Annotated in this window: 108 protein-coding genes, 1 tRNA gene and 3 pseudogenes (2 of these 112 only partly in view); 67 read left to right on the top strand and 45 right to left on the bottom strand. The window is 71.3% G+C overall.

What is annotated here, in order from left to right; translation table 11 throughout:
• A pseudogene (locus tag EIZ62_RS32410) lies at positions 1-870 on the top strand (AIPR family protein) (it extends 867 nt beyond the left edge of the window).
• Here the strand turns inward: EIZ62_RS32410 and EIZ62_RS10190 are convergent.
• Both EIZ62_RS10190 and EIZ62_RS10185 read right to left on the bottom strand, forming a co-directional pair.
• A complete protein-coding gene (locus tag EIZ62_RS10190; RefSeq protein WP_244375604.1) occupies positions 867-1,187 on the bottom strand; it encodes a 4a-hydroxytetrahydrobiopterin dehydratase in 321 nt (106 codons plus the stop codon). The pseudogene EIZ62_RS32410 and the gene EIZ62_RS10190 overlap by 4 nt on opposite strands.
• Complete coding sequence (locus EIZ62_RS10185; protein WP_156692385.1) at positions 1,184-2,428, bottom strand: NsdA family TPR-like regulatory protein; 1,245 nt, start codon at positions 2,426-2,428, stop codon at positions 1,184-1,186. Before EIZ62_RS10185 ends, EIZ62_RS10190 begins: the two co-directional genes overlap by 4 nt.
• 176 nt (positions 2,429-2,604) lie before the next feature.
• Here EIZ62_RS10185 and EIZ62_RS10180 point away from each other — a divergent pair, with 176 nt between their 5' ends.
• Both EIZ62_RS10180 and EIZ62_RS10175 read left to right on the top strand, forming a co-directional pair.
• On the top strand, positions 2,605-2,997 hold the full coding sequence (locus tag EIZ62_RS10180; RefSeq protein WP_156692384.1) for a hypothetical protein: 393 nt from the start codon (positions 2,605-2,607) through the stop codon (positions 2,995-2,997).
• A gap of 1 nt (position 2,998) precedes the next feature.
• A complete protein-coding gene (locus EIZ62_RS10175; RefSeq protein ID WP_244375602.1) occupies positions 2,999-4,114 on the top strand; it encodes a protein-L-isoaspartate O-methyltransferase family protein in 1,116 nt (371 codons plus the stop codon).
• On the opposite strand, the pseudogene EIZ62_RS32405 reads toward EIZ62_RS10175, so the two are convergent.
• Together EIZ62_RS32405 and EIZ62_RS10170 are read right to left on the bottom strand one after the other, a co-directional pair.
• Positions 4,086-4,464, bottom strand: a pseudogene (locus EIZ62_RS32405) (hypothetical protein). The gene EIZ62_RS10175 and the pseudogene EIZ62_RS32405 sit on opposite strands and share 29 nt — an antisense overlap.
• Before the next feature lie 22 nt (positions 4,465-4,486).
• Positions 4,487-5,386 (bottom strand): DMT family transporter, encoded by a 900-nt coding sequence (locus tag EIZ62_RS10170; RefSeq protein WP_244375600.1) that lies wholly within the window; start codon positions 5,384-5,386, stop codon positions 4,487-4,489.
• Between the two features lie 37 nt (positions 5,387-5,423).
• Between EIZ62_RS10170 and EIZ62_RS10165 the strand changes: the two genes are divergently transcribed.
• Positions 5,424-6,833, top strand: coding sequence for an aminotransferase-like domain-containing protein (locus EIZ62_RS10165; protein ID WP_156692382.1), 1,410 nt, complete (start codon positions 5,424-5,426; stop codon positions 6,831-6,833).
• 13 nt (positions 6,834-6,846) lie between these two features.
• On the opposite strand, the gene EIZ62_RS10160 is transcribed toward EIZ62_RS10165, so the two are convergent.
• The 5 genes from EIZ62_RS10160 to EIZ62_RS10140 all read right to left on the bottom strand — a co-directional run bounded on the left by EIZ62_RS10160 (position 6,847) and on the right by EIZ62_RS10140 (position 12,590).
• Positions 6,847-8,082 (bottom strand): C40 family peptidase, encoded by a 1,236-nt coding sequence (locus EIZ62_RS10160; RefSeq protein WP_156692381.1) that lies wholly within the window; start codon positions 8,080-8,082, stop codon positions 6,847-6,849.
• Between the two features lie 98 nt (positions 8,083-8,180).
• Positions 8,181-10,559 (bottom strand): outer membrane protein assembly factor BamB family protein, encoded by a 2,379-nt coding sequence (locus EIZ62_RS10155; protein ID WP_156692380.1) that lies wholly within the window; start codon positions 10,557-10,559, stop codon positions 8,181-8,183.
• A gap of 47 nt (positions 10,560-10,606) precedes the next feature.
• Positions 10,607-10,873 carry a hypothetical protein gene (locus EIZ62_RS10150; protein ID WP_156692379.1) on the bottom strand — a complete coding sequence of 89 codons (267 nt, stop codon included), beginning with the start codon at positions 10,871-10,873 and terminating at the stop codon, positions 10,607-10,609.
• A 10-nt stretch (positions 10,874-10,883) separates the two neighbouring features.
• Entirely contained in the window at positions 10,884-11,612 is a 729-nt protein-coding gene (locus EIZ62_RS10145; protein WP_156692378.1) for a TetR/AcrR family transcriptional regulator, read from the bottom strand.
• A gap of 42 nt (positions 11,613-11,654) precedes the next feature.
• On the bottom strand, positions 11,655-12,590 hold the full coding sequence (locus EIZ62_RS10140) for an AurF N-oxygenase family protein (RefSeq protein ID WP_156692377.1): 936 nt from the start codon (positions 12,588-12,590) through the stop codon (positions 11,655-11,657).
• Between the two features lie 160 nt (positions 12,591-12,750).
• Here EIZ62_RS10140 and EIZ62_RS10135 point away from each other — a divergent pair, with 160 nt between their 5' ends.
• Positions 12,751-13,854, top strand: coding sequence for a ferritin-like domain-containing protein (locus tag EIZ62_RS10135; RefSeq protein ID WP_156692376.1), 1,104 nt, complete (start codon positions 12,751-12,753; stop codon positions 13,852-13,854).
• A gap of 35 nt (positions 13,855-13,889) precedes the next feature.
• On the top strand, positions 13,890-14,729 hold the full coding sequence (locus EIZ62_RS10130) for a hypothetical protein (RefSeq protein WP_156692375.1): 840 nt from the start codon (positions 13,890-13,892) through the stop codon (positions 14,727-14,729).
• Between the two features lie 7 nt (positions 14,730-14,736).
• Here the strand turns inward: EIZ62_RS10130 and EIZ62_RS10125 are convergent, their stop codons facing one another.
• From EIZ62_RS10125 to EIZ62_RS10100, 6 genes are all read right to left on the bottom strand, one after another.
• Positions 14,737-16,257 carry a penicillin-binding transpeptidase domain-containing protein gene (locus EIZ62_RS10125; protein WP_156692374.1) on the bottom strand — a complete coding sequence of 507 codons (1,521 nt, stop codon included), beginning with the start codon at positions 16,255-16,257 and terminating at the stop codon, positions 14,737-14,739.
• Positions 16,254-17,594, bottom strand: a complete 1,341-nt coding sequence (locus EIZ62_RS10120) for an FtsW/RodA/SpoVE family cell cycle protein (RefSeq protein WP_156692373.1) — start codon at positions 17,592-17,594, stop codon at positions 16,254-16,256. Before EIZ62_RS10120 ends, EIZ62_RS10125 begins: the two co-directional genes overlap by 4 nt.
• Positions 17,595-17,676: 82 nt before the next feature.
• A complete protein-coding gene (locus EIZ62_RS10115; protein ID WP_156692372.1) occupies positions 17,677-18,930 on the bottom strand; it encodes an ATP-binding protein in 1,254 nt (417 codons plus the stop codon).
• On the bottom strand, positions 18,930-19,688 hold the full coding sequence (locus EIZ62_RS10110) for a hypothetical protein (RefSeq protein WP_341873937.1): 759 nt from the start codon (positions 19,686-19,688) through the stop codon (positions 18,930-18,932). Before EIZ62_RS10110 ends, EIZ62_RS10115 begins: the two co-directional genes overlap by 1 nt.
• 119 nt (positions 19,689-19,807) lie before the next feature.
• Positions 19,808-20,053, bottom strand: coding sequence for a zinc-ribbon domain-containing protein (locus EIZ62_RS10105; protein ID WP_156692371.1), 246 nt, complete (start codon positions 20,051-20,053; stop codon positions 19,808-19,810).
• Positions 20,050-22,455, bottom strand: coding sequence for a PBS lyase (locus EIZ62_RS10100; protein ID WP_156692370.1), 2,406 nt, complete (start codon positions 22,453-22,455; stop codon positions 20,050-20,052). The genes EIZ62_RS10105 and EIZ62_RS10100 overlap by 4 nt, the downstream gene beginning before the upstream one ends.
• A 166-nt stretch (positions 22,456-22,621) precedes the next feature.
• On the opposite strand from EIZ62_RS10100, the gene EIZ62_RS10095 reads away from it, so the two are divergent.
• Positions 22,622-23,431: a nuclease-related domain-containing protein gene (locus EIZ62_RS10095; protein ID WP_156692369.1), complete on the top strand. Its 810-nt coding sequence runs from the start codon at positions 22,622-22,624 to the stop codon at positions 23,429-23,431.
• 14 nt (positions 23,432-23,445) lie between these two features.
• Here the strand turns inward: EIZ62_RS10095 and EIZ62_RS10090 are convergent, their stop codons facing one another.
• Positions 23,446-24,321 (bottom strand): ATP-dependent DNA ligase, encoded by an 876-nt coding sequence (locus EIZ62_RS10090; RefSeq protein ID WP_156696315.1) that lies wholly within the window; start codon positions 24,319-24,321, stop codon positions 23,446-23,448.
• A gap of 14 nt (positions 24,322-24,335) precedes the next feature.
• A complete protein-coding gene (gene ligD, locus EIZ62_RS10085) occupies positions 24,336-25,220 on the bottom strand; it encodes a non-homologous end-joining DNA ligase (protein WP_156692368.1) in 885 nt (294 codons plus the stop codon).
• Between the two features lie 40 nt (positions 25,221-25,260).
• Here ligD and ku point away from each other — a divergent pair, with 40 nt between their 5' ends.
• The 6 genes from ku to EIZ62_RS10055 all read left to right on the top strand — a co-directional run bounded on the left by ku (position 25,261) and on the right by EIZ62_RS10055 (position 31,245).
• Complete coding sequence (gene ku / locus EIZ62_RS10080; protein WP_156692367.1) at positions 25,261-26,253, top strand: non-homologous end joining protein Ku; 993 nt, start codon at positions 25,261-25,263, stop codon at positions 26,251-26,253.
• Between the two features lie 606 nt (positions 26,254-26,859).
• On the top strand, positions 26,860-28,089 hold the full coding sequence (gene glgA / locus EIZ62_RS10075) for a glycogen synthase (RefSeq protein ID WP_156692366.1): 1,230 nt from the start codon (positions 26,860-26,862) through the stop codon (positions 28,087-28,089).
• Between the two features lie 77 nt (positions 28,090-28,166).
• Positions 28,167-28,874, top strand: a complete 708-nt coding sequence (locus EIZ62_RS10070) for an SDR family oxidoreductase (protein WP_156692365.1) — start codon at positions 28,167-28,169, stop codon at positions 28,872-28,874.
• A gap of 50 nt (positions 28,875-28,924) precedes the next feature.
• Entirely contained in the window at positions 28,925-29,407 is a 483-nt protein-coding gene (locus EIZ62_RS10065; RefSeq protein WP_208827863.1) for a nuclear transport factor 2 family protein, read from the top strand.
• A 27-nt stretch (positions 29,408-29,434) separates the two neighbouring features.
• The gene (locus EIZ62_RS10060) at positions 29,435-29,944 is read left to right on the top strand and encodes a nuclear transport factor 2 family protein (RefSeq protein ID WP_156692364.1); all 510 of its coding nucleotides are present in this window, start codon (positions 29,435-29,437) and stop codon (positions 29,942-29,944) included.
• Positions 29,945-29,976: 32 nt separating this feature from the next.
• On the top strand, positions 29,977-31,245 hold the full coding sequence (locus tag EIZ62_RS10055) for an MFS transporter (protein WP_156692363.1): 1,269 nt from the start codon (positions 29,977-29,979) through the stop codon (positions 31,243-31,245).
• Between the two features lie 70 nt (positions 31,246-31,315).
• On the opposite strand, the gene EIZ62_RS10050 is transcribed toward EIZ62_RS10055, so the two are convergent.
• On the bottom strand, positions 31,316-32,311 hold the full coding sequence (locus EIZ62_RS10050) for a Vgb family protein (RefSeq protein ID WP_156692362.1): 996 nt from the start codon (positions 32,309-32,311) through the stop codon (positions 31,316-31,318).
• Between the two features lie 354 nt (positions 32,312-32,665).
• On the opposite strand from EIZ62_RS10050, the gene EIZ62_RS10045 reads away from it, so the two are divergent.
• The 11 genes from EIZ62_RS10045 to EIZ62_RS10000 all read left to right on the top strand — a co-directional run bounded on the left by EIZ62_RS10045 (position 32,666) and on the right by EIZ62_RS10000 (position 42,003).
• The gene (locus EIZ62_RS10045; RefSeq protein ID WP_156692361.1) at positions 32,666-33,868 is read left to right on the top strand and encodes a low temperature requirement protein A; all 1,203 of its coding nucleotides are present in this window, start codon (positions 32,666-32,668) and stop codon (positions 33,866-33,868) included.
• Positions 33,865-34,323: a nuclear transport factor 2 family protein gene (locus EIZ62_RS10040; protein ID WP_156692360.1), complete on the top strand. Its 459-nt coding sequence runs from the start codon at positions 33,865-33,867 to the stop codon at positions 34,321-34,323. The genes EIZ62_RS10045 and EIZ62_RS10040 overlap by 4 nt, the downstream gene beginning before the upstream one ends.
• A 103-nt stretch (positions 34,324-34,426) precedes the next feature.
• Positions 34,427-34,873: a nuclear transport factor 2 family protein gene (locus EIZ62_RS32145; protein WP_208827861.1), complete on the top strand. Its 447-nt coding sequence runs from the start codon at positions 34,427-34,429 to the stop codon at positions 34,871-34,873.
• Positions 34,873-35,907, top strand: coding sequence for an ankyrin repeat domain-containing protein (locus EIZ62_RS10035; RefSeq protein WP_208827859.1), 1,035 nt, complete (start codon positions 34,873-34,875; stop codon positions 35,905-35,907). The genes EIZ62_RS32145 and EIZ62_RS10035 overlap by 1 nt, the downstream gene beginning before the upstream one ends.
• A 4-nt stretch (positions 35,908-35,911) precedes the next feature.
• Positions 35,912-36,220: a muconolactone Delta-isomerase gene (locus EIZ62_RS10030; protein ID WP_156692359.1), complete on the top strand. Its 309-nt coding sequence runs from the start codon at positions 35,912-35,914 to the stop codon at positions 36,218-36,220.
• Positions 36,221-36,368: 148 nt separating this feature from the next.
• Positions 36,369-38,018 (top strand): benzoylformate decarboxylase, encoded by a 1,650-nt coding sequence (gene mdlC / locus EIZ62_RS10025; protein ID WP_167536365.1) that lies wholly within the window; start codon positions 36,369-36,371, stop codon positions 38,016-38,018.
• Between the two features lie 15 nt (positions 38,019-38,033).
• Positions 38,034-38,531 (top strand): cupin domain-containing protein, encoded by a 498-nt coding sequence (locus EIZ62_RS10020; RefSeq protein WP_156692357.1) that lies wholly within the window; start codon positions 38,034-38,036, stop codon positions 38,529-38,531.
• The gene (locus EIZ62_RS10015; protein ID WP_341873936.1) at positions 38,528-39,487 is read left to right on the top strand and encodes an NADP-dependent oxidoreductase; all 960 of its coding nucleotides are present in this window, start codon (positions 38,528-38,530) and stop codon (positions 39,485-39,487) included. Before EIZ62_RS10020 ends, EIZ62_RS10015 begins: the two co-directional genes overlap by 4 nt.
• The gene (locus tag EIZ62_RS10010; protein ID WP_156692356.1) at positions 39,484-40,320 is read left to right on the top strand and encodes an NAD(P)H-binding protein; all 837 of its coding nucleotides are present in this window, start codon (positions 39,484-39,486) and stop codon (positions 40,318-40,320) included. The genes EIZ62_RS10015 and EIZ62_RS10010 overlap by 4 nt, the downstream gene beginning before the upstream one ends.
• Positions 40,317-40,613: an antibiotic biosynthesis monooxygenase family protein gene (locus EIZ62_RS10005; RefSeq protein ID WP_156692355.1), complete on the top strand. Its 297-nt coding sequence runs from the start codon at positions 40,317-40,319 to the stop codon at positions 40,611-40,613. Before EIZ62_RS10010 ends, EIZ62_RS10005 begins: the two co-directional genes overlap by 4 nt.
• Positions 40,614-40,689: 76 nt before the next feature.
• Positions 40,690-42,003, top strand: a complete 1,314-nt coding sequence (locus EIZ62_RS10000) for a cation:proton antiporter (protein WP_156692354.1) — start codon at positions 40,690-40,692, stop codon at positions 42,001-42,003.
• Here EIZ62_RS10000 and EIZ62_RS09995 read toward each other — a convergent pair.
• The 21 genes from EIZ62_RS09995 to EIZ62_RS09900 all read right to left on the bottom strand — a co-directional run bounded on the left by EIZ62_RS09995 (position 41,934) and on the right by EIZ62_RS09900 (position 65,633).
• On the bottom strand, positions 41,934-43,160 hold the full coding sequence (locus tag EIZ62_RS09995; protein ID WP_156692353.1) for a cation:proton antiporter: 1,227 nt from the start codon (positions 43,158-43,160) through the stop codon (positions 41,934-41,936). The two genes, EIZ62_RS10000 and EIZ62_RS09995, sit on opposite strands and share 70 nt — an antisense overlap.
• A gap of 4 nt (positions 43,161-43,164) precedes the next feature.
• Positions 43,165-43,650, bottom strand: coding sequence for a cation:proton antiporter regulatory subunit (locus EIZ62_RS09990; protein ID WP_156692352.1), 486 nt, complete (start codon positions 43,648-43,650; stop codon positions 43,165-43,167).
• A gap of 28 nt (positions 43,651-43,678) precedes the next feature.
• The gene (gene glgB, locus EIZ62_RS09985) at positions 43,679-45,868 is read right to left on the bottom strand and encodes a 1,4-alpha-glucan branching protein GlgB (protein ID WP_167536286.1); all 2,190 of its coding nucleotides are present in this window, start codon (positions 45,866-45,868) and stop codon (positions 43,679-43,681) included.
• The gene (locus EIZ62_RS09980) at positions 45,865-47,901 is read right to left on the bottom strand and encodes an alpha-1,4-glucan--maltose-1-phosphate maltosyltransferase (RefSeq protein WP_156692351.1); all 2,037 of its coding nucleotides are present in this window, start codon (positions 47,899-47,901) and stop codon (positions 45,865-45,867) included. Before EIZ62_RS09980 ends, glgB begins: the two co-directional genes overlap by 4 nt.
• 41 nt (positions 47,902-47,942) lie before the next feature.
• Complete coding sequence (locus EIZ62_RS09975) at positions 47,943-48,713, bottom strand: MinD/ParA family ATP-binding protein (RefSeq protein WP_156692350.1); 771 nt, start codon at positions 48,711-48,713, stop codon at positions 47,943-47,945.
• 22 nt (positions 48,714-48,735) lie between these two features.
• A complete protein-coding gene (locus tag EIZ62_RS09970; RefSeq protein WP_167536364.1) occupies positions 48,736-49,989 on the bottom strand; it encodes a PP2C family protein-serine/threonine phosphatase in 1,254 nt (417 codons plus the stop codon).
• 5 nt (positions 49,990-49,994) lie between these two features.
• Complete coding sequence (locus EIZ62_RS09965) at positions 49,995-50,510, bottom strand: ATP-binding protein (RefSeq protein WP_156692348.1); 516 nt, start codon at positions 50,508-50,510, stop codon at positions 49,995-49,997.
• A gap of 14 nt (positions 50,511-50,524) precedes the next feature.
• A complete protein-coding gene (locus EIZ62_RS09960; RefSeq protein WP_156692347.1) occupies positions 50,525-50,836 on the bottom strand; it encodes an STAS domain-containing protein in 312 nt (103 codons plus the stop codon).
• Positions 50,833-53,001: a glycogen debranching protein GlgX gene (gene glgX / locus EIZ62_RS09955; protein ID WP_244375598.1), complete on the bottom strand. Its 2,169-nt coding sequence runs from the start codon at positions 52,999-53,001 to the stop codon at positions 50,833-50,835. Before glgX ends, EIZ62_RS09960 begins: the two co-directional genes overlap by 4 nt.
• Positions 52,998-53,339 carry an STAS domain-containing protein gene (locus tag EIZ62_RS09950; RefSeq protein ID WP_156692346.1) on the bottom strand — a complete coding sequence of 114 codons (342 nt, stop codon included), beginning with the start codon at positions 53,337-53,339 and terminating at the stop codon, positions 52,998-53,000. Before EIZ62_RS09950 ends, glgX begins: the two co-directional genes overlap by 4 nt.
• Positions 53,336-55,183 (bottom strand): AGE family epimerase/isomerase, encoded by a 1,848-nt coding sequence (locus EIZ62_RS09945; RefSeq protein ID WP_156692345.1) that lies wholly within the window; start codon positions 55,181-55,183, stop codon positions 53,336-53,338. The genes EIZ62_RS09950 and EIZ62_RS09945 overlap by 4 nt, the downstream gene beginning before the upstream one ends.
• 5 nt (positions 55,184-55,188) lie before the next feature.
• On the bottom strand, positions 55,189-55,788 hold the full coding sequence (locus EIZ62_RS09940; protein ID WP_156692344.1) for a DJ-1/PfpI family protein: 600 nt from the start codon (positions 55,786-55,788) through the stop codon (positions 55,189-55,191).
• Positions 55,781-57,427, bottom strand: coding sequence for a thiamine pyrophosphate-binding protein (locus EIZ62_RS09935; RefSeq protein ID WP_156692343.1), 1,647 nt, complete (start codon positions 57,425-57,427; stop codon positions 55,781-55,783). The genes EIZ62_RS09940 and EIZ62_RS09935 overlap by 8 nt, the downstream gene beginning before the upstream one ends.
• A gap of 74 nt (positions 57,428-57,501) precedes the next feature.
• A complete protein-coding gene (locus tag EIZ62_RS09930) occupies positions 57,502-58,338 on the bottom strand; it encodes a type 1 glutamine amidotransferase domain-containing protein (RefSeq protein WP_156692342.1) in 837 nt (278 codons plus the stop codon).
• A gap of 48 nt (positions 58,339-58,386) precedes the next feature.
• Positions 58,387-59,091, bottom strand: a complete 705-nt coding sequence (locus tag EIZ62_RS09925) for an EthD domain-containing protein (protein WP_156692341.1) — start codon at positions 59,089-59,091, stop codon at positions 58,387-58,389.
• Positions 59,092-59,226: 135 nt separating this feature from the next.
• Positions 59,227-60,168, bottom strand: a complete 942-nt coding sequence (locus tag EIZ62_RS09920) for an NAD(P)/FAD-dependent oxidoreductase (RefSeq protein WP_167536363.1) — start codon at positions 60,166-60,168, stop codon at positions 59,227-59,229.
• A 5-nt stretch (positions 60,169-60,173) separates the two neighbouring features.
• The gene (locus EIZ62_RS31940; RefSeq protein WP_167536362.1) at positions 60,174-61,616 is read right to left on the bottom strand and encodes a maltokinase N-terminal cap-like domain-containing protein; all 1,443 of its coding nucleotides are present in this window, start codon (positions 61,614-61,616) and stop codon (positions 60,174-60,176) included.
• Positions 61,613-62,830 carry an IS701 family transposase gene (locus EIZ62_RS09915; RefSeq protein WP_167536361.1) on the bottom strand — a complete coding sequence of 406 codons (1,218 nt, stop codon included), beginning with the start codon at positions 62,828-62,830 and terminating at the stop codon, positions 61,613-61,615. Before EIZ62_RS09915 ends, EIZ62_RS31940 begins: the two co-directional genes overlap by 4 nt.
• Before the next feature lie 478 nt (positions 62,831-63,308).
• A complete protein-coding gene (locus EIZ62_RS09910) occupies positions 63,309-64,001 on the bottom strand; it encodes an SDR family oxidoreductase (protein WP_156692339.1) in 693 nt (230 codons plus the stop codon).
• Positions 64,002-64,030: 29 nt separating this feature from the next.
• The gene (locus tag EIZ62_RS09905; RefSeq protein WP_156692338.1) at positions 64,031-65,377 is read right to left on the bottom strand and encodes a sugar phosphate nucleotidyltransferase; all 1,347 of its coding nucleotides are present in this window, start codon (positions 65,375-65,377) and stop codon (positions 64,031-64,033) included.
• A gap of 97 nt (positions 65,378-65,474) precedes the next feature.
• Positions 65,475-65,633: a hypothetical protein gene (locus EIZ62_RS09900; protein ID WP_156692337.1), complete on the bottom strand. Its 159-nt coding sequence runs from the start codon at positions 65,631-65,633 to the stop codon at positions 65,475-65,477.
• A 353-nt stretch (positions 65,634-65,986) separates the two neighbouring features.
• On the opposite strand from EIZ62_RS09900, the gene EIZ62_RS09895 reads away from it, so the two are divergent.
• Together EIZ62_RS09895 and EIZ62_RS09890 are read left to right on the top strand one after the other, a co-directional pair.
• Positions 65,987-66,742 carry a helix-turn-helix transcriptional regulator gene (locus EIZ62_RS09895; protein WP_156692336.1) on the top strand — a complete coding sequence of 252 codons (756 nt, stop codon included), beginning with the start codon at positions 65,987-65,989 and terminating at the stop codon, positions 66,740-66,742.
• A gap of 113 nt (positions 66,743-66,855) precedes the next feature.
• Positions 66,856-67,707: a sulfurtransferase gene (locus EIZ62_RS09890; RefSeq protein ID WP_156692335.1), complete on the top strand. Its 852-nt coding sequence runs from the start codon at positions 66,856-66,858 to the stop codon at positions 67,705-67,707.
• A gap of 207 nt (positions 67,708-67,914) precedes the next feature.
• Here the strand turns inward: EIZ62_RS09890 and EIZ62_RS09885 are convergent, their stop codons facing one another.
• Together EIZ62_RS09885 and EIZ62_RS09880 are read right to left on the bottom strand one after the other, a co-directional pair.
• On the bottom strand, positions 67,915-68,496 hold the full coding sequence (locus EIZ62_RS09885) for a hypothetical protein (RefSeq protein ID WP_156692334.1): 582 nt from the start codon (positions 68,494-68,496) through the stop codon (positions 67,915-67,917).
• 190 nt (positions 68,497-68,686) lie between these two features.
• On the bottom strand, positions 68,687-69,037 hold the full coding sequence (locus EIZ62_RS09880) for a winged helix-turn-helix transcriptional regulator (protein ID WP_156692333.1): 351 nt from the start codon (positions 69,035-69,037) through the stop codon (positions 68,687-68,689).
• 47 nt (positions 69,038-69,084) lie between these two features.
• On the opposite strand from EIZ62_RS09880, the pseudogene EIZ62_RS09875 reads away from it, so the two are divergent.
• Together EIZ62_RS09875 and EIZ62_RS09870 are read left to right on the top strand one after the other, a co-directional pair.
• Positions 69,085-69,968 (top strand): annotated as a pseudogene (locus EIZ62_RS09875) (NAD(P)-dependent oxidoreductase).
• A gap of 737 nt (positions 69,969-70,705) precedes the next feature.
• A complete protein-coding gene (locus EIZ62_RS09870; RefSeq protein ID WP_167536360.1) occupies positions 70,706-72,925 on the top strand; it encodes an AAA family ATPase in 2,220 nt (739 codons plus the stop codon).
• 143 nt (positions 72,926-73,068) lie between these two features.
• Here the strand turns inward: EIZ62_RS09870 and EIZ62_RS09865 are convergent, their stop codons facing one another.
• The 3 genes from EIZ62_RS09865 to EIZ62_RS09855 form a co-directional block, all read right to left on the bottom strand.
• Complete coding sequence (locus EIZ62_RS09865; protein ID WP_156692331.1) at positions 73,069-73,770, bottom strand: creatininase family protein; 702 nt, start codon at positions 73,768-73,770, stop codon at positions 73,069-73,071.
• Positions 73,771-73,793: 23 nt separating this feature from the next.
• Positions 73,794-74,978, bottom strand: a complete 1,185-nt coding sequence (locus tag EIZ62_RS09860) for a helix-turn-helix domain-containing protein (RefSeq protein WP_156692330.1) — start codon at positions 74,976-74,978, stop codon at positions 73,794-73,796.
• A 128-nt stretch (positions 74,979-75,106) separates the two neighbouring features.
• Positions 75,107-75,487, bottom strand: coding sequence for a GntR family transcriptional regulator (locus tag EIZ62_RS09855; RefSeq protein WP_156692329.1), 381 nt, complete (start codon positions 75,485-75,487; stop codon positions 75,107-75,109).
• Between the two features lie 401 nt (positions 75,488-75,888).
• Here EIZ62_RS09855 and EIZ62_RS31935 point away from each other — a divergent pair, with 401 nt between their 5' ends.
• The 15 genes from EIZ62_RS31935 (at position 75,889) to EIZ62_RS09785 (ending at position 87,617) form a co-directional block, all read left to right on the top strand.
• The gene (locus EIZ62_RS31935) at positions 75,889-76,062 is read left to right on the top strand and encodes a hypothetical protein (protein WP_167536359.1); all 174 of its coding nucleotides are present in this window, start codon (positions 75,889-75,891) and stop codon (positions 76,060-76,062) included.
• A gap of 155 nt (positions 76,063-76,217) precedes the next feature.
• A complete protein-coding gene (locus tag EIZ62_RS09850; protein ID WP_156692328.1) occupies positions 76,218-76,538 on the top strand; it encodes a hypothetical protein in 321 nt (106 codons plus the stop codon).
• Entirely contained in the window at positions 76,535-77,176 is a 642-nt protein-coding gene (locus tag EIZ62_RS09845; protein WP_208827855.1) for a GGDEF domain-containing protein, read from the top strand. Before EIZ62_RS09850 ends, EIZ62_RS09845 begins: the two co-directional genes overlap by 4 nt.
• A complete protein-coding gene (locus EIZ62_RS09840; protein ID WP_156692327.1) occupies positions 77,176-78,306 on the top strand; it encodes a conjugal transfer protein in 1,131 nt (376 codons plus the stop codon). The genes EIZ62_RS09845 and EIZ62_RS09840 overlap by 1 nt, the downstream gene beginning before the upstream one ends.
• Entirely contained in the window at positions 78,306-78,698 is a 393-nt protein-coding gene (locus EIZ62_RS09835) for an RRQRL motif-containing zinc-binding protein (RefSeq protein WP_156692326.1), read from the top strand. Before EIZ62_RS09840 ends, EIZ62_RS09835 begins: the two co-directional genes overlap by 1 nt.
• Positions 78,699-78,787: 89 nt before the next feature.
• Positions 78,788-80,935, top strand: coding sequence for a cell division protein FtsK (locus EIZ62_RS09830; RefSeq protein WP_156692325.1), 2,148 nt, complete (start codon positions 78,788-78,790; stop codon positions 80,933-80,935).
• 173 nt (positions 80,936-81,108) lie between these two features.
• Positions 81,109-81,327 (top strand): hypothetical protein, encoded by a 219-nt coding sequence (locus EIZ62_RS09825; protein ID WP_425281807.1) that lies wholly within the window; start codon positions 81,109-81,111, stop codon positions 81,325-81,327.
• Positions 81,328-81,348: 21 nt separating this feature from the next.
• Complete coding sequence (locus tag EIZ62_RS09820) at positions 81,349-81,537, top strand: hypothetical protein (RefSeq protein ID WP_156692323.1); 189 nt, start codon at positions 81,349-81,351, stop codon at positions 81,535-81,537.
• An 11-nt stretch (positions 81,538-81,548) separates the two neighbouring features.
• Complete coding sequence (locus EIZ62_RS09815; protein WP_156692322.1) at positions 81,549-82,160, top strand: hypothetical protein; 612 nt, start codon at positions 81,549-81,551, stop codon at positions 82,158-82,160.
• A gap of 155 nt (positions 82,161-82,315) precedes the next feature.
• Positions 82,316-82,495, top strand: coding sequence for a hypothetical protein (locus tag EIZ62_RS09810; protein ID WP_244375594.1), 180 nt, complete (start codon positions 82,316-82,318; stop codon positions 82,493-82,495).
• A gap of 14 nt (positions 82,496-82,509) precedes the next feature.
• Positions 82,510-83,064, top strand: coding sequence for a hypothetical protein (locus tag EIZ62_RS09805; RefSeq protein ID WP_244375592.1), 555 nt, complete (start codon positions 82,510-82,512; stop codon positions 83,062-83,064).
• A gap of 86 nt (positions 83,065-83,150) precedes the next feature.
• A complete protein-coding gene (locus EIZ62_RS09800; RefSeq protein WP_156692320.1) occupies positions 83,151-84,083 on the top strand; it encodes a bifunctional DNA primase/polymerase in 933 nt (310 codons plus the stop codon).
• Positions 84,084-84,094: 11 nt separating this feature from the next.
• Positions 84,095-85,636: a YfjI family protein gene (locus EIZ62_RS09795; RefSeq protein ID WP_156696308.1), complete on the top strand. Its 1,542-nt coding sequence runs from the start codon at positions 84,095-84,097 to the stop codon at positions 85,634-85,636.
• A 311-nt stretch (positions 85,637-85,947) separates the two neighbouring features.
• Positions 85,948-86,139, top strand: a complete 192-nt coding sequence (locus EIZ62_RS09790) for a helix-turn-helix transcriptional regulator (protein WP_156692319.1) — start codon at positions 85,948-85,950, stop codon at positions 86,137-86,139.
• Positions 86,136-87,617, top strand: a complete 1,482-nt coding sequence (locus EIZ62_RS09785) for a tyrosine-type recombinase/integrase (RefSeq protein ID WP_156692318.1) — start codon at positions 86,136-86,138, stop codon at positions 87,615-87,617. Before EIZ62_RS09790 ends, EIZ62_RS09785 begins: the two co-directional genes overlap by 4 nt.
• Positions 87,618-88,116: 499 nt before the next feature.
• Here EIZ62_RS09785 and EIZ62_RS09780 read toward each other — a convergent pair.
• Positions 88,117-88,188: transfer RNA gene (locus EIZ62_RS09780), tRNA-Arg, on the bottom strand.
• 120 nt (positions 88,189-88,308) lie between these two features.
• Here EIZ62_RS09780 and EIZ62_RS09775 point away from each other — a divergent pair.
• From EIZ62_RS09775 to atpD, 24 genes are all read left to right on the top strand, one after another.
• Positions 88,309-88,791 (top strand): response regulator, encoded by a 483-nt coding sequence (locus EIZ62_RS09775; RefSeq protein ID WP_208827853.1) that lies wholly within the window; start codon positions 88,309-88,311, stop codon positions 88,789-88,791.
• A gap of 82 nt (positions 88,792-88,873) precedes the next feature.
• Positions 88,874-89,920 (top strand): ArgS-related anticodon-binding protein NrtL, encoded by a 1,047-nt coding sequence (gene nrtL / locus EIZ62_RS09770; protein WP_156692316.1) that lies wholly within the window; start codon positions 88,874-88,876, stop codon positions 89,918-89,920.
• Positions 89,921-89,927: 7 nt separating this feature from the next.
• Positions 89,928-91,319, top strand: a complete 1,392-nt coding sequence (gene lysA / locus EIZ62_RS09765) for a diaminopimelate decarboxylase (RefSeq protein WP_156692315.1) — start codon at positions 89,928-89,930, stop codon at positions 91,317-91,319.
• A 94-nt stretch (positions 91,320-91,413) separates the two neighbouring features.
• Complete coding sequence (locus tag EIZ62_RS09760) at positions 91,414-92,706, top strand: homoserine dehydrogenase (RefSeq protein ID WP_167536358.1); 1,293 nt, start codon at positions 91,414-91,416, stop codon at positions 92,704-92,706.
• Between the two features lie 6 nt (positions 92,707-92,712).
• Positions 92,713-93,771: a threonine synthase gene (thrC, locus tag EIZ62_RS09755; RefSeq protein ID WP_156692314.1), complete on the top strand. Its 1,059-nt coding sequence runs from the start codon at positions 92,713-92,715 to the stop codon at positions 93,769-93,771.
• Positions 93,772-94,150: 379 nt separating this feature from the next.
• Positions 94,151-95,068: a homoserine kinase gene (thrB, locus tag EIZ62_RS09750; protein WP_156692313.1), complete on the top strand. Its 918-nt coding sequence runs from the start codon at positions 94,151-94,153 to the stop codon at positions 95,066-95,068.
• 381 nt (positions 95,069-95,449) lie between these two features.
• Positions 95,450-97,534, top strand: coding sequence for a transcription termination factor Rho (gene rho / locus EIZ62_RS09745; RefSeq protein WP_156692312.1), 2,085 nt, complete (start codon positions 95,450-95,452; stop codon positions 97,532-97,534).
• Positions 97,535-97,842: 308 nt separating this feature from the next.
• The gene (locus tag EIZ62_RS09740) at positions 97,843-99,552 is read left to right on the top strand and encodes a trypsin-like serine protease (protein WP_208827851.1); all 1,710 of its coding nucleotides are present in this window, start codon (positions 97,843-97,845) and stop codon (positions 99,550-99,552) included.
• A 274-nt stretch (positions 99,553-99,826) separates the two neighbouring features.
• On the top strand, positions 99,827-100,924 hold the full coding sequence (locus EIZ62_RS09735) for an LCP family protein (protein WP_156692311.1): 1,098 nt from the start codon (positions 99,827-99,829) through the stop codon (positions 100,922-100,924).
• A 132-nt stretch (positions 100,925-101,056) separates the two neighbouring features.
• Positions 101,057-101,275, top strand: coding sequence for a 50S ribosomal protein L31 (gene rpmE, locus EIZ62_RS09730; protein ID WP_156692310.1), 219 nt, complete (start codon positions 101,057-101,059; stop codon positions 101,273-101,275).
• Between the two features lie 104 nt (positions 101,276-101,379).
• The gene (prfA, locus tag EIZ62_RS09725) at positions 101,380-102,459 is read left to right on the top strand and encodes a peptide chain release factor 1 (RefSeq protein WP_156692309.1); all 1,080 of its coding nucleotides are present in this window, start codon (positions 101,380-101,382) and stop codon (positions 102,457-102,459) included.
• Between the two features lie 61 nt (positions 102,460-102,520).
• On the top strand, positions 102,521-103,402 hold the full coding sequence (gene prmC / locus EIZ62_RS09720) for a peptide chain release factor N(5)-glutamine methyltransferase (protein ID WP_208827849.1): 882 nt from the start codon (positions 102,521-102,523) through the stop codon (positions 103,400-103,402).
• Positions 103,403-103,430: 28 nt separating this feature from the next.
• On the top strand, positions 103,431-104,078 hold the full coding sequence (locus EIZ62_RS09715; RefSeq protein ID WP_156692308.1) for an L-threonylcarbamoyladenylate synthase: 648 nt from the start codon (positions 103,431-103,433) through the stop codon (positions 104,076-104,078).
• Positions 104,075-104,713 (top strand): arsenate reductase/protein-tyrosine-phosphatase family protein, encoded by a 639-nt coding sequence (locus tag EIZ62_RS09710; protein ID WP_156692307.1) that lies wholly within the window; start codon positions 104,075-104,077, stop codon positions 104,711-104,713. Before EIZ62_RS09715 ends, EIZ62_RS09710 begins: the two co-directional genes overlap by 4 nt.
• A gap of 103 nt (positions 104,714-104,816) precedes the next feature.
• Complete coding sequence (locus EIZ62_RS09705; RefSeq protein WP_156692306.1) at positions 104,817-106,103, top strand: serine hydroxymethyltransferase; 1,287 nt, start codon at positions 104,817-104,819, stop codon at positions 106,101-106,103.
• 105 nt (positions 106,104-106,208) lie between these two features.
• Positions 106,209-107,531, top strand: a complete 1,323-nt coding sequence (locus EIZ62_RS09700) for an MraY family glycosyltransferase (RefSeq protein WP_156692305.1) — start codon at positions 106,209-106,211, stop codon at positions 107,529-107,531.
• A gap of 262 nt (positions 107,532-107,793) precedes the next feature.
• The gene (locus EIZ62_RS09695; RefSeq protein WP_156692304.1) at positions 107,794-108,231 is read left to right on the top strand and encodes a Cg1360 family ATP-synthase-associated protein; all 438 of its coding nucleotides are present in this window, start codon (positions 107,794-107,796) and stop codon (positions 108,229-108,231) included.
• 225 nt (positions 108,232-108,456) lie between these two features.
• Entirely contained in the window at positions 108,457-109,281 is an 825-nt protein-coding gene (atpB, locus tag EIZ62_RS09690) for a F0F1 ATP synthase subunit A (protein WP_156692303.1), read from the top strand.
• Between the two features lie 72 nt (positions 109,282-109,353).
• The gene (locus EIZ62_RS09685; protein ID WP_156692302.1) at positions 109,354-109,581 is read left to right on the top strand and encodes an ATP synthase subunit c family protein; all 228 of its coding nucleotides are present in this window, start codon (positions 109,354-109,356) and stop codon (positions 109,579-109,581) included.
• A gap of 53 nt (positions 109,582-109,634) precedes the next feature.
• Positions 109,635-110,171, top strand: a complete 537-nt coding sequence (locus tag EIZ62_RS09680) for a F0F1 ATP synthase subunit B (protein ID WP_156696304.1) — start codon at positions 109,635-109,637, stop codon at positions 110,169-110,171.
• The gene (locus tag EIZ62_RS09675; RefSeq protein ID WP_156692301.1) at positions 110,168-110,983 is read left to right on the top strand and encodes a F0F1 ATP synthase subunit delta; all 816 of its coding nucleotides are present in this window, start codon (positions 110,168-110,170) and stop codon (positions 110,981-110,983) included. Before EIZ62_RS09680 ends, EIZ62_RS09675 begins: the two co-directional genes overlap by 4 nt.
• 128 nt (positions 110,984-111,111) lie before the next feature.
• Complete coding sequence (atpA, locus tag EIZ62_RS09670) at positions 111,112-112,710, top strand: F0F1 ATP synthase subunit alpha (protein ID WP_156692300.1); 1,599 nt, start codon at positions 111,112-111,114, stop codon at positions 112,708-112,710.
• A 20-nt stretch (positions 112,711-112,730) separates the two neighbouring features.
• Positions 112,731-113,672, top strand: coding sequence for a F0F1 ATP synthase subunit gamma (locus tag EIZ62_RS09665; RefSeq protein WP_156692299.1), 942 nt, complete (start codon positions 112,731-112,733; stop codon positions 113,670-113,672).
• A protein-coding gene (gene atpD / locus EIZ62_RS09660; RefSeq protein ID WP_156692298.1) for a F0F1 ATP synthase subunit beta crosses the window boundary here: on the top strand, positions 113,672-114,615 show its 5' portion. Its footprint extends 511 nt past the window's final position; 944 of the gene's 1,455 nt are visible here — the first part of the coding sequence; it begins with the start codon at positions 113,672-113,674; the stop codon falls past the right edge of the window. Before EIZ62_RS09665 ends, atpD begins: the two co-directional genes overlap by 1 nt.

Raw genomic sequence — 114,615 nt, 5'->3', positions numbered from 1 at the left:
TTCGTTGTTCTGAATAATGGTGTAACTATTGTTGCTCGCGAGCTTTCCACCACGCGTGATAAGGTTGCGATTTCCGACTATCAGATCGTGAACGGCTGTCAAACCAGCCATGTTCTTTTTGAGCAGCAAGAATACTTGACGGATGAAATTTAAGTTCCATTGAAAATTGTCGCGACGCAGGACGATGACGTAGTCAATTCGATTGTGACCGCAACGAATCGGCAAACGCAAGTCACCAACGAGGATCTGTTTGCTCTCGGCGCCTTTTCCAAGAAGTTGGAAAGTTTTCTTGCCTCTTACAGCGATGTGGAAAAGCTCTATTACGAGCGCCGGTCCAAGCAGTACAATGCCGTCTCCGGTATCAAAAAGGTCCGGATTATTACCAAGTCTCAGCAAATTCGCTCATTTGCTGCTATGTTCCTGGATGAACCCCATAGGGCTATTAGCTACTATGGGGATCTGCAGACTCAGGTTGGGGAGCGAATTTTCAACCCTGCGCACAAGCTCGAGCCTTACTACGTGGCCGCCTATGCACACTTCAAGCTGGAATTCCTCTTTCGTAACGGAGGCATCCCCGTTCAGTACAAACCAGCCCGATATCAGCTACTCATGGCGCTCCGGTACATCGCTGGCGGCTTGGAGATGCCGAGCCTGAACGCTAACAAGATGGAGGGCTATTGCGCGGGCATCTGCTCCGTACTGTGGGACAACGGTCGAGCCGTTGCTGCCTTCGAGGCGGGAATTGATGCTGTGAATAGGTCACTCGAGGGGGCAAAGCTGACGCTTGACGTGGCAAAGACTAGGGTTTTCACCGACTCGATCAAAAGTACACTTGGCCTTCCCATTCGAAGGGACCCAACGGCCAGTTAGTCATCAACTAGGGATACAGCCTCGTGAGCATGTGCGATCTTGTCGATGCGCTGGGCGAGGTCGAAGTCGGCAAGTGTCAGCTTGTAGCCGGCGTCGTGCGTGGTGACCGTGAAGCGGACGTGGTCCCAACGCAGGTCGATGTCCGCGTGGTGGCTGATGAGCCGTTCGATGTCGGCGACGTGCACGATCATGGCGACGCCGCCGTGATACCGGATGCGGTAGGCGGCTGTGATCGAGTCACCGACGCGTCGCCAGTTCGGCACATTCTCCAGGTGCGTGGCGATCTCCGCCTCGCTCAGTGGGTCTGCCACCGTCACTCCCCATCGGTCACCGGCGCCAGGACCTCGGCGAGATCCCGGCCGACCCGGGCATCGTGCCATGGGCGCACGGCACGTTCCAGGGTGGCCAACTCCCGAGCCATGCGCGCTGAGCGGGTCTCGACCGCGATCTCGACCCCGGGCCGAGCGATCTCGAGGGCCAGCTCCGGCTCGCGCGCATGCGCGGCGGCGGTGGCGTAGCGCGCCAGGTAGACCCCACGGTCTCGTCGTGCCGTCTCCGGTACGAGTGCGAGGACTTGCGGCCAGAGAGCGACGGCCTCCTTGCCGAGCCCCAGCCTTCCGTAGCACGTCGCCCTCTGGACCTGCAGGTAGCCGGGCGTCCGCCTGCAAGCGTTGCCCCAGGGGAGGTCGTCTTCGACGCGTGGGAGTAGTCCATCGGCGTCATCGATGAGCCGGTCGACGGATCTGCGATCGCCGTTGAGGCTCGCGCCGTGGGCCTGCTGTTGCAAGGCCATGATCCTGACCTTCGGTACGAGTCGCTCGGATTCGTCGAGGACGGCCTCGCAGAGGTCGATGACAGCCGGGCCGTCACCGAGGTCGGTCCGCACCTGGGCCTGGTTGACCAGGCTGTAGCCGATCAGCTGGCGATCGCGCGAGCGCACGGCGATTTCTTGAGTAACCCCTCGCCAAAATGCAGCCGCTTCGAGGTCGCCGGCGTCCTGGTAGAGCCAGCCGACGAGTGCGGCATAGGCGGCACCGACGCGGAGGAGGCTCCGCCGGGTCTCACCCTGTGCGGATCTGATCAGCTTGTCGATGAGTTGGTACTGGGCGGACACCGTTCCGATGAGGTCATGCGGGCCGAGAAGCATGTCGGCGCGGTAGTGGCCCTCCAGTTGCTGCTGGAAGTAGTCGACGAGTGCCGGATCCACATGCTGGCGGGTGTTCGGTCCCGGTACGAGGGCGGCGGCCGTCACGGAGACGAAGGTGTGTCGCAGCACATCGACCTCCGCGTGGTGCTCGGGCCGGATCCAGCCCGGCGGAGTGGTGAATCCGAGGTCCTCCGGCCACTGTCCGAGGGCATCGTGCAGCACGATCGCGGTGTCCTGAGACGGCCAGCCCGGCCGTGCGCCCTCCCAACGTCGCCACGTGCGCGGAGAAACCGCGAAGTGCCGATCTGCCAAGAGCCCTTGGCCGTGTTCGGACAGGTTCGCAGCGGCTTGCTCAACGGTGCGCCAGCCGCGGCGCAGACGCGCGGCACGCAATGCGTCGTTACGGCTCATGCTGCCAGTCTGCGTCGCCACTGAGCGCCCTGTCGGCCACGGCCGTCACGTGGCCGTCCATGGCCACCCGATGACCTGTATTCCCATCACCGATGACGACCATCATCGAGTCGCGGAGGCAGGGGCGTTCGGTATTCGGCCGGAATGCTCCCGCGGGAGTGATAGGGGAGCGACTCATGATGACGATCAAGGTGTACCGCGTGGCCCAGGACGGCACCCGGCGAGTGATCCGCGAGGAGCGGGAACTTGGTGTCGCCGAGGTGACCCGGCAGTGCGCCCTGTGCGGGTCGGGCGAGCGACTGCGCGTGGTGGCGGTGAGGGGCGGGATGGACGTCCTGGCTTGCCCCACACACGCGCCCGGTCTGGCCGCGCCGCTGGACGACAACTTGTCTGCACTGGCCTGGTACCAGAGCAAGCGCCGGGCACACCTCAAGGAGGCACAGATGAACAGCATGACGGCCGACGGAGGCAAGCACGGCGGGGAGCCGTCCGACAAACCGTGGGCGCCACCGCCCGCACCGCCGTCCCCCGACGGATTCGGTCCCAGCAAGCAGTGCGACGGGAGCTGATGTGGCGACCGACCCAAGGGATGGGCGGGGGCACGCCGCGCTCGTGGAGCACCTCTACGGACGGGGTCTGCTCGATGAGACCTGGCGAGCCGTGTGGCACGCCGTTCCCCGGGAGCCCTTCATTCCCCGCCAGGTATGGCGACAGGGCCTCCTCACCTGCGAGCCGGTTACCACCGAGGCGGAGCGGCTCGCGCTCATCCACTCGGACGAGCCGGTCGTCCTCCAGGTCGACGACGGGAAACCGGACGAAGCGGGCATCGCCACGTCGAGCAACTCGCAACCGTCGATGGTTGCCCGCATGCTGCGGCTGTTGCTCGTCGAAGACGGTCAGCGAGTGCTGGAGATCGGCACCGCGTCCGGGTACGTCGCCGCGCTTCTGTCACGGCGGCTGGGGGACGCACTCGTGCACAGCATCGAGATCGATGCCGGCCTTGCCCATCACGCCGTCGCCGTACTCCGCGCGGCCGGGTACCGGCCGAACCTGGCCTGCGGGGACGGTGCAGAGGGCTGGCCGGACCAGGCCCCTTTCGACCGTGTCATCTCCACATGCGCGCTGCGGCACATCCCGTACCCATTGGTACGGCAACTCGGCGCGGGTGGTGTCCTCGTGGCACCGATGGACCGGGACTTCTGGAGCGGAGCTGTCGTTCAGCTCACGAGTGGCGGGCAGGGCACCGCATCGGGCCGGTTCCGGGGCGAGGCGTCGTACATGCCCATGCGCTCCCACCGGCCGCCGGCCCCCGCGCCCGTCGACAGGGCGTCGGCTCGGTCTATCCGGACGAGCGTCGACCCGTACCAGCTGCTGACACTCGGGTTCGCGTTGTACGCCGGTGCGCGTCTGCCCGGGGTGCGTATGGTGCACGCCGAGCAGGAGACGGGAGTGCAGGTGTGGTTGCAGGACCGCCACGGGAGCGCCGCCACCGCCAGCACGGGCGGGGAGGCGTACGAGTACGGGACCCGCGACCTTTGGCAGGAGGTGGAGCGCGTGTACGGGGAGTACGCCGCTCTCGGCTCCCCGCCGGCTGAGGACTTGGGGCTGTCGGTGGGGCCGCACGGGGAGCGGGTGTGGGTGCACCACCCTGAGCGGGTCATCGGGCCCCTGACCTTCGCTCGCTAGCAAGTGCGGGCGCTTCCACCGGGCTGCCCGGACCCTCTTTTACTCGCCCCGCCGGGCGCACCAGGTACACGTCGACGGGGTCCTCGGACTCGAGGGTGAAGCCGTGGCGGCTCGTAGAGCCGACGGGCGGGGCTGCCACGCAGGACGAGTTCGCGGACCGTCCGGACGAGGGAGGTGTGCCGGGGGGAGAAGGTGTCCCGCAGGCGCTGGCGCACCCGGTGCGCGTCGTAGCGTCCGAGGCGTTCCAGGTCCGGGCGCATCACGGTGGCCCGCAGCTCCGCGAGGGCCTCGACGTCCTGCGGCGTCGCGGGGAGCAGTGCCCAGTCCGTCGTCCCGCTCGCCCCGTTCATGGCCGGAGTGTGGCAGGCGGTGTCAGGCGGTGCCCGGCGCCCGGTTGAGGCGGGTGCGGACCGCGAGGGCGGCGGAGGCGATGACGGTGAGGCCGCCGAGCACGGTGGACCAGGTGACGTCCTCGTGCAGGAGGAGGGCCGCCCAGGAGATGGTCATCACCGGCTGGACGAGCTGTATCTGGCTGACCTGGGCCATCGGGCCGATGGCGAGGCCGCGGTACCAGGCGAAGAAGCCGAGGAACATGCTGATCACCCCGAGGTAGGCGAAGGCGGCCCAGGCGCCGGGGGTGCCGGCCGGGGGGTGCTGGGCGGCCGAGTAGGCGGTGAGGGCGACCATCAGGGGCGCGGAGAGCACGAGCGCCCAGGAGATGGTCTGCCAGGCGCCGAGCTCCCGGGAGAGGAGGCCGCCTTCCGCGTACCCGACGCCGGCCGCGAGGACCGCGACGATCAGGAGCAGGTCGGACCAGTGGAGGCCGCCGGACCCGCCGCCCCGCAGCGAGGCGAACCCGATCGCGGCGAGGGCGCCGGCGGCGGCCATGAGCCAGAAGCGGGCCGGGGGCCGTTCGCGGGTGCGCAGGACGGCGATGACCGCGGTCGCGGCCGGCAGGAGCGCGATGACCACGGCGCTGTGCCCGGCCGACGCGGTGGTCAGGGCGAACGAGGTCAGGAGGGGGAAGCCGGCGACCACGCCGCCGGCGACGACCGCGAGCCGGGCCCACTGCGCGCCACGGGGCGGCCGCTGCCTCGTGACGGCCAGCGCGACGGCGGCGAGGAGCGCGGCGATCACCGCCCGGCCGGAGCCGACGAACAGCGGGGACAGCCCGCCGCCACCGACCGCGACACGGGTGAGGGGGACGGTGAGGGAGAAGGCCGCCACCCCGAGGAGGCCCCAGCCGAGACCGGTACGGGCCGGGGATAGCACCTGTGGCTCAAGCAGAGTAGCGCTACTGTTGTCGTTCATGAACAACGATAGCAGTGCGAGGATCGTCGCCGACCTCGACGCCTGGATCGCGAGCGCCGCACCGGGCGCCAAGCTGCCGTCCACCCGCACCCTGGTCACCCGGTACGGGGCCAGCCCGGTCACCGTGCAGAAGGCGCTGCGGACCCTCGCGGCGCGCGGCGCGGTGGAGAGCCGGCCCGGTGTGGGGACCTTCGTCCGGGCGGTCCGCGTGGCGCGCCCCAACGACTACGGGTGGCAGACCGCGGCCCTCGGGGCGCCCCCGCACCGCGGTCCGCAACTGTCCACCGCTCTGCGGACCTTCCCCAACGACGTGATCGCGCTGCACGCCGGCTACCCGGACCGGGAACTGCTGCCCGAGCGCCTGGTCCGGGCCGCGTTCACCCGCGCCGCCCGCGGCGACGCCGCCGTGAACCGCCCGCCGGCCGCGGGACTGCCCGAGCTCCAGGCCTGGTTCGCCACCGAACTCGGCACGGTGACACCCGCCGGGACCGCCCCTCCGGCGCCGAGCGACGTCGTCGTCCTCCCCGGCAGCCAGAGCGGGCTCACCACCACTTTCCGGGCCGTCGTCGGCGCGGGCCGGCCGCTGCTGGTGGAGTCGCCGACCTACTGGGGCGCGATCCTGGCGGCCGCCCGGACCGGCGTACGGGTCGTCCCCGTCCCCAGCGGACCCGACGGCCCGGACCCCGACGAGCTGGCCCGCGCGTTCCGCCAGACCGGGGCCCGCGCCTTCTACGCCCAGCCGAACTTCGCCAACCCCACCGGCGCCCGGTGGTCGCCCGAGCTGGCGGACCGGGTCCTGGACACCGTCCGCGGCCACGGCGCGTACCTGATCGAGGACGACTGGGCGCACGACTTCGGCATCGACGCGGAGCCGGTCCCGCTCGCCACCCGGGACGACAGCGGGCACGTCATCCACTTGCGGTCCCTCACCAAGAGCGTCTCGCCGGCCGTCCGGATCGCCGCGATCACCGCGCGCGGGCCGGCCCGCGAACGCATCCTCGCCGACGCGCAGGCCGAGTCGATGTACGTCAGCGGTCTGCTCCAGACCGTCGCGCTCGACGTCGTCACCCAGCCCGCCTGGCGCACCCATCTGCGGGGCCTGCGCCACCAGTTGGCCGCCCGGCGGGACCTGCTCGTCGGCGCGCTCCAGGAGCACGTCCCCGACGCCCGGGTCGAGGCGGTGCCCCCGGGCGGGCTCAACCTCTGGGTCCGGCTGCCGGACGCCACCGACCTGGGGCGGCTCGTCGCGGACTGCGAGGCGGCCGGCGTGGTCGTCGCCGCCGGTACGGAGTGGTTCCCCGCCGAGCCGACCGGGGCGTACCTCCGTCTCAACTACTCCGGCCCCAACCCCGGCGCGTTCCCCGACGGCGCCCGCCTCCTGGGGCGGGCGCTCGCCCGGCAGCGGTAGGGACCGCAGGCCATCAGCCCTCGTCGTTCCCCTCGTCCGAGCCGCCCGCCGCGCCGGCGGGGAGCTCCGGCGGGGTGTAGGAGCGCAGCGGCCGGGCCGCCGGGTCGGGGCGGACCGCGCCGAGGAGCGGGTTGGCGGCGATGGGGGAGACCTTGACGCGGGCGCCGGGGCGCGGGGCCTGGATCACCTTGCCGTCGCCGAGGTAGATCGCCACATGGGTGGCCCGGGGGAAGTAGACGACGAGGTCGCCGGGGCGCAGGGAGCGCAGCGGCACCTTCGGCAGGGTGCGCCACTGCTCCTGGCTGGTGCGGGGGATGGCGCGGCCGGCCTTCTCCCAGGCCCGGGAGGTGAGCCCCGAGCAGTCGAACGACTCCGGGCCCTCGGCGCCCCAGACGTACGGTTTGCCGATCTGGTCGGCGGCGTACGCGAGGGCGTCCTCGCCCAGGCCGGAAGGTGTGCGGGCGCCTTCGAGCTCGCCGGTCTCCAGGAGTGCGCGCTGGGCGTCGGCCGTCTCCGTCTCCTCCAGGGCGGTCAGCTCCTCCACCTCGTCGTCCGACAGCGCGGCGAGGGTCTCCTCCACCTCCTTCAGCCGGGCGGTGACGGCGTCGCGCGCCTCCTTCCGCTGCTCGGCGAGGGTCTGTTCCCGGTCCAGGGCCCGGCGGGACGCCGTCGCCAGCTCGTCCGCCCGCTTCTCGCCCTTCTCCAGCCGGGTCACCAGCGCCGCCTGTTCGCGGGTGGCGCGCCGGAGCAGCAGGTGCTGGTCCAGGGCGTGGTCGGGGTCGCGGGCGAGCAGCAGGCGCAGGGGGGAGGAGAAGTCGCTCCGGCCCTGGTACTCGGCCCGGGCCAGCCGGCCGGCCTCGGCGCGGGCGCGGGCGAGGGAGTCGCGGGTCCGGGTCAGGGAGCCGGTGAGCTCCTTCGTCTCGGCGGTGAGGGTTTTCAGCGCCTCCTCGGTGGCGTTGTACGTCTCGGTCGCCTCCTCCGCCTGCTGGTACAGCGTCCGCAGCCGGGCCAGCAGCTCCGGTACGCCGGCCGGGACCGCGGACCCGGACGCGGACTGGAGGGCGGACTCGGGGGCGGCGGACTCGGGGGCGGCGAGCTCGGGCGCGGCCGGCTCGAGGTCGGCCGGACCGGGGGCCGCCGGCTCGTCGGCGGGCGGCTCGGGCGCGGCGGTCGCGGGGGCGGCGGGCAGCGTGGCCAGCAGCGCGATCACGGCGGCGGCGCGTACCGAACGCCGCAGTCTTCCTGACATGTCATCACCTCCGCTCCCACTATGGAGCGGAGGTTGATATGACTAGCGCATTAACTGCGTGAGGGGGCGGATCGGGCCCCCGCGGTCACCCGTCCTGGCTACTCCACCGGCAGCCCGTAGAACGTCCGGTCCCGGCGCACCACCACACCGGCCGCCCCGGCGGCCAGCACGCCGTACCCCGCCGGTGTCTCCCGGCCGCCCGGCTCCCGCACCCCGGCGTCCTGGAACTTCCACAGCCGCCGCCCGTCGCCCGCCGCGAACGCGGTGACCTGCGCACCGTCCGCCGCGAGCAGGGTGCGGCCGTTTCCGCCGACCGTGACGTCCGGCAGGTCCCCGCCCGCCGCTGCCTCCGTCACGCGTCGCCAGCGCGCCCTGCCGGTCGCCGCGTCGACCGCGTACACCGTCTGGGAGCGGTCGGCGACGTACAGCGTGCCGCCCCGCACCTGGGCGCGGCCGAAGCCGGAGCCACCCGCCAGCCGCCACAGCGGGCGACGCGTCCGCGTGTCGAAGGCCTGCAGGCCGCCCGCCACCGCCGCGTACAGCCGCCCCGACCCGTCACCCGCCACCGCACCGCCCGGCACCGCCCCGCCGAACGGCCGGAACCACTGGCGGGCGCCGGTCGCCCGGTCGTGCGAGGAGAAGAGGGCGAGCCCCTTCGCGGCCTTGACCTGAGCGGCCGTCAGCGAGCGCGGGTCCTGTCGCACGACGAGGGCGTCCGGCCGCAGCGCGAGCACCTCGTAGGCGGCGGGGAACGGGGGCCGCCCGTTGGGCACCTGGATCCGCCACAGCTCCTCGGACCGGGCGACGTCGTACGCGACGAGGTACGTGCGGCTCGCGGCGGTCCCGGTGAACCAGACCACCGTGCCGGACTGCCCGGCGACCGCCGCCGGACGCAACCCGCCGGTCGGCGTCACCCGCCCGCGCACGGTGCCGTCCTCCGGCGACAGGAGCCGGAACCCGTCGGCGCCGACGACCAGCAGCGGGCCGTTCCCGACGGCCACGGCGGGGTGCGCGGACGCCGCCTCGGCGCGCTGCCACAGGCGCCGTCCGGTGGCCAGGTCGACGGCCGTGGTGTGGGCGTCGGAGGTGAGGACCAGCGTCCGGTCCCGCCACACCGCGGCGTTCAGCGTGGTCCCGGCGCCCGCCGGGTGCTCGTACGCCCAGCGGGGCCGCGGCGGCACCCCGGCGACGGCGGGACGCGGCCGGGCGGCGGGCTTGGCGTCGGTACGCCGCTCCTCGCCGCCACCGGGGGCGAACGCGAGGACGCCCCCGCCTCCGAGGACGGCGCCGGTCACCCCGGCGGCCAGCCCCGTGAACAGCCCGCGCCGGGAGGTTCCGGCACCGCGAGGCGGAGCGGGCGCCGGCGGCGACGGGAACGGCACCGGCAGGGCGGGCGCCGGTGCCGCCTGCGCCCGCACCGGCGGGGCGGGCGGGAGCAGCACCCCGCGCACGTCGGCCGCCTCGCGCGGCCGGGCCACGGCCGGTTCGGTGGTCCCGGCGTCCCTCCGCCCCTGCCGCCCCACCCGCACGGTCCGCCCGTCGAGGTCCGCCCGCGGGTCCTGTCCGGCGGAACCGGTTTCCAGCAGCGCCGCCACCTGCCCGGCCCGGTCGTCCAGTGCCGCGCGCAGCGGGTCCGGGAGCCAGCCGTCGGGGGCGGGGGGCGAGGCGTCCTCCGGGGCCAGGGCCGCCGCGGCCTCGCCGGCCGTGGGGCGGTCCTCCGGGGACTTGGCGAGGCACCGGGCGATCAGGGGGCGCAGCTCCCGCGGGACGGCGCCGAGGACGGGTTCGGCGTCCGCGATGGCGGCCGCGTCCGCCAGCGGAGGGGTGCCGGTCGCGGCGTACGCCAGCAGCAGCCCCAGCACGAAGACGTCCGACGGCGGACCGGGCTCGTGCCCGGCGACCTGCTCGGGGGTGAGGTAGCCGAGCCGTACCGACAGCCGGCCGGCCGGGCCGGCACTGGCGGACTCGGCGGCGCCCAGCGGGCCGAACGCGGTCAGCCGGGGCCCGTCGGCCGCCAGCAGCACCGTCCCGGGGGCGAGGCCGTGGAGGACCGTGCCGGTCGTGTGGGCCCGCGACAGCGTCTCGGCCAGCCCCGCGCCCAGCACCCGTACGGTCCGCGCGAGCAACGGCCCGGCGAGGGCGACCGCTTCGCCGAGGGTGAGCGCGGGCACGTAGGGGGTGGCCGTCCACAGCGGCGGGCGGTCGAGGGCCGCGGCGAGCATCTCGGGCACCCGGCCCCCGGCGAGCCGCTCCGCCGTGCGCGCCTCGGTGGCGAACCGGCGGCGGAACGCGGCCAGTTCCGCCAGCGCGGCCGGGGCGACGGTGAGCAGCACCGGCGTCCCGTCACCGTCCCGGCCCAGATACCGCACCGCGCTCGCCGACCCGGCCAGCCGGGCGAGCACGGTGTACGCCCCGCAGCGGCGCGGGTCACCGTCCCCCAGGGGTGCGATCGGCTGGAGCGGCGACGACGGGTCCATGCGGAAGCTCCCCCTCTGGCGGCACGGCGGCGCGAATGCCCGTGATCCTACGACTTCCGTGACCAGGGCCACTTCAGCTCGCGCCGCTCGCGGCCCTCGGGCGCGTACTCGTACTTCCAGCCGCGCTGGAGCCCCAGCCGCCTGCTGTAGCCGGCCGGGACGCGGCGGTAGGTGTGGACGGTCGCCGGGCCGCCGTCGCCGTCCGGGACCGGCACGGTGTACCACTTGGGCGGGTGACCGGTCATGCCGGTCAGCACGGGCAGGGCCCGGCCGTCCAGGGGGCCGCCGTGGAAAGGGGTGTTCTCGCTTCTCACGCAGCCAGTGTCACAGCAGGTGCGCGCCGTCGCCCACCACGGGCAGCACCCGGCGTGCCAGGGTGCCCACCGGGCCCTCCGCGGTCTCCTGCGCCAGCAGCACCGCCACCGCCCCGGCGGTCTGCTCGTCGGTCGAGGCGGTCGCCGTCAGCAGGGCGATCAGATGGTCCACCAGCCAGGCGCGCAGGTCCGCCGCGGGCGGCTGCTTGTCCTCGTCCAGCCAGATGAGGGACGCCGCCTCGACCGCGGCGATCCAGGTGCGCACCATCATCCGCAGCCGCGGCCCCGGGTCCGGTACGCCCAGGTGCAGCAGGACCTGCTCGGCGGCGGCGCGCCGCACCTCGTCGACGATCGCGGAGGTCCGGGACGTCTCGGCGACGCTGCCGCCCTGGAGCAGGGCGCTGAACCCGGCGTCGTGCCCGTCGACGAAGGCGAGGTACCGGTCGAGGACGCGGGTGAGCCGCTCGGTCGGCGGGCCCACGGCCGGTTCCGCGAAGCACAGTTCCAGCACGTCGGCGGCGGACCGCAGGGCCGCCTCGTACAACTCCTGCTTGCCGCCCGGGAAGTAGCGGTACACGAGCGGGCGCGAGACGCCGGCCGCCTCGGCGACGTCGTCGAGGGAGACCTCGTCCGGCGCCCGGTGCGCGAAGAGCGAGAGGGCGACGCCGAGGAGCTGGGTGCGGCGCTCCTCGACGCTGAGCCGTCGGTACGCGGGTGCGGGCGTGGCGGCACTGGTCATGCCCGCAGCGTAACTCCGCCCCGTGCCCGGTGGTGGCGGGCTTCAGGCGAGGAGGCCGGAAGCCCGCCACAGCCTGCCCCCGAGGCCCTGGAGCAGGCCGACGTCGTCGAGGAACTCCGTCAGCCGCCGGGCGCCGGACTGCATGACCTCGCGGCGGTGGCCGCTCGCCTTGACCTGGGCGACCGCCTGGCGCCGGTCGAGGCCGACGTTCTCGTACACCTGGGGGTTGACGAAGCAGACGGAGAAGACCCGGGCGGCCTCGCCGCAGCTGACCCGGGTGAGCTCCCGCTCCCAGCGCGGGGCGGTGACCATCTGGCGGCGCAGCTCCTCGCGGGCGTACCGCACGTGGCGGGCCTCCTCCACCACGTGGATGCGGGTCACGCCGCGCACCAGGGTCTGGACGCGCTCGTCGGGGAAGGTGAGGCGCTGCATCCAGTCGAGGATCTCCTCGCCGAGCAGCGTCGAGGCGAACGAACCGGGGGTGGTGGACACGGTCTTCAGCACGCGCGCCATGTTGTGGTAGACGCGAGGCACCCGGTACGCCGGTGCCCCGCCCTTCTGGATCATCCTGGCGAACATCATGGAGTGGCGGCACTCGTCCGCGATCTCGGTGAGCGCGTACCGCACGTGCTGGCTGGTGGCCGACTTGTCGTAGATGTGGCGGACCAGGAGCTGCATCAGGATGATCTCGAACCATATGCCGAGCGAGGCGAGGGACGCGGCCTCGTGGCGGGCCAGGTCCATCCGCTGCTCCTCGGACATCCGGCGCCACAGCGGGGTGTCGTAGAGGGAGACCAGCTCCGGCGGCCAGAACCACTTGCCGTCCTCCAGCGGCGCGTCCCAGTCGAGCTCCTTGTCGGGGTCGAAGGAGTGCTTGGCGCTGGACTCGAGCAGACGCTCGGCGACCTGTTCGCGGTCCCGCAGCGGGCCGAGCGCGTCGCGGAGCAGACGCAGGTCGCGTTCGGGCACGGTCGTCATGTTCTGGGCACCTCGCGCAGTTGGCGTTACTGGGGGTCATCCCTTATGAGACTGCCTGTCAGCAAGAGCGTCAATCCCCTGTGCCCGACTTGTTGACCCGGCGTCTACCAACGTGTGAGCCTGCCAACTACCCGTCAGCGCACAGGCGAAGGAGCCGTCCGTGTCGACGCACGACCTCTACACCAAGGATCCGGGAGAACCGGTCTGGCAGGTCCCGGCCACCGGCTCGGCCCGCTTCAGCTGGGACTACGACGACGGCCGCGACCGGCTGCTCGCCCTCTACCAGAAGGGCAAGGACAAGCAGTGGGACGGCGCCCGGCGCATCGACTGGGACCTGGAGGTCGACCCGTACGACCCCCTCGGCACCCCGGACGAGGCGCTGACCCTGTACGGGACGCGCCACTGGGCGAAGATGACCGAGAAGGACAAGGGCGAGCTGCGCAGGCACTACGCCTCCTGGCAGTTCAGCCAGTTCCTCCACGGCGAACAGGGCGCGATGATCTGCGCCGCCCGGATCGTCGAGTCCGTCCCCGACATGGACGCCAAGTTCTACTCCGCCACCCAGACCATGGACGAGGCCCGGCACGCCGAGATATACGGCCGCTTCCTGCACGAGAAGATCGGGATGCTCTACCCGATCAACGACAACCTCCAGGGCCTGCTCGGCGACACCCTCCGCGACTCCCGCTGGGACATGCCCTACCTCGGCATGCAGGTCCTCATCGAGGGCCTCGCCCTCGCCGCGTTCGGCATGATCCGGGACACCACCGACAAGCCGCTGCCCAAGCAGATACTCGCCTACGTCATGCAGGACGAGGCCCGGCACGTCGCCTTCGGCCGCATGGCGCTGCGCGACTACTACAAGCAGCTCACCGACGCCGAACTGCGCGAGCGCGAGGAGTTCGTCATCGAGGGCTGCTACCTCATGCGCGACCGGCTGCGCGGGGTGGAGGTGCTGGAGAACTTCGGCATCTCGAAGAAGGAGGCGGCCGAGTTCTCGGAGGAGTCCGAGTTCCTCCGCCTCTTCCGCAAGCTGCTCTTCAGCCGGATCGTCCCCTGCGTCAAGGACATCGGCCTGTGGGGCGAGCGGCTCCAGAGGGCGTACGTCGACATGGGCGTCTTCGACCTGGGCGACTCCAGCCTCGACCTGCTGATGACCCAGGACGAGGAGATCGCCGAACAGCTCGACCGCGAACGCTTCGCCACCGAGGAGGCCGAGCGGGTCGCCGAGGTGACGGAGGCGATCACCGAGGGCGGCTCGTGACCGTGCTCGCGGGCCCGTGACGTAGCCTGACGGGCATGACCATGCCGCCTCCGCCCCAGCAGCCGACCGGTCCGTACGGCGCCCACCCCGGTCCCTACGGCGGCGGCCCCCAGCCCGGCCCCTACGGCGCCCAGCCCGGCCCGTACGGGGGCGGCGCCCAGCCCGGCTTCCCGCAGCAGTACCCCGGACCCGGCCCCTACGGCGCCGGACCCGTGCCCGGCCCGTACGGCGCGCCGCCGCCCCGCAGGAAGCGCACCGGCCTGGTCGCCGGGCTCGTCGCCGGGTCGCTCGTCCTCCTCGGCTGCCTCGGCTACGGCGTCACGATGCTCCTCGACGGCGACGACAGCCCCTTCCCGGCGGCCACGCACAAACTCGTCGTCCCCCAGCTGCTCGTGGACGGCGAGTACAAGCTCGCCCAGGACATGTCGGGCACCGAGGGCAAGAAGATCCTGGACACCACCCACAGCCCCCTCGTCCGCACCGAGGGCGCCGCCGTGGCCCAGTACACCGCCGAGAAGGACGGCCAGGTCAAGGTGCTGGTCGTCTCCGGGCTCTACGGCCAGATCAAGAAGCCGGACCAGCAGCGGCGGGCGATGCTCGACGGCGCGGGCACCGCGAAGAGCGCCAAGGTCGAGACCCCGCCGAAGGACGTCACCCCGGCCGGCTCGGACGTCACGGTGGAGTGCCAGGTGCTCACCGACACCGACAGCGCGGTGAGCTTCCCGATGTGCGCCGTGGGCGACGAGAACATCACGCTCTCGGTCGGCGTCGTCGACGCGCTGTCCGCCGGGCAGCAGGGCGCGGCACCCGACCTGGCGAAGGCCGCCGAGCTGACCCTGAAGGTCCGCAACGAGATGCGCACGCCGATCGGCTGAGCCCCGGTCACCGCACCGGCGGCGCCACCGCGCGCCGGTGCGCGCCGAGCCGCTCGGCGTCGCGCCGCTCCTCCTCGCGCAGCGCCGCCTCCATCACCGACCGGGCGATCGGCGCCGCGCTGCCACCGCCGCTGACGTCCTCCCGGTTGGCCGACGCGTCCTCCACGACCACCGCCACCGCCACCGCGGGCCGGCCCGTGCCCGGTCCCTGCGCCCAGCCGATGAACCACGCGTACGGCGTGCCGGTGTTCCCCACCCCGTGCTGCGCCGTGCCGGTCTTGCCGCCGACCCGTGCCCCCTCGATCGCCGCGTTGCTGCCCGACCCGCCGTCGACCACGGACACCATCAGCTGTTGCAGCCGCAGTGCGGTCGGCGGCAGCATCGCCTGCCGGTACGTACGGCGCACGTGCTGCGCGACGGTGTCGCCGTCCGCCGTCGTCGTCCGGTCCACCAGGTGCGGCTGGGCGATCTCGCCGCCGTTGGCGACCGCGGCGGCCACCAGCGCCATCTGGAGCGGGGTCGCCGTGGTGTCGTACTGCCCGATCGCGGAGAGCGCGAGCCGGTCCAGGGTCATCTCGGTGTCGAAGTTGGACCTCGCGACCGCCGACGGGACGCGCAGCGAGGCGTCGTTGAAGCCGAACCGCGCCACCGCGTCGAGCATCCCCGCCGCCCCCACCCTCACCCCGAGATGGGCCATCACGGTGTTGCACGACCAGCGGATCGCGTACGCCAGCGAGGCGTTGCCGCACCCCTTCGCCTCGTTGGGGAGCACCGTCCGCGTCCCGGGCAGCAGATACGGCTCGGGCGCGTCCGTCGGAGCGTCCACGTCCGTCACGACGCCCGCGTCCAGCGCCGCGGCCGCGGTCACGATCTTGAACGTGGAGCCGGGCGGATAGGTCTGCCGCAGGGCCCGGTTGAGCATCGGCTGGTCCGGCGCCGCGTTCAGCCGGGCCCACGCCGCGGCCACCTCACGGCCGGTGCCGGACAGCAGACCCGGATCGTACGACGGGCTGCTGACCAGCGCGAGGATGCGCCCGCTGGACGGCTCGACGGCGGCGACCGCGCCGCGCCGGCCGGCCAGCCCCTCGTACGCGAGGCGTTGCAGCGGCTCGCGGACGGTGGTGACGACGTTTCCGCCGGCCGGCCGGGTGCGGCCGAGGTCGTGGACGAACGGGAAGGGCGCCAGCATGGGACTCGTACCCGACAGGACCGGGTCCTCGGCGTTCTCCAGCAGGGTGGTGCCGTACGTCTGCGAGGCGAGCCCGGTCACCGGCGCGTACAGGGGGCCGTCGGTGTACGTCCGCTCGTGCCGCAGCGGCTGGCGCGTGTCCTTCGACCCGGTGACCGGGACGCCGTCCACGACGATGTCGCCGCGAGGGTCGGCGTAACGGGCCATGACCACGCGCCGGTTGGCCGGGTTGCGGTCCAGCTCCGGCGCCTGGAAGACCTGCACGCGGACGGCGTTGACCAGCAGCGCGGCGAGCAGGAGCAGACACAGCGCAGCGGCGTGCCGGATGCAGCGGATCACCGCACCTCCTCCACCACGGGAAGGACGGCGCCGGGCGGGGCGCCCCGCGGCTCGGGCGCGCGGGCGGAGTCGCTGAGGCGGATCAGCAGGGCGACGATGATCCAGTTGGTGACCACCGACGAACCGCCCTGCGCCAGGAACGGCATGGCCATGCCGGTCAGCGGGATCAGGCCCATCACCCCGCCCGTGATGACGAACACCTGGAGGGCCGGGATCGAGGAGAGCCCGGTGGCCAGCAGCCGGCCGAACGGGTCGCGCAGCGCGAGCCCCGTCCCGAACCCCCGCGCCACCAGCAGCGCGTACAGCAGGAAGACGGCCGTCAGCCCGGCCAGCCCCAGCTCCTCGCCCGCGGTGGCCAGGATGAAGTCGGACTTCGCGGCGAACCCGATCAGCACCGACTCGCCCAGCCCCAGCCCCGTGCCGAGCATCCCGCCGGCGGCGAACGCGAACAGCGACTGGGCGAGCTGACCTGGGCCCCGGCCCGCCTCGATGGAGGCGAACGGGTGCAGCCAGTCCTCCACCCGGCCGTGGACGTGCGGCTCCAGCCCGCCGACCACGAACGCCCCGGCCGAGGCGAGCAGCAGCCCGACGGCGACCCAGCCGGTGCGGCCGGTGGCCACGTACAGCAGGATCACGAACAGCCCGAAGAACAGCAGCGAGGTGCCGAGGTCCCGCTCCAGGACGAGGACGCCCACGCTGACCAGCCAGATCGCGACGATCGGCCCGAGGACGCGCCCGGTCGGCAACTGCACGCCCCACACGCGCCGGCCACTGTACGCGAGGGCGTGGCGGTTGGCCGCGAGGTACGCGGCGAAGAAGACGGCCAGCAGGATCTTGGCGAACTCGCCGGGCTGGAAGGAGAACCCGCCGATCCTGATCCAGATCTTCGCGCCGTTGACCGCCGGGAAGAAGATCGGCACCAGCAGCAACAGCAGCGCGGCGGCGACCGACACGTACGCGTACCCCTGCAGGGTCCGGTGGTCGCGCAGCAGCACGACCACCGCGATGAAGAACGCCACGCCGAGCGTGGACCACACGAGCTGGGTGGGCGCTGCGTGGTCGTCGGGGGTCTCCAGGTCGAGGCGGTAGATGAGGACCAGCCCGAGTCCGTTGAGGAGGACCGCGATGGGCAGCAGCAGGGGATCGGCGTAGGGGGCGCGGAACCGTACGGCGAGGTGCGCGAGGAGCGCCAGCAGCCCGAGCCCCGCCCCGTACGCGGCGGCGTCCGGCGGTACGGCGCCGCTCCGGGCGAGGCCGACGTCGACGTAGCCGAGCACGGAGATGAGGACGGCGCCGACGAGGAGGGTCAGTTCCACGCCTCGGCGCTTTGCGGTCATGGTCCGCAACGTAGCAACGGTTATCCGTCATGTCGGACATGACACGGTTGGCGGTCCGCCGGACCGGGCCGTGCCCCTTCCGTCAGCCGGGCGGTGCCGCCGGGAGCGTCAGGCGGGCTTCCGCGCCGCCTTCGGGGGCGTTGCGGAAGAGGAGCTCCGCACCGATCACCGACGCCTGGCCCGCCGCGATCGTCAGCCCCAGCCCATGGCCCTTGCTGCCGCTCTCCGTCCGGAACCGCTGCGGCCCGTGCTCCAGGAGGTACTCCGGATACCCCGGCCCGTGGTCGCGGACCGTCACCGCCGGGCCGTCCACCGTCAGGGCGACCGGCGGGCGGCCGTGCTTGTGGGCGTTGGCGACCAGATTGCCCAGCACCCGCTCCAGGCGCCGCCTGTCGGTCTCCACGCGCGCGTCCCGGACGATCCGCACCTCCGTCGCGGTGCCCGACGCCCGCACCACCCGCTCGGCCAGCGGGCCCAGCTCGTGGACGTCCAGGTCGACCGTCTCGGTGCGGGTGTCCAGCCGGGAGATCTCCAGCAGGTCCTCCGTCAGCGCCCGCATCGCCTTCACCCGGTCCCGCACCAGCTCCGCGGGCCGGCCCGCCGGCAGCAGCTCGGCCGCCGCGGACAGCCCCGTCAGCGGAGTGCGCAGCTCGTGCGCCACGTCCGCCGTGAAGCGCTGCTCGCTCAGCAGCTTGCCCTGGAGCGTGGACGCCATGGTGTCCAGCGCGCCCGAGACCGTCGCCACCTCGTCCTCAGGGTGCGCCGGGTCCCTGGTCCGGGGGTCGTTGACGCGGGCGTCCAGATCGCCCGCGCTGATCCGCCGCGCCACCTGCGCCGTCAGGTGCAGCCGCCGGGTCACGCGGGTCACCGCGAAGGAGCCGACCAGCAGCGTCGCGCCGATCGCCAGGACCGAGGAGCCCAGGATCGCCTTGTCCAGCCCGCTGATGGTGCTCGCGCTCAACGAGTAGTCCACCCGCACCGCGAGCGCCCGGCCGTCGGCGGGCCCGGCCGCCCAGATGGTGGGCCGGCCCTCCGGGTCGTCGGCCACCACCGTGCCGCGCTCGCCCCGGACCGCCAGGGCGCGCAGGCCGGACGGGATGCCGTCCGGGTCGACGCCCGCGTACCGCGGCAGCGGCTCGCCCGCCTCGTACGCGCGCGTGACCTCCTCCAGCCGGTCGAGCGCCTTCTCACGCGCCGTGTCCACGGTCTGACGGGTCACCGACACGTGCACCAGCGCGCCCAGGAGCGCGGCCAGCGCACAGCACATCACCGTGATGAAGACCCCGGCCTTCCAGGTCAGCGTGGCCATCCAGGCCGGCGGCCGCAGGCGCCGCATCAGGCACCGCCCGACGGCGACGGGGACGGGGAAGGTGACGCGGACGGGGGCGACGGGGACGGCTCCGGCGGCGCCGGCTTCACCCGGACGATCTCGTCGCGCGTCGGCAGCAGCGTCCGCTGCCGGCCGTCCCACGACCAAGCGGTCCGGTACTCGTACCCCGGGATGCCCGCCGAGACCACGCGCACGACCAGGTCCCGGCCCGCGAGCTGGACGCCCACGACCTGGTCGACGGTGGACATGATCCGGGTCAGGCCGCCCTTCTCCGGCATGTACACCCGCAGCCCGGTCTGCTGCTCCGGCATGCGGATGCCGACGATCAGCTCGTCCTCGCCGTCGCCGGTGAGGTCCCGGTAGTACGGCGCCATCACCGGGCACCGCCGCGGCGAGCGCGCGCACTCCCGGATCGCCGTCGCCGTCTCCGCGTACATCCCGTCCGGGCCGCTGTACTCCTCGGGGTGCGCCGCGACCTCGGCCTGGACGACGGCGACCGGGTCGACCCGGTGGACGTCACCGCCGGGAACCCTGACGCCCGGCACCTGGGCACTGTCGCTCTCGCCGTAGTCGTACGGCGGCGCGGTCACCGGGGGCATGTCGGGCCACAGCCGCACCGGGCCCACGGCCGTCGGGGTGGGGCCCGCGCTCTCGAGCCCGCCCGCGTCGTCGCACCCGGACAGCAGCGCCGACCCCAGCAGGGCGGCCACCGCCGTGCCGGGCAGCAGCAGCGCCGCGTACACGGCCGGGCGGTGCGGACTCACGGGGCTCCTGACGGGCGCGGCGCCCGGGGGCGGCGGGGTCGGTCGGTCTTCCCGTAAACCTTATTCGTACGGAAGTCCTTTTTGTCGACCCGGCCCGTCCCCACGGGCCCCGCCGGCCGTCACGACACCCGCGAGCCGCCCGGCAGCAGGGCGTCGGCCCGCTCCCGCGAAATCCGTTCCTCCGCACCGCAGAACGTGCACTGCGTCAGGTACGACCTGGACACCGGGAACAGCGGCACGAAGAACAGCGTGAACTTCGTGGTCCTCCTCCGCAGGGCGTGCGCGGCGGAGTTGCCGCACCGGCCGCACACCAGCGTCAGCACCGCCAGCTGCCGCAGGTACCCCTTCGTCCCGAAGATGATCATCCGGCGGTCTCCTCTCCGGAGTGGCCCGTCGCCCGCCGGCACAGCGCCAGCAGCCTCTCGTCCTGGTGGACGTCGTGATCGCCCGAGGTGCCCTCCGACCCGTTGTGCCGCCGCGCCCGCGCCAGCTCCGCCCGCAGCAGCGGCGCCGCGTCCGCCGGCAGCCGCCCCAGCTCCGCGAGGCACTCGGCGATCCGCACCCGGGTGTGACGGTTCTCCTTCCAGGCTCCCACCAGCACCGGCAGGGCCTCGCCGGCCTCCCCGGTCACCCGGGTGAGCGCCACGGCCGCGTCGACCCGCAGCCACACCCCGGGCGCCGCGAGGCACGCCCGCAGCTCCGGAACCGCCGCCCCGGCCGCCCGCCCCAGCGCGCCCACCGCCCAGGCCGCCTCCCGGCGGTGCGTCGCGTCCGGCGCCAGCAGCAGGGCGCGCAGCCGCGGCAGCACGGCCGCCGTGTCCCCCTCCACCGCCCCCAGCGCACGCGCCGCCGACGTCACCACCGCCACCGAGCGGTCGTCCAGCAGGTCCCGCAGGTCGCCCGCCGCCCCGGCCGCAGCGGGACCGAACGCGGTCAGCGCCCGCAGCGACGACTCCACCACCCACTCCCGGCGGAACGAGGGCGCCCCGCGCAGGACGCGCAGCACCTCCGGCAGCGCCTCCGCCGCGCCCAGGTGCGCCAGCGCCAGCAGCAGCGGCCCGGCCTCCTCCGCGAGCGTCTCGTCCAGCGGCAGCCGGCCGAGCCGGTGCCGCAGCGCGGGCACCAGCGGGGCGCCGGCCGCGCCCAGGTGCGTGATGGCGCGGGCGAGCCGCCCGTCCAGTCCGGGCCGCTCCAGCGCCCGGGCCAGCGCCGGTACCGCCCGCGCGTCACCGGTACGGGTGAGAGCCAGCAGGGCACTGCCCACCACCGGCCCGCCGTCCGTCCCGTACGTGCCGCCCGTTCCGTACCGGCCGTCCGGCCCGTACCCGCCGGCCGCCCGCTCCGGCGCCCAGAGGTCCGCGCGGGCCGACTCGGCCGCCACCCTGGCCGCCAGCGCGTCCGCCGCCGGGCGGGCCACCTCGAACAGGGTCTCCAGCCACGTCACGGCGGCCTCCCGCAACCGCGGGTCGGGGTCGTCGACCTGCGCCCCGACGAGCCGCACCACCTCGTCGTACGCCCCCCGCCACGTCCGCACCAGCCCGCCGCACATCCACACCGCGTCCGCCCGCTGGCCCCGGTCGGGGCTGCGCAGCTGGGCGGTGACCAGCGCGATCCGGTCCTCGACGCGGTCGTCGAGTGCGCCGTGCAGGGTCCGGAGCAGGTCGTCGGCCCACGCCGAGCCGCGTCCGGCGCGCTGCTCCTCGCGCGGTTCGCGCAGCCGGCCCACCAGGGTGGGCGCCCCCGGCCGGTACTCGGCCGGCTCGGCCGGGTCGGCGAGGCCGGAGACGTCGGGCAGGCCGCCGAAGGCGGCAAGGTCGGCCAGATCGGCGACGTCGCTGGGGCCGGGGAAACCGGGGAGGCCGACGAGACCGCCCAGATCGGCGAAGTCGGTGAGGGCGCAGAGCTCGTCCAGGCCGGCCGAGTGCACCGGACCTCCGCCCCCCGCACCTCCACCCCCCGCACCGCCCGGCAGCGGACGGCCGCCCGGTGCGGGCCACTCGCCCCGGCCCGGCCCCTCGCCCCGCCCCGGTGCCTCCCGCACCCGGGCCAGCAGCTCGGTCACCGTCGCGACCACGTCACCGGGGAGCCGCGCGGGGGCGCACCGCGCGAGCTGGGCGAGGGCCGCGAGGCGCAGCGCCGGGTCCTGCGCGGCGCCCGTCAGCCAGCCGAGCCAGTCGGCGGTCTCGTCCCGGAGCGACTCGTACCGCAGGGCGATCCGGCCGACGGCCTCCACCAGCGCGAGCCGCACCTCGGTGTCGGTCTCCACGGTCAGCCGCTCCCGCAGCAGCACCAGCACCCGCGCCGGGTCGCCGTGGAGCGAGGCGAGGGCGCCGGGGGCGGCCAGCCGTACCTCCCGGTCGTCGTCGCCGACGAGCGCGAGGAACACGTCGGCGCCCGCCGCGACGGCCGCGGCCGCCATGGCGTAGTTCGCCGCGTCCTCGAACTCCTCGTCCTCGGGGTCGAGTTCGTCCAGCTCGTCGTCCCCGCCGAGGTCGATGCCGCCGATGCTGGTCAGCAACTCGACGACGCACCCGCGGTCCTGGACCTCGGGGGTGGCCACCAGCTCCAGCAGGAAGGGAATGCAGGCGAGCGTCGAGTCGTACACATCGCCCTGGTGGTGCACCGTGCCGTACATGCCGTCGAGCGCGACCTCGCGCTCCACCGGGTCGGGGGACGCGAGCCCGCGCAGCAGCTCGGGCACGTCGTCAGCCGGACCGTAGGCATGACCCAGCGAGGCCCAGTCGACCTCGTCGATCCCCGTGAACATGCCGTCCCTCCCCGCGAACACTGCACTTGGGGGCAATAGTGCACCACACCACCGGGTGCCGTGCCCCGGCAATCGGACACCCTCCGCCGCCGTTCCCGGGCCGTGCCCCGCCCGTCCCTTGCCCCCGTGAGGCACGCCTGTTCCCATGGGCGTGGGGGTGATGGGGATGACCGCACTGCGTGTCACGACGGCGGGGCCGGGCGGCCGCGACCGGCTCTGGGTGAGCCTGCCGGACGGCCGGGGCGTGGCGTGGTACGACCGCGACACCGGCCGGGTCAGCCTGCTGTCCGCCGCGTACGAGGCGGAGGTGCTGGCGGCGCTCGCGCCCTTCGTCAGCGGCCGGGTCACGGTCGGCCCGCCGCCCGTGCCCACCGCCTCCGACCTGGCGCGTCTCGCCCTCCACCCCGACGACGACCTGGCCCCCAACCGCCCCGGCGAGACCCTGCACACGGTGTGCGGGGGCGAGGGGCCGGGCCGCCACCGGACCTTCGGGCGCCGGGACCCGAGGCCCGCGGAACTCGCCGCCCGGCAGCGGATCGGTGACGCGCTGGACGGGCTCGGCGGGGCCGGCTGGCGGGTCCTGCACTGCGTGCCTCTGCCGGGCTCCGCCCTCATCGACCACCTGGCGATCGGCCCGCCCGGCGTGTTCGCGGTGGGCACGGTGGCGGCCCGGGGCCGCCGGGTGCGGATCGCCGGCCCGGCGGTCGCGGTCGGCCGTGCGGAGCCGCGACCGCGGGTGCGCGCGGTGCGCCGGGACGCCGAACGGGCCGCACATGCCCTGGCCACGGCGGTGCGGCCGGTCCTCGCGGTGGACGGCCCGGGGCGCCTGGAGGTGGCGCCGGGCCTCGACGGCGTACACGTGCTGCGGGACGGCGAGATCCCGTCCCTCGCGAGGCTCGGTGGTGTACTGAAACCGGCGGACGTGGAATCCCTGTACGCGACGGCGCGGGACCGCCGGACGTGGCGGGTGGCCTGAAATCGGTCCCGCCGTCAGGCCGGGTCCTTCAGTCGCAGCACCGTGGTGACGGTGTGCCGGGTGGTGCCCGTCGCCACCTCCGCCCTCAGCTCCGGCGGTACGGAACGGTAGGGCACCTCGCCGAGGCCGACCGCCATGGCCGTGCCCGCCCCGCCGGCGGTCAGCGCGGAGAGCGCGGTGCCGGCGCGGGCGCGCAGGGCGGGCGGCAGGGGGCTGGAGACGACGGGGGTGTCGTCGTCGGGGAGGACCAGCACCAGGGAGGCGGGCCGCGCCTGCGTCCCGGTGAACCCGACCACCACCGCGTCCCGGGTGTCGGTGTGCCGCAGCTTGCGCCACGCGCGCGTGCCGGCCTTGTAGGGCTGGTCCAGGCGCTTGACGACCAGCCCCTCCACCCCGATCGAGGGCAGCGTCTCGTACCAGGTGGCGGCCAGCTCGGGGTCGGTCGTCATGGGGACGGGCTGGATCGGCGGGCCGAGGTCCGCCAGCAGCGCGACCAGCCGTTCGCGGCGTACCGCGTAGGTCCGGGGACGCAGGTCGGTGCCGTCCGCCGCGAGCACGTCGAAGGCGGCGTACGAGGCGGGCAGCCGCCGCGCGAGCCCGGGTGCCCGGCCGGGGGTGGCGGCGGCCCGGCCCTGCACGGCGGCGAAGTCGGTCCGCCCCTCCCGCCAGACGACCACCTCGCCGTCCAGCACCGTGCCCTCCGGCAACGCGTGCGCGGCCGCGGCCAGGTCGGGGAAGGCGGCGGTGACGATCCGCCCCGAGCGGGCCTGGAGGACCACCCCGTCGCCGCCGCGGAAGACCACCATGCGGTGGCCGTCGAACTTCGGCTCGTACGCCAGCCCCGGCTCGCGCGGCAGCGCGCCCACCGTCCGCGCGAGTGCGACCTTCACCGGCGGCCGCGGCATCACGGCAGCGGTCCCGCCCGGTCCGGGTCCAGCAGCGGTGCCAGCAGGTCCCCGTGGTCCCGCAGGCGCGGCGCCATGTCCGCGAGCAGGAAGACCAGCCGCGAGGGGTCGCCGCACGCCTCGACCTCCTCCCAGGTCACCGGCGCGGAGACGGCCGGCTCGCGGCGGGCGCGCAGCGTGTAGGGCGCGGCGGTGGTCTTGGCGGCGTTGTTCTGGCTGTGGTCGACGAACACCTTGCCGGGGCGCAGCGTCTTGGCCATCCGGTGCACGACCAGCGCCGGGAGGTCCTCCTCCGCCTCGACGGCGAGCTGTTTGGCGTACGCCTGGACCCGCTCCGAGGGGGCCGGTACGAGCGGCACGTACAGGTGCATGCCCTTGGCACCGGACGTCTTGGCGTACGCCTCCAGACCATCCGCCCCGAGGCGCTCCCGCAGCCAGAGCGCGACCCGGCAGCAGTCCACCACCGTGGCGGGCGCGCCGGGGTCGAGATCCAGGACGAGCCGGTCGGCGACCGCGGGGGTATCGGCGAGCCACTGGGGGGTGTGGAACTCCACGACCAGGTTCGCCGCCCACATCAGGGAGGGCAGGTCCTCGACGATCACCTGGTGGGCGTTCTTGTCGTCCGACCGGGGGACCAGGGCGGTTTTCACCCAGGAGGGTGTGCCGGGCGGCGGGTTCTTGGCGAAGAACTGCTGGCCGTCCGGCCCGTCGGGGTACCGCAGGAAGGACAGCGGGCGCCCCCGGAGATGCGGGAGCAGCTGCGGTGCGACGGTGGCGTAGTAGTGCAGGATCTCGCCCTTGGTCGTCCCGGTGGCGGGGTGGATGACCTTCTCCAGGTTGCTGAGCGCCAGGCGCCGCCCCTCCACCTCCGTGATCGGCGTCATACGATGAGAATCCCACGAATCGGGACGAAAGGGATGAATCGTGCGATCCATCTGGAATGGCGCCATCTCATTCGGTCTGGTCAGCATCCCCATCAAGCTGGTGAACGCGACCGAGAACCGGTCCATCTCGTTCCGGCAGGTCCACACGGAGGACGGCGGCCGGATCCGCTACCGCAAGGTGTGCGAGCTGGACGGCGAGGAGGTGTCGGCGGACCAGATCGGCAAGGCGTACGAGGAGGCCGACGGGACCATGATCCCGATCACCGACGAGGACCTCGCCTCGCTGCCGCTGCCGACGGCCAAGACGATCGAGATCGTCGCCTTCGTCCCCGCGTCCCAGATCGACCCGCTCCAGATCGACGCCGCCTACTACCTGTCCGCGAACGGGGTGCCGGCCGCCAAGCCCTACACACTGCTGCGGGAGGCGCTCAAGCGCAGCGAGCGCGTCGCGATCGCCAAGTTCGCCCTGCGCGGGCGCGAGCGGCTCGGGATGCTGCGGGTCGTCGACGACGTCATCGCCATGCACGGCCTGCTGTGGCCGGACGAGATCCGCCGCCCCGAGGGCGTCGCCCCGGACACCTCGGTGACCGTCCGCGACGCCGAACTCGACCTGGCGGACGCCCTGATGGACACGCTCGGCGAGGTCGACATCGAAACGCTCCACGACGACTACCGCGCGGCGGTGGAGGAGATGATCGCCGCCAAGGCGGAGGGCGCCGAGGTCCCCGCGCCCAAGGAGGAACGGCCGGGAGGCCAGGTCATCGACCTGATGGCCGCGCTGGAGAGCAGCGTACGGGCGGCTCGCGAGGCGCGAGGCGAAGGCGAGCCGGACGCGTCCGTGCACGAACTGCCCGGCCGCAAGAAGGCCGCCGCCCGCCCCAAGGAGAGCGGCACGAAGAAGTCCACGGCGAAGACGGCCTCCACGGAGAAGAAGGCGGCCCCGGCGCGCAAGTCCACGGCGAAGACGGCGAAGAAGACGACGGCCAAGAAGTCCACCACGAAGAAGGCCCAGCCCCGCAAACGCGCCTCCTGACGCCCGGCACCCGCTCCGCTCGTTGTGGGCAATCGCCCCGCAGGGCGGCTCCCACCCCCCGTTGTGGGCTCACCTCGCTGGGCTCCCAACCCACCCCGTTGTGGGCAGTCGTCCCGCAGGGCGATGGGGGTCCCCCCTGCTCGAGCGAAGCCGAGAGCTTGGGGGAGGGTGGGCACAACGGGACCGGGGCGGTGCCCTGTCCCGGTTCGCCCTGGGGCGGTGCTCGTTCTCGGTTCGCCCGGGGGCGGTGCCTGATTCCGGTGCGGCTCGGTGGGCTGCCGGTGGGGGTGGGGCGTGGCCCCTCCGGGCTCGCCTCCTCGGGGCCGGCGGCCTCGGGTTACGGGGACGGGAGCCCCGGTAACGCCGCCGGTCCCCTGCGGGGGCGACCCTGCACGGCCCCGCCCCGGGCCGGATGCCGGGTGCGGGATGCCTGCCCGCAACGGGTGGTGGGACCCGGCGGGCGCGTCGTTCGAGCGGCTACCGTCGCCGGCAGGGGGACCGTGGTGGGGGGACGAACGACCCGCCGTGGGGCCTCCGTCGTCGCCGCGCTCCGCCGGAGGGGCGCGGCAGCACCGTCTTTCAGGCCCTCGACGTCAGGAAGTACGCATGAATTCGCCCGCACCCCGTACCCCGCCCGGCGCCCCCGCCCTCCGCGTCGACCTGCTCACCAAGGAGTACCCGCCCGAGATCTACGGCGGCGCCGGGGTCCACGTCGCCGAACTCGGCCGGGAGCTGCGCGCGCTGGTGGACCTGCGGGTGCACTGTTTCGGGGAGCCCCGCACCGAGCCGGGGGTGACCGCGTACCGGGAGCCCGTCCTGGCCGGGGGCGCCAACGCGGCCCTGCGCACGCTCGGGGTGAACGTGGAGATGGCCGCCCGCTGCGAGGGCGCCGACGTGGTGCACAGCCACACCTGGTACGCCAACGCCGCCGGGCACCTGGCCAAGACCGTCCACGGCGTGCCGCACGTGGTGACCATGCACAGCCTGGAGCCGCTGCGCCCCTGGAAGGCCGAGCAACTGGGCGGCGGTTACGCCCTGTCGTCGATGGTGGAGCGTACCGCCGTCGAGGCCGCCGACGCGGTCGTCGCCGTCTCGCACGGGATGCGCGACGACATCCTGCGCGTCTATCCGGACGTCGACCCCGCCCGCGTCCACGTCGTGCACAACGGCATCGACACCACCGTGCAGCGGCCGGACCACCGGGTGGCGGCCCTGGAACGGTACGGCGTCGACCCGACCCGCCCGATCGTGCTGTTCGTCGGCCGGGTCACCCGCCAGAAGGGGCTGCCGCAACTGCTGCGCGCGGCCTTCGAGCTGGACCCGGCCGCCCAGCTGGTGCTGTGCTGCGGCCAGCCGGACACCCCGGAGATCGCCGCGGAGACGGCCGCGCTGGTGGAGGAGCTGCGCCGGGTGCGCGGCGGGGTGGTCCGTGTCGACGGCATGCTCGACCCGGAGTCGCTGCGCCAGTTCCTCACCCACGCGTCGGTGTTCGTCTGCCCGTCGCTGTACGAGCCGATGGGCATCGTGAACCTGGAGGCCATGGCGTGCGGCACGGCGGTGGTCGCCACCGCCACCGGCGGCATCCCGGAGGTCGTCGCGGACGGCGAGACCGGGCTGCTCGTGCCGATCGAGCAGCAGCGGGACGGGACCGGTGCGCCGCTGGACGAGAAACGATTCGCCTCGGACCTGGCGGCTGCCGTCAACGAGCTGCTCGCCGACCCGGCGCGAGCCGCCGCCATGGGCGCGGCGGGGCGCACCCGGGCCGAGGAGCGGTTCGGCTGGCAGGAGGCGGCGCGCCGGGTGCACGCCCTGTACCAGGAGGTGTGCGAGGCCTGAACTCCCCTGCGCGGACCTCATGTTGTCGCGCCGGAGTCTTTGACCCCGCCGTACCGGGCGCCGCTAGCGTCGTCGGCATGTCCCACGCGCCGCACACAATCCGCACCGCGCTGGTCACCGGCGGCAACCGGGGGATCGGCCTGGAGGCCTGCCGCCAGCTCGGCCGGGCGGGCCTCGACGTCGTCCTGGCCGCGCGCGACCCCGAGCGCGGCCGGGCGGCGGCCGAACGGCTCACCCGGCAGGGGCTGTCCGTCCGGTTCGAGCAGCTCGACGTCACCGACGGCGACAGCGTCAGGGCGTGCGCCAAGCGGCTCGACGCCGCCGGGGTCGAGGTCGACGCCCTGGTCAACAACGCCGGTGTCTACCCCACCGAGGGCTTCTTCTCGCTCGCCGAGGAGACGATGCGCCGCGCCGTCGACGTCAACCTGATGGGGGCGTTCCACACCTGCCGGGCCTTCGTGCCGGGCATGGTCCGCCGCGGCCGCGGCCGGGTGGTGAACGTCTCCTCCGGCCTCGGCGCGATGACCGACAACGTGCCTTCCCCGGCCGCGTACGGCATCACCAAGGCCGCGCTGAACGCGCTCACCCTCGTCGTCTCCGCCGCCGCCCCGCCGTCGGTGAAGGTCAACGCCGTCTGCCCCGGGTGGGTGCGCACCGACATGGGCGGCTCGTGGGCGCCGACGAGCGTGGAGAAGGGCGCGGACACGGTCACCTGGCTGGCGCTGCTCCCGGACGACGGCCCGAGCGGCGGATTCTTCCGCGACCGCCGGCGGATCCCGTGGTGACCGGCCCCGTCCACGGGTGACCGGCCCCGCACACACGAAGGGAAGCACCGATGAAGACCACCTCCAGTCGCCGCGGGCGCCGTACCGCGGCCATCGTGGTCGCCGCCGTACTGATCTTCGGCGTGGCGGCCGCGTTCAGCAGCGACTACGTCCAGGCCGCGGCGAGCGAGGCGATGCGCTCCACGCCCGAGGCGCACGAGCCCAAGGCGCTGTCGTCCCTCGATCCGGCCGTGCGCGCCTACGTGGACGCGGTGGACGCCGGCGACGCGGACGCCCTGGCCGCCGCCTTCCACGAGGACGGCACCGTGACCGACACCGGACGCCGCTTCCAGGGCCGTGACGCGATTCGCGCGTGGGCGGCGGACGAGGTGATCGGCGGCAGGGTCACGGTGCTGGGCAACACCCCGGGAGCGGACGGCTCGACCGTGCTGCTGCGGTTCGACCCCGAGGGCCTGCTCGCCGGCTTCCGGGCCCACTACGCGTTCACGGTGAAGGACGGCCTGATCCACCGCGTGTCCATGAACTACGCCTGACCTTCGACGTCTCCAGGGAGAAATGTCATGAGAAAGCGCCTGATACCGCCGGTCGTCCTCACCGCCGCGCTGCTGCTGGGCACGACCGCGTGCTCCGACGGCGGCGGTGACGGCGCGAACGGGGCCGCCGCGCGGGCCACGCCCAGCGACACCGTCTCGAAGGTCCAGGAGTCCCCGGCCGGGTCCCCGTCCGCCCCCGCCCCCGCCGCGGCCGACGCCGACGCCGTGGACCCCGCCGCCCAGGCGTACGTCGACGCCGTGGCGGCGGAGGACCTGGACGCCCTGGTGGCCGCCTTCCACCCGGACGCCGAACTCACCGACGTGGGCCGCCAGTTCTCCGGCCACGACGAGATCCGCCGCTGGGCGGACAACGAGGTCATCGGCGGCAGGCTCACCGTCCTGAAGAACACCCCCAAGAGCAACGGCACCACCCTCCTCGTCCGCTTCGCCCCCGGCGGGTCCGGCGGCTTCGAGGCCAACTACGAGTTCGACGTCCGTGACGGACGCATCGCGAAGCTGAACCTCCAGTACGCCTGACCCCGCAAACCCCGCAGCAGAAGGGCTCCCGCATGAGCACCGCAACCGGAACCGGCACCGGGCCGGGCCCGACCCGCAACAAGGCGGCGCTGGCCGCGCTCGGCCTCGGCGCGTTCGTCATCGGGACCGCCGAGCTCGTCATCGTCGGCGTGCTCAGCCTGATCTCCGGTGACCTGGACATCTCCGTCAGCACCGCCGGCCTGCTGGTCACGGCGTACGCGCTCGGCGTCTCCCTCGGCGGCCCGGTCGTGACCGCCGCCACCATCAGGCTGCCCCGGCGCACCCTGCTGTGGGTCGCCCTCGCCGTCTTCATCGCCGGCAACCTGGTCGCCGTCTTCTCCGCGGCCTTCGGCCTGCTGCTGGCCGCCCGCGTGCTGTGCGGCGCCATCCACGGCCTCTACCTCGGCGCCGCGTCCACCGTGGCCACCGGGCTGGTGCCGCCGGAGCACCGCGGCCAGGCCGTCGGCCTGGTCTTCGGCGGCATCTCCGTCTCCACCGTCATCGGTGTGCCGCTCGGCACCCTGATCGGCCAGGCCCTCGGCTGGCAGGCCACCTTCGGCAGCGTCGTCGTGCTCGGCGCGCTCGCGCTGGTCGCCACCCTGCTGTGCGTGCCGAAGGTCGAGCACGGCACCGCCGACGGGCTGGGCGCCCAGGCCCGGCACGCCTTCCACCCCCGGGTGCTGGCGATGCTGGCGGCCACGGTCCTGCTGATGGGCTCCCAGTTCATCGCGTTCACCTACCTCACCCCGTTCCTGGAGGACGTCACCGGCATCTCGGGCGGCGCGGTGGGCGCCTTCCTGCTGATCTTCGGTGTGTTCAGCGCCATCGGTACGTTCGCGGGCGGCCGGTTCGCCGACATCAACGCCTCGGCGACGCTCCTGGTGGGCAACCTCGTCGTGATCGGCGCCATGGCCGCGCTGTGGGCGTTCGGCTCCAACGCCTGGCTGGTGGGCCTGGCCCTGGCCGGCTGGGGCATCGTCGGGTTCGGTGTCACGCCGTCCTTCCAGCTGCGGGTGATCTCGCTCGCGGGCGAGGGCGCCGACCTGGCCGCGACGCTCGGAGCGTCCGCCGCCAACGTGGGCGTGGCCGCGGGCGCGGCGGTCGGCGGCTGGGCGCTGGCCGCCTTCGGTACGGGCGAGGTGCCGGTGGTCGCGCTGGTCGCCGCGGTGGTCGCGCTGCCCGTGGTCTGGGCCACCCGCTTCCTGAAGGTGCCGCGGGAGCCGGGCTCCGGCCCGGCCCCGGCGAAGACGGAGGCGGCGGCGGACGGCGTCGGCAACGTCCCGGCGGCGACGGCCGGCTGAGGAGACGGCGCGGAATCGACGAACGGCGGGGAGACCGGGTGAACGCACCCCGGTCTCCCCGCCGTCCGCGTCACAGCCCGGTCACGTCGGCGATGGTGAACGGGAGCTCGGCCGTACCGCCGGCCATCTTGTCGAACTGCGAGCGCACCACGTACAGGTGACTGTTGCGGCGCACCAGCGTGGTCGGCATCTCCAGCGTCGCGTCGACGACCTGGCGCTCCACGGTGAACGAGGTGGCGCCGGCGTTCAGCCTCAGCCGGGACAGGGTGTCGTTGCCGTACTGGGCGAGCCACACCTTGCCCGACTCCAGGTGCAGCCCGTCGCCGTATTTGAGGCTGACGGTGCCCGTCACCTTCTGCATCGCGCCCGATCTGAGGTCGATCCGGTACAGCCCGCCGCCGGCGGAGTCGACCGTGAGCAGGTAGCTGCCGGTCGCGTCGGCCTCGATGCCGTTGAGCGTCACGGTCTTCGCCGGCTGCGGCGGTATGACGCCGGTGAGGTTGTGCGCGGTGGTCAGCGTGGAGCCGCCGCCCCCGGCGTCGATCGCCGACTTCAGCTGCGCCGGGGTGACGCGGTACACGACGGCCAGGTAGGAGTCGGTGATGTACGCCGTCCCGTCGGGCGCGATGTCCAGGTCGTTGAGCAGGGAGGACTCGGGGGAGGGCACGGCGAAGTGCGCGAGGCGCTTGCGGGTGGCGAGGTCGTAGACCATCACTCCCTTGGGGTCGGTGACCCACAGGCGGTTCGACGCGTCGACCTTGAGTCCGGCCGCCGTGGTCCGGCCGTCGGTGCCGTCCGGCAGGAACACCTCGGCCGCCTGCTGGCCGGCCGGGGTGCGGAAGATCGCGCCGGTGGCGTACGAGCCGACGTAGAAGTCGCCGGTCTTGCCGTCCACGGCGATGCCCTCGGGGAAGGCGCGCGGGCCGGGCAGCGTGAAGGCGGTGCCCGCCTTGTACTTGGCCTCGGCGCCGTCGTCCTCGGCGACGGCCGTACCGGCCATGCCGGTGAGGGTGAGCAGTCCGGCCAGCGAAAGCCCCACGGCCGTCAGGGAACGGAAAGGACGCATGCGGTGCACGTGTGTCTCTCTTCTCTCGAAGGGCGGCTTCGGGCCAATCCGCCCAGGTGCGAGAGACCTTATGTTTGGGACCGCCCGTACCGGCCGGGCCGAAATGCGCCCAGGAAAACCTGCCCGGCGGCCGGAAAGCTGAGGTGGGAGCGGGAGTTGACGCCGGAAAACCCGCCGATTTCCGGTGGCCGAGAACTTCCAGACTTTCTCATGTCAAGTGCGGATTTTGCCGTTCCATGGCCGGAGCCCGGACGTCCGGAAAGCGGCGGGCCCGGCCGTTCCGCGCGGACGACTTCATGATGTCGAGGCGTACTTTTTGACCCGTGCCCCCAGGTCGCCGTTACCTTCACGACCATGTCCACGGAAGCCATTCCGGAGGTCACCCGGGAGTCCGGCGACGACGCACCGCTGGATGACAAGGCGCGGGTCACCACCCTGGAGCTCTTCTTCGACCTCGCGTTCGTCTTCAACTTCACCCAGCTCGCCCGGGTCTTCAGCGACCGCATGAACCCCGAGGGGGTCCTGCAGATCCTGCTGATCTTCTGGCTGCTGTGGTGGATGTACGGCGGGTACGCCTGGCTCACCAACCACGTGCCGCCGCACGGCAAGCACCAGCGGCTGCTGCTGCTCCTCGGCATGGCGTCGTTCCTGGTCATCGGGCTCACCACACCCAACGCCTTCCGCGGAGACGGCGTCGCCTTCGGCGTCGGCTACCTGCTGATCGTCAGCGTCCACGCCGCGCTGTTCGCGTTCAGCGGGCCGAAGGCCGCCCGGAACATGCTGCGCATCGCGCCCTTCCACATCACCGGGGCCCTCCTGATCATCTGGGCCGGGTTCCTCGACGGGGCGCCGATGTACCTGTGCTGGGGCGGTGCGGTGCTGCTGGAGGTCCTGGCCCCGGTGATCACCGGCGTGTCCGGGTTCGACCTGAAACCCGGACACTTCGTGGAACGCCACGGACTGCTGATGATCATCGCCCTGGGGGACTCGTTCCTGGCGCTGGGCATCGGCACCGACGGCGCTCCCGCGGGCCTGTCCGTGGTCACGACGGCCGTGCTCATCTTCGTCATCCCGGCCTGCCTGTGGTGGGTGTACTTCAACGAGTCCGAGAAGGCGCGGCGCGCCGAGGTCGCCCTGGAGCGCCAGGACCCCACCACCCGCTCGCGCATGGCGCTGTCCGCCTTCTTCTACGCGCACGTCCCGATGCTGCTGGGGCTGATCCTGATCGCCGCGGCCGTGAAGAAGACGATCGCGCACCCCTTCGCCGAACTGCCCCTCGCGCCCTCGCTGTCGCTGGCCGGCGGCGTGGCGCTCTACCTGGCGGGCATCGCCTGGTTCCACGGGATCCTCAAGATCGGCCCGCAGCGGTTCCACTTCGCCGCCGCCGCGCTGGCCTTCCTCACCGTGCCGGCCGGCCACCTCGGCGCCGCCGTCGCCGAGGTGATGTCCCTCGGCGCCCTGATCGTCTGCGCCCTGTTCATCGAGCACCGGTGGACCAAGCAGTCGGGCCACACCTGTTACGCACCCACACAGAATCTGGAGGTGGTCGGCCGATGAGTACCACGGCGGACCGGCTTGACGTCATCGACACGTGCACCCGGATGGGCTGGTACACCGACCAGCGCGACTGGGACGCCCTGGAGCGGGTGTTCACCGACGAGGTCCGGCTCGACTACACCAGCCTCAACGGCGGTGAGCCGGCCGTCCTGCCCGCCAAGGACCTGGTGGCCGCCTGGTCCGGGCTGCTCGGCAGCTTCACCGCCACCCAGCACGTGTTCAGCAACTTCCTCGTCGACCTGGACGGTGACGCGGCGGTGTGCACGGCCATGTTCCAGGCCACCCACCGGATGCCGAACGAGCACGGCGGGCCGCTGTGGACGCTGGGCGGCCACTACCGGTTCGGGCTCGTCCGCGGCGGCGACGGCTGGCGCGTCGCCGACGTCGTGATGACCGCGACCTGGGCGGACGGGAACCAGCAGCTCCTGACCCTGGCCGCCGCGAAACCCGAATAGTCCGCGGCCGGATATCAGGAAGTCGGCGGCACCTTGTTGGTGAGCGGCCGGAAACGGAACCACTATCTTCTGGGAATTCTCTCGGGCTTATCGAGGAGTACACATGAGTGACCTCACAGAAGCGACCCGCCTGGTCGCCCGGCGCTGGTTCGGCGCGCTCGCCTCCGGGGATTTCGAGACCTGTCTCGGACTGCTCGCCGACGACGTCGAGTGGATCAACTACACGCCGGTCCCCGGCTACAACGACGACATGAAGTGGATCGGCACGATCCGCGGCCGTGACGCGGTCCTCGCCAGCCTCCAGGTCTTCACCGGGGAATGCGAGGTGAAATTCGAGAACCTCGTCGACCTGGTCGTGGACGGCGACAAGGCGGCCGGTGTCATCCACGAGCAGTCGGTGGTCCGGAACACCGGACTGGAATTCGAGATCGAGTTCGTCCAGTGGCTCACCGTCCGCGACGGGAAGATCGTCCGCTGGAAGTCGTACACCGACCCGTCCACGATCGTCCGCGCCCTGCGCGGCGACACGTCCGGGCAGGTGGCCGCCTGATGAGCGCCGACCTCATAGCGGCCGTCCGCGACCGCGACACCGCCAACGTGTCCGGACTGCTGGCCGCCGGCGCCGACCCCTCCACGCGGGAGGCCGCCACCGGCCTGACCGTGCTGATGATCGCCGCCGGACAGGCCGACGCGCCGAGCGTGCGCGCGCTGATCGGCGCGGGCGCCGACGTCCACACCGCCGACACCCGCGCCGGGGCGACCGCCCTGCACAAGGCCTGCCAGGGCGGCAGCCTCGACGTGGTGCGGGCGCTGGTGGAGGCGGGCGCGTTCGTCGACGCCGTCGCGCCCACCACCGGGCACACCGCCCTGATGGACGCCCTCTGGTACAAGTACCCGGACATCGCCGCGTACCTGCTCGCCAAGGGCGCCTCCCTCAAGGTGTACACCCACTACGGCTTCTCGCTGGAGCAGCACTTCGCGTACGAGCTGAACGTCAACACCTTCGGCAAGGACAAGCTGCTCCAGGCCGAGCGGCACCTCGACGCGCGGCGCGCCGCCGACGAGGCGGCCGTGGCCCGCCAGGAACTGATGGCCGCCACCACCGAGGGCGACACCGAGCGCGTGCGCAAGCTGCTGGACGGCGGCGCCGAGGTCGACGAACGCTTCCCCGTCCTGGGCGGGTTCAACGACTGGCACACCCCGCTGCTCGTCGCCTCCCGCGACGGCCACGACGAGATCGTCACGCTGCTGCTGGCGGCGGGCGCGGACGTCAACGCGGTGGAGCCGACGTTCGGCGCGGTGCCGCTGCACAAGGCGGTCTACAACGGCCACGCCGGCATCACGGCCCAGCTCGTCGCCCGCCCCGGCATCGACCTGGACTTCCAGGGCGCGACCAACGGCTACACCCCGCTCCACGACGCGCTGTGGCACGGCTACGAGGAGTGCGCCCGCACCCTCGTCGGCGCCGGCGCCCGCCTCGACCTCGTCGGCCACGACGGCAGGACGCCGCTCGACCTGGCGACCGAGGTGTTCGGCGCCGAGCACGCGCTCACCGCACTGATCCGCGACACCGACGGGAAGTGACCCCATGCTGTTCTACGTCCAGATGAAGTGGAAGCACGAGGGCCGCATCACGCTCGACGAGCTGTGGGAGCTGGAGCAGGAGGAGGCCGCCCACGCCCAGGAGACCGTCGACTCCGGCTTCTGCGTGGGGATCTGGAAGGTGGCCGCCCAGAAGCGGGTCATCGCCATCATCGACTCCCCGGACGCCGAGGAACTCGACCGCACGGCCCTGGGCCGCCTCCCGATGCGCGAGTACCTGGAGTTCGAGCAGGTCTGGCCGCTGCGCGACTACCTGGGCTTCGCCGAGGACGTCAAGCAGCGCTACAAGGTCTGACCGGCCGCCCCCCACCGCCCCCCACCCGCACCGGGGGCTTCGCCCCGATCCCCGGTCCGGGGCCGCGCCCCCGACCCCGGGCCCGGCCCCGGACCTCCCGCGGGGCGCCCGCCCCGCCCCCACCCACCACCCCGTCAGGAGAATGACCGTGACCGAGGCACCCGGCCAGCGGACCGTACGCGACGAAACGCTGGACGTCCTGCGCCGACTGGGGCTGACGACCATCTTCAGCAACCCCAGCCACACCGAGATGAAGCTCTTCGAGGCCTGGCCCGACGACGAGTTCCGGTTCGTGATGGGCCTGCAGGAGGCGTCCGTCGTCGGCATGGCGGACGGCTACGCCCAGGCCACCGGCGAGCCGGCCCTCGTCATCATCAACGGCGGCCCCGGCCTCGCCAACGCCATGGGCAGCGTCTACACCGCCGCGTCCGCCAAGACCCCCATGGTCATCCTGGGCGGCCAGCAGGCCCGCAAGATGCTCCTGGGCGACCCGTTTCTCATCGCCAAGGACGCCACCCAGCTGCCCAAGCCGTACATCAAGTGGGCCGCCGAACCCGCCCGCCCCCAGGACGTCCCCGCGACCATCGCCCAGGCGTACCGGATCGCCAGGCAGGCGCCCCAGGGCCCGGTCTTCGTGGCCGTCCCCGAGGACGACTTCGTACGCCCCGCCGACCCCAATCCGGTCCGCATCCCCACCGTCGTGGACGCCACCGTCCCGTCCCCCGCCGCCCTGGACCGCATCGCCGCCGCCCTCAACGGCGCGCGGCGCCCCGGGCTGATCGCCGGCGGCCCGGTGGACGCGCAGGGCGCGCGCGGCGCGCTCGTCGAGCTGGCCGAGAAGCTCAACGCCCGCGTCTGGGGCGCCCCCGTCTGGAACCGCGGCGCGTTCCCGGAGGACCACCCGCTGTTCGCCGGCGTCCTGCCGCCCATCCCCGAGCTGATCAACGAGCGGCTGGCCGCCCAGCACGACGTGGTCGTCGTGTTCGGCGGGCCCGCCTTCACGCTGTTCACCTCCTGGGACCTGTTCTCCACCGCCCCCGCCGACCTCGACAAGAGCCCCCGACCCACGCTCACCGAGGACGTGGAGTTCCTGCACGTCACCGACGACCCGCAGGCCGCCGCCGCCACCCTGGCGGGCACCGCCTTCGTCGCCCGACCCGGCGACGTCGTCACGGCCCTCGTGCCGCTGGTCGAGCAGCGGGAGCGGGTCGCGCTCGCCCCGGTGCGCGAGCCCGTGCCCGTACCGGAGCCCACCACGCCCCTCACCCAGGCGTACCTGTTCCACCTGCTGTCCAAGGAGCTGCCCGAGACGGCGGTCCTGTTCGAGGAACTGCCCATCGCCCGGGCCGACTTCCACGAGCAGATCCCGCTCGGCGCCGGCAACGGCTACTTCGCCACCGCGAGCGGCGCCCTCGGCTTCCCGTTCGCCGGGGCCGTCGGCTACGCCCTGGCCCGCCCGGACCGGCGCGCCGTGGTGGTCGTCGGCGAGGGCTCCGCCCAGTACACCCTGCACTCGCTGTGGACCGCCGCCCAGCACAACCTGCCGGTCACCTTCGTCATCCCCGACAACGCCGGCTACCTGTCGCTGAAGTACTACCTCCAGGACCAGAAGGCCTGGGAGAAGGGGTACGACCTCAGCGGCGTCGACATGGCGCAGCTGGCCCGCGGCTTCGGGGTGCGCGGGGAGCGCGTCGAGACGCCCGAGGGCCTCCAGGAGGCGCTGCGGGAGTCGCTGAACGCCGACGGACCCGTCCTGCTCGACGTCGTGGTCGCCGACCCCGGCCTGTTCCGCCTCTGACCCCCCGGAGACCCCATGACCACCGCACCCGGCGTCACCGCACACCCCGAGGGCAAGGTCGTCCACCACCCGGCGGGCACCGGCCCGACGTACTGGTTCGGCGACGCGATCTACACCTTCAAGGCCACCCGCGAGAACACGGGCGGCTCCCTCACCTTCGCCGAGGCGTCCGTCCCGCCCGGCGGCGGCCCGCCGCCGCACATCCACCCGCACGCCGACGAGGCGTTCTTCATCCTCAACGGCGACATCGAGTTCCTCAACGGCGAGAAGACGTTCACCGCCCACGACGGTGACTTCGTCTTCGTGCCGCGCGGCACCCGGCACCGCTTCCGCAACGTCGGCCTGCACGTCAGCCGCATGCTGTTCCTGTTCACCCCGGCGTACCTGGAGAACTTCTTCATGGAGATCGGCCAGGAGGCCCGCGCGGGCGAGGCGCCCCTGCCGCTCACCCCCGAACAGAAGCAGCAGATCGTGGACTTCGCGCCCCGCCACGACCTGCACCTCGCGCCGTGACGCCGGCCGTGATGCGGGCGGCCGCGTTCGACGCGTTCGGCGGCCCGGACACCCTCCGCGTACGCGACCTGCCCGTGCCCGTCCCCGGCGAGGGCGAGGTGCTGGTCCGCGTCCACGCGGCGGGCGTCAACGCCATCGACCGGGCCACCCGGGCCGGGCGCGGCGTGGGCGTCGAACGGTTCCCCGCCGTGCCCGGCTGGGACGTCTCGGGCACGGTGGCCGCCACCGGCCCGGGCGCCCGGCGGTTCACCGAGGGCGACGCCGTGTTCGGCATGCCGCGCTTCCCGGCCCTCGCCGGCGGGTACGCCGAGTACGCCGTCGCCCCGGAGACCGAACTCGCCCGCAAACCGGACGCGGTCGGCCACGTGGTGGCAGCCTCCCTCCCCATGGTGGGGCTGACCGCCTGGCAGACCCTCTTCGAGCACGGCGGGCTGCGCCCCGGGCAGCGTGTCCTGGTGTCGGGCGCGGCCGGGGGAGTCGGGCACATCGCGGTCCAGCTGGCCGTGGACGCGGGCGCCGAGGTCATCGGCACCGCGTCGCCCGCCCACCACGACTTCGTCCGCTCCCTCGGCGCCCACCAGGCCGTCGACTACCGGACCGTGCCCCTCCAGAAGGAGGTCGCGGACGTGGACCTGGCGGTCGACCCCATGGGCGGGCCGGAGTTCTACCGGCTCCTCGACGTGCTGCGCCCCGGCGGGATCGTCGTCACCCTCAAGGGCGAGGAGGCCGACCACCGGCAGACCGCCCGGGCCCACGGCGTGCGCGCCGGCTTCACCTACGTGCACCCCGACGGCCCCGTCCTGGAGCGGCTCGCCGCCCTGCTCGAGGCCGGGAGCGTCCGCCCCGAGATCCAGCGGGTCCTCCCGCTGGAGGAGGCGGCGGCCGCCCACGCGCTCGGCGAGGACGGCCACGCCCGCGGCCGGATCGTCCTGCACCTGGACGGAGCGGCCTCGTGATCCTGGTGACCGGAGCCACCGGCCACGTCGGGGCCGAACTCACCGGCCTGCTGGCCGGCGCGGGCAGGCCCGTGCGCGCCCTCGCCCGGAAGGCCGCCGAACCGCCCGGGGGCGCGGAGGCGGCCGTCGGCGACCTGAACCGGCCGGAGAGTCTGCGCCCCGCGCTGAAGGGCGTCCGCGCGGTGTTCCTGCTGCCCGGCTACGCGGACATGCCGGGCCTGCTCGCCGAGTGCGCCGCCGCCGGGGTGGAGCACGTGGTGCTCCTCTCCAGCATCGCCGCCCCCGACGGCGACATGGACAACGCCATCTCCCGGTTCATGATCCTGTCCGAGGAGGCGGTACGCGCCTGTGGGCTGCCCTGGACGATCCTGCGGCCCAGCGGCTTCATGTCCAACACCTTCCAGTGGACCGCGCAACTGGCGGCCGGGGACGTGGTGCGCGCACCCTTCCCCACCGTCCCGGTCGCCATGATCGACCCGTACGACATCGCGGCCGTCGCCGCGCACGTCCTGCTCGACCCCGGCCACCACGGCCGCGCCCACGCCCTCAGCGGGCCGGAGCCGCTGCTGCCCGCCGACCGGGTCCGGGTCCTCGGCGAGGTCCTCGGGCGCCCCCTGCGCCTCGAGGGCCTGAGCGACACGGAGGCCCGCGAGGAGATGACCGCGAGCGGTACGCCCCCCGAGTACGTCGAGGCCTTCTTCCGCTACTACGCGGACGGCACCCTCGACGACTCGACGGTCCGGCCCACGGTCGCCGAACTCCTCGGCCGGCCGCCCCGCACCTTCGCCCAGTGGGCCCGCGCCCACGCCGACACCTTCCAGGAGAAGCCATGAGCACCGTGGAGACCGTCAGGTTCAAGCTGGTACCCGGCACCGACACCAGCGACTTCGAGGCCCTCGACCGGAAGGTCGAGAACGACTACATGGCCAAGCGCCCCGGCTTCCTCGCCCGCGAGGTGTCCCGCAGCGACGACGGCGAGTACCTGGTGATCGTCCACTGGGCCACCCCCGAGGACGCCGACGCCACCATGCGGGGCTTCTTCGCCGCCGCCGAGACCCAGGACTTCCTCGCGGCCGTCGACAAGACCACGGTTCAGTCGGGCCGTTACGCCCGCGTCGCGCACTGAGCGCACCGGACCAGCGCGAAGGGCGCCCGGCCCGCCCGGGCGCCCTTCGCCTTCCCGGACCCGAGGAGCGTCCCCCATGACGGACGGCCGGTTCCTGCTGGCCCTCGCCTGCCTGCTGCTGCTCACCCGGGCCGCCGGACTGCTCGCCCGCCGGGCCGGCCAGCCCGCGACGGTCGCCGAACTGGCGGCCGGACTGCTGCTCGGTCCCTCCCTGCTCGGCGCGGTCGCCCCCGGCGTGCACCGCTTCCTGTTCGGGCCCGACGTCCTGCCCGCCCTGGGCGCCCTCGGCGAACTGGGCCTGGTGCTGTACGCGTTCGGCATCGGCCGGCACCTGGCCGCACCGGCGGGGCCCACCCGGGCGGCGCCCGCGGTGGCCGCCGTCAGCACGGTGTCCGTGCTTCTCCCGCTCGCGTCCGGAGCGGTGCTCTCGCTCGCCCTGGACGGCGCCCACAGCGGCCCGCGCGCCACCCCCCTGGCCTCCGCCCTGTTCCTGGGCTGCGCCCTGTCGGTCACCGCCCTGCCGGTCCTCGCCCGGCTGCTGGCCGACGAAGGGCTCACGGACACCCCGGCGGGCCGGATCAGCCTCGCGTCGGCGGCCGTCGGGGACGCGGCGGCCTGGGGCGTCCTGACGACCGCCCTGTTCGCCGCGGGCGCCCTCGGCACCCACCAGCTGGTGCCGGCGGCCGCCGCTCTGGTGGCGGTCGCCGTCCTCCTGCGCACGCGGAAGGGCACCGCACGCCACGGCACCGCAGATGACGGCACCTGGCGCCACGGCACCTCACGCCCCGGCACCTCACGCCACGGCACCGACCTCACCCTGACCGTCGCCGGCTGCGCGCTCGCCGCCGCCGCGACCTCCGCCACCGGCCTCCACCAGCTGCTGGGCGCCCTGCTCTTCGGTCACCTGTGGGGCCGCCGCCACCCGGCGACGGCCGGCCTGCCCGCGCTCCAGGGCCTCGACACCGTCACGGCCGCCGTCCTGCTGCCCTGCTTCTTCCTCGGCTTCGGCCAGCGCCTCGACCTCGGCGCGGGCCCCTGGGACGTCCCGCTCGTCGCGGCCCTCCTGCTGACCGCCGTGCTCACCAAGACGGTGGGGTGCGGGGCGGCGGCCGCGCTCGCCGGGCTGCCGCGCCGGGAGTGGCTGCGGATCGGGGCGCTGATGAACTCCCGCGGCCTGACCGAGATCGTCGTCATCTCCGTCGGGTACGAGGCCGGGCTCATCGACCGCGAGCTGCTGACCGCCCTGACGGTGGTCGCCCTCGCGACCACCGTCATGACCGTCCCGGCACTGCGCCTGGCGGACCGGATGGCCGCCGGGCCTCAGTCCGGCACCGGCACCGGCTCGGGTTCGGCACCCGCCACCGGCAAGGAGGGCGCGCCCCGCCGCTGAGCCCGCCGGCCCGTCAGCCACATCGCGGCCGGCTCGGTGAACCGGGCGGCCACCGGCCCGAAGACCACCAGCAGCAGGACGTACGCGGTCGCCAGCGGGCCGAGCGCGGGCTCCACCCCGGCGGCGACCGCGAGGCCCGCGATCACGATGGAGAACTCGCCGCGCGCCACCAGCGCACCGCCCGCCCGCCACCGGCCGCGCTCGCCGATCCCGGCCCGCTTCGCCGCCCAGTACCCCGTGCCGATCTTCGTCAGGGCCGTCAGCAGCGCCAGCACCAGCGCGGGCAGCAGCACCGGCGGGATCGTCGCCGGGTCCGTACTGAGACCGAAGAAGACGAAGAACACCGCGGCGAACAGGTCCCGCAACGGCATCAGCAGGTGGTGGGTGTTCTCCGCGACCTCACCGGACAGCGCGATGCCGACCAGGAACGCCCCGACCGCCGCCGACACCTGGAGCTCCTGGGCGAACCCGGACACCAGCAGCGTCAGGCCCAGCACGACCAGCAGCAGCTTCTCCGGGTCGTCGCTGGAGATGAACCGCGAGATGTGCCGCCCGTAACGCACCGCGGCGACCAGCACCACACCGACCGCCCCCAGCGCGATGGCCAGGGTGAGCCCGCCGGCGGCCCAGCCGGCGCCGGCCAGCAGCGTCGTCAGGATGGGCAGGTACACGGCCATCGCCAGGTCCTCCAGGACCAGGACGCTGAGGATGGCGGGCGTCTCCCGGTTGCCGATCCGCCCCAGGTCGCCGAGCACCTTGGCGATCACCCCGGACGACGACACCCAGGTCACCCCGGCCAGCACCACCGCCGCCACCGGGCCCCAGCCCAGCAGCAGCGCGGCCGCCGCGCCCGGCAGCGCGTTGAGCACGAAGTCCACCAGGCCGGCCGGGGCGTGCGTGCGCAGGTGCCCGACCAGGTCCCCGGCCGTGTACTCCAGCCCCAGCATCAGCAGCAGCAGGACGACACCGATCTCGGCGCCGATCTCGATGAACTGCTCGCTGCCGCCCAGCGGGACGATCCCGCCGTGCCCGAAGACCAGACCGGCCAGCAGGTACAGCGGGATGGGGGAGAAGCGGACCCGCGCGGCGAAGCGGCCGAGCAGCCCCAGGGCCAGCACGACCGCACCGAACTCGATCAGGAACACGGCGGAATGCACGGCGTCACTTCCGCTCGAGGATGGCGTGCGCCGCGTCGACGCCCTCGCGGGTGCCGATGACGATGACCGTGTCCCCGCCGCGCAGCCGGAACTCCGGCCCCGGCGACGGGACGGGGTGCGCGCGGCGCATCACGGCGACGACGGACGCGCCCGTCGCGGTGCGCATCTTCGTCTCGCCCAGCTGCCGCCCGTTCCAGTACGAGTCGCCGGTCACCGTGACCCGTTCCGCGAGGAGCCCGAAGTCGCTGGTGTGCAGCAGGTTCGGGTTGTTGTGGCTCGGCAGCAGCGACTCGGTCAGGGTGAGCGCCTCCGCGCCGGTCAGCCGCACGGACAGGCCGCACGAGTCGGGGTCGTCGTCGTGGTGGACGTTGAGGGTGCGGGTGCCGTCGCGGTGGGCGACGACCGACAGGGTGTCGTGCCGGCGGGTGGTGAGTTCGTACTGCACGCCGATCCCGGGCAGCGGGGTCGTCCTCAGTCGCGGTGCGGGCATGGCGGGTCGCCTCCTTCTCCAGTCGTGGTCAGCTGTTCGGGCGGAGCCAGACGGCGCCCAGCGGCGGCAGGGTGATCTCCGCGCTCGCGGGCAGCCCCTGCCAGGGCACCTCCTCGGCGCGGACCGGCCCCGGGCCGGTCACCCCGCTGCCGCCGTACGCCGCCGCGTCGGTGCTGAGCACCTCGGTCCAGTCGCCGGCCGACGGCAGGCCCACCCGGTAGCCGGGGCGCGGGTTCGGCTGGAAGTTGAAGACGCACACCAGCGGCCCGCCCGACGCGCCGTACCGCAGGAACGAGTACACGTTGTCCTGGGCGGCGTCCGCGTCGATCCAGCGGAAGCCCTCGGGCCGGGTGTCCCGGCTCCACAGCGCCGGGTCGGCGAGGTAGTGCCGGTTGAGGTCGCGCACCAGGTCGCGGACGCCCGCGTGCGGGGCGTGCCCGGTCAGCGACCAGTCCGGGCCGTGGTCGTGGGACCACTCGGTGTCCTGCGCGAACTCCTGCCCCATGAACAGCAGGTGCTTGCCGGGGAAGGCCCACATCCAGGCGAGGTAGGCGCGCAGGTTGGCGAACCGCTGCCACCGGTCGCCGGGCATCTTCCCGAGCAGCGAGCCCTTGCCGTGCACCACCTCGTCGTGGCTGACCGGCAGCAGGTGGTTCTCGGCGTACGCGTACATCGACGCGAACGTCATCGCGTGGTGGTGGTACTGGCGGTGCACGGGGTCGGTGGCCATGTACGACAGCGAGTCGTGCATCCAGCCCATGTTCCACTTCAGGCCGAAGCCGAGACCGCCCTCGTCGGTGGAACGGGTCACGCCGTCCCAGGCCGTGGACTCCTCGGCGACGGTCACGACACCGGGGCAGCGGCGCTGCACGGTGGCGTTCATCTCCTGGAGGAACTCGACCGCGTCGAGGTTCTCCCGCCCGCCGTACGCGTTGGGCAGCCACTCGCCGTCCCGGCGCGAGTAGTCGAGGTAGAGCATGGAGGCGACGGCGTCCACCCGGATGCCGTCGACGTGGAACTCCTCGCACCAGTACACGGCGTTGGCGACCAGGAAGTTCCGCACCTCCTTGCGCCCGTAGTCGAAGACGAGCGTCCCCCAGTCGGGGTGCTCGCCGCGCCGCGGGTCGGGGTGCTCGTACAGCGGGGTGCCGTCGAACCGGGCCAGCGCCCAGTCGTCGCGCGGGAAGTGCGCGGGCACCCAGTCCACGATCACCCCGATGCCCGCCTGGTGCAGCCGGTCCACCAGGTACCGGAAGTCGTCCGGGGAGCCGAGCCGGGACATGGGCGCGTAGTAGGAGGTGACCTGGTAGCCCCAGGAGCCGCCGAAGGGGTGCTCGGCGGGCGGCATGAACTCCACGTGGGTGAAGCCCAGCCCCTTGACGTACGCGGGCAGTTCGCCCGCCAGCTCCCGGTAGCCGAGCCCGGGCCGCCAGGACGGCAGGTGCAGCTCGTACACGCTCATCGGCGCGGCGGTGGCGTCCGGCCGGCCGCGGCGGCGCATCCAGTCGCCGTCGCCCCAGCGGTGGCCGGAGACGTGCACGACGGACGCGGTGCCGGGGGCCGGCTCGGCCGCCGAGGCCAGCGGGTCGGCCTTCTGGATCCAGCGGCCGTCGGGCGTGAGCAGCTCGTACTTGTAGCGGCAGCCGGGCCCGGCGCCCGGGACGAACAGCTCCCACACCCCGCTCGCGCCGAGCGACCGCATCGGATGGGCGGCGCCGTCCCAGTGGTTGAGGTCCCCGACCAGGCGCACGGCACGCGCGTCCGGCGCCCACACCGCGAACGCGGTGCCCCGCGCCCGGCCGTGCCCCGACTCGTGCTCGCGGACGTTCGCGCCGAGGACCCGCCACAGCTGCTCGTGCCGGCCCTCCCGGATCAGGTGCAGGTCCAGCTCGCCGAGCGTCGGCAGGTAGCGGTACGGGTCGTCGTAGGTGTGGGTCCGGTCCCCGTAGCGGGCCGTGACCCGGTAGTCGGGGAGGTCCCGCCCCGGGAGGAGGCCGGAGAAGACACCGCCGCCCTCGTGGGCCAGCTCGGTGAGCGTCCCGCCCGCCGGGCCGGTGAGCGTCACGGCGTCGGCCAGCGGGCGCAGGACGCGCACGGTCACCCCGGCGGGGCCCGGATGCGGGCCGAGGAGCGCGTGCGGGTCGCTGACCTCGCCGGTGGTCAGCCGCTTGAGGTCGGTCGCCGCCAGTGCGGGCGTCGCGGTCAGGTCGCGGGTCACGACGTGGTCCCCCCGTGGGTGAAGACGTGCGCGACCTGCTCGCGCGGGTCGAGCCGTACGTAGTTGGTGCGCCCCCAGGTGTAGGTGGCGCCGCCGGCGGAGAGCGCGTCGCGGACCGTGAACGTCTCGGACCGCTCCAGGCCCAGCGCGGGCAGATCGAGCGAGACGGTCGTCTCGCGGACGGTGTGCGGGTCGAGGTTGAGCACCACGAGCACCCAGTCGTCGCCGTGCCGCTTCGAGAAGCAGACCACCGCGTCGTCGTCGGCCCGGTGGAAACGCAGGTTGCGCAGCTGCCGCAGCGCCGGGTGGGCGCGGCGCACCTCGTTGAGGGTGCGCAGCAGCGGCGCGAGCGACGTGCCGGCCGCCTCCTCGGCGGCCCAGTCGCGGGGCCGGTACTGGTACTTCTCCGAGTCCAGGTACTCCTCGCTGCCGGGCCCGGCGGCCACGTTCTCGCACAGCTCGAACCCGGCGTACACGCCCCAGGCCGGGGAGGCGGTGGCCGCCAGGACGGCCCGCACCGCGAACGCGGGACGGCCGCCGTACTGGAGGTAGGCGTGCAGGATGTCCGGGGTGTTCACGAACAGGTTGGGCCGCAGGTAGGCCGCGCTCTCCTCACCGCCGAGCCCGGCCAGCTCCGACAGGTACGACTCGACCTCGTCCTTGGAGTTGCGCCAGGTGAAGTAGGTGTACGACTGGTGGAACCCGACCCGGGCGAGGGCGTGCAGCATCGCCGGGCGGGTGAACGCCTCGGCGAGGAACAGCACGTCCGGGTCGGTGGCGTGCACCGCGTCGATCAGCCGCTCCCAGAACGCCACCGGTTTGGTGTGCGGGTTGTCCACGCGGAAGATCCGCACCCCGTGCGCCATCCAGTGCCGCAGGATCCTCAGGCACTCGTCGTGCAGCCCGTCGGGGTCGGTGTCGAAGTCGATCGGGTAGATGTCCTGGTACTTCTTCGGCGGGTTCTCCGCGTACGCGATCGAGCCGTCGGCCCGGTGCCGGAACCACTCGGGGTGCTCCTTCACCCACGGGTGGTCCGGGGAGCACTGGAGGGCGAAGTCCAGCGCCACCTCCATGCCCAGCTCCCGCGCCCGGGCCACGAAGGCGTCGAAGTCGGCGAGGGTGCCCAGGTCCGGGTGGACGGCGTCGTGCCCGCCGTCCGCCGAGCCGATCGCCCACGGCGACCCCGGGTCGTACGGGCCCGGGGTGAGCGTGTTGCCCGCGCCCTTGCGGTGCGCGTCGCCGATGGGGTGCACCGGCGGCAGGTACACCACGTCGAAGCCCATCGCGGCCACCGCGTCCAGCCGGTGCGCCGCCGTGCGGAAGGTGCCCGAGCGGGGCGGTTCCAGGTGCCCGTCCGGCCCCGGCCCGGCCGGCACGACCGCGCCCTCGGAGCGGGGGAAGAACTCGTACCAGGAGCCGTACAGGGCGCGTTCGCGGTCCACCCGCAGCGGCAGCTCGCCCGACGAGGTCACCAGCTCGCGCAGCGGCCGGGCCGCCAGCAGGCCGGTCACCACGGGGGCGAGGGCCGCCGCGTGCCGCTCCGCCACGGGCAGGGCGGTGTCCCGCAGCCGGGCCGCCGCCTCCGTCAGGGCGGCGCCCCCGCCGGCGCCGAACGCCCCCGCGGCCCGCTCCAGCAGCAGGGCACCCTCCTCGAGGACCAGCTCCACGTCGATGCCCGCCGGGACCTTCACCTCCGCGGCGTGCCGCCAGGTCGCCACCGGGTCGCTCCAGGCCTCCACCCGGTAGGTCCAGTCGCCCTCCCGGTCCGCCGACACGGGTGCCGTGTACCGGTCGGTGCCGGGCGCCGTGGGCCGCATCGGCGTCCACGGCCGGGGCTCACCGTCCGGGCCGGTCAGCACCACGCCCGCGGCGACCGCGTCGTGCCCCTCCCGGAACACGGTCGCGCTCACCTCGAACACCTCGCCCGGCACGGCGCGCGCGGGCCGCCGCCCCCCGTCCACGCACGGCCTCACGTCCACCACGGGGATGCGCCCGACGGTGGGCACGTGTTCCGTCCTGACCTGCATCGTCATGCCTCCTCGCACCCGGGGTGCGGTCGCTTGAAGTGCCGGGGTCACCGGCGTATCGCGGTGGTGCCGTTGCTCACGGCGGAGATGATCCGGCGGTAGCCCGCCACCAGCGGGTGGTGCGGGTACGCCGGGCTGAAGAGCCGCTCACCGGCGAGGGACGCCATCTCCGGGGCGTACGGCAGGACGGCCGTGATGCCGGTGGCGTACGCGGACTCGACCTCCTCGCGCATCCGGTCGTCGACCACGCCGTCCGGCACCATGCTGAGCGCCACGCTCACCCGTACGCAGCCGAGCCGGCCCGCCAGCGCCATCGTCTCGGCGGCGCCCGCGAGGTCGAGCCGGTCGGCGCGGGTGACGATCACCAGCGCGTCGGAGCTGGCCATCGCCGTCACGGTCTCGTTGTTGAACCCCGCGTGCGTGTCGAGGAGCAGCACGTCCAGGGCCAGGAGGTCGATCAGCCGGTCGAAGCCCTCCCGCAGCAGGCCCACGTCGTAGCCGCGCCCCATGATCTCGTTGATGCCGGCCGCCCCGCTCCTGGCGGGCACCAGGAAGACGCCGTCGTGGCCGGTGTCGTCCCGGCACGGGTAGGCGGCGTCCTCGATCTCGCAGTGCCCGACCAGGTAGTCGGCCAGGGACCGGCGGGCGGTCATGGGCACGGTGTCACCGAACATCAGGTCCAGCGCGGGCGTCTGGATGTCCGTGTCCACGAGCGCGACCCGGCGGCCCCCGGAGGCCAGGAGCAGGGCGAGGTTCGCGGCCGTGCTGGACTTCCCCGTACCCCCTCGGTAGGAGTGCACGGTGATGATCTGCGACATGGATCCCATCCGGTGAGTCGGGTCAATCGGTCTGGTTGTCGTCCGGCAGGCGCCAGTGGACGGCCATCATGGTGATGTCGTCCGACTGCTCGGACGGGCCGACGAACTCGCTCAGCACCCCGTCCATGTGGTCCAGCAGCTCCTCCCCGCGCACCACCGCCCGCGCCAGCTCCGTCAGGAGCTGCTCGTCGCCGAAGAACCGCCCCGACATCGAGCGGGCCTCGGTCACCCCGTCGGTGTAGACGAACAGGGTGTCGCCGGGGCCGATCTGCGCGTACCCCAGCGAGAAGGTGCCGTCGGGGATGACCCCGACGGCCGGCCCGGTCGGCTCCAGCAGCACCGGGTCCTTGCCCTCGCCGCTCACCAGGACGGGCGGGTTGTGGCCGCCGTTGATGTAGACGAGGTTGCCGGTCAGCGGGTCCAGGACGCCGAAGAACATGGTGGCGAAGTAGCCCTGCCGGATGTGGTTCCTGGTCAGGTAGTTGTTGGTGCCCACCACGGCGTTGAGCAGCGGGGTGGCGCCCACCACCGGGATGGCCCGGCTCTGCTCGCGCCAGCCGGTGTCCTCGCCCAGCAGGTCGGCGGCGATCAGGCTCTGCAGCCCGCTCTGCTCGGCGGTGTGCCGCAGCAGGCTGCGGATCAGCGCCATGAACAGGGCGGCGCCGACGCCCTTGTCGCAGACGTCGGCCACGACGAGGGCGAGGCGCCGGTTGTTGACCAGCTCGAACACGTCGTAGAAGTCGCCCGCGACGGTCCGGGCGGGCCGGAAGCGGACGTGGATCTCCCAGCCGTCCGGGTTGGGCAGCGCATCGGGCAGGAAACCCATCTGGATCTCCCGGCCTATCTCCAGCTCCCGTTCGTAGCTGAGCAGTTCGGCGCGGGCGGTGACGTCCTCCATGGTCCGGGTGAAGTTGGCCCGCTCGTGGCAGTCCCGCAGCCGGGCCCGCACCAGGTCCGGGTAGAACGGCGGCACCAGGTAGTCCGACCCGGCGTGGATGTGGCTGCCCAGCAGGTGCAGGTCGTTCTCGGCGAACGCCACCACCGTCGGCCGCTGGCCCTCGTCGTCGAGCCGGCGCGCCACCGCGCGGACGGTGTGCGGCGACAGGCCGGCGTACGCCAGCAGGACCTCGGTGGTGGGCAGCTGGCCGTGCTGGACGACCAGCACGTCCGCGGGGGTGCGGATGCGCACCACGGCGCCCACGCTGTCCAGAGCCCTCAGCAGCTCCGGCGGCGCGCTGCGGTGCTCGTCCAGCAGCAGCACATTGGTCTGGAGCATGTCACTCATCCCGTCCCGGGGCCGGCGGCGCGGGCCGGCCGGCGCATCACGAGCGTGCTCACGTTGCGGCCCGCCACCAGCTCGTACTCGAAGGAGTCGACCGCGGTGAAGGCGAGGAAGACGCCGAGCCCGCCGATCTGCCGCTCGGCGAGCGGCACGTCGAGCGCCGGGGCACGCATGCCCTGGCGCGGGTCGAAGGCCGGGGCGTCGTCCTCGAAACGCACCCACACCTGGTCGGGGTCGATGCCCCCGTCCACGGAGATCTCACCCGTGGCGCCCCGGTAGCCGTGCATCACGATGTTGGTGGCGAGCTCGTCGGCGGCCAGCCGCAGCCGGTACAGGGAACTGTCCGGCAGCGCGGCCCGCGCCCCGAGCCCCAGCACGAACTCGGCCACCCGGTCCAGGCACGCCAGCCGCGCGGGGATCCGCAGCGCGCCCGGGACGCACGAGGCGGGCGGCGCGCACGAGGTGGGCGCGCCGGACGGCGACGACGGTGACGCGGCACCGGAGTCGAGCGCCATGTCTCCTCGCCCCCTCAGGCGTCGATCAGGTCGATGCTGTGGTCGAAGCCGGCCAGCCTGATCGTGTGGGCGACCGGCTCGGTGGCGCCGACGACGGCGATCCGGACGTCGTCGCCCATCTTCTGGCGGGCGAACACCAGGGACCGCAGCCCCGCGCTGGACATGTACGCCAGCTTCTCGGCCCGGATCACCAGCTCGATCGACCCGGTCGCGGCCGCCTCGTCGATCGTCTCGTGGAAGCGCCCGGCGCTGGAGGCGTCCAGCTCGCCGGCGAGCTCTATCGTCGCGACCCGCTCGTTGACCCTGAGCCTCACGTCGAACGTCACGGTGCCATCTCCTTGTCGGTGGTCGGTACGGGGCGGCCCACGAGGACCACCGCCGAGTGCGGGCCCAGGTGGTAGCGCCCGGGGTGCTCCAGCAGGGGCTCCTGGCCCAGCGGGTGCATGCCGTACGGCATCAGGGCGCCCGTGTCGGCGAACAGGTGCCAGGCCTGGCCGTCCGGGAGCTGCGGGAGTTCCATGTCGTGGGGCTCCCAGTGGGCGTTGACGGCGACGTACACGTGGTCGTCGGGCACCCCGCCCTTGGCGTGCCGGCCGCACCGCATCAGGGCGACGACCCGGCAGTGGTCCGACCAGTCGGGGTGCCAGGCGCGGACCCCGTGCCAGCTGACGTCCGGGTAGCCGCTGCCCATGGAGTCGACGCCGCGCGGGTGCTCGGTGTTGCGCAGCACCGGGTGGGCGTGCCGGAAGGCGATCAGGCCGCGGGTGAACTCCAGCAGCTCGGCGTTGGCCTCGACGAGACCCCAGTCGAACCACGACAGCTCGTTGTCCTGGCAGTAGGTGTTGTTGTTGCCGAGCTGGGTGCGGCCCACCTCGTCACCGGCCAGGATCATGGGGACACCCTGGCTGGTGAGCAGGATGACCAGCAGGTTCTTCATCTGGCGCATCCGCAGGTCCCGCACGTGCGGGGAGGCGCTCGGGCCTTCCTCGCCGCAGTTCCAGCTGTGGTTGTCGTTGGCGCCGTCGTTGTTGCCCTCGCCGTTGGCCTCGTTGTGCTTGCCGTTGTACGAGACGAGGTCGTTGAGGGTGAAGCCGTCGTGCGCGGTGATGAAGTTGACGGACGCGGCGGCTCCGCGGCCCCAGTACAGGTCGGGGGAGCCGGCCATCCGGGTGGCGAGTTCGCCGGCGACGCCCGGCTCGCCCTTGATGAACTTCCGTACCGCGTCACGGTACTTGCCGTTCCACTCCGACCAGCGACCGTAGTTGGGGAAGTGCCCCACCTGGTACAGCCCGGCGGCGTCCCACGCCTCGGCGATCAGCTTGGTGTGCCGCAGGACCGGGTCGTACGCGAGCTGTTCCAGCAGCGGCGGGTTGGGCAGCGGGGTGCCGTCCGGGGCGCGGTCCAGGATGGCCGCCAGGTCGAAGCGGAACCCGTCGATGTGGTACTCGGCGACCCAGTGGCGCAGGCAGCCCAGCACGAAGTCCCGCACGACCGGGTGGTTGCAGTTGACGGTGTTGCCGGTGCCGCTGAAGTTGTAGTACTGCCCGTCGGGCGTGAGCATGTAGTACGTGGCGTTGTCGAGCCCGCGGAACGAGATCGTCGGCCCGTGCTCGTTGCCCTCCGCGGTGTGGTTGAACACCACGTCGAGGACGACCTCGATGCCCGCCCGGTGCAGCTCCCTCACCAGCGACTTGAACTCGTCGGCCTGCATGCCGAACCGTCCGGTGGCGGCGTAGCCGGCCTTGGGCGCGAAGAAGGAGACGGTGTTGTAGCCCCAGTAGTTGTGCAGCCGCTCCCCGGTGACCGGGTTGCTGCGCGGGTTGTCCAGCTCGTCGAACTCGAACACCGGCAGCAGCTCGACGCAGTTGACGCCCAGTTCACGCAGGTAGGGGATCTTCTCCCGCAGTCCCGCGTACGTCCCCGGCGCCGTCACCCCCGACGAGGGGTGCCGGGTGAAGCCGCGGACGTGCGTCTCGTAGATGACGAGGTCCTCGGTGGGGATCCGCAGCGGGGTGTCGTCGCCCCAGTCGAAGTCGTCGTTCACCACCTGGGCGCGGTAGGGGTAGACGTCGTTCCAGTTCGGCTCCCGCCCCCACACGTCCCGGCCCGACACGAGCCGGGCGTAGGGGTCGCTGAGCACCCGGCGGGCGTCGAAGCGGTCACCGGTGACCGGGTCGAAGGGCCCGTCGGCGCGGAAGCCGTACTCCAGGTTCTCCAGGTCGAGCCCGAACACCGTCATCGCGTACACGCTGCCGGTGCGGAACTCGGCCGGGAAGGGCAGCTCCGCGGCCGGCTCGGGCGCGCCGCGCTCGAAGAGCACCAGGCTCATCGCGGTGGCGCGGTCGGAGTAGACCGAGAAGTTGACGCCGCCCGGCACCGGGGTCGCGCCGTACGGGAAGGGCCGCCCGGCCCGTACCCGGTGACCGGCGATCCGGTGGGTCGGGTAGGCGTCGACGCGTTCGCGCATCTCCGTGACGTCCCGGGGGCTCATCGCGCCGCCCGCTCCAGCTCGGAGTCCACGTCCTCGCCGATCCGGAAGAAGTCCAGGAACCCGGTGGCGCTCATGACGAACGTGACCTCCTCCGACAGCCCGACGAGGGTGATCCGCGCGTCCACCTGCTGGGCGCGCCGGTGCACGATCAGCAGGGTGCGCAGCCCGGCGCTGGAGACGTACGAGACCCGGGTGAGGTCGACCAGGACCTCGGCGCCCTGCCGGATGAACGGCAGCAGCTGGGCCTGGAGGCCGCCGGAGGTGGTGCTGTTGATCTCTCCGTCGAGGGCGATGACGGTGGTGTCGCCCTCGGAGCGCGAGGTGACCTTGACGGTCATCCGGACACCTCCGTCCGGCCCGCGGGAGCCAGCCGTACCCGGACCTTCACCCGGCCCGAGGTCTCCGGGAGCGTCACGGTCAGGGCGTCGGCGTCGAAGTCGGTGTGCGGCTCGCCCTCGACGTCGACGGACTCGATGCGCACCGAGCCGGCCGGCAGCAGGTCGGGGGAGACCCGCAGCACCCGGCCGTCCAGGACGGACGGGTCGGGCTTGAACCAGAAGTCCATCGCGTTGCCGCCGGCCAGCAGGTTGTTGTAGACGGCGGCGAGGTAGCACAGCTCGGCGGAGTGGTACATGCTCATCGAGTGGCTGCCCTTGAGCCGCTCGACGCCCAGCAGGTACGGCAGACCGCTCGCCAGGGTGTTGAAGTAGACGGCGCCCTCGTCGTGGTCGAGGAAGAAGGCGTTGTAGAAGGACTGGGCGTCCCGCGCCTCGTCGCGGAAGTCCTCCCGCCCGGTGATCCCGTGCAGGATCAGGTACGCGAGGATCGCCTGCTCCTGCTGCCACCAGGCCTTGCGGTCGTGCCAGGCGAAGCGGAAGTGCTCCTCGCCGTCCCGCCTGATCCGCTCGACCACGTCGTACCAGCCGCCGCGCTGCCGGTCGCCGCCGACGTCGGGCATGGTCTCGCCGATGGAGGCCGCCGTCTCCAGGTACTCGGCCTTCGGGCGGAGGCTGTGCATCCGCATCAGGTTCCAGGCGATCTTCAAGTTGTGGCCGACGACCGCCCGGTTCTGCTGCCAGCCGTGGGTGGTGTCGTGCGACCAGTCCTGGTGGAAGCGCTCCTGCACGAAGGGGCTGTTCTTGGGGTCGGGGAAGCGCTCGACGATGGTGTCGAAGGTGTACTCCAGCATGTCGGCGTAACGCTTCTCGCCGGTCGCCAGGTAGAGGTTGATCAGATAGGCGGGGGCGTGGTCGCCGACCGAGTTCCAGTTCTTGCGGGCCTGGTTGGGGCCGAGGGACTCGTGGTGCGGGCTGAGCAGGATGGGGTCGATGTGTGAGAAGTAGCCGCCGTGCTCCGGGTCCAGGTAGAAGCGGTCGAACAGCCGGAGGGTGGCGTCGGCGTCATTCTTGATCCGCGGGTCGCCCGTGATCCGGTACGTCTGGACCGGCCCGGCGAGCGCGTAGATCTGCTCGTACGCCGGCAGCGCGTCGTAGTCGTCGGAGAACTCCGACGTGAACAGCTTCTTCTCGATGTCGCCGTCGATCGACAGCCCGTGGTACCAGTAGACGACGTCCTCGTCGGAGTCCACGAACCGCATGTGCTCGCGCAGGTACTCGGTGCCGCGCTCGGCGACCTCCAGGTACTCGTCCTCACCGGTCAGCAGGAACGCCGACGCCATGCCGTACACCAGCCGGGAGATCGTGTCGGTCTCCTGGACGTGGCTCGCGGTCTTCTCGCCGCCGAGACGGATCTCGGTGCGGTACTGCCCGAAGTCCACGGGGCCGTCGCCGAACTGCGCCTTGCGGTAGAACGCGGCGATCTCCTTGATCTGCCGCACCCACCAGCCCGCCTCCTCGAAGCGGAAGTCGTCGCCCTGCCGGCCCACGAAGATCAGCCGCTTGGCCTCGAACCGCAGCCGCTCCTCGGAGGGGTAGAACACGCCGTACGCCAGGACGAACGTGCCCTCCTGGAGCATGTCGTCGATGTGGCCCGAGGCGTCCTGGTACGGCTCGCCCAGGTTGTGCAGCAGCTCCGCGCTCGGGTCGCCGTCCAGGGATATCCGGAACTCCGTGCCGCCCGGGGTGACCACCCGGACGACCCGGGCCTCGCGGTCGAACCCGGTGACCCGGCCGGCGACCGTGTCGGAGAAGGTGAAGTTCACGGTGTCGGAAGTGGTGGACATGTCGTTCACGCCCCTCGCAGCACGAGCTCGTCGATGATGGTCCTGGCGAACAGATGGCAGTGGTCGCCCGTCCTCGCCGTGACCAGGTCCCCGTCCACGACGACGTCCTGGTCCACGTAATTCGCGCCCATGTTGCGGACGTCGCCGATGAGGTTGTTGTGGCAGACCACCTTGCGTCCGCGGACGACGTACGGGATCGACGCGGCCAGCCACATGCCGTGGCAGATGATCCCCTTGACCACGCCCGACCGGGCGAACGCCCGGCGCAGCAGGTCGGTGGCCGGCGCGAGCCGCTCGACGTCCTCGGTGTAGCGCAGCCGGTCGGCGACCATGCCGGACGGCACGATCAGCGCGCCGTACTCGCGCAGCCGCCGGTCGTCCAGGTCCTCCAGGCTGCGCGTCACCGTCAGCGGCGCCCGGTACTCGTGGCCGGTGAAGGTGATCGACTTGTTGCCCCACAGCCGGGTGAGGAAGTCGACCTGGGCCCCCTCCTCGGCGAACCGGCGCTGGTAGTAGGCGATTTCGGGCTCGTAGAAGTCGCTCTCGGTCAGGATCGCGATCCGGGCGCCGGTGAGCACACCGTCGCGTGACGGAACGTCAGGCACGGTTTCCCCCTTCAGTGGTCCGCAGGTCGATGAGGAACGGCTTGTCGTCGGCGAGCATCCGCTTGACCGCGAACGCCACCTGCTCGTGGTCGTCGACGCGCAGCGCGTCGACGCCGAACCCCTGGGCGATCCCGCTGAAGCCCAGGTCCGGACGGGACAGGTCGAACGGGGTCGGGTGGGCGTGCTCGGGGATGTCCCGCTCCCGCCAGTACTGCTCGATGTTCAGGTCGAGCAGCTTGTAGCTGCGGTTGTTGCAGATCACGAACTTGGCGCCGATGTCGTGCCGGACCGCCGTGTACAGCGCCTGGAACGTGTACATCGAGCCGCCGTCGCCGGTGAAGCCGATGACGGTCTTGTCCGGGTGCGCCAGCTTGATGCCCAGCGCCCCTGGGATCCCGACGCCCAGCGAACCGCCGCGGGTGGAGAACCAGTGCCCCGGCAGCCGCCCCGGCAGGTACGCGTTCAGCGGCCCGGCCGCCGTCAGCGCCTCGTCGAAGACCATCAGGTCGTCGGGCGCCTGCCCGGCCAGCTCGCGCAGGAAGTGGTGCAGCAGCGAGCCGTCGTCCTCGGGCCCGGCCGGCTGCTCACGGCGGCGCGACTCCAGCCGCCCGGACGCCAGCGCCCGGTCCTCCGCCGACAGCCGGCCGTCCAGTTCGGCGGCGAGAGCGGCGAGCGTGGCCTTGGGGTCGGCGACCAGGCCCAGGGTGACCGGGTGGTTCTTGGCGATCTCGTACCCGTCGAGGTCGATGTGGACGATCTTGGCGTCCTGGCGGAACGGGTTGTCCAGCACCGGGAACACCTCGCCGAACACATAGGTGCCGACGATCAGCACCGCGTCCGCGTCCTTCACCGCCGCCCGGCTCACCTCGCCGAACATGTGGCCGAGCTGCCCCCGGTAGAGCGGGTGCCGGGCGTCCAGGTTCACCTCGGAGAAGTCCATGCCCCACACGTCGGCGCCCAGTTGCTCGGCGACCCGCACCAGCTCCGCCTGCCCGCCGGACGCCGAGACGCCGTCGCCCACGATGACGATCGGCTTCTCGGCGCCGGCCAGCAGCCGCGCCGCCTGCTCCACCAGGGAGGGCACCGGCAGCGAACGGGTCTCCAGGAACGTGCTGGGGACGACCGGCTCGGTGTTCACCGCGTCCAGGACGTCCATGGGCAGGGAGACGAAGACCGGACCGCGCGGCGGCGTCATGGCCATCTTCATGGCCCGCCGCAGCACCCGCAGCACCGAGTCCGGGTCGGTCACCCGGGTCGCGTACTTGGTGACGGGCTCCGCCATGGCGACCAGGTCGGCCGCCATCTGGGCGTCCATCGCGTCGTACTTGACGCCCGCCTCGCCGGCGATGACGACGAGCGGCGAGTGACCCCGCCTGGCCTGGTAGAGCATGCCGATCGCGTTGCCGAGACCGACGCCGCTGTGGAGCTGGAGCAGCGCCGGACGGCCGGTGGCGCGGGCGTACCCGTCCGCGATGCCGGCGGCGACCGTCTCCTGCAGGGTCAGGATGTACTGGAGGCCGTCGTACTCCTCCAGCGCGTCCAGGAATCCCTGCTCGACCGTTCCTGGATTGCCGAACATATAGGGAATTCCATCGGCGAGGAACTGCTCGATGATCGCCGCATTGCCCTGCCTGGCCATGTCTTCCTTCTCTCGTCTCTCGTCTCTGAACGCTCGTCTCTCGGCTCTCGTCTTTCGGCGAACAGCCCGGCGAATTACCAGCCGAAGCGGCGAAGTCCGTCCTCGAGAACCTCGACGATCTTCTCGCCGGTGAGATACGAGTCCGGCGTCGAACGCCCGGTGATGAACGGGTAGTCCACGATCACCGACGTTTCCTTGCCGAAATTGCCGTGGTAGCGGCCGTCCGGTCCGGTGGCGTCACGCAGGATGTACTCCAGCGGGTACGGCGGCGGCCCCATGACGAAGTCGGTGCCGAGGAACCCGGTCCCGTCCTTGTAGTCGTACTCCTTGCAGTGACCGGTGACGTGCTTGCCCCAGATGATCGACTTCCGGTCCTCCCAGTCACGGGCGAACGCGAGCGGGGCGACGCCGTAGCACTCGGCGGCGATCGGCTTGCCGGCGCGCAGGAAGGCCAGGATGATCTCGTGCACCCGCTCGTTGTTGGCGAGGTCCACGATCGGTCCGGAGCCGCCGACGATCAGCAGCGCGTCGTACTCCTCCAGCTCCTGCGCCACCACGTCCACGGCCCGGTGGTAGGCCTCCAGCTTGCGGAGGTAGTCCTCGTCCGCCGTGTACGGGCGCTCGGGCACCCAGGCGCCGATGTCGATCGGGTCGGCCAGCCGGTCGGACTCGTCGACCTGCCGGGTCAGCTTCGCGACCTCCTCGGACGTCACCGACTTGCCCAGCGGCGGGTCGATGTACGTGGGGTCCATGCTCGGCGGCAGCGCGTGCGGCCGCCTGCCGGTGGGGGTGGCGAACACGACCTCGTAGCCGCGCTGGTCGAAGTGGTGCAGCGGCCCGACGAGCTCCTCGCCCCAGTAGCCGTACTCCGACAGAATCACGAGGATCTTCTTGGCGTTCCTTCTGGCCACGCCTGCTCCTTCGGTAATCGGTGGGCGGATCAGCGGCAGTGCGGCCGGTCAGCGGGGCTCGGGGCCGATGATCCAGTTCTCCCTCACGGCGAGGGAGAACACGTACTTCGGGTCGGCGACCTCCGCGCGGGCGGCCGCGACCTCGCCGGTGAAGTACGGCGAGTCCAGCGCCGCCTTCAGCGCGTCGACGTCGTCGAACCAGAGCTGCTCGACGCTGTCGAAGGAGGCCTCGCCGAAGACGTAGGCGCCGTCCACGGTGTGCGCGTGCAGGTAGCGGCGCAGGCCCGGCGTGGCGCCGACGACCGACGCGTACGGTCCGAGGGTCCGCTCGCGGTACTCCGCCAGGTCCAGGCCCGGCCGGCGCTTCATCAGGACGGTGAGCTTCACCCGGTCCCGGCCCTCGGCGCGCGCCGGGGCGGGAACGACCTCGTGCGCCGTGGTGTCGACGACGATGGTCTGCCAGAACGCGGCCCAGTTGGGCTCGTCGAGCCGGGCGCCCTGGAGGAACTCCTCCGTCTGGAGCGAGGCCAGCTGCTCCTCGCCGTTCGCCAGCCAGATCTCCGCGATGCCCTGGTGGGGCAGGGCGGGCGTGCCGAGGTCGGCGCCGGTCTCGACCCGGGTGTCGACCAGGTACTTGCGGATCTGCGGGATCTTCGCGGCGTACTTCACCGCGTGGACGTCCACCCAGTAATCCTGGAACTCCTGGGCCGTCATTCCCGGCTTGGGCGCCGCCAGAATGAACTGATGAATCATGGGGAATCTCCTTTTCGGCACCGCGCGGCAGGGCGCATGGAAATGCCACATTTCCGGGATGGTGCTCCGCCATCATTGGCGGCCGTGCACACGGGCGGCAAAGAACCTCCGCCGACTTCCTGAACTGAGGTTCGGTCAGTCCGCTTTCAGTTCCGGAGGGTGCAGGAAATAGTGCGCGGCGGACGCCGCCTGCGCGCCCTCGTGGACGGCCGCGGCGACCTGGTGGGAATGCAGGGAGGTGACGTCCCCGGCTGCGTACACACCGGGAACCGAGGTCTTCTGCTCGGAGTCGACCACGATGTAGCCGGCGGGATTGAGGCGTACGCCGAGGGCGCGGGCGAGCGCGGTCTCGGGGGTCGCGCCCTGGATCGAGAACAGCGCGTCGAGCCCGAGGCGCAGCCCGCCCCGGGTGACGACCGCCCGCAGTTGGCCGTCCGCCCCCTCCACCTCCTTGATCCGGTCGTGGACCACCTCGACGCCCGCCTTGGCGAGCCGGCGGTGAAACGTTTCGCTGATGTCGTCGCGGTGGCTGTTCGTCAGCAGCCGCACCCGGTCGGTCAGCGCGTGCAGCTGCATCGCCTCACCGGCGGCCGCGTCGGTGTGCCCCACGACCAGGATGCTGCGGCCCCGGTTCTCGTAGCCGTCGCAGGTGATGCACCAGAACATCGAGCGCCCCACGTACGAGCGCCAGCCGGGGAAGTGCGGGAAGTGGTCCAGCACCCCGGTCGCCAGCAGCACCGCCCGCGCCCGCCACACGTGCCCCTGGGAGCGCAGCGCGAAGCCGCGCTCCGCGTCACCCCCGACCGCGGTGACCAGGTGGTGCGCGATCCGCGCGTTGTCGTACCGCGCCAGCTGCTCGGCGGCGAGCCCGCGCAGGTCGACGGTGGCGATCCCGCCGGGGAACCCCAGGTAGTTGTGGTTGACCTGGTGGTGCGTGGACCGGCCGTGCCCGGTGTCGAAGACCAGCACGCGCCGGTTGTACCGCGCCAGGTAGATCGCGGCGGACAGCCCGGCGGGCCCGCCCCCGACCACGGCGACGTCCACGGCGTCCACGGCGTCCCTGTGTGCCGCGTGCACGCCGCTCACCCCGCCGACCGCTGCCGGCCCGCGAGCCGGCGCACCGCGGCCATCGGGATGGAGAGCCACTCGGGGCGGTTGTGCGCCTCGTACACCGCCTCGTACACCGCCTTGTCCGCCTCGAAGGCCCGCAGCAGCACCGGCTGGCTGCGCGGGTCGGTGCCGCCCGCCGCGGTGTACCCGTCGCAGAACGCCCGTCTGTTGTGCACCGCCCACGCCGAGGCGCGGCGGGCGAGGCGGGTGCCGTGCAGGTTCTGCGGCGACTGGTCGCCCGGCGGTACGCCGAGGACGGCGGCCAGCGCGTGGTGCGCGGCGTAGTCGAAGGACCGCAGCATGGACGCGATGTCCCGCAGCGCGGGCTGGAGCCGCCGCCGCTCCTCCTCCGGCTGCCCCGGCTCGCCCTCGAAGTCGATCACCACCCAGCCGTCCTCGCCGCGCAGCGTCTGCCCCAGGTGCAGGTCTCCGTGGATGCGCTGGACCAGCAGCGGGGCGTGGCCGCGCTTGGCGACCTCCCCGAGGTCCTGGTGCACCGCCCGCAGCTGCCGGGCGAACGGCAGCAGCGCCGGCACCTGGTCCACCGCCGCCTCCAGCCGCCCGGTCAGGACGGCCACGAGCTCGTCCACCTCCGCCGGGCCCAGCTCCCGGGTCTCCAGCTGCCCCGCGAGCGCCGCGTGCACCCGGGCGGCCGCCCGCCCCAGCCCGTGGGCCTCCTTGGCGAACCCGCCGAGCGGGGCGACGCTCTCGCACTCGCCGACCACACAGGCGCGGGCCTCCTCGACCGCCGCGGCCCAGCCGTCACCCCGGTTCGGCACGAACTCCTGGAGGATGCCGAGCGTGATCCCGCCGCCGGGCGCGGACGCGGACGTCCCCACCCAGCCGAGCGGCGCCGCGCTCGGCACCCCGCCCGCGCGCCGCAGCGCGGTCAGCATCTCCACCTCGGCGTTCGGCCCGGGCACCACGTGCCGCAGCACCTTGAGCATCATCCGGCCGCCGAACGCGATGGAGGTGTTGGACTGTTCGGCCGTGAGCACCGCCGCCGACAGCCCGGCGGGGATCTCCGCGCCGGGCACCCGGTGGAACTCCACCGGGCCGGACGGCTCGCCCGCCGCGATCAGCGCGAGCAGCCGCCCCATCAGCTCGGGGTCGCCGGTCGCCTCGTACAGCAGCGAGGGCCCGCTCGGTCCGATGACCGCGTCGGCGAGGTCCACCGGCACGTCCGGGCGCTCGCCGACCAGCAGCTGGTACCACTCGTCGTGCTCGGTGCGCACGACGACCAGCAGCAGCCGCGGGCCGTCCGCGCACAGCGTCTCGACCAGTACGGGCTCCACGTCGGGCGCGGCCCGGTCCTTGCCGCCGAACCAGCGCTGCCGGGCCAGCCAGCCGGGCAGCAGGCGGTGGAGGTCGGCGGCGATCCGCCCGGTCTCGGTCACGTCCGTGGACACGGTCATGCGGCGGACACCTTCGCGCTTCGGGGGACGGAGAACTCGTGGGCGGGGCCGCGGTCGGCCCGGGACAGGACGGTGATCGCGTGCGCGAGGGACACCATGGTCATGTGGTGGTGCCAGCCGCGGAACGAACGTCCCTCGAAGTCGCGCAGGCCGAGCCGGTCGCTCACCTCCGCCTGGTCGCGCTCCACGCGCCGGCTGAGCATCGCGGTCCGGTAGACCGTGCCGAGCCGGGGCCGGGACAGGTTGGACAGCCAGTACTCGCTCGGTCCGCGCCGCCCCGGCCTCCCCCACGCGCCGAGGAGGACCAGCTCCTGCCGGCCGTCCCGGCCGCCGCCCGGGGAGCGCAGCCGCACCCGGGTGGAGCCCACGGAGGTCGCCCGGACGACACCGGTGCGATGGTCCAGCCACTCGACGGGCATGCGGTTGCGGCTGAGGGCCCCCGTCAGGCCGCCGTCCGGACCGGTGGCGGCCGGGGCGGTCGTGGCGGTCGCGGTGCCCGGGCCCCGGCCGGGGGAGCGCAGCGGCTCCAGCGCGGTGTGCGACATGGCCGGATCCACCCGTACGACGAACGGAATCTGACGGTCCGACAGTTCGGCGCACACGGGGTGCGGCGCGGTGTCGCGCAGGTCCATCACCACGGGCCGCGCGGGCATGTTCCACTCGTCGGTCATCCGGGCGACGGAACGGATCGCGCACTGCTCCGGCGGACAGGACCCGACATGCTCCGGGATGGAGGCGCGCCGGCGCATCTCGGGCTCGTCCGTCCAGCACTCGGGCAGCGCCAGCCACCAGTCGACGGGGCTGCTGAGCTGGTCGGACGCGAGCCACAGCCCCATGCCCTGCTGGCAGTTGACGATGCGTCCGAGCTGGGCCACGAACTGCCGCTCGACACCCACCGAGTGCCGGCCCACCTTGGTGATCACCAGGGGCCGCACCACCCAGGCGCGCGGCTCGGTGTGCCGGTGGAGGTGGCGGGCCATTTCCCGCCGCACCGGCACGCAGTCCCACGGGGACTTCGTAATGAATTGGTACAGGCTCTGTTCCACGCCACCGCCCGCGTTGCTGGCGAGGGCCCGCATGGTCTTCTTGCCGTCGACCGAGAGGAGACCCCTCACATACAGCTCACCCCACCGGCGCTGGTCGCTCCGGGGAATGGAAGCGAGCGTCCGCGCGAGAAACTCGGTGAACCGTGCGGGGGAAAAATCCTCGGGCATATTCAGGTCTTGTTCCACGACCGTTACCCAGCTCTCTCCACAGAAGTCTACGTCGGGTCCGGAGCAAATCGGCCAGCCGGTTTTTTCCTTCAATTCGGAAGCCGCGGAAGCGGAATTCCGGCAATCGGACACCGGAAATCGGACGCGGACCGGCGGAAACGGGCCGTCGGAAACGGGCCGTCGGAAACGGACCGTCGGACACGGGCCGCCGGACACCGGGTCAGGGACACCGAATTGCGGACACCGGGTCATGGGCGACGGGTCACGGACACCGGAGCCGGCGCGCGAGTGCGGCGGAACGGCACCGCTCTCGCACCGCCGGCCCCGGGCCCGGCCCCGTCGCCTCGGGGGATGTGGGCGGCGGGGCGGTGACGGGGGTGGGGGGATGGTCCGGCCCGCCCCCGTCGGTCTCGGATACGGCCGCCGCCCGGATGCGGCCGCCGCCCGGAGCGTGCCCGTCAGGGCGTGCCGGCCCCGGTCAGCGGCTCCGCTCCAGCTGGCGGTCGGCGCCGAGCCGGGTGAACAGCGGCGCCCAGTCGGTCGGCGTCTCGCCCAGCTCGTTGTACATCTCGAAGGTGCGGCCCACGGCGGCCGGCGAGTTCAGCGCCTGGAAGCACGCCTCGGCCACCGCCGTGCGCGACACCCAGCCGTCACCCCGGTCACCCTGCTCCAGGCGCACCCGGTTGCCGGCGAAGCCCTCGTCCGTGAGCCAGCTGGGGCGTACGACCGTGTAGGGCAGCCCCGACTCGCGTACCGCGTCCTCGCCCCGCAGCCTCCAGTCCAGGAGCCTGCCGTACGCGTTCATGGGGTGCTCGCGCCGCGTCACGAAGATCTGGCTGACCAGCACGACGTGCGGCCGTTCCCCGTGCTCGGTGGCCGCGGCCAGCACGTTGCGCACCCCGTCGTACATGGTCGTCTCCGGGCTGTCCGGCCCCGAGTCGGCCGTACCCGGCTCGACGCTGAACACCACGGCCGCGCAGCCGCGCAGCGCGGTGACCAGCGAGTCGGCGTACCGCACGTCCGCGCGGTGCTTCTCCACTCCGAGCGGCAGCCGGCCGCGTTCCGGATGCCGGCTCACCACCCGTACCCTGGTGCCTTCTTGAAGCAGGCGGCGGGTGACCAGACTGCCCAGCCGGCCCGCACCTCCGATAACCGCTACGGGACTCCGCATGGTCCCCTCCAGGAGTGATCCGCCGCCGCCTACACCCATGTGAGGATGTCCTCGGCGCTCTTGAGTTCCGTTTCCGCGGGCACCCCGGTCATCGCGGGCACCCTGAGCCGCGGGTAGACGCTCACCCCGCAGAACCGTGACCCCGGCCAGAGCATGGCGCCGTCGCCGATGGCCGAGAAACGTTCGAGCCGTGCCGGCCGGGTCCGCTCGGAGCAGACCTCGGCCATGGGTCCTATGTACGAGTCCTCGATCTCGGCGTACGCGCCGACGACCGCGGACTCCCCGACGGCCGACCGGACCACGGCGGCGCCCTCGCGGACCTCGGCCCCGTCGCCGATGTCCGCGTGGTCCAGCCGCACGCCGGGCCCGATCTCCACCTCGCGGCCGATCCTGACGCCCGGCCCGATCACCACCGAACCCTCGTCGATCTTCTGGGCGAGGGTGGTGCCGGTGACGTCGTCCTTGGTCCGCAGGCTGCTCTCGTGCACCCAGGCGCGCGGCGACGGGACGTCGGGCTGTCTCATCAGCCGGTTCATCTGCTCGTACGCGCCGTCGAGTACGAGCCCCAGGGTGTGCAGGTAGTCCGGTACGTTGCCCAGGTCGCCGAGCCTGCCGATGGCGTGTGCCGCCACCGGCAGGCCCCGTGCCGCGAGCCACGGCAGCAGGTCCTGACCCCAGTCGAGCCTCTGGTAGCTCTGCCGGAAGAGCTCCGGCTCCCGGGCGAGCAGCCGCAGCCGGGCGCAGTCCACCAGGTACATCCCCGCGTTGGTGGGCAGGGTGACCCCCGCGTCCACCGCGGTGCGCGGGAACAGCTCACCGAGCCGCGCCCGGTCGGGCTTCTCGACGAAGCCCTGGACCAGCCCGCCGTCGTCGGTGCGCATCACCCCGTACTTGCCCGCGATCTCGTCGGCCGTGCGCCGCACGGCGGCCACGGTCACCAGGGCGTTCCGCCCGGTGTGCGCCGCCTCCATCGCCCCCAGGTCGAAGTCGAAGAGCGAGTCGACGGGGAGCACCAGGGCCCGGCCCTGCAGGTCCCACTGTTCGAGGTTGTGCAGGGTGGCGCCGGCCGAGCCGACGTTGTACCGGTCGAAGCGCGAACGCGAGTAGGTGATGTCCACCCCGTAGCGCTCGCCGTGGCCGAGCAGGAGCTTGATCTGCGTACGGTTCTCCAGGCCGTGGGTCACCACGTAGAAGCGGCGAATCCCCTGCTCGCGGCAGGCGTCGACGACCCACTCCACCAGGCGGCGCCCGGCGAACGGGATCAGCGCCTTGCTGCGGATGTGGTCGGGGGACTTGAGCGTGATGGGCTTCGCCCGCTCACCCCGGCCGCCGGCGAGGAGTATGCCGACCGTTTCCCGGTTCGTGTCCGTACTCATGCAGCGCCCCCCTCGATTCGGGCGATTCACCCACGCCCAGGATTCACATCGCTGATATCCGGTGTTCCGGTCGGCCCCCCGGCCGCCCGGCCGCTCTCTACCAGTCGTCGTCGGGGTGCTGGGTCTTCACGGTCGCCTGCACGGTGGCGGAATTCGATCCTCCGAAGGAAGTGGCGAGCTCCTGCCCGCCGAAGCCCAGGATCACTGCCAAAGCCACCGCGAGGAACGCGGGTATGGAGATTGCCTTCTGTTGCATTTTCCCTCCCCTGGCTGAAAGGCCCCTCGGCCTCTCGCCACGAGAAGAATGCCGTATGCGACCACCGGAATGGTTGATTGAGTAGCATCATGATCACGCAATGCAAGAATCGGAAGGAGAGGCAAATGTGCACAAATTCGGACTTAGCCCCTCATTCGAACGTCACCAAGCTGTGCGATCGCGGTTTGGAGGTCTACCGACGTGCTCTGCTCCATGGTCCGGTTTCCGAGGAAGTGCCCCCATGCCTCCTCCGGCTGGGCCTGATGCGGCCGTTGGCCGAAACACCGGCATTACTGGCAGCCGTCCCTCCGGATATAGCGGGCCGCGAACTGACCCGGCCCATAGAACGCGAAGTGCTCACCCACCAGCACACCATCGCGGCCATCCGTGACTCGATCACGGCGGCCGAGACCGTCTACCGCGCCACCCGCCAGGCCACCTCCGGATCCGTACGCCTCCTCCAGGGGGCGGAAGTCATCCAGGCCGCCCTGCGCCAGGCCGCCGAAGCCTGCCGCGAAGAACTGCTGACCTGTCAGCCCGGCGGCGGACGCGCCCCCGAGAACCTCGCGAGATCCCTGTCCCGGGTCCTCGCCATGCACCGGCGCGGCGTCAAACAGCGCACGCTCTACCAGCACACCGTGCGCGCCCACGGCCCCACGCTCGCCTACATCGAGCAGGCCACCGCGTCAGGCGCCCAGTTCCGCACCATCAACGAGGTGTTCGACCGGCTGATCATCTACGACCGCACCACCGCGTTCATCCCGGACCCCCGCCACGAGCTGCGGACCGCGGCGCTCGCCATCGACCACCCGGCGATCGTCCACTACCTGGCCAAGGTGTTCGACCACACCTGGGAACGCGCCGAAGCCGTCAGCATCACCCAGGAGTACGCCCGCCCCCCGCTCATGACCGACGAGACCCGTCGTGCCGTGCTGCGCCTGATGGTGGAGGGCTACACGGACGCGGCCATCGCCGGCCGCCTGGGCGTGAGCCCGCGCACCGTCTCCACCCACATCAAGAAGGCCTCCGACCTCCTGGGCGGCCGGAGCAGGGCCCATCTCGCCTACCTCCTCGCCCAGTCCGACCTCCTCGACGCCGACCACGGTTGACGCGGAGAACCGGCCCGGCGACCCTTGCACCAGGCCCGCCACCCCCCACACCCGCACCACACCACGCGCGTCCGGATCCGGAGGCGGAACCCGACGACCGCCAGGAGCACCCGGTGCACACCCCGCGACCCCGACCCGCCCTCCCCGGCCCCCTGGTCGACCCCGCATGGCTGACCGCACACCTGGGCGCGCCCGGCCTCGTCGTCCTCGACGCCTCCGTGGGGACGCACCGCGGCTCGCCGCACCGCGTCCCCGGGGCACGCCCCTTCGACCTCGACGGACCCCTGTCCGACCACACGAGCCCCCTGCCCCACACCATGCCCGCCCCCGCCGCGTTCACCGCGGAACTGCGCGCCCTGGGCCTCGACGACACGAGCACGGTCGTCGTGTACGACGCCGCCGGCGTCTACTCCAGCGCCCGCGCCTGGTGGATGCTGCGGGCGATGGGCTTCGACCGCGCCGCGGTGCTCGACGGCGGCCTCCCCGCCTGGACGGCCGCGGGCCACCCGGTGGAGCCGCTCCCCGCCCGGTACACCGGCCCCCACGGCGACTTCACCGCCCGCCCCCGGCCGGGCCTCCTGGTGGACAGCGCCCACGTGCGCGCCGCCCTGGCCGACCCCGCCGCCGCCGTCCTCGACGCCCGCACCCCCGCCCGCTTCACCGGCACGGCCCCCGAACCCCGCCCGGGCCTGCGCGGCGGCCACATGCCCGGCGCGGTCAACCTCCCCTTCGGCGACCTCCTCGACGAGACCGGCCGACTGCGCCCCCCGGCCGACCTGCGCGCCCACCTCACCGCCTCGGTCGGCACCCGCCGCACCCTCACCTTCACCTGCGGCTCCGGCGTCACCGCCTGCGTCCTCGCCCTCGCCGCCGAACTCGCCGGCTACGACGACACCGCGGTCTACGACGGCTCCTGGAGCGACTGGGGCCGGCCGTCGGAACTGCCGGTGGCGACGGGGGCGTAGCGGACCGGCCGAACGGGACGTCACGGACACGCCGTAGGTCGTGTCCGTCAAGTCTCGCCTGGCCCGTGACGCCCTGCACGCACTGTCGCCGCGTTGTCGTCGGTCGCCATGGCTCCGCCATGTCTCCCTCCTCCGCCTTGCGACAGCACGCACCGGACGCCACGGCCCCCGCCCTCCGGGCGGACGCCGATACTTTCCGGACACGCCCTAGTCGTCGACACCAAGATCGGCGCGCATCGCCCGCTTCATCTCCCCCACGTACGGCCAGACCTCCCGGTGGAACTCGCCCTCGAGGCCGGCCAGTTCTTCGGCGTGGTCCGCGGGAGCCGCACCGTACTCCCTGAGCGTCCCGTACGCGGCGTTCAACCGTGACTTGGCGGCGCCGGACGCACGCGACACCGCATCCGGCGCGATCATCTGGGCTTCCGCGTAGCAGTCCCGGAAGGACAGCCGGGCCGCCTCCAGGTTCTCCAGGGACGCGTCACTGTCCTCGCCCCGCCGAAGGGCGTGGAGGTGACTGGTCATCGCCGTCAGGTACTGACGCGCGGCGGTGTTCAGCGAGATGTAGCAGGCGCGCCGCCGCTCAAGGCTCTCGCGCTGCCGTTCATCGGCCCGCTCCACCCGTAGCAACTCAAGAGCGTGATCGCGCTCCTCGCGACGCTGCTCCGCCGCGGCCCGCAGTTCCATCCGCTTGGTGCGGTCGGCACGGTTCTGCGTCAGCAGCGCCGCCCCCAGCGTTCCCGCCACACCCACGACGGCGATCAACAACCCCACCCAGCCGGCGCCCACGCCGCCCCCTTCCCCGAGGCCGGAAACCTCGCCCCACACCCGGGGAGGGTACGACAGGGATCCATACCGGCGCCGTAGTAGCCACCTTTTTGTGGGTACTTGGCCCCAGGCGCCGAACGGGCGAGGCTGGTGAGCAGGCGGCCGGGGGGCCGTCGGAGCCGGACGGGGAGTGGGGTGCCGAAGTGACGCGTCAAGAGGCCGACTGGGCCTCGGCGAGCTTCTCCAGGCGGCGGTGGCCCCAGTCGGAGAGCGGAGCCAGCATCTCGGAGAGCTCCCGGCCGAACGCGGTCAAGGAGTAAACGGTCTTCAGCGGAAGCACGTCGTGCACCTCCCGGTGCACCAGCCCATCGGTCTCCATCTCGCGGAGGGCCTGAGTCAGCACCTTCTCGCTGAGGCCCGGCAGCCGCCGGCGGAGCTCGCCCGGGCGATGGGGACCGGATTCCAGCAGCCAGAGCAGGGCGGTCTTCCACTTCCCGTCGATGACGGCGATCGCGGCGGTCACGCCACAGACATCCGGATCCTGGGCCCGACTGCGAGTCATCTCCTTCCCCCTTCTTCTCTTGCTCACATGTATACGGGAGTTGAGTCATGCCTGCACACACGCAACAGTCCGACGTCACCGTCCTCGGCCTGGGACCGATGGGCCGAGCCCTGGCACGCGCGTTCCTGGACGCCGGCCTGCGCACCACGGTCTGGAACCGGACGCCGGGCCGGGACACGGAGTTGGTGGCACGGGGAGCGGTCAGCGTCGGATCGGCCGAGGAAGCGGTCGCGCGAGCACGCTGACCGTGGTGTGCGTGGTGAACTACGACGCCGCGGACACCGTCCTGCGGCGCGAGGAGGTCACGGACGCGCTCAGGGGCCGCACGGTGGCCAACCTCAGTGTTGACACCCCGGACCGGGCCCGGGACGCCGCGGCATGGGCGGCCGAACACGGTGTGTGCTACCTGGACGGTGCGATCATGACGCCGACCACGACCATCGGCACCCCGGACGCGGTGTTCCTCCACAGCGGCCCCGAGGACCTCTACCGCGAGCACCGGCCCGTCCTGGAGGCGCTGGGCGGCACCCACACCCACCTCGGCGAGGACATCGGCCGGGCGGCGGCGTACGACATCGCGCTGCTCGACATCTTCTGGACCGCCATGACGGGCTACGCCCACGCGATGGCGGTGGCACGGGCGGAAGGGATCACCGCACGCGAGTTGGCGCCCTTCGCCAAGGGCATCGGCGACCTCCTCCCGCCGAGCTTCGTGGAGCTCGCGGACGACGTGGACAGCGGAACCTTCTCCGGCGAGGACAACCCCCTCACCTCGGCGGCCTCGTCCATGGCCCACATCGTCCACACCTCGGAGGCCCACGGCATCGACGCCCAGGTGATGCGCGCGGCGGAAGGCCTGGCCCGCCGGGCCATCGGACGGGGCCACGGCGCCGACGGACTCATGCGGATCACGGAGATCATGGCGCGCTGAGACGCCCTATCCCGGCCGCGTGTCGCGCCATACGGCTGCCGGGCCGCACCCGCCCGCGCAAAACACGAAGACCCCGGCCTCAGCGCTACCGCTGGTGTCGGGGTCTTGGGCACCTCATACAGGGTGCCCCCGGCAGGATTCGAACCTGCGCACACGGCTCCGGAGGGCATTGATAGTCAGTACTTGCGGGTGCGCCTGACCTGGGCAGACCTGCTGGACAGATCAAGAGCCCACGCGCTTCACACGCTACTCACGCGCCGGGGCGCCGATTTCGCATGCCGCGTAACACGATTCGGCACCCTCTGATGCCTGCGCACGGGTCACCGCTTGCGGCCCCTGCCGGCCTTCTTCCGCTCCGCTTGCCCTCGCTTCGTCCAGTCCCCCTGGTGCCGCCAGCATCTGGAGGTGTTTTTCATGGTCAAGTTCGAGCAGCGACCTCCGCTCTTAAGGGGCCAACCGCACTTGCCCTGCTTCCAATCACTCACGACGCCCCCTGTCCTCGGCTCCGGATCCCACAGAGTGGGGCGGCGGCCAGTCATGCGGCTAGAGCGCACGAACGGCGCCCCGTGACACTTCGGGCGCGCGGGAACCCACAGGCTTCCCAAGTCTGAGTCCCGTGCGGGGCCGTTCACCTGCATTCACCGAATCAGCGTTCGACTGGTCATGCAATGTCCGGTGCGGGTGCGACAAGCACTTGACCGGATCAGCCCCCAATGACTACGTTCCGTCGATACAATGTGACCGCTCCAGTGAGTGGTTCAAAATCAGGGGGATTCGTGCGCCTTTCTTCCATGCATGCTCAGGGCTTTCGCAGCCTCCAAGATGTGTCCCTGATTGATTGCGGCGAGCTGAACGTCTTGATCGGCAAAAATAACTCCGGAAAATCCAACCTGCTCTCTGCCGTCAGAATCTTTTTTGACTTCTTCAGTTCGGGGGGTGAAGTTGTAAGTATCTCTCCAGCGATTTGCCGCAGTACTGATTGGAATAGGCAAAGTGCCGAAAGGGTTGTGACGCTAGATGCCCAACTGTCGCTAAATGAGCAGGAAATTGCTCTTCTTAAAGAGGACATCGCAGCTGAAGCTGCCCAGCTGCGCAACGCTCTATTCACCTCGACACATGAGGTCGGTATTGCAATCACCCTCACTTTCGATGGGAGGGATCAGCCGGTTGGTTATATTAGTAGAATTGCCTTCGTTTCCGACAATGCGGAAGGCAACGTAATTTTCGCTATGGAGGAGCAGTCCGCCTCTGAGATCGCCCTAAATGTTCGTCGGGTTACTCAGGCAAGGGAGGAGATGGAGGCGCTGAACATTGGCATGGAAGGGATTCGCGACGATGAATTCCGCATGGCTAAAGATGTCGGCGTTACCTATGCCCTTCGATCTCGCCGCACAAGCCTTTCGAACTCGCAAATTCGTATGCTAGACCAAGTCTTTAAGAACTCCTCAACTCCTGAGGAATTCACTCAAATCTGCCGCAGTAAGGTATCTCAACTCACGACCGAGATCGAGTCAGTAGAGCATGCGGAGATTGGCAATCCCGTCCGGATTTTTTCAGGTGAGGCGACAACCGTACCAAACTACGTCACCAACCTCATCTCGCGAATTTCCGAATTGAGGGTCCATCATCTTTCCGAGCAGCGCAATCCGATTGGACCGGCAGAAGCAAGTAAGATCCTCAGGCTCAAAACAAGTCGGGGCCAGGGGGCTGTGCTCAACGACATTCAATCTGTGGTTTCTACCTTGCTCGGAGTGCAGATTGACGCCTTTAGCTCGGACGATAATCCACGCCGTAGCGGTCAACCAGTCGCCGAACTCGACGTCGATGACTTCCTGGTACAAGTTAATGGGTCAGGAGTCAGAGAGGCGTTGCGCCTCATCCTGGACTACGAATTTGAGAAGCCTCAAGTGTTGCTTGTGGAGGAACCGGAGGTCCATCTGCACCCGGCGCTGGAGACCGCTCTGATGCAGTACCTGCGGAACGTTAGCGAAAAGTGTCAAGTTTTCCTAACTACCCACTCAACGAACTTCTTGGACGTCGGCGCTCTCAAGAACGTGTATATGGTCTCTAGGGCGCCGCAAACAACGGTGAATCTACTTAATGTCTCGGAAGCCGAGGAGGCCATCCCTCAAGAACTAGGAATCCGCCTTAGTTCACTGTTTATGTATGATCGCCTTATCTTTGTCGAGGGGCCTTCGGACGAGCAGATCCTACGGATCTTTGCGGAGACGCTGAAGGTTAGTCTTGGTCAGGCATCCGTAGGCTTTGTTACCACTGGGGGGGCAAGAAACTTCACCCACTTTGCAACTGCTTCAACCCTTTCCTTCTTGGGCAAGAGAAACGTGCGAACAACGTTTCTATTGGATCGAGATGAAAGGAATAGCGTCGAAATTATAAAATTGCAGGAGCAGGTCTCCGGCGTCAGCGAGCTCGTAGTCCTGGAAAAGCGGGAGTTGGAGAACTATCTGCTCGACGCACGCACGTTGTCACGGTACTTGGCCATCCGGACGGACGGTGCGGTACAAGTCTCGCCTGAACAAGTACAGGAAAAGATCGACTCGGCGTGTGAAGAACTTCGCGCGGTAGCTATCGAAAGGCGGGCGCTTAAGGAAATCTGCGCCCCCATCTTCCCGCGGCGTGAAGGGGTGATCCACCGCGATGTGGAAGAGGATTTTCTCACAGCTGCCTATCGAGAGATCGATGAGGTCATCGCTTCTGTGCAACAGCTTCGACAAAAGATGGAGGAGACGCTGAGGCGGGCTGCGGGTGACGTGGAATCCCGATGGGCCTCCAGTAAGGCTGATCTCATCCCGGGTGACGAGATCCTAAAGCTTATCTTTCGTGGCTACGGTCTCTCGTTCAATAAGCGGAAGGATTCCGTAAGGATCGCATCCGTCATGACGGAGGGGGAGATCCCAAGAGAAATGGCGACTGTGATTCGAGGTTTGGTGGCATAGGGGTCGTCTGCCTTGGAGGGCGGCTAGCTGCTTGCAAGTCAAGTGCGAGCTGCCGTGGACGAGGGTGCTGCGGGCACTGCCATGACCCAGGCGTCACCGAGGTGTCTGCTGCCCCTCGGCGACGCCCGGGTCGGCGGTCCGTTTCACTCACCCAGCGCCTGTAGGTGCTCGGCGAAGCTCTCTACAAGGCTTGCCAGCACAGCCTTGCCCTTCTCTGCTGTGGCGTACGAAGGGAACCCGATGACACCGGTCTTGGTGTACGCCTTCATCCCTTGAGTGAGGAGGAACGGCCGTTCGCCCCCATCGTGGTCTGCGGTCTCGTAACCGGGGCGCACGAGGGAGGGATCCGCATGCAGCAGGATTGAAGTTTCGATCTCCCCCGCGTGCATGTCGTCGTAGGAACTGCTGACCAGTCCTGCGTGCTGCCGAGCCCGCTTCCATTCGTGACTCTGCGGGAAGAGCCCCATCCGTGCTTCGGTGACGTTGGCCTCCTGCACGATATTCGAGAGCACGTAGTTCCCGCCGTGGGCGTTGACCAACACGAGCTTCCGGATGCCGGAGGTCTCCAGGGACTGAGCGATGTCAGTGATCACGGCATGAAGGGTGCGGGCGCTGATGCTGACCGTGCCCGGCCATGTGCCGTGCTCGTGGCTACACGCGATGCTGATCGGTGAGAGCGGGAGTACCGGGTGGGCAGTGGCCAGCTCGCGCGTGATGATGCACGCGATCGCCGTGTCGGTGATGAGCGGTAGATGGGCGCCGTGCTGCTCATACGACCCGACCGGGAGTATGGCTACGCGCGGGGCTTGTTCCTGTACCTCGACAGTGGTGATCGTGGGAAGCACGTTCACGGTCTCCTTTGTGTGGGTCACGTCCCTCTCATACTCCCCAAGAGACGATTCAGTTCAGCGATCTCTACGAGCTTGCCCCACGGAGTGAGGTGGGACTGCAAGCGCCCCAGTTCGGCGAGGATGCGGGCGGAGCCGGTGGTCTGGGCAATGGCTACCGCTTGGGAAGCCGCGTTGTAGGCGCCCTCTACGTCTTCGAGCTGCGCATACGCTGTGGCCAGGCGTGCCAGGCAGAGTCCGCGGTCCCTCTGCTGTTCGGCCGGCCAGTGGGTCAAGCTCGTCTCCAGGGTCTCCACCGCTTCGTGCGGGCGTTGAAGCTGAATCGCACAGTTCGCCGCCTCCATCTCGACGTAGGCGACGGAGCAGTACCCGGCGAGGCCATCGCTGTCACCCTCGCCCTTGTCCGCGATGGCTCGAGCTTCATCGAGCGCGCGGGCACAATCGTCGGCCTGCCCCAGGAGCGCGTGCGAGTTGGCTCGAGCCCGGAGAGCAACTGCCTGCACCTGGTTGGGTAACTTCCGTGCCTGCTTCAGAGCAGCATTGGCGAGCCCGATCGCGTAGCCCGCCTGCCCGGCCTCCGCCGCGATGTTGCTGCGTCGCTGGAACACGTAGGCACTCAGGACTGGGTCGTCCAGTTCGGACGCGTAGTCGAGGGCCCGGTTCGTCCAGAGCATCGCTAACTCGGAATCACCAGTGTCCTGGTGGAGCCAGCCGAGGAACTCCGCGTAGCGGGCACCGACCCGGACGACGTCCTCTCGGAGCGGACCTGAGGCCTCCTTGCACAGCTCCTCGATCAGTGGCACCTGACTCTGCACGGCAGGCACCAAGAAGCGCGGCCCTACAAGGGGCTCAGCTTGCGCGTGCTGGATGAACACCGACTTCAGGTATCCCAGGACCTCAGGAGTCGCCGTCGGTGATGGGATTTGGAGGCTTGTCTGCCGGGGCAGGGCATCTAGCTGGGACGGAGCGGTTTCCAGGGCTAACCCAAGCTCGGCGCGAGTTGCCTCGTAGACCTCGCTGAACAGCGCCTGGTAGTCCGCCCCGGGTTCCCGCCGGCCGTTCTCGAACATCGACACCTGTGTCTTCAGGCTGGTTCGGGAGGGCAACTCCATGCCAAGGCGTTCTGCGGCATCCTCCAAGGCGTCCATTAACTGGGCTTGGGACCATCCCCGAGCCACGCGGGCGGCCTGCAACTTCGTCTTCATCGCTTCCCCAGGCGTCAGGCGATGTGGCGGACACTCATCATGACAATAGGGCGTCTGACATGGGGAGTTAACAGGTAACAGCGCGCGGGTGTTAACCCTGTCCACTGCGCAGCGGCGCGGATTGCGGCCTACTGGTTCTCGTCAGGACGGCGGGATCGCTCGGCTTCCAGTCGTTCGATCCGGTCATGAAGTTCGGAGAGCTGGGAGGTGACATGCGTCAGTTGGTCCTGGAGTTCACGCAGCCCCAAGGCCGTCTGTTGGGCGGTTGGGTCACCCTTCTTCGGGTCGAGCACGTACGTGCCGCTGCCTTGACGGCCGAAGACAAGGCCGTCCTCCGCCAGTTGCTTGTAGGCGCTCTGCACCGTCATGAGCCCGACGCCCAGATGTTTGGCGAGACCCTTGGCACCAGGGAGCTGTCCGCCTGGCGGGTAGACGCCCCGAGCGATGGAGTCTCGGAACTTGGCCGCGATCTCCTTGGCGGTCGGGGGCTTTTCAGGCTTCCAGTCCATGTCTAGAGCCTATCCGACCTAGGTCACCTTCCTTGGCTTGGTTGGGAGAGGGGTTGACCCATCAAAGCGACCTAGGTAACTTTCTCTTCGGCGGGTTACCTAGGTAACCCACTCGCAGCTCCGGCAGGGCCCCGTGGAGACGGGAGCCCCTCAGGGCTACCGCGCCTGTCGGAAGTGATCGGTCCTTGAGAACTCAACAGCGTGACGAGATTGATCGACGGGGGTGGCGCCCCGTCCCCGTGGCGGCCGGGTGATGACCGTCGTGACCGCACCGCCTGTCGAAGACCCTGGCGGGTCTTGTGCTGGCTTGCGGTCGGGACCGCCCCGATGGTCGTAGGCCGGGTTCGACTCCCGGCCGGGGCGCTGCGGCAAACAGGCCGCCTTAACAGAGGAGAGGCGACATGCGCCGGATCACCAATTCCCGCCACGTCAATGTTGACCAGGTCGGCACTGACGTCGAGTACAAGGGCGAGCCGCACCGCATCACGGATGTTGGCGGCAACTACTTCACGCTGGTCCGTCACCGCGACGGATGGGCTCAGAACGTCAGGATCACCGACGTCAACGGCCGCTGACACCACCGCCCCGATGGTTGTAGGCCGGGTTCGACTCCCGGCCGGGGCACCGCCCCGCCGCACACGCGGAACGGGGCCTTACGCCGGAACGGTCGCCTGTCACCACAACACCGCGACCGCCCTCGGCTCTCCGTCCCTTCGACAAGGAGTGAGTCATGCGTACGTACATCGGCACGCGCCAGGTGCTGGACGCCGCCGAGTTCGCCGAGCTGGCGCTCGGTATGGAGGAGCTGCCGGCCGGGATCGACCGGGACCTGTTCCGGGGCCCCCTCGCCCCCGAGTCCGCCGAGGAGCGGGCGGCCCGTCTGGACGTGGCCCGTGAGGTCATCGCCGAGCTGGCCGCTGAGGGTGAGGCCGGGGACGAGGTCGCCGGGTGGGACGCGCTGTACGCCGACGCGCTGACCCGCACGGTGCCGTTCCTCCGTGCTGCCCGCACCGCCGGCCGTTCCGCCCATGCCGGGGAGGTAGCGGCATGAGCCAGACCATGAGCGCTCTGGCTGCCGCGCTTCCGCTGGCGGCCGGGTGGTCAGTGCACAGCCTGCGACTGCGGCGCCGGATCGAGGTCGCGCGCCGTGACCCGCTGACGAACCTGATGCGGCGTGAGGCGTTCGAGGCCCGTGCCGGGCGCGAGCTGCGCAAGCACCTCACGGCGGTGGTGGTCATCGACCTGGACGGCTTCAAGGCCCTGAACGACACCCACGGTCACGCGGCCGGGGATGTCGGGCTGGTCATCGTCGCCGCGCGGCTGAACGACTGGGCGGTCCGCATGGGCGGATGTGCGGCGCGCCTGGGCGGTGACGAGTTCGCCGCCGTGGTCACGGCCGCGCACCCGGTGGATCTGCTGTCGGGGCTGGAGGACCTGCACGAGACGCTGTGCGAGCCGTTCACCTTCGACGGCGAGCCGGTAGAGCTGGGCGCCTCGATCGGCGCGATCCGCCACGAGGACGAGTTGGCCGGCACCCTGCCCGCGCTGATGCGCAGGGCGGATGAGGCCATGTACGTGGCGAAGGAGTCCGGGGGTGGCTGGTACGTCGCCGAAGGGCTCGACCCGGTACGGGACACGGTCAACGGCCGCCGCGCCGGGCGCCCGGGCACTGGCCGGGAGGTGGCGTGATGACCGGCCGCAAGCCGCTGACCACCGCGCAGAAGGTCGTTCTGACGGCTGCGTTCGTGCCCATGCTCGCTACCGGCATCGCGGGTGGCTGGGGCACGTACAGCAACATCAGCCGCGCCTACGGTTCCGGTACCGCTCTGGGAGCGGTGGCGGCCGGTGAGGGCGCGACCGCTGTCCTGGCGCTGGTGCTGCTCGGGCTGACCATGCTGGGGCAGTCCTCGCCGTGGATCATCCGGGTGGGCCTGTGGGCTCTGCCGGCTGCCGCGTCCGTCATGGCCGCGATGGCCGCCGACGACCCCGGCCGCACCGTGATCTACGCCGTGACGCCCATGGGCATGTGCGTGTCTGCGGAGGGCATGGCGTTCCTCGCTCGTCGCATTGTCGTCCACCAGGACGGCCACGATGCCGAGGCAGCGGCGAAAGCGGCTGCCGTGGTGCGGTCCCTGGCCTACCACCAGGCCCGTGCCGCGAACCATCCGGACAAGCGCGTCAAGAAGCGGTCGGTGCGCAAGTCATGGCGGCTGGCGCGGAAGGTCGGTCTGGGGGATGAGTCGTTGGACGGTCGGCTGCTGGACATCCAGCGCGAGCGCATCACGCACGGCGCGGACGCCGCCCTGTCGGGCATGTTCTCCGTCGCCGCCCCTGGCGAGCGGCTCGCCATCGCGACAGGCCAGCCGCAGTCTCACACCGACATCGCAAATCATGATGAAACGGTAGAGGAGCCTGCAAATCGGTTGGGGTCTGACCTGCATGAGTCGACCCCCGAACCGGGGCCGACAGTCCCCGATTCGACCACTCCTGAGGAACTGGCCCGGGAACGGGTCCTGGAGGGTCTGGGGCTGCCGACCGAGGCGCCGAAGTCGGTGCCGGTGAAGTCGGTCGCTGCTGTGCAGTCGGGTCCGCGCCGGGCGACCGGTCGGGTTCCTGAGTCGGCCCGCAGCACCCGGCCGACCCGCAGCCCTCAGGAGCTGCTGGACGAGGCCCGCACGGTCACGGCCGACTGGCCGGACGAGGGGCTGACGGCTGACGCGATCCGCAAGGCGGTCCGTACGTCGGCCGCCAACGGACGCATGCTGCGCGACAGGCTCAAGGCCGAACGCGCCGGGGGCACTGAGGCGTCGGCCGCATAATGGCCGCCCGCCGACGCCTGTACGACCCGGCTGGCGAGCGGTACGGCATCCCCACCTTCCCCTGGCGGGTGGCCCCGGACGGGCTGGCCACACGTCGTCAGCTCCGCGCCCGCGGCTTGCGTCCCGGCGGGCAAGAGGTTGCCGCGCAAGTGCTCTGGTACTCGCGCCGCTACCGGCGCCCGGGCCGTAGCCCGATCCGGGTCGCCTACCTGTACCGCCTCGACCTGGCGAAGCCCGTCCGGCCGATGACGCCCGCGAAGTGGGCGGCGCTGGCCAAGGCGAACGCCGCTCAGCGCCTCTGCCCTGAGTGCCGGCGGGATGCCGGATACCGCATTCCGACCTCACTCGGCATGTGCGTGAGCTGCGCTGACGCGCCCCAGCTCGCCGCCTGAACGAATCTCAGCGGGGCCCGGAGGGTCGACCGACCAAAGCGCCGTCCGGGCCCCTTCCAACCCCTCCCGTTTCCGGAAGGAAGTCAGCAGTGAACCACGACGACGAGAACGAACTGTTCAACCGACTGGAGGCCGACATGGCCGCCAACTCGGGTGCGGAGGTGGTGGACCTGGACAAGGCCCGGGCCGCCCGCGAGTCGGCCGACCCGACCGCCCGCATCATGGTGGATGGTCCCCAGCAGAAGGGCCCCGGGTACCTGGGGCGGCTGGCCGGGGCCAAGCGCCGCCAGGTCGTGCCCGAGTGGCTGAAGTCCACGGCCGAGCTGAAGACGGCAGCCGGTTGGGTAGCTCGCCACTACGGCCACATGGCCGGGTATCACGCTTTCCGCTCCCCGGCCTACGCCGCCCGCCTGACCTTGCAGGCGCCGCGCGGGGCGGCGAAGGTCCTGGGCGGCACGATGCGGTGGGTCGCCGACAAGGAGGGTGAGCCGGTACGGCTGGCGATGGTGCAGAAGGAAGACGCCGCCACCTACCTCAAGCTCTCCCGCCAGCGCGACGGCCGAGTACGGCTGCGCACCCTCGTCGTGGTCCTGGCCTCGTTCATCGGGCTGGGGGCGGCGCTCGCGCTGTACGTGCTGGCCCCGGCCTGGCTGATGACGGTGTCCGTCAGCGCCGTGGTGTTGGCGCTCGGCTACGCGGGCCAGGCGGAGGACGCGCCGGTGATCAACCGGGCGGTGGAGCTGCCCAAGGCGCAGAAGCTCACTAGCGACATCGTGCTGCGGGCGCTGGCCGCGTTGTCGATTTCGCAGATCAACCAGGCGATCGCCAAGGGCCGGGACGGGTTCGTGTTCACCTCCCCGATCACCCGCGACGGCCCCGGCTGGCGCGCGGAGGGTGACCTCCCGTACGGCGTGACCGTCTCGGACGTGATGGACCGCCGCGACCGGCTCGCCTCTGGTCTGCGCCGCCCGCTGGGCTGCGTGTGGCCCGAAGCGGTGCCGGACGAGCACACCGGACGGCTCGTGCTGTGGGTGGGGGACCAGGACATGTCCAAGGCCAAGCAGCCCGCCTGGCCGCTGGCCAAGTCCGGGTCGGTGGACCTGTTCAAGCCGGTGGCTTTCGGCACTGACCAGCGCGGACGCTGGGTGGAAGTCACCCTCATGTACATCGCCGGCGTCATCGGCGCTATCCCCCGCATGGGCAAGACGTTCCTCCTGCGGCTGCTATTGCTGATCGCTGCTCTCGACCCCCGGGCCGAGCTGCACACCTACGACCTCAAGGGCACCGGCGACCTCGACCCGGTGGGGGAGAAGTGCTCCCACCGCCACCGCGCCGGTGAGGACGACGAGGACATCGAGTACGCGATCCAGGACCTGCGGGCGCTCCGGGAGGAGCTGCGCCGCCGGGCGAAGATGATCCGCTCCCTGCCCCGGGACATCTGCCCGGAGTCCAAGGTGACGTCAGAGCTGGCCAGCAAGCCGAAGCTCGGGCTGCACCCGATCGTGATCGGGGTGGACGAGTGCCAGGTGTGGTTCGAGCACCCCAAGTACGGGGCGGAGTTCGAGGAGATCTGCACCGACCTGGTCAAGCGCGGTCCCGCTACGGGGATCTCACTGCTGCTGGCCACTCAGCGGCCGGACTCCAAGTCCCTGCCGACCGGGATCAGCGCGAACGCCTCCAGCCGGTGGTGCATGAAGGTCATGGGCCAGATCGAGAACGACATGGTCCTCGGTACCAGCTCGTACAAGCGCGGTGTGCGGGCGACGATGTTCGCGTGGGGCGACAAGGGCATCCACTACTTCGTCGGTGAAGGATCGGACGCCCGCATCGTTCGCAGCGTGTATGTGGACGCGGTCATCGCGGAGGCGATCGCCTCCCGGGCCCGCAAGCTCCGCGAGGACGCCGGCACCCTGACGGGGCACGCCGCCGGGCAGGCCCCGGAGGTGGACGTCGCCGCGTCGTACGACCTGTTGCGCGACCTGCTGGCCGTGGTCCCGGTGGAGGAGCCGAAGGTGTGGAACGAGATCGCCGTCACGCGCCTGGCGGAGCTGCGGCCGGAGGTCTACAGCGGCTGGGAGCCGGAACAGCTCACCTCCGCGCTCAAGCCGTACGGCGTCCCCACGGGCCAGGTCTGGGGCAAGACCGAGGACGGCAAGGGCGCCAACCGGCGCGGCTTCGAACGCGCCAAGCTCACCACCGCGATTGCGGAGCGTGACGGAAAGCGGGACGCGAGCTAGGTGGAGATCGTCGCTAGACCTAGCGGCCATGCCTGCTAGGTCTAGCACCCCCGCTAGCGACCCATATACGCGCTGATCAGCCCGCTAGTGCCTAGCGGGCTCCCCCTCCCGCACCCCGAAACCGCCCCTGGAGGCCCTTTGTGACCCTCATAGCCACCGCTAGCCTCCTGACCTTGCTGTTTACGCTCAGTTACGCCGGGCTGTGTGCCGCCAGCCCGTTCGGCAACTGCCGCAAGTGCAAGGGCTTCGGCTACGCGCTCAAGAAGGACCGGCGCGGACAGCTCAAGCCGGGCAAGACCTGCCGCCGCTGCCGGGGCGACCGCAAGCGCATCCGCATCGGCCGCCACCTGTTCAACGTCGCCATGCGCATCCACCGCGACGGCACCCGCTAACCCCACCTGAAGGAGGCCCTCATGGGCATCACCATCTCCGCCGTAGCGCTCTTCGGGCTCGTCCTGTTCTTCCTGCTGCGCTCCAAGTCCCTCGGCTACGGCTCGGCGTTCGTCGCCATCATGTTCGGCTTCTTCCTCGCCTCCACCGGCGCGTCCGGCCCGATCAACGAGCTGACCGCCGCCGTCGTCAACGCCATCCCGGACTTCTGAGGAGCCGAGCCGTGAACGAACCGATCGTCGCCCGTCACTGGCTCGCGCTGGCCGCCCCGAAGGCTGCCCCCGCCCTGGCTACGTCCACCGTGCTGATCCTGGGGCGGATCTGGAACGCCAACGGCGCCGAACATTCCGTCGGCAACGCGGCCTTGATGGTCGTGCTCGCGGCCGGGGCCGCGACCGCCGGCGCATTCGCATCGGCCGGACGGGCGGGTGATCCGGTCATCGCCGGGACCGCGTTCGCCACCTCCGGAGCCCTGGCCCTGGCGGGGGTTGCCGGGTACGCGGACGGGCTGTCGCTGCCGCTGCTGCTATGGGCGCTGGCGACCACGGTCGCCTACGGGCTGGCCGCCCGGTACTGGCGCACCGACCGCCGCGAGCACGACGCGTACGAGCGGCGTACCGCCGAGCGGCGCGAGGAACACGCGCACGTCGAACGCGTGGAAGCCCTCCGGGCGGGGGCGCAGATCGAGGTGGCCCGTGAGGGCGCCGCATACGCCGAAGCCCTGGCCGCCGCGCTCACCGCTCGGGCGGCGCTGCCCGGCTTCGACCCCGCTCAGCTCACCCGTGCCGGGCTGCCCGAACTGCCCGCCACCGACACCACCAAGGAGGACTGGTGATCTCCCGTCTGCTGGCCCGTAAGTGCCTCGCGGTCCGCTAATGGCGCGGCTGGGTCGCCACCCGGCGCGGCGGGCGTCAGATCGGCCCCCGCCCGATCCTCGCCCTGCACCGCACACCGGACCCGGACTGCCTCGACTGCGGCGGCAGCGGCGAGGTGGAGTGCGGCGTCTACGGCGAGGACGAGCCGGACTGGACCGACTGCGACTGCGCGCCGTTCCTGCCCCTGGCCTACCTGTGGCTGCCCAAGCCCCCCGCCTGGCTCCGCCACCGGCGCACCGCGCACGACCCGTGGTGCACCGACCCGGCCTGCGCCCACAACAAGCCCCCGGTCTGATCCGAAAGGAAGCCATGTTCGAGATCCGAGTCATCTGCACCCCGGTCGAGGCCGACCGCGTCACGCGCGAACTGGCCGCCGCGTTCACCACCGGAGCCGTACGCCAGCACCCCACCCGCGACGGGGAGCGCACCCGCCTGTACGTCACCGCTGACCACAAGCCCGCCGGACAGGGGCCGACGCCGGACGAGGCGTACGCCAAGGCGCCCAGCATCGTCAGCGAGATCGGGTGGACCGCCCAGGCCGCCCGTGACATGCGGCGCGGCGGGCAGGACGAGCGGGAGTTCTGGCTGCGTAAGGCGGCGCTGCTCGACCGCATCGCGCTGGACGACGAGAAGGCCGGCGCCCACGGGGACGCCAGCACGCTGGCTCGCCGGGCAGGTCGCCGCCTGATGGAGCTGGACGGCGCCGAGACCAGCGCCACGTGCGACGCGCGCGGCTACGTCCGCCAGCAGTACGCCGCCTGGACCAAGCGGGAGCAGCGCGCCGAGCTGGTGGCCGCCGGGCGCTGCCCGAACTGCCGCTGGCCCGCCTACCAGTGCAATTGCGCGGAGCACCCCGACGCCTAGATACGCCCGGGGCGGTCGCCTGTCACCACAACACCGCGACCGCCCCGGCTCTCCGTCCCTTCGACAGAAACAGGAGAACCCCCAGCATGACACCAAACGCCACCACGGCGCTGCTGCGCGCCGCCCTGGCCGCCGCTGAGCGCGGCTGGCCCGTCTTCCCCCTCCGCCCCGGGGACAAGCGCCCCGCCGGGCACCCGGAGCGCGACTGCCCCCGCACCGGCCGGTGCGAGAGCGGGCACCGCACCCCCGAACAGCGCGCCACCCTCGACCCGCAGCACATCACGGCGTGCTGGCAGGCGGCCCCGTACAACGTCGGCATCGCTACCGGCCCCGCCCAGCTCGTGGTGGTGGACCTCGACATCCCCAAGGACGAGGCCGACACCGCCCCATCCGAGTGGGCGGGGCTGGGCGCGGCGGACGGGCTGGACGTGTTCGCCGTGCTGTGCGAGCGCGCGGGGGAGCGGCTGCCGACCGAGACGTTCACGGTGCGCACTCGCCGTGGCGGGCAGCACCTGTACTTCACCGCGCCGAGTGAAAAGCGGCTACGCAGCACGGGCGGCAGCCTGGGGTGGAAGGTCGACACCCGGGCCTGGGGCGGGTACGTGGTTGCTGCCGGCAGCATCGTGGGCGGAGCACCGTACGAGATCATTCACGACGCCCCCGCGGCCCCCCTCCCTGCGTGGCTCAGTGACCTGCTCACCCGGAAGCCCGCACCGGCTCCGATGCCGCTGTCGGAGCTATCGGCCCGGATGCGCAACGCCACCGCCTACAGCACCACCGCGCTGCGGGGGGAGCTGGAAAAGGTGCTGTCCGCCCGCCAGGGCGGTCGTAATCGTGCTGTGTACTTCGCCGCCTACGCCCTCGCACGGCTCATCCGCACCGGCGACCTCACGGAAGCCGACGTGACCGGTGAGCTGATGAGCGCGGGTCAGTCCATCGGCCTGCCCGCCGCCGAGTGCCGCACCGCCATCCGCTCCGGTCTCGCCCGAGGCGGCGCGGTGGAGGTGAGTGCGGCATGAGCACACAGCCGATGGACAGCTCCGAGCTGTGGGCCTTCTTCGACGCCCAGGACGCGCCCGAGGGGACTGGGGAGGCTCCGTGGGAGGAACCGATCCCGCTCACCGCCCGCCGGGAACTGCCCGCGTTCCCCACGGAGGTCTTCCCGGCCTGGCTGGGCGACTACGTGCGCGCGGTCGCCGAGGAGACGCAGACACCGGTGGACATGGCCGGGGCCCTCGCGCTCGCGGTGCTGGGCACGGCTGCCGGTGGCCGCGCCGTGGTGCAGGTCCGGGGCCGGTGGCGGGAGCCCACGAACGTATTCGTGGTCGTCGCACTGCCGCCGGGCAACCGCAAGAGCGCGGTGTTCAACCTGATGGCCAACCCCCTCTACCGCTGTGAGGCGCTGCTGGTCACGCAGTCGGCCGGACGCATCGTGGAAGCGGAGATCACCGCCCGCCTGGCCAAGGAAGTCGCGGAGAGCGCGGCAGCCAAGGCGGCCCGCGGCGCGGACGCTGACAAGCGGGACGAGCTGGTAGCGGAGGCCATCAGCCTGGCTCAGGCTGCGGAGTCGGTCACGGTGCCCGCGAAGCCTCGTCTGCTGGCCGATGACGCCACCCCGGAAGTCATCGCCTCACTGCTGGCCGAACAGGGCGGCAGGCTCTCCGTCATGTCGGCGGAGGGAGGGATCTTCGACATCATCGCCGGTCGCTACTCCGGCACACCCAACCTGGACGTGTTCCTGCGCGGGCAGGCAGGCGACCGGCTGCGGGTGGACCGCCGGGGCCGTGAGGAGTTCATCGAGGCCCCCGCACTGACCATGGGCCTGACGGTGCAGCCGGGTGTTCTGGAGGACATCGGCCGCATCAAGGGAGCCGATGAGCGGGGCTTGCTGGCCCGGTTCCTGTACTCGTTGCCCAAGTCACTGGTGGGCTACCGCAAGGTACTGACCGAGCCCATTCCTGACGCGGTGGCCGCGACTTACGAGGAGCACGTCACCGCTCTGACCATGTCCCTGACGGACTGGACAGACCCGGCCGTACTCCAACTCTCCCCGGAAGCCGGGGACGTGCTGGTGGCGTTCGAGAAGCGGCAGGAACCCCGGCTGCGGGAACGCGGAGGAGATCTCGCCCACGTCCAGAACTGGGCGAACAAGCTGGGCGGCGCCACGTGCCGCCTGGCGGGCCTGCTGCACCTGGCCGCGCACCCCAGCAACGGGCACACCGAGCCCATCAGCGCGGACACCATGCGCGCGGCGGTGAAGCTGACCGACTACTTCACCGGCCACGCCCTGGCGGTGTTCGACCTCATGGGCGCCGACCACACCGCCGCCCGCGCTCACGCGGTGCTGGAGGTGCTGCGCGCCCAGCAGTGGAGCGAGGTCAGCAAGCGCGACCTCATGGTGAAACTCTCCCGCGCCGAGTTCCCCACGGTCGCCGACCTCGACCCCGCGCTGAACCTGCTGGAGGACCACGGATACATCCGCTGCCAGCCCGTCCAGCGCAGCGGAGGCAGGGGCCGGCCGCCTTCTCCGCGCTACCTCATCCACCCCCAGCTGGCCGACCCGACCGCCTGAACCCCCGCCACAGAAACCACAGAATCACAGAAACAACCCCGCCCCGCCGCTGACCACCAACAGGCCCCGCAGCTGCGGTTGGACGGCTGCCACAGAAACCCACAGAAGCCCCACACAAATACGAGCCCACCCCGGGCCCCTTATTTCTGTGGGACTTCCCGTGATTTCTGTGGCAGCCCGCCCCGACCCCTCCGCAGCGCCGTTCATGCAGGTCAGCGACCCCGCCCCGGGTTTCTGTGTATTTCGTGGTTTCTGTGGCGGCCCTCAGGCGCTCGTCTCCCCCCGCCCGTGCCTCTCACCAAGGAGGAGTCGTGGCCAAGCCCCGCGACGAGATGTTGTCCATTCCTCAAGTCATCGAAGAGATCGGAGTACCGCGAGCGACGTTCTACCGCTGGCGGCAGCTCCGCAAAGGCCCTAGGGCCATCAAGCTCCCGAACGGTGCGGTGCGCATCCGGCGCTCAGAACTGGACCGCTGGATAGCGACGCTGGAGGAAGCCGCGTGAACCATCGCAACACCAACCGGACGGGCTCCCCCGATGGCGGGGGCCCGTCCGGGCAAGAGCACAACCTGTCCACCGATGTCCGTGTGTGGAACGTCAGCAAGGTACGCAGCAAGAAGGCGCCCTACCAACTCCGTTGGAAGGTGGCGGGCAAGGTGAAGACGGCAAGCTTCACCACCGTTGCCCTGGCCGATACCCGCCGTTCGGAACTCCGGCAAGCCATGCGTAAAGGCGAGGCGTTCGACGTGGTCACCGGCCTGCCAGAGTCCGAGCTACGGGCTGCCATAGCGAGAGAAAGTCAGCGGCCTGATCCTTCGTGGTGGGACTTCTGCCGGGAGTACATGAACGCTCGGTGGCGTACGACCGCAGCCAAGACCCGCGAAGGGCTCGCGGACAGCCTGGCAACGGTGGCGCTCGCCTTGATGGGCGAGGGTGCGAAGGCACCCACGTTGGAGGAAGTACGGCTGGCTATGCGATGGGCGGTCGTACCAGCCCATAGGGGCGAAGAGCCCCCGCCCGAACTGGAGGCCGCCTGCACGTGGCTTTCTAATCGTTCCCTTCCTCTGTCCGCCCTGACCGATCCGAAGGTGCTCCGGGACGTCCAGTACCGGCTCTCATTCAAGCTGGACGACGCTCCGGCGGCCGGCGAGACGTACAAGCGGCGGCGCCGAGGCTTCAACACCGCCATGGAGTACGCCATCGAGTCGGGCTACCTGGATGAGAACCCGCTCGCCAAGGTGAAGCGGTCGGGCTCTCAGGCGAACGACACCGTGGACCCGCGCGTCCTGGTGAACCCCACCCAAGGTATGGAACTTCTCACCGCCGTGTCGTACGTCGGCTCCGTCCACCGCAACCGAGGACGTCGGCTGATGGCCTTCTTTGCCTGCCAGCTCTACGCGGCGCTGCGGCCGGCGGAAGCGGTCGGGCTGCGGGAGAAGGACTGCTACCTGCCCGAGCGGGGGTGGGGCACTCTCACCCTTCGGGAAACCCGTCCGGTCTCCGGCAAAAAGTGGACCGACTCAGGACAGCGTCACGACAAGCGAGGGCTCAAGTCACGTGAGGCCAAGGCCGACCGTCCCGTGCCCATACCGCCGCTGTTGGTCATGATGCTTCGAGACCACATCAAGGAATTCAGTACAGCGAAGGACGGCAGGCTTTTCGCCAACGAACGCGGTGGTGTGCTGGGCACCTCCAGCTACTGGAGGGTCTGGCAGGAAGCACGGCCCATCGCCCTTCCACCGGACAAGGTGGACTCCCCACTCGCGCACCGGCCCTACGACCTCCGGCACACCTGCATCACCAACTGGCTCAATGCAGGTGTGCCGGTGGCGGAGGTTGCCCGTCGTGCGGGCAATTCCCCAGAGGTCATTCACCGCCGGTATGAAGGCTGTATCGACGGCCACGAGGAGCTCAACAACAAGAAGATCGAGGCCGCCATGGGATGGAGGGAGGGGCAGGATGAGCCCAGCAAACGAGGCTAAGCCGCTCACCCCTCGGAGGTATCGGCCTCCTCTTCCTCACGACGGCGGGCTCCGCTGATCCTCTTGAGGCACCAGCAACCGATCGTGATCGCCAAGGTGGCGGCGCAGCTGCCGAGGAACTCAGGTAGGGCTGCGCGCAAGATTTCGCCCAAGTGCTAGTAGACGCGCGATTGGCCCTGTTCACGCGTCGGCTCCTTCCATGGAGAGGGGATACTTCTGGAGGCCGGGGCCGCTGGCTCCAGGGGCGCCCCTCTCCAACGCGCCACTTCCGCCCAGCACCGAGGTGATCAGCCTCGGCCTCTCTGGCGGCAGCAGCAGTTTGCCGGGCGACGGGTCCCTTGTGCGACCGGTTCGCTGGGACACGCGGAAACCCACTCGCCCCTCACTCGCGACCAGTGAGTAGGAACGACGAAGAGCCGGACCCAGTGGGAATGGGTCCGGCTCTCAATGTCTGGCACATGTGCTGGTCAGCGGCTTGATCACGCTGTTCCGGCTTCTGTGCCCCCGGCAGGATTCGAACCTGCGCACACGGCTCCGGAGGCCGTTGCTCTATCCCCTGAGCTACGGGGGCGTGTCCGTCGCGGTGGTGTTGCTCGCGGCGACGGGTAGAACACTACCAGCTCCCGAGCGGTGCCTGTGAACAGGTATTTACGGGTGGCGGGGCGGGTGGGGTCGCCCGTGTGGGGCGGAAGTGGGGAAAACCCGGACGCAGGGCTGGGACTCGACCTACTCTCGAGTTGTGTCAGGCGTGTCCGGCCGGGTGCTCGTCGTGGACGACAACAGGGTCATCCGGCAGCTGATCAGGGTCAACCTCGAGCTGGAGGGCTTCGAGGTGGTGACCGCGGCCGATGGTGCCGAGTGTCTGGACGTCGTCCACCACGTCCGTCCCGACGTGGTGACCCTCGACGTCGTGATGCCACGCCTCGACGGGCTCCGGACCGCCGAGCGGCTCCGGGAAGACCCGCGGACCAGACACCTGCCGGTGGCGATCGTCAGCGCCTGCACGCAGTACGAGGTGGAGAGCGGGCTCGCCGCCGGGGTGGACGCGTTCCTCGCGAAGCCCTTCGAGCCGGCCGACCTCGTACGACTCGTGCGCGGACTGCGGCACCGGGAGATCGCTCCGCCCCTCGACGGCCGCCGGGGCGCCGGGCACGCCGGGAGCGCCTGGAGCTGAGACCGAGGCCACCGTGCTCCGGGCGTGACCGCATCGCGAAACCGGTTCCGCCCCTGGCCGGGTCCTCCCATACGCTTGTCCCGTGACCCCCGCCGATCTCTCGCTCACCGTGCAGGACGCCGTGCGTCGCGCGGTGGGCGAAGGTGCGCTGCGGGCGCTGACGCGGGTGCCCGAGCGCGTCAAGGTGGAGCGGCCCCGGCCGGGCGGCAGCGGGGACTGGGCCACCAACGCCGCGCTCCAGCTGGCCCGCGAGGCCGGGATGGAGCCGCTCGGGGTGGCCCGGGTGCTGAAGCCCCGGATCGCCGAGGCGGACGGAATCGCGCGCGTCGAGATCACCGGCCCCGGGTTCCTGAACATCACCCTGGCCGGCCGCAGCCGCCGCGCCCTCGTGCGGGACGTCCTGGACGCGCGCGAGCGCTACGGGCACGGCACCGCGCTCGAAGGGCGCGCCTTCCGGCTGAGCCACCCCGGCGACGTACGCGCCACCGTGTGGGCCGACGCCGTACGCGGACTGCTCGCCGCCCAGGGCGCGGACGTCCACGACGGCGCCGCCGAGACCCTCACCCTCCGCCCCGTCCCCGTCACCTACGACGTCCTCGCGCTCGGCCCCGACGCCGCCCGCTGGGCGCTGCTGCGGCCCGCCGCGCACGACCGGGCGCTCGGCCCCGACGGGCTGCTGACCCAGAGCGAGGCCAACGGGCTGTTCACCGTCCGGTACGCCCACTCCCGGGCGCGCGCCCTGCTCCGCAACGCCGCCCAGCTCGGCATGAGCCCGGCGTACGACGACGAGGCCCCGCTCGACGCCCAGACCGCGTACAAGGACGAAGCCCGGCCCGGCGTGACGCCCCCGCACCAGAACGACGCCCCCGCCTCCCGCCTCCTCACCGCCCTCGGCGACCACCCCGCCGTCCTGGAGGCAGCCGCCCGCCACCGCGCCCCCGACCGGGTCGCCCGGCATCTGGAGGTCACCGCCGACGCGCTCCTGGGGTTCCAGCACACCGTGCTGCCCCTCGGCGACGAGAAACCCTCGGCCGCCCACCGCTCCCGGCTCGCCCTCGCCGAAGCCGCCGGGACGGTGCTGGCCGGCGGCCTGGCCCTGCTCGGCATCAGCGCCCCTGACTACTTGTGAGAGAGACATGAGCCGTTCCGCACACCCCGCCGGGCCCCGTCACGCCGATGTCCTGCCCGAGGGGCACTACGCCGCCCCGCCCGCCGACCTCAACCGGCTCGACGAGAAGGTCTGGGCCCGGACCGTCACCCGCGACGGCGACGGCGTCCTGACCGTCGGCGGCATCAGCGTCACCGACCTGGCCGAGGAGTTCGGCACCCCGGCCTACTTCCTGGACGAGGCCGACTTCCGGGCCCGCTGCCGCGCCTGGGCGGAGGCGTTCGGTCCGGACGCCGACGTGTTCTACGCGGGCAAGGCGTTCCTGAGCCGTGCCGTGGTGCGGTGGCTGAAGGAGGAGGGGCTCAACCTCGACGTCTGCTCGGGCGGAGAGCTGAGCACCGCGCTCGACGCGGGCATGCCCGCCGAGCGGATCGCGTTCCACGGCAACAACAAGTCGCCCGAGGAGATCGAGCGGGCGGTGCGCGCCGGCGTCGGCCGGATCGTGCTGGACTCGTTCCAGGAGATCGCCCGGGTGGCGCACATCGCGCAGGGCCTGGGCACGCGGCAGAAGGTGCAGATCCGGGTGACGGTGGGCGTCGAGGCCCATACGCACGAGTTCATCGCCACCGCGCACGAGGACCAGAAGTTCGGCATCGCGCTGGCGGGCGGGGAGGCGGCGGAGGCGGTCCGGCGGGCGCTGAAGCTCGACGGGCTGGAGCTCATCGGCATCCACTCCCACATCGGTTCGCAGATCTTCGACACCTCCGGCTTCGAGGTGGCCGCGCACCGGGTGGTCGGGCTGCTGAAGCAGGTCCGCGACGAGCACGGCGTCGAGCTGCCCGAGATCGACCTCGGCGGCGGCCTCGGCATCGCGTACACCTCCGACGACGACCCGCGCGAGCCGCACGAGATCGCCAAGGCGCTCAGCGACATCGTGACGAGGGAGTGCGCGGCCGCCGGGCTCGCGACGCCGCGCATCTCGGTCGAGCCGGGCCGCGCGGTCGTCGGCCCCACCGCGTTCACGCTCTACGAGGTGGGCACCGTCAAGCCGCTCGCCGGCCTGCGGACGTACGTGAGCGTCGACGGCGGCATGTCGGACAACATCCGCACCGCCCTGTACGACGCGGAGTACTCGGTGTCCCTGGTGTCCCGGACGAGCGACGCCGAGCCGATGCTCAGCCGGGTCGTCGGCAAGCACTGCGAGAGCGGCGACATCGTGGTCAAGGACGCGTTCCTGCCGGCCGACCTCGCGCCGGGCGACCTGATCGCCGTCCCGGCCACGGGCGCGTACTGCCGCTCCATGGCCAGCAACTACAACCACGCCCTCCGGCCGCCCGTCGTCGCGGTGAAGGACGGGGAGGCGCGCGTGATCGTCCGGCGTGAGACAGAGGAAGATCTTCTGCGTCTCGATGTCGGCTGATGAAATAGATGTCTCATAATCCGGACGGAAGGGAGAAACTTCCGTCCGGTGAGTGAGACTGTCCACACCGTAGAAGTATGAGAAGTGAGGTCGGATGATGCGTACGCGTCCGCTGAAGGTGGCGCTGCTGGGCTGTGGAGTGGTCGGCTCAGAGGTGGCGCGCATCATGACGACGCACGCCGACGACCTCGCGGCGCGCATCGGCGCTCCGGTCGAGCTCGCCGGTGTCGCCGTCCGCCGGCCCTCCAAGGTGCGTGAGGGCATCCCCGCCGAGCTCATCACCACCGACGCCACCGCCCTGGTCAAACGCGGGGACATCGACGTCGTCGTCGAGGTCATCGGCGGCATCGAGCCCGCCCGCACGCTGATCACCACCGCCTTCGAGCACGGTGCGTCCGTGGTGTCGGCGAACAAGGCGCTGCTCGCCCAGGAGGGCCAGAGCCTCTACGCCGCCGCCGAGCAGCACGGCCGGGACCTCTACTACGAGGCGGCCGTCGCCGGCGCCATCCCGCTGATCCGCCCGCTGCGCGAGTCCCTCGCCGGCGACAAGGTCAACCGGGTGCTGGGCATCGTGAACGGCACGACCAACTTCATCCTCGATAAGATGGACACCTCCGGGGCCGGCTACTCCGAGGCGCTCGACGAGGCCACCGCCCTCGGGTACGCCGAGGCCGACCCGACCGCCGACGTCGAGGGCTTCGACGCCGCCGCCAAGGCCGCCATCCTCGCCGGAATCGCCTTCCACACGCGCGTGCGCCTCGACGACGTGTACCGCGAGGGCATGACCGAGGTCACCGCCGCCGACTTCGCCTCCGCCAAGCGCATGGGCTGCACCATCAAGCTGCTCGCCATCTGCGAGCGCGCCGCCGACGGCGGGTCCGTCACCGCGCGCGTGCACCCCGCCATGATCCCGCTCAGCCACCCGCTGGCCTCGGTGCGCGGCGCCTACAACGCCGTGTTCGTCGAGGCCGACGCGGCCGGCCAGCTGATGTTCTACGGGCCCGGTGCCGGCGGTTCGCCGACCGCGTCCGCCGTCCTCGGCGACCTCGTCGCCGTCTGCCGCAACCGCCTCAACGAAGCGACGGGACCCGGCGAGTCCGCGTACACCCAGCTGCCCGTCAGCCCCATGGGCGACGTGGTGACGCGGTACCACATCAGCCTCGACGTGGCCGACAAGCCGGGCGTCCTCGCCCAGGTCGCGACGGTCTTCGCCGAGCACGGCGTATCCATCGATACGGTGCGCCAGCAGGGCAAGGACGGCGAGGCGGACCTCGTCGTCGTCACCCACCGCGCGCCCGACGCCGCCCTCTCCGGGACCGTCGAGGCGCTGCGCAAGCTCGACACCGTGCGCGGTGTCGCCAGCATCATGCGGGTCGAAGGAGAGTAACCAGCAATGACTCACCAGTGGCGCGGAATCATCGAGGAGTACCGCGACCGGCTGCCGGTCACGGACACCACCCCGGTCGTCACGCTCCGTGAGGGTGGCACGCCGCTCGTGCCCGCGCAGGTGCTCTCCGAGCGCACGGGGTGCGAGGTCCACCTGAAGGTCGAGGGCGCCAACCCCACCGGCTCCTTCAAGGACCGCGGCATGACCATGGCCATCACCCGGGCCAAGGAGGAGGGCGCGCAGGCCGTCATCTGCGCCTCGACCGGCAACACGTCCGCCTCGGCGGCCGCGTACGCCGTGCGGGCGGGCATGGTGTCCGCCGTCCTGGTGCCGCAGGGCAAGATCGCGCTCGGCAAGATGGGCCAGGCCCTGGTGCACGGCGCGAAGATCCTCCAGGTCGACGGGAACTTCGACGACTGCCTGACGCTGGCCCGCGCGCTGTCCGACAACTACCCGGTGGCGCTGGTCAATTCGGTCAATCCGGTCCGTATCGAGGGCCAGAAGACCGCCGCGTTCGAGATCGTGGACATGCTGGGCGACGCCCCCGACATCCACGTCCTGCCCGTCGGCAACGCCGGCAACATCACCGCGTACTGGAAGGGGTACACGGAGTACGCCGCCGACGCGGTCTCCACCCGTACGCCCCGCATGTGGGGGTTCCAGGCCTCCGGCTCGGCGCCCATCGTGCGCGGCGAGGTCGTCAAGGACCCGTCGACCATCGCCACCGCGATCCGCATCGGCAACCCGGCCTCCTGGAACCACGCGCTGGCCGCCCGGGACGAGTCGGGCGGTTTCATCGACGAGGTGACGGATCGTGAGATCCTGCGCGCCTACCGCCTGTTGGCCTCGCAGGAGGGCGTCTTCGTGGAGCCCGCGTCCGCCGCTTCGGTGGCCGGCCTCCTGAAGGCCGCCGAGCAGGGCAAGGTGGACCGGGGGCAGAAGATCGTGTGCACCGTGACCGGAAACGGCCTGAAGGACCCCGACTGGGCGGTCGCCGGAGCGCCCCAGCCGGTCACCGTGCCGGTCGACGCGGCCACCGCCGCGGAGCGGCTCGGCCTGGCCTGAGCGCGACCGGGCGCCGGCCGGACCCCACCCACGGGGCCCGGCCGGACGCCCCGGGACGGGCCAGGCGGCGACCGCCGCACGGCTGCGTAATCTGGCCGAAAATCGCAACCCGCACGGCGTCCCGCGCGGAAGCACGGCATCGCCCGCGACACGCATCGTGCGCCTCCTGTGCGCCCTATGTCGCCACAGAACCTTCCTTCGATAGGCTGTACCGAACCCGCCCCGCCGCATATGCCGCGGTGCTGTCGCCGTCGATGCCGCTGCGGCCCACGGGTCTTCGTACGTCTCGTCATCCCCGAACCTTCGAACACCCTCGCAACACCCCCACGGAAAACCCACGCGACACCTCGTCGTCAGATTCAAGGAGAGTCATCGAGCGATGGCCGGTCCCGCGTTCCGCGCCGCCGCCGTCCGGGTGCGCGTCCCCGCCACCAGCGCCAACCTCGGCCCGGGCTTCGACGCCCTCGGCCTGTCGCTGGGGCTGTACGACGACGTCGTCGTCCGGGTCGCCGACTCCGGACTGCACATCGACATCGCCGGAGAGGGCGCCGAAGCCCTCCCGCGCGACGAGAGCCACCTGCTCGTACGCTCCCTGCGCACGGCGTTCGACCTGCTCGGCGGGCAGCCGCGCGGCCTCGAAGTCGTCTGCGCCAACCGCATTCCGCACGGCCGCGGCCTCGGCTCCTCCTCCGCCGCCATCTGCGCCGGCATCGTCGCCGCCCGCGCCGTGACCATAGGCGGCGACGCCCGGCTCGACGACGCGGCGCTCCTCGAACTCGCCACCGAGATCGAGGGCCACCCCGACAACGTGGCCGCCTGCCTGCTCGGCGGCTTCACCCTCGCCTGGACCGAGGGCGGCGCCGCCCGCGCGATCAGGATGGACCCGGCCGATTCCATCGTTCCGGTGGTTTTCGTCCCCGGGAAGCCCGTCCTCACCGAGACCGCCCGCGGCCTGCTGCCGCGCACCGTCCCCCACGTGGACGCCGCGGTCAACGCCGGCCGCGCCGCCCTGCTCGTCGAGGCCCTGACCAGGCGCCCCGAGCTGCTGCTGGCCGCCACCGAGGACCGCCTCCACCAGGAGTACCGGGCCCCCGCGATGCCGGAGAGCGTCGCGCTGGTGAACCGGCTCCGCGCGGACGGCGTTCCCGCGGTCATCTCCGGCGCGGGCCCCACGGTGCTCGCGCTCGCCGAGGACGGCACGGCGGACAAGGTCGCGCGACTGGCCGGCGAGGGCTGGGCCGCCAACAGGCTGGCCCTCGACGGCCCGGGCGCGAGCGTTCTGCCGCTCGCCCCGTAGTACACGGTTGCCGGTGTTGGAGAGGGGGAATGTTTGTTGGAGCCGGTAGTGTTAACCTCGAATCTGCACCCGACGTCTTTGTGGCGCGGTGCTGAGTGTCCCCATCCGGGACCACCGTTCTTCCGGGAGCCTCCTCCACTGCCAGAGCAGCCTGCCTGAGCAGTTTCGAGCACGCTCCGGAACCGGCGCGCGACACCCCTCGCTTTCCCAGGAGCGGGCCGAGCAGGGGGCCTCGGGCCGGACCCAAGCACGTTATTTCTTCTCCGCCGCACCCGGCGGGACCACCGCCCCGGCACGGTTCACCGATCAAGGACCGCTGTCGGACAGCACAACCGGTCGCCGAGCCAGAAGGCCGACGTCCGCTCCAGGGAAGGACCCTTCGTGAGCGACACCACCGATCTGATGGGCGTGACTGCCGACAACAGTGTCGACACCGCCGCGCCCGCCGCAGGTGCTGCCACTGGCACCACGTCACGGCGCCGCCGCTCCGGCACCGGCCTCGACGGCATGGTCCTGGCCGAGCTGCAGCAGGTCGCGTCAGGCCTCGGCATCAGGGGCACCGCGCGGATGCGCAAGAGCCAGCTGATCGAGGTCATCAAGGAGGCGCAGGCCGGAGGCGGCGCCTCCGCGCCCAAGACCGCCGACGCGGCCGGTGCCGCGGAGACGAAGCCGAAGCGGCGCGCCACCTCCAAGGCCCGTACGGGTGAGGACGCCGCCGACAAGCCCGCGGGCAAGGCCGCCGACAAGGCGGACAAGGCCGGCAAGGGCGTCGAGAAGGCCGCCGACAAGGCCGTGGCGCAGCAGCAGATCGAGATTCCCGGTCAGCCCTCCCCGAAGGCCTCGGCGCCGTCCGAGCAGGGCGTCGCCTCCGGTGACGACCAGCCCGCCGGCGAGCGCCGCCGCCGCCGTGCCACCGCACCCGCCGGCAGCCCCGAGGGCGACGTCCGGACCGAGGTCCGCACGGAGGCCAGGACCGAGACCAAGGCCGACGGCCAGCCCGAGGGCAAGGCCGACACGGCCACCGACACCGCCGAGGGCAGCCGCCGGGACCGCCAGCGCGACCGTGGTGACCGCGGCGGCGACCGCGGCGACCGCCGGGACCGTCAGCGCGACCGCCAGCGCGACCGCGGCGGCAAGGGCGACGACCAGCAGGGCGGCCAGCGCCAGCAGCGCCAGGGCGGCCAGCAGGGCGGCCAGGGCGGCCCGCAGGACGACTTCGACGACGAGGGCGGCCGTCGCGGCCGCCGCGGCCGCTACCGCGACCGCCGTGGCCGCCGTGGCCGCGACGAGTTCGCGAGCAGTGAGCCGCAGGTCTCCGAGGACGACGTCCTGATCCCCGTCGCGGGCATCCTCGACATCCTCGACAACTACGCGTTCATCCGGACCTCCGGCTACCTGCCGGGCCCGAACGACGTGTACGTCTCCCTCGCCCAGGTCCGCAAGAACGGCCTGCGCAAGGGCGACCACATCACCGGTGCCGTGCGCCAGCCGAAGGAGGGCGAGCGCCGCGAGAAGTTCAACGCGCTGGTCCGCCTCGACTCGGCCAACGGCATGGCCGCCGACTCGGGCCGGGGCCGTCCGGAGTTCAACAAGCTGACCCCGCTCTACCCGCAGGACCGCCTCCGCCTGGAGAGCGACCCGGGGGTGCTGACCACGCGGATCATCGACCTCGTGTCGCCGATCGGCAAGGGCCAGCGAGGCCTGATCGTGGCCCCGCCGAAGACCGGCAAGACCATGATCATGCAGGCGATCGCCAACGCGATCACCACGAACAACCCCGAGTGCCACCTGATGGTCGTCCTCGTCGACGAGCGTCCGGAAGAGGTCACCGACATGCAGCGGTCGGTCAAGGGCGAGGTCATCTCCTCGACCTTCGACCGCCCGGCCGAGGACCACACCACCGTCGCCGAACTGGCCATCGAGCGCGCCAAGCGCCTCGTCGAGCTGGGTCACGACGTGGTCGTCCTGCTCGACTCCATCACCCGCCTGGGCCGCGCGTACAACCTCGCGGCGCCCGCCTCCGGCCGCATCCTGTCCGGTGGTGTCGACTCGACCGCGCTCTACCCGCCGAAGCGCTTCTTCGGCGCCGCGCGCAACATCGAGGACGGCGGCTCGCTGACCATCCTGGCCACCGCGCTGGTCGACACCGGCTCGCGCATGGACGAGGTGATCTTCGAGGAGTTCAAGGGCACCGGCAACATGGAGCTCAAGCTCGACCGGAAGCTCGCCGACAAGCGCATCTTCCCGGCTGTCGACGTCGACGCGTCCGGTACGCGCAAGGAGGAGATCCTGCTCGGCAGCGACGAGCTCGCCATCGTCTGGAAGCTGCGCCGGGTGCTGCACGCGCTCGACCAGCAGCAGGCGATCGAGCTGCTGCTCGACAAGATGAAGCAGACGAAGTCGAACGCCGAGTTCCTGCTCCAGATCCAGAAGACGACCCCGTCGGCCGGAAACGGCAACGACTGACGTCGTATCAACTGAGCGGATGGACCGCCCCGTCACTTCGGTGACGGGGCGGTCCGTTTTTCACGGAATTCTCACCAGCAACTGGTCAACCTGTACTTGACAGGCGTAACATCACCCCATCGACGTGGGGGGATTCCACCGCGCGGCACCGGCCGAGACCAGGGGGGTTTCCGGCGTGCTGCCCGTACAGCAGTGATGCCCCGCCACCGTCATGGATTCTTCCGGCGTGGCGGTCGCGCTGCGCCGGGTCGACCCAAGGGGTTTACTCAGTGCAGATACGCACGCGCGGCGGCCGTCACCGGCGCCGTATGACACTGGCTCTGCCGGCCGTGGCCGCCGTCGTCGCCCTGGTGGGAACCGGAATCGCGGTCAGCGGCTCGGACTCGGCCGAGGCGGACGAGGCGCCCCGCATGAGTGCGCTGCCGTCGCCGGAGCAGACCGAGTCCCAGCAGGAGTTGGCCGAGAACGTCGCCGACGCGATGCAGGCCGACGTGAAGAGCTCGCGGCCCCTCGTGAAGCAGCCGGACGACTCCGTGGAGAGCGCGGCGCCCAGTGCCCGCATCATCGGTGGCCAGACCACCACCATCTCCACCGCTCCCTGGATGGCGCAGCTCCACTTCTTCGACAGCACCGGTGCCGGCTACTTCTGCGGTGGTGCGGTCATCGCCCCGACGAAGATCCTCACCGCGGCCCACTGCGTCAAGGGCATCAAGTGGTACGCCCCGGAGAACGCGGTCGTCGTCGGCACCGACCAGCTGCCGACGGGCAAGGACCTGCACGGCGGTGAAGCGTTCGGCGTGAGCCGCCAGTGGCACCACCCCCAGTACGACGACTACTCCCTCGACAACGACGTCGCCGTCCTGACGCTGAACCGGCCGACCACCGTCAAGCCGCTGCCGCTCGCCCAGCCGTCGGACGGCGCGCTGTACCAGTCCGGCCTGGACGGCAAGGTGTACGGCTGGGGCCGCACCAGCTCCACCAACCCCAACAGTGCCTCGCCGACCCTCAAGGTCGCCGACGCCGACATCGTCTCCGACACCAACTGCGCCGCCGCGTACCCCGACGGCTTCGTCAAGGGCCACATGCTCTGTGCGGGCGCCGCGCCGACGGGCAGCGACGAGACCAGCGAGACGACCTGCAACGGTGACTCCGGCGGCCCCCTGGTCGTCGGCGGCAAGCTCGTCGGCGTGGTGTCGTGGGGCGACGAGAACTGCTCCGCCGAGGGCAAGTACGGCGTGTACGCCAAGCTCTCCACGTACTCCGCCCCGGTCCAGGCCCGTACCGACGACGCCAACCTCAACCGCGACCACACCGCCGACCTTCTGGCGCGTCGTACCTCGGACTCCACCCTGTTCGGCTGGACCTCGAAGGTCACCTCGATGAGCCGGACGCTCAACCTCGGCAAGCAGTCCGCGATCAACCTGATCACCCAGGGCGACCTGAACCGGGACGGCGCCCAGGACCTGCTCTACCGCTACACCAACGGCGACGTCTTCTGGTCGTACGGCACCGCCACGCCCAAGCTCATCGCCAAGGCGTGGGGCAAGCACAAGGCGATCCTCACCCCCGGTGACGTCACCGGCGACGAGCTGCCCGACATGGTCGCGGTCGACTCGGCCGGCGTCATGCGCGTCTACCCGGGCCGCGGCAACGGTGGCTTCAACGCCCCCGTCTCCGTCGGCAGCGGCTGGGGCAAGTTCTCGATGATCCGCGGTCACGGCGACTTCACCAACGACGGCAAGGCCGACATCTTCGCCCGTGACACGACCGGCAAGACCTACCTCTACAAGGGCACCGGCGTCGCCACCAAGCCGTGGGCCGCGCCCGTCCTCGTCGGGGCCTTCGGCTCGATGAACGCCCTGGCCACCACCGGTGACGTCAACAGCGACGGCGTCGCCGACGTCCTGGCCCGCGACACGGCCGGCAAGATGTGGCTGTACCCGGGCAACGGCAAGGGCGGCTTCCTCGCCCGCAAGGACTTCGGTTCCGGCTGGCAGGCGTACAACCTCTTCGGCTGACCCTCGCCACCGCGCCCCCACGGGCGGCGCGCATGCGATGTTCGCCACGTCCGGGGCGGTTCCGAAAGGAGCCGCCCCGGTTTCGTGTCCTCCGGAAAACCGCTGGTGGGGCGCCTTCCGTGCCCGTCGCGCCAATGCGCGGCGGGCACGGCGTGCTCTTAAGACCTTCTTAGACGGCCGTGCAACCCTTTGGGCCGCTTCCCCGTCTCACAGGCCACACAGCGCCTGATCACCACAGCTGGGGGTAGCGGTACCAGCGAGGACTGAGGAGAACATGGCCGAGCAGGGCAGCAAGACCAGCCGAATACGCGCCACCGGACGCCGTCGACGGCAGTCCGGCAAGGGCCGCAAGGCGCTCACCGTCGCCGCCTGGTCCGCCGCCGGACTGGTCCTGGTCGGCGGGTGCGGCTTCGGCTACGTGTACTTCACGCTCAACGGCAACATCGAGAGCGTCGACATCAACGCGGCGCTGCGCGACGACGACCGCCCGCAGGACGTCGACAACGGGTCGATGGACATCCTCGTCCTGGGCTCGGACTCCCGTTCCGGCGCCAACGGCGAGTACGGCAGGGACGAGGGCGCCGCCCGGTCCGACACCGCGATGATTCTGCACGTGTACGAGGGCCACAAGAAGGCCAGCGTCGTCTCCGTACCGCGCGACACGATCATCGAGCGCCCCGACTGCACCGACAAGTCCGGCGGGAGCGTCCCCGGGCAGCGCAAGGCCATGTTCAACACCGCGTACGAGGTCGGCGGCCCGGCCTGCGCGGTGAAGACGGTCGAGAAGATGTCCGGCATCCGCATGGACCACTACATCGAGGTCGACTTCAGCGGCTTCAAGAAGCTCATCGACGAGCTCGGCGGCGTGGAGATCACCACCACCAAGCCGATCAAGGACAAGAGCAGCCACCTCGACCTGCCCGTCGGCACCCACACCCTCGGCGGCGAGCAGGCCCTCGGTCTCGTCCGCACCCGCAAGGGCGTCGGCGACGGCAGCGACCTCGGCCGCATACAGCTCCAGCAGGCCTTCATGAAGGCCTTCATCGAGCAGGCGAAGAGCGTCGGCGTCTTCACCAGCCCCAAGAAGCTGTGGAACCTCGCCGACACCGCCACCAAGGCGATCAAGCCCGACTCCGAGCTCGACAGCGTCAAGGAGCTGTCCGACTTCGCGGGCGGACTGAAGCAGCTCGGCGCCGACGACGTCCACATGATCACGCTCCCGGTACGGTACGACCCGGCCGACCTCAACCGCGTCGTCCCGCTGAAGAACCAGTCCCAGCAGGTCTGGGCGGCCCTCAAGGCCGACCGGCCGATCCCCGCCTCGGCGACGAAGGACGCCGCCACCGGCAGCGCCGCGGGCGTGGTCAAGTAGCCCGGAATAGATTCGGCCACCCCCCGGTTTTGGGAGATACGGCCGGTCCTGGCAGACTGGTACGTCGGCCCCGGTTCACGCACGCGCAGCCCGCACGAGCGACCCGGCGCCCTCCCGAAACTAGGAGACACCTTGAAGCGCGAGATTCACCCCGAGTACGTCGAGACGCAGGTCAGCTGCACCTGTGGCGCGTCGTTCACCACCCGCAGCACGATCCAGAGCGGCGCCATCCGCGCCGAGGTCTGCTCCGAGTGCCACCCGTTCTACACGGGCAAGCAGAAGATCCTCGACACCGGTGGCCGCGTGGCCCGCTTCGAGGCCCGCTTCGGCAAGAAGGCTGCCGCCAAGTAGCGAGCCACTGCGCCGGTCTCCGGCCGCCCCGCCTGACGGGGTGGCCGGGACCGGCGCTTTGCCGTCTTCCACAGCAGCCATTTCGCGATACCAGGAGCCCGGAGATGTTCGAGGCGGTCGAGGAACTGATCGGCGAGCACGCCGATCTCGAGAAGAAGCTTGCCGACCCGTCGGTCCACGCCGACCAGGCCAACGCCCGCAAGCTCAACAAGCGCTACGCCGAGCTGACCCCGATCGTCACCACGTACCGCTCCTGGAAGCAGACCGGCGAGGACATCGAGACGGCCCGCGAGTTCGCCGCCACCGACCCGGACTTCGCCGCCGAGGTCAAGGAGCTGGAGAAGCAGCGCGAGGAGCTGACCGACAAGCTGCGGCTGCTGCTCGTCCCGCGCGACCCCAGCGACGACAAGGACGTCATCCTCGAGGTCAAGGCCGGCGCGGGCGGCGACGAGTCCGCCCTGTTCGCCGGCGACCTGCTGCGCATGTACCTGCGGTACGCCGAACGCGTCGGCTGGAAGACCGAGATCATCGACGCCACCGAGTCCGAGCTGGGCGGCTACAAGGACGTCCAGGTCGCCGTGAAGACCAAGGGCGGCAACGGCGCCACCGAGCCCGGCCAGGGCGTCTGGGCCCGGCTGAAGTACGAGGGCGGCGTGCACCGCGTGCAGCGCGTGCCCGCCACCGAGTCGCAGGGCCGCATCCACACCTCCGCCGCCGGTGTCCTGGTGACGCCCGAGGCCGAGGAGATCGACGTCGAGATCCACGCCAACGACCTGCGCGTCGACGTCTACCGCTCCTCCGGCCCCGGCGGCCAGTCGGTCAACACCACCGACTCCGCCGTCCGCATCACCCACCTCCCGACCGGCATCGTCGCCTCATGCCAGAACGAGAAGAGCCAGCTCCAGAACAAGGAGCAGGCCATGCGCATCCTGCGCTCCAGGCTGCTCGCCGCCGCCCAGGAGGAGGCCGAGAAGAACGCCGCCGACGCGCGCCGCAGCCAGGTGCGCACCGTCGACCGGTCCGAGAAGATCCGGACGTACAACTTCCCGGAAAACCGCATCTCGGACCACCGGGTCGGCTTCAAGGCGTACAACTTGGACCAGGTGCTCGACGGAGAGCTCGACCCCGTCATCCAGGCGTGTGTCGACGCCGACTCCGCGGCCAAGCTCGCCGCCGCCCAGTGACACCCGCCGCCCCGTAACGACCGACCGCACCACACACACCCGCTCAGCCCGGAGGACCAGCGTGCAGCAACATATTGGGGGGCGACCCCCAAGCCCTCGCAGTGTGCTGCTTGCCGAGGTGGCCCAGGCCACCCAGCGGCTGGCCGACGCGGGCGTGCCCTCCCCGCGTTTCGACGCCGAGGAGCTCGCCGCGTTCGTGCACGGCGTCAAGCGGGGCGAGCTGCACAACGTCAAGGACGCGGACTTCGACGCCCGCTACTGGGAGACCGTCGCCCGCCGCGAGGCCCGCGAACCGCTCCAGCACATCACCGGGCGGGCGTTCTTCCGGTACCTGGAGCTCCAGGTCGGGCCCGGCGTCTTCGTGCCGCGCCCCGAGACCGAGTCGGTCGTCGGCTGGGCCATAGACGCCGTACGGGCCATGGACGTCGTCGAGCCGCTCATCGTCGACCTGTGCTCCGGCTCCGGCGCCATCGCGCTCGCCATGGCCCAGGAGGTGCCGCGCTCGCGCGTGCACGCCGTGGAGCTGTCCGAGGACGCCCTGGTGTGGACGCGGAAGAACGCCGAGGGGTCCAGGGTCACCGTCCACCAGGGCGACGCCCTCACGGCCCTCCCCGAGCTCGACGGCCAGGTCGACCTGGTCATCTCCAACCCCCCGTACATCCCCCTCACCGAGTGGGAGTACGTCGCGCCCGAGGCCCGCGACCACGACCCGGAGATGGCGCTCTTCTCCGGCGAGGACGGCCTCGACACCATCCGCGGCATCGAGCGCACCGCCCACCGGCTGCTGCGCCCCGGCGGCCTCGTCGTCATCGAGCACGCCGACACCCAGGGCGGCCAGGTCCCGTGGATCTTCAACGAGGAGGCCGGCTGGGCGGACGCCGCCGACCACCCCGACCTCAACAACCGCCCGCGCTTCGCGACCGCGCGCAAGGCGACGCCATGACAGAGCACGTGTACGAGGAGGCCCCCTGATGGCACGGCGATACGACTGCAACGACGCGACCGACCGCACGACCGGCCTGCGTGAGGCCGCGTCCGCCGTCCGCCGCGGCGAGCTCGTCGTGCTGCCCACCGACACCGTGTACGGGATCGGTGCGGACGCCTTCAGCGGCGAGGCCGTCGCGGACCTGCTGGAGGCCAAGGGGCGCGGCCGCAACATGCCCACCCCCGTGCTGATCGGCTCCCCGAACACCCTGCACGGCCTCGTCACCGACTTCTCCGAGCAGGCGTGGGAGCTGGTCGACGCCTTCTGGCCCGGCGCCCTGACGCTGGTCGCCCGGCACCAGCCGTCGCTCCAGTGGGACCTCGGCGACACCCGCGGCACCGTCGCCATCCGCATGCCGCTGCACCCCGTCGCCATCGAGCTGCTCACCGAGGTCGGCCCGATGGCCGTCTCGTCCGCCAACCTGACCGGGCACCCCGCGCCGGAGGACTGCGACGCCGCGCAGGGCATGCTCGGCGACTCCGTGTCCGTGTACCTGGACGGCGGCCCGACCCCCGGCATCGTCCCGTCGTCGATCGTCGACGTCACCGGCGAGGTCCCGGTCCTGCTGCGTGCGGGCGCCCTGTCCGTCGACGAGCTGCGCAAGGTGGTACCCGACCTCGAGGTGGCCAATTGACCGCCCCTGAGGGGCGTGGCATAGGCACGGATAACGCGTTCCGCATCCTCCACGTCAGCACCGGCAACGTCTGCCGCTCGCCCATCACCGAGCGGCTGACCCGCCATGCCCTGTGCGACCGCCTGGGCGACCCGATGGGCGGCGGCCTGATCGTGGAGAGCGCCGGCACCTGGGGCCACGAGGGCGCCCCCATGGAGGCCAACGCCGAGATCGTCCTCGCCGACTTCGGCGCGGACGCGAGCGGCTTCGTCGGCCGCGAGCTGCTCGACGAGCACGTCATCCGCGCCGACCTGGTGCTGACGGCGACCCGCGACCACCGCGCGCAGGTCATCTCGATGGGCCACTCGGCGGGGCTGCGGACGTTCACGCTGAAGGAGTTCACCCGGCTGGTCCGGGCGATAGATCCGGCCACGCTGCCGGACCCCCGCGACGACGGCATGGTCGAACGCGCCCGCGCCCTGGTCCGCGCCGCCGCGGCGCTGCGCGGCTGGCTCCTCGCCCCCAGCGCGGACGCGGACGAGGTCAACGACCCGTACGGCGCGCCCATCACCTTCTTCCGCTCCGTCGGCGACGAGATCAACCAGGCCCTGGACCCGGTGGTCACGGCCCTGACAGGGGTGCCGACCCGGCATTGAGCCGTGGCGCCCGCCCCGCAGCACGCGTGGCGCCGGCGGGGCGTTTCGGTGGGGGCGGGCCTACATTGGGGGTGACGGGGCCCGTCCACGCCTGGAGCCACTGATGCCGGTCACCGCTGCCGCCGAGGTGCGGACGACGAGAGATGCGTACGAGGCGGATGCCGACGTCCTGCGACGGCGGGATCCCGAGATCGCCGACGTCCTGGCGGGGGAGGGGGCGCGGCAGGCCGACGGCCTCCAGCTGATCGCCGCCGAGAACTTCGCCTCGCCCGCCGTGCTCGCCGCGCTCGGCTCACCGCTCGCCAACAAGTACGCCGAGGGCTATCCCGGCGCCCGCCACCACGGTGGCTGTGAGTACGCGGACGCCGCCGAGCGGATCGCCGTGCGGCGGGCCACCGAACTGTTCGGGGCCGAGCACGCGAACGTGCAGGCGCACTCCGGCTCCTCCGCCGTCCTCGCGGCGTACGCGGCCCTGCTGCGGCCCGGCGACACCGTGCTGGCGATGGGCCTGGCGTACGGGGGCCACCTGACGCACGGGTCGCCGGCGAACTTCTCCGGCCGCTGGTTCGATTTCGTGCCGTACGGCGTGGACGCCGAGTCCGGGCTCATCGACTACGAGCAGGTCCGGGCCCTCGCGCACGAGCACCGCCCGAAGGCGGTCGTGTGTGGCTCGATCTCGTACCCCCGGCACATCGACTACGCCGCGTTCCGGGAGATCGCCGACGAGGTCGGGGCCTGCCTGATCGCGGACGCGGCGCACCCCATCGGGCTGGTGGCCGGCGGCGCGGCGCCCAGCCCCGTCCCGTACGCCGACGTCGTCTGCGCGACGACGCACAAGGTGCTGCGCGGTCCGCGCGGCGGTCTCCTGCTGTGTGGCGCGGAGCTCGCCGAGCGCGTCGACCGGGCGGTGTTCCCGTTCACGCAGGGCGGCGCCCAGATGCACACGATCGCCGCCAAGGCGGTGGCCTTCGGGGAGGCGTCGACGCCGGCGTTCACGGCGTACACCCATCAGGTGGTGGTCAACGCGCGCGCCCTCGCCGACGCGCTCGCGCAGGAGGGCTTCGCGGTCACCACGGGCGGCACCGACACCCACCTGATCACGGCCGATCCGGCGCCGCTGGGCGTCGACGGGCGGGTCGCCAGGGCCCGCCTCGCCGCCGCGGGCATCGTGCTGGACACCTGCGCCCTGCCGTACGGGGACGGGCGCGGCATCCGGCTCGGCACGGCGGCCGTGACGACCCAGGGCATGACCGCCCCGGACATGGAGCGGATCGCCGCCCTGTTCAGCGCGGCGCTGCGGCAGGAGGACCCGGAGGCGGCCGGAACGGCCGGGAACGTGCGCGGCGAGGTGCGTGAACTGGCCGACCGCTTTCCCCCGTATCGGGGGTAGAAGGAGCCCGTGCAACCGTTCGCCGCCCCCTGGTGTCCTCGACCATGGGGACAGCAGAGCTAGGGTGTGGGGCTGAGATGGCCAGCGATTCCTGTGGGGCAGCCCGTGCGTGATTACCTGCTGACGCTCTGTGTCACGGCCGCGGTGACCTATCTGCTGACCGGTCCGGTGCGGAAGTTCGCCATCGCGGCCGGAGCGATGCCGGAGATCCGCGCCCGCGACGTGCACCGAGAACCGACGCCGCGGCTCGGCGGCATCGCCATGTTCTTCGGGCTGTGCGCGGGGCTGCTGGTCGCGGACCACCTGTCCAACCTCAACAGCGTCTTCGAGCTGTCCAACGAGCCCCGGGCGCTGCTCTCCGGGGCGGCCCTGATCTGGCTGATCGGCGTCCTGGACGACAAGTTCGAGATCGACGCCCTGATCAAGCTCGGCGGCCAGATGATCGCCGCGGGCGTGATGGTCATGCAGGGTCTGACGATCCTGTGGCTGCCCATCCCCGGTGTCGGCACGGTCGCGCTCACCCAGTGGCAGGGCACCCTCCTGACGGTCGCCCTGGTCGTCATCACCATCAACGCGGTGAACTTCGTCGACGGCCTCGACGGCCTGGCCGCCGGCATGGTGTGCATCGCCGCCGCCGCGTTCTTCCTGTACGCCTACCGGATCTGGTACGGCTTCACGATCGAGGCGGCCGCCCCGGCGACGCTGTTCGCGGTGATCCTCATGGGCATGTGCCTGGGCTTCCTGCCGCACAACATGCACCCGGCGCGGATCTTCATGGGCGACTCCGGCTCGATGCTGATCGGCCTGGTGCTGGCCGCCTCCGCCATCTCGATCACCGGTCAGGTCGACCCGGACGCGCTGAAGATCTTCGAGGGTTCGACCCGTGAGGCCACGCACGCCGCGCTGCCGGTCTTCATCCCGCTGCTGCTGCCGCTGACCATCATCGCGATCCCGGTGGCGGACCTGGTGCTGGCCATCGTGCGCCGTACCTGGAACGGCCAGTCGCCGTTCGCGGCCGACCGGGGCCACCTGCACCACCGGCTGCTGGAGATCGGGCACTCGCACAGCAGGGCGGTGCTGATCATGTACTTCTGGTCGGCGCTGATCGCCTTCGGCACCCTGGCGTACTCGGTGCACTCGGCGTCGATGTGGATCGTCCTGGTGATCGTGGCGCTGAGCGCGATCGGGCTGGTGCTCCTGCTGCTGCCGCGCTTCACCCCGCGCGCCCCGCGCTGGGCGGAGTCGTTCGTCCCGCCCCGCTACCGCCGTCGCGCGGTGCGGCCGGCGGAGCCGGAGCAGGCGCCCGGGTCGTCGTCCGAGACCGGTGACGAGGAGCCCGTACCGGTGCCGGCGGGGGTCAACGGGGCGACCGCGCTCAGTGCCCTTCCCGAGCTCCACGACCGGCGGAAGGCCGGAACGCGCGGTTGACGTCGGGCTCGGTTCGGTCCATTACCAGACAAACCAGCCCGCTGTCGCGCACACACGCGCGGGGTCACTCTCATGTGTGAGAGTTGGCACACCTCTGGGTAAAGACCTCATCAAATAGTTTGTGATACCGTTCACGAGACCCGGCGACAGAGCCGAAGGACCGTAGTGCGACGGTTCCTCAGCCCCGAGAGCACGCCTCGGACCGGGCTTACGCTCGTCCATGACGACACCACTGCCCCCACCAGCAAGCGGAGATGCCGCCATGCCGTCCACTGACGTCCGCACCCTCCTGCACACCGCCGTACCCACGCTTGTCGCCGGCGCGATCGCGACCGTCGTCAGCGGTGTGGTCGCCGGTGGACAGGGAGCGATCGGTGCCGTCGTGGGGACGCTCGTGGTCGTCCTCTTCATGGGGATCGGGCTGGTGGTGCTCCAGCGGACCGCAAAATCTCTTCCGCAGCTGTTCCAGGCCATGGGGTTGATGCTCTACGTGGCCGAACTGCTGCTGCTGTTCATGTTCATGGCCCTGTTCAAGAACACCACGCTGTTCGAGTTCAAGGCCTTCGCGTTCACGATCGTCGGGGCGACCCTTGTCTGGGTCGCGGCTCAGGCCCGCGCCCACATGAAGGCCAAGATCCTTTACGTGGACGACCCGTCTGACAAGGGCTCGAAGCCCGAGAAGACGGGCCCGTCGGCGTGAGGGGTAGGGCCGGGATAAACGCGCGTTCGCGATGCTGCTATCGTCCGGTGCCAACTGCGGCACTGCGGGCGCGGCCGACCGAGCTGACGCCTGTCCCAGCGCGAGGCTCGACGCCGAACCGCCGCCCCCCCATCCGTAAGACCAGTCCAGTGCCGACCCGCGGCTGCGTGCCGCGCCGACACAACGAGGTTGCCGTACCTATGCGCCACGCTGAAGGAGCCCGCGGTGAGTGCTGACCCGACGCAGGTGCTCGCTTTCGAGACCGACTGCCACATCTTCGACGGTTGTGGTTTTCCGGGCCCGGGCCTGCACTCGTTCATGTTCGAGCCGCTCTGGGGCAACGCCGACGGCGACGGGCTTTACTTCAACAAGGTGATGCTGCTGGCCCTGCTCGGCAGCATCATCATCGTGGCCTTCTTCTGGGCGGCCTTCCGTAAGCCGAAGATCGTCCCCGGCAAGCTCCAGATGGTCGCCGAGGCGGGCTACGACTTCGTCCGACGCGGCATCGTCTACGAGTTCATCGGCAAGAAGGAGGGGGAGAAGTACGTCCCCCTGATGGTGTCCATCTTCTTCTTCGTCTGGATGATGAACCTCTGGTCGGTCATCCCGGTCGCGCAGTTCCCGGTGACGTCGATCATCGCCTACCCGGCTGCCATGGCGGCGATCGTCTACATCCTGTGGATGACCCTCACGTTCAAGAAGAACGGCTTCGTCGGCGGACTCAAGAACCTCTCCGGCTACGACAAGTCCCTCGGCCCGGTTCTGCCCCTGGTGATGGGCATCGAGCTCCTCTCGAACGTGATCCTGCGGCCCTTCACCCACGCAGTACGACTCTTCGCGAACATGTTCGCCGGCCACACGCTGCTGCTGCTGTTCACGATCGCGAGCTGGTACCTGCTGAACGGCATCGGCATCGCCTACGCGGGCGTGTCGTTCGTCATGGTCATCGTGATGACCGCCTTCGAGCTTTTCGTGCAGGCGGTCCAGGCGTACGTCTTCGTCCTCCTGGCCTGCAACTACGTGCAGGGCGCGCTCGCCGAGCACCACTGAGCCAACCTGCCTCACCGCCCCAACGTCCGGTGGCCAACCCCCATCGGTTCTGAAAGAGAAGGAAGAACTGGCATGTCCCAGACCCTTGCTGCTGTCACGGGCTCCCTCAGCTCGGTCGGTTACGGCCTCGCCGCCATCGGCCCCGGCGTCGGCGTCGGCATCATCTTCGGCAACGGCACCCAGGCCCTGGCCCGTCAGCCCGAGGCTGCCGGTCTGATCCGCGCCAACCAGATCCTCGGCTTCGCCTTCTGTGAGGCGCTCGCCCTCATCGGCATGGTCATGCCGTTCGTCTACTCCTGACCGAGTAGCGACGACCAGCCTCTTAGACGAAAGGCACTGATGTGAACCTCGCCATGATCCTGGCGCAAGAGGGTGAGAAGGAGAATCCCCTCATCCCGCCGTGGCCTGAGGTGGTCATCGGTCTGATCGCTTTTGTCATCGTCTTCGCGTTCCTCGCCAAGAAGCTCCTCCCGAACATCAACAAGGTTCTGGAAGAGCGCCGCGAGGCCATCGAGGGTGGCATCGAGAAGGCCGAGGCGGCTCAGATCGAGGCCGAGAGCGTTCTGGAGCAGTACAAGGCCCAGCTCGCCGAGGCGCGGCACGAAGCTGCCCGTCTGCGCCAGGAGGCGCAAGAGCAGGGCACCGCGATCATCCAGGAGATGAAGGCGGAAGGCCAGCGCCAGCGCGAGGAGATCATCGCGGCCGGCCACACCCAGATCGAGGCCGACCGCAAGGCCGCGGCGACCGCGCTGCGCCAGGACGTGGGCAAGCTCGCCACCGACCTGGCCGGCAAGCTGGTCGGCGAGTCCCTCGAGGACGTCGCCCGCCAGAGCCGCACCATCGACCGCTTCCTCGACGAGCTCGAGGAGAAGGCCGAGGCCGCCCGATGAACGGAGCGAGCCGCGAGGCACTGGCTGCCGCGCGCGAGCGTCTCGACGCGCTGACCGACAACACGTCGGTCGACGTGGCGAAGCTCGCCGGTGAGCTGGCCGCCGTTACCGCGCTGCTCGACCGCGAGGTGTCGCTGCGTCGGGTCCTGACCGACCCGGCGCAGGCCGGCGAGGCCAAGGCCGCGCTGGCCGAGCGACTGCTGAGCGGTCAGGTGGGCGGGGAAGCCGTCGACCTGGTCTCCGGCATGGTCCGGTCCCGCTGGTCGTACTCGCGTGACCTCGTCGACTCCCTCGAGGAGCTGGCGAACACCGCGGACCTCACCGCGGCGCAGAAGGGCGGCACGCTCGACGGCGTCGAGGACGAGCTGTTCCGGTTCGGCCGGATCGTCTCGTCCAGCACCGAACTGCGGGCCGCGCTGACCGACAAGTCGGCCACCGCGTCCGCCAAGAGCGAGCTGCTGCGCAGCCTGCTCGGCGGCAAGGCCGACCCGGCCACCGAGCGACTGATCGTCCGTCTCGTCACCCAGCCCCGGGGACGTAGCCTGGAGGCGGGACTCGAGTCCCTGTCCAAGCTCGCCGCGGCGCGCCGGGACCGGATGGTCGCGGTCGTCACCTCGGCGGTGCCGCTGAGCGACCAGCAGAAGCAGCGTCTCGGCGCGGTACTGGCCAAGCTGTACGGCCGCCAGATGCACCTGAACCTGGACGTGGACCCCACGGTCCTCGGCGGGATCTCGGTGCGGGTCGGTGACGAGGTCGTCAACGGCACCGTCGCGGCCCGGCTGGACGAGGCGTCCCGACGCCTGGCCGGCTGACCAGCACCAAACAGACAAAGCGTTACCTACGGCCCGGTTGGGCCGTGCAGAGGATGCAGAAGTTCTGGGGGGAGCCCCCAGATCCCCCAAAGAAACTTCGGGCCCAACAAGGAGAGCAGGGAACCCAGATGGCGGAGCTCACGATCCGGCCGGAGGAGATCCGGGACGCGCTGGAGAACTTTGTCCAGTCGTACAAGCCGGACGCGGCCTCGCGCGAGGAGGTCGGTACGGTCAGCCTTGCCGGCGACGGCATCGCGAAGGTCGAGGGTCTGCCCTCGACCATGGCGAACGAGCTGCTGAAGTTCGAGGACGGCACCCTCGGCCTCGCCCTCAACCTCGAGGAGCGCGAGATCGGTGCCATTGTCCTCGGTGAGTTCAGCGGCATCGAGGAGGGCCAGCCGGTCACCCGCACCGGCGAGGTCCTGTCCGTCGCCGTCGGCGAGGGCTACCTGGGCCGGGTCGTCGACCCGCTCGGCAACCCGATCGACGGTCTCGGCGAGATCGCGACCGAGGGCCGCCGCGCCCTCGAACTGCAGGCACCCACGGTCATGCAGCGCAAGTCGGTGCACGAGCCGATGGAGACCGGCTACAAGGCCGTCGACGCCATGACCCCGATCGGCCGTGGTCAGCGTCAGCTGATCATCGGCGACCGCCAGACGGGCAAGACCGCCCTGGCCGTCGACACGATCATCAACCAGCGCGACAACTGGCGCTCGGGCGACGTGAACAAGCAGGTCCGCTGCATCTACGTCGCCATCGGCCAGAAGGGCTCCACCATCGCGTCCGTGCGCGGCGCGCTGGAGGAGGCCGGTGCCCTGGAGTACACGACCATCGTCGCCGCCCCGGCGTCCGACCCGGCCGGCTTCAAGTACCTGGCGCCCTACACCGGCTCCGCCATCGGTCAGCACTGGATGTACCAGGGCAAGCACGTCCTGATCATCTTCGACGACCTGTCGAAGCAGGCCGACGCCTACCGCGCCGTCTCCCTGCTGCTGCGCCGCCCGCCGGGCCGCGAGGCCTACCCGGGTGACGTCTTCTACCTGCACTCCCGTCTGCTGGAGCGCTGCGCCAAGCTCTCCGACGAGATGGGCGCGGGTTCGATGACCGGTCTGCCGATCGTCGAGACCAAGGCCAACGACGTCTCGGCGTTCATCCCGACCAACGTCATCTCCATCACCGACGGCCAGTGCTTCCTGGAGTCCGACCTGTTCAACGCCGGCCAGCGTCCGGCCCTGAACGTCGGTATCTCGGTCTCCCGTGTCGGTGGCTCCGCCCAGCACAAGGCCATGAAGCAGGTCTCCGGCCGGCTCCGTGTCGACCTGGCCCAGTTCCGTGAGCTGGAGGCGTTCGCCGCCTTCGGTTCCGACCTGGACGCCGCGTCGAAGTCGTCGCTGGAGCGCGGCAAGCGCATGGTCGAGCTGCTGAAGCAGCCGCAGTACCAGCCGATGGCGACCGCCGACCAGGTCGTGTCCGTCTGGGCCGGTACCACGGGCAAGATGGACGACGTCCCGGTCGTGGACATCCGTCGCTTCGAGCGCGAGCTGCTGGACTACCTGCACCGCGACCACAAGGGGCTCATGGACTCGATCCGCGAGGGCGGGAAGATGTCCGACGACACCCTCACGGCCGTGGCCGACGGCATCGCCGCGTTCAAGAAGCAGTTCGAGACCTCGGACGGGAAGCTGCTGGCCGAGGACGCCCCGGCCGCCGCCAACGTCTCGAAGTGACGACGGAAGGGACCTGACTCATGGGAGCGCAGCTCCGGGTCTACAAGCGTCGCATCAAATCCGTCACGGCGACCAAGAAGATCACCAAGGCGATGGAGATGATCGCCGCCTCGCGCATCGTCAAGGCGCAGCGCAAGGTGGCGGCCTCCACGCCGTACGCGACCGAGCTCACCCGCGCGGTCACCGCGGTGGCCACCGGGTCGAACACCAACCACCCGCTGACCACCGAGACGGACAACCCGACCCGGGCCGCCGTGCTGCTCGTTACGAGCGACCGCGGTCTGGCCGGCGGCTACTCGTCCAACGCCATCAAGGCCGCGGACCAGCTCACCGAGCGGTTGCGCGGCGAGGGCAAGGAGGTCGACACGTACATCGTCGGCCGCAAGGGTGTGGCCTACTACGGCTTCCGTGAGCGCAAGGTCGCGGACTCGTGGACCGGCTTCACCGACAGCCCGAGCTACGCGGACGCCAAGGCGGTCGCCGCTCCGCTCATCCAGGCCGTCACCACGGAGACGGCCGAGGGCGGGGTCGACGAGCTGCACATCGTCTTCACCGAGTTCGTGTCGATGATGACGCAGATGCCCGTACAGAACCGGATGCTCCCGCTCAGCCTCACAGCAACATCAGCGGCTGACGCCGCGGGGGCCGCGGAGCAGACCGGATCCAAGGGCGAGATCCTTCCGCTGTTCGACTTCGAGCCGTCGGCCGAGGACGTCCTCGACGCCCTGCTGCCGCGGTACGTCGAGAGCCGTGTCTACAACGCGCTGCTGCAGGCCGCCGCTTCCGAGCACGCTGCCCGCCGCCGCGCGATGAAGTCGGCGACCGACAACGCCGGAGACCTGATCAACAGCCTCTCCCGGCTTGCCAACGCGGCCCGCCAGGCCGAAATCACCCAGGAAATCAGCGAGATCGTCGGTGGCGCGAGCGCCCTGGCCGACGCGACCGCGGGGAGTGACAAGTAATGACCACCACTGTTGAGCCGACCGCTCCTGCTGGCGTGGCCACTGGCCGCGTCGCGCGGGTCATCGGCCCGGTTGTCGACGTGGAGTTCCCCGTCGACGCGATGCCCGAGATCTACAACGCGCTGCACGTCGAGGTTGCCGACCCGGCCGAGGACGGCAAGAAGAAGACGCTGACCCTGGAGGTCGCCCAGCACCTGGGTGACGGCCTGGTCCGCACCATCTCGATGCAGCCCACCGACGGCCTGGTCCGCCAGGCCCCGGTGACCGACACGGGCAACGGCATCACCGTCCCGGTCGGCGACTTCACCAAGGGCAAGGTGTTCAACACCCTCGGTGAGGTGCTGAACCAGCCCGAGGAGAACGCCAACGTCGGTGAGCGCTGGCCGATCCACCGCAAGGCCCCCGACTTCGACCAGCTCGAGTCCAAGACCGAGATGTTCGAGACCGGCCTGAAGGTCGTCGACCTTCTCACCCCGTACGTCAAGGGTGGAAAGATCGGTCTGTTCGGTGGTGCCGGTGTCGGCAAGACCGTGCTGATCCAGGAAATGATCATGCGTGTCGCCAACCTCCACGAGGGCGTCTCCGTCTTCGCGGGCGTCGGTGAGCGCACCCGTGAGGGCAACGACCTCATCGCGGAGATGGAAGAGTCCGGCGTTCTGGACAAGACCGCCCTGGTCTTCGGCCAGATGGACGAGCCCCCGGGCACCCGTCTGCGCGTCGCCCTGGCCGGTCTGACCATGGCGGAGTACTTCCGCGATGTGCAGAAGCAGGACGTGCTCTTCTTCATCGACAACATCTTCCGGTTCACCCAGGCCGGTTCCGAGGTGTCCACCCTGCTCGGCCGTATGCCGTCCGCGGTGGGTTACCAGCCGAACCTGGCCGACGAGATGGGTCTGCTGCAGGAGCGCATCACCTCGACGCGTGGTCACTCGATCACCTCGAT

The sequence above is a fragment of the Streptomyces ficellus genome (genome assembly GCF_009739905.1).
Classification (GTDB): domain Bacteria; phylum Actinomycetota; class Actinomycetes; order Streptomycetales; family Streptomycetaceae; genus Streptomyces; species Streptomyces ficellus_A.
This window is presented reverse-complemented; position numbering and strand designations above follow the sequence as displayed.

Coding starts and splice junctions, on each gene's coding strand:
- EIZ62_RS10185 (WP_156692385.1), bottom strand. CDS start 2,428: ATGAGCCGTAACGACGCATTGCGTGCCGCGCGTCTGCGCCGCGGCTGG.
- EIZ62_RS10180 (WP_156692384.1), top strand. CDS start 2,605: ATGATGACGATCAAGGTGTACCGCGTGGCCCAGGACGGCACCCGGCGA.
- EIZ62_RS10165 (WP_156692382.1), top strand. CDS start 5,424: ATGAACAACGATAGCAGTGCGAGGATCGTCGCCGACCTCGACGCCTGG.
- EIZ62_RS10160 (WP_156692381.1), bottom strand. CDS start 8,082: ATGTCAGGAAGACTGCGGCGTTCGGTACGCGCCGCCGCCGTGATCGCG.
- EIZ62_RS10155 (WP_156692380.1), bottom strand. CDS start 10,559: ATGGACCCGTCGTCGCCGCTCCAGCCGATCGCACCCCTGGGGGACGGT.
- EIZ62_RS10145 (WP_156692378.1), bottom strand. CDS start 11,612: ATGACCAGTGCCGCCACGCCCGCACCCGCGTACCGACGGCTCAGCGTC.
- EIZ62_RS10140 (WP_156692377.1), bottom strand. CDS start 12,590: ATGACGACCGTGCCCGAACGCGACCTGCGTCTGCTCCGCGACGCGCTC.
- EIZ62_RS10130 (WP_156692375.1), top strand. CDS start 13,890: ATGACCATGCCGCCTCCGCCCCAGCAGCCGACCGGTCCGTACGGCGCC.
- EIZ62_RS10120 (WP_156692373.1), bottom strand. CDS start 17,594: ATGACCGCAAAGCGCCGAGGCGTGGAACTGACCCTCCTCGTCGGCGCC.
- EIZ62_RS10115 (WP_156692372.1), bottom strand. CDS start 18,930: ATGCGGCGCCTGCGGCCGCCGGCCTGGATGGCCACGCTGACCTGGAAG.
- EIZ62_RS10105 (WP_156692371.1), bottom strand. CDS start 20,053: ATGATCATCTTCGGGACGAAGGGGTACCTGCGGCAGCTGGCGGTGCTG.
- EIZ62_RS10100 (WP_156692370.1), bottom strand. CDS start 22,455: ATGTTCACGGGGATCGACGAGGTCGACTGGGCCTCGCTGGGTCATGCC.
- EIZ62_RS10095 (WP_156692369.1), top strand. CDS start 22,622: ATGACCGCACTGCGTGTCACGACGGCGGGGCCGGGCGGCCGCGACCGG.
- ligD (WP_156692368.1), bottom strand. CDS start 25,220: ATGACGCCGATCACGGAGGTGGAGGGGCGGCGCCTGGCGCTCAGCAAC.
- glgA (WP_156692366.1), top strand. CDS start 26,860: ATGAATTCGCCCGCACCCCGTACCCCGCCCGGCGCCCCCGCCCTCCGC.
- EIZ62_RS10070 (WP_156692365.1), top strand. CDS start 28,167: ATGTCCCACGCGCCGCACACAATCCGCACCGCGCTGGTCACCGGCGGC.
- EIZ62_RS10065 (WP_208827863.1), top strand. CDS start 28,925: ATGAAGACCACCTCCAGTCGCCGCGGGCGCCGTACCGCGGCCATCGTG.
- EIZ62_RS10060 (WP_156692364.1), top strand. CDS start 29,435: ATGAGAAAGCGCCTGATACCGCCGGTCGTCCTCACCGCCGCGCTGCTG.
- EIZ62_RS10055 (WP_156692363.1), top strand. CDS start 29,977: ATGAGCACCGCAACCGGAACCGGCACCGGGCCGGGCCCGACCCGCAAC.
- EIZ62_RS10050 (WP_156692362.1), bottom strand. CDS start 32,311: ATGCGTCCTTTCCGTTCCCTGACGGCCGTGGGGCTTTCGCTGGCCGGA.
- EIZ62_RS10045 (WP_156692361.1), top strand. CDS start 32,666: ATGTCCACGGAAGCCATTCCGGAGGTCACCCGGGAGTCCGGCGACGAC.
- EIZ62_RS10040 (WP_156692360.1), top strand. CDS start 33,865: ATGAGTACCACGGCGGACCGGCTTGACGTCATCGACACGTGCACCCGG.
- EIZ62_RS32145 (WP_208827861.1), top strand. CDS start 34,427: ATGAGTGACCTCACAGAAGCGACCCGCCTGGTCGCCCGGCGCTGGTTC.
- EIZ62_RS10035 (WP_208827859.1), top strand. CDS start 34,873: ATGAGCGCCGACCTCATAGCGGCCGTCCGCGACCGCGACACCGCCAAC.
- EIZ62_RS10030 (WP_156692359.1), top strand. CDS start 35,912: ATGCTGTTCTACGTCCAGATGAAGTGGAAGCACGAGGGCCGCATCACG.
- EIZ62_RS10020 (WP_156692357.1), top strand. CDS start 38,034: ATGACCACCGCACCCGGCGTCACCGCACACCCCGAGGGCAAGGTCGTC.
- EIZ62_RS10005 (WP_156692355.1), top strand. CDS start 40,317: ATGAGCACCGTGGAGACCGTCAGGTTCAAGCTGGTACCCGGCACCGAC.
- EIZ62_RS10000 (WP_156692354.1), top strand. CDS start 40,690: ATGACGGACGGCCGGTTCCTGCTGGCCCTCGCCTGCCTGCTGCTGCTC.
- EIZ62_RS09990 (WP_156692352.1), bottom strand. CDS start 43,650: ATGCCCGCACCGCGACTGAGGACGACCCCGCTGCCCGGGATCGGCGTG.
- EIZ62_RS09980 (WP_156692351.1), bottom strand. CDS start 47,901: ATGACGATGCAGGTCAGGACGGAACACGTGCCCACCGTCGGGCGCATC.
- EIZ62_RS09975 (WP_156692350.1), bottom strand. CDS start 48,713: ATGTCGCAGATCATCACCGTGCACTCCTACCGAGGGGGTACGGGGAAG.
- EIZ62_RS09970 (WP_167536364.1), bottom strand. CDS start 49,989: ATGCTCCAGACCAATGTGCTGCTGCTGGACGAGCACCGCAGCGCGCCG.
- EIZ62_RS09965 (WP_156692348.1), bottom strand. CDS start 50,510: ATGGCGCTCGACTCCGGTGCCGCGTCACCGTCGTCGCCGTCCGGCGCG.
- glgX (WP_244375598.1), bottom strand. CDS start 53,001: ATGAGCCCCCGGGACGTCACGGAGATGCGCGAACGCGTCGACGCCTAC.
- EIZ62_RS09950 (WP_156692346.1), bottom strand. CDS start 53,339: ATGACCGTCAAGGTCACCTCGCGCTCCGAGGGCGACACCACCGTCATC.
- EIZ62_RS09945 (WP_156692345.1), bottom strand. CDS start 55,183: ATGTCCACCACTTCCGACACCGTGAACTTCACCTTCTCCGACACGGTC.
- EIZ62_RS09935 (WP_156692343.1), bottom strand. CDS start 57,427: ATGGCCAGGCAGGGCAATGCGGCGATCATCGAGCAGTTCCTCGCCGAT.
- EIZ62_RS09925 (WP_156692341.1), bottom strand. CDS start 59,091: ATGATTCATCAGTTCATTCTGGCGGCGCCCAAGCCGGGAATGACGGCC.
- EIZ62_RS31940 (WP_167536362.1), bottom strand. CDS start 61,616: ATGACCGTGTCCACGGACGTGACCGAGACCGGGCGGATCGCCGCCGAC.
- EIZ62_RS09915 (WP_167536361.1), bottom strand. CDS start 62,830: ATGCCCGAGGATTTTTCCCCCGCACGGTTCACCGAGTTTCTCGCGCGG.
- EIZ62_RS09910 (WP_156692339.1), bottom strand. CDS start 64,001: ATGCGGAGTCCCGTAGCGGTTATCGGAGGTGCGGGCCGGCTGGGCAGT.
- EIZ62_RS09905 (WP_156692338.1), bottom strand. CDS start 65,377: ATGAGTACGGACACGAACCGGGAAACGGTCGGCATACTCCTCGCCGGC.
- EIZ62_RS09900 (WP_156692337.1), bottom strand. CDS start 65,633: ATGCAACAGAAGGCAATCTCCATACCCGCGTTCCTCGCGGTGGCTTTG.
- EIZ62_RS09880 (WP_156692333.1), bottom strand. CDS start 69,037: ATGACTCGCAGTCGGGCCCAGGATCCGGATGTCTGTGGCGTGACCGCC.
- EIZ62_RS09860 (WP_156692330.1), bottom strand. CDS start 74,978: ATGAAGACGAAGTTGCAGGCCGCCCGCGTGGCTCGGGGATGGTCCCAA.
- EIZ62_RS09855 (WP_156692329.1), bottom strand. CDS start 75,487: ATGGACTGGAAGCCTGAAAAGCCCCCGACCGCCAAGGAGATCGCGGCC.
- EIZ62_RS31935 (WP_167536359.1), top strand. CDS start 75,889: ATGCGCCGGATCACCAATTCCCGCCACGTCAATGTTGACCAGGTCGGC.
- EIZ62_RS09850 (WP_156692328.1), top strand. CDS start 76,218: ATGCGTACGTACATCGGCACGCGCCAGGTGCTGGACGCCGCCGAGTTC.
- EIZ62_RS09845 (WP_208827855.1), top strand. CDS start 76,535: ATGAGCCAGACCATGAGCGCTCTGGCTGCCGCGCTTCCGCTGGCGGCC.
- EIZ62_RS09840 (WP_156692327.1), top strand. CDS start 77,176: ATGACCGGCCGCAAGCCGCTGACCACCGCGCAGAAGGTCGTTCTGACG.
- EIZ62_RS09835 (WP_156692326.1), top strand. CDS start 78,306: ATGGCCGCCCGCCGACGCCTGTACGACCCGGCTGGCGAGCGGTACGGC.
- EIZ62_RS09820 (WP_156692323.1), top strand. CDS start 81,349: ATGGGCATCACCATCTCCGCCGTAGCGCTCTTCGGGCTCGTCCTGTTC.
- EIZ62_RS09805 (WP_244375592.1), top strand. CDS start 82,510: ATGTTCGAGATCCGAGTCATCTGCACCCCGGTCGAGGCCGACCGCGTC.
- EIZ62_RS09800 (WP_156692320.1), top strand. CDS start 83,151: ATGACACCAAACGCCACCACGGCGCTGCTGCGCGCCGCCCTGGCCGCC.
- EIZ62_RS09795 (WP_156696308.1), top strand. CDS start 84,095: ATGGACAGCTCCGAGCTGTGGGCCTTCTTCGACGCCCAGGACGCGCCC.
- lysA (WP_156692315.1), top strand. CDS start 89,928: ATGAGCCGTTCCGCACACCCCGCCGGGCCCCGTCACGCCGATGTCCTG.
- EIZ62_RS09760 (WP_167536358.1), top strand. CDS start 91,414: ATGATGCGTACGCGTCCGCTGAAGGTGGCGCTGCTGGGCTGTGGAGTG.
- thrC (WP_156692314.1), top strand. CDS start 92,713: ATGACTCACCAGTGGCGCGGAATCATCGAGGAGTACCGCGACCGGCTG.
- thrB (WP_156692313.1), top strand. CDS start 94,151: ATGGCCGGTCCCGCGTTCCGCGCCGCCGCCGTCCGGGTGCGCGTCCCC.
- EIZ62_RS09740 (WP_208827851.1), top strand. CDS start 97,843: ATGACACTGGCTCTGCCGGCCGTGGCCGCCGTCGTCGCCCTGGTGGGA.
- EIZ62_RS09735 (WP_156692311.1), top strand. CDS start 99,827: ATGGCCGAGCAGGGCAGCAAGACCAGCCGAATACGCGCCACCGGACGC.
- prfA (WP_156692309.1), top strand. CDS start 101,380: ATGTTCGAGGCGGTCGAGGAACTGATCGGCGAGCACGCCGATCTCGAG.
- EIZ62_RS09715 (WP_156692308.1), top strand. CDS start 103,431: ATGGCACGGCGATACGACTGCAACGACGCGACCGACCGCACGACCGGC.
- EIZ62_RS09705 (WP_156692306.1), top strand. CDS start 104,817: ATGCCGGTCACCGCTGCCGCCGAGGTGCGGACGACGAGAGATGCGTAC.
- EIZ62_RS09695 (WP_156692304.1), top strand. CDS start 107,794: ATGCCGTCCACTGACGTCCGCACCCTCCTGCACACCGCCGTACCCACG.
- EIZ62_RS09685 (WP_156692302.1), top strand. CDS start 109,354: ATGTCCCAGACCCTTGCTGCTGTCACGGGCTCCCTCAGCTCGGTCGGT.
- EIZ62_RS09680 (WP_156696304.1), top strand. CDS start 109,635: ATGATCCTGGCGCAAGAGGGTGAGAAGGAGAATCCCCTCATCCCGCCG.
- EIZ62_RS09675 (WP_156692301.1), top strand. CDS start 110,168: ATGAACGGAGCGAGCCGCGAGGCACTGGCTGCCGCGCGCGAGCGTCTC.
- atpA (WP_156692300.1), top strand. CDS start 111,112: ATGGCGGAGCTCACGATCCGGCCGGAGGAGATCCGGGACGCGCTGGAG.
- EIZ62_RS09665 (WP_156692299.1), top strand. CDS start 112,731: ATGGGAGCGCAGCTCCGGGTCTACAAGCGTCGCATCAAATCCGTCACG.